Consider the following 114,757-nt stretch of genomic DNA (forward strand, 5'->3'; position numbering starts at 1 on the left):
CGGACTCCTTCTCCGCCGTCGCCAGCAGCTCGCCGATCTGCACCCCCAGCGCATTGGACAGCCGCCACGTGATGGCGATGGTGGGATTGGCCTTTTCGCGTTCGATCTGCGACAGCATCGATTTGGACACCCCGGCGATGCGGGACAGGTCCTCCAGGGTCAGGCCGCGCGCCAGGCGCAGGCGTTGCAACGCGGCGCCGACCTCGGGTGGTGCGTTCGTCGAAACAGGTGTTTTCATTGTTTTATTCGGCGGATAGGCTAAATTCTAAGTAAATCTGTCGGAAAAACGCGGTCAGAACCGCATGCTTCCTTCTTGCGCTGTTCACTGGTTCTCTGTAAGATTCGATATATTGAATTTGCGTTCGACATAACGGATTTCTCATAACGCAGTGAAAACGATCGTACCACATACAAGGACCATCATGAGCAACCAAGCAAAAAGCACCTTCTTCAGCGGCCTGCAGCAAAACCTGGATCAATTGCGCGATCAAGGCCTGTACAAGCCGGAGCGCGTGCTCGCTTCGCGCCAGGGTTCGGAAGTGGTGGCCCAGGACGGCCGCACCTTGATCAATATGTGCGCCAACAACTACCTCGGTCTGTCCGGCGAGGAGTGGGTGGCCAAGGCGTCGATCGACGCCACCGAAAAATACGGCTACGGCCTGTCGTCGGTGCGGTTCATTTGCGGCACCCAGACCGTGCACAAGCAACTGGAGCAGGCGATCTCCAAGTTCCTCGGCACCGAGGACACGATCCTCTACGCGGCCGCCTTCGACGCCAACGGCGGCGTGTTCGAGCCGCTGTTCGACGAGAACGACGCCATCATCTCGGACGCGCTGAACCACGCCTCGATCATCGACGGCATCCGTCTGTGCAAGGCGGCGCGCTTCCGCTACGCCCACAACGACATGGCCGACCTGGAAACGCAGCTGCAGGCCGCCGCCGACAAACGCCATAAAGTCATCGTCACCGACGGCGTGTTCTCGATGGACGGCACCATCGCCCAGCTGGACAAGATCTGCGACCTGGCCGACAAATACGGCGCCCTGGTGATGATCGACGAATGCCACGCCTCCGGCTTCATGGGCGCGACCGGCCGCGGCACCCACGAGCACCACAACGTCATGGGCCGGGTCGACATCATCACCGGCACGCTGGGCAAGGCCCTGGGCGGCGCGATGGGCGGCTTCACGTCCGCGCGCAAAGAGGTGATCGACATGCTGCGCCAGAAATCCCGGCCTTACCTGTTCTCCAACACGCTGGCGCCGTCGATCGCCGGCGCGTCGCTGGCGGTGCTCGAGCGGCTGTCGCAGTCGACCGAACTGCGCGACCGCCTGCACGAAAACACCGCCTACTTCCGCAAGGAGATCGAGCGTATCGGCTTCACCATCAAGCCCGGTACCCACCCTGTTGTTCCTGTGATGTTGTTCGACGCGCCCGTCGCGCAAAAATTCGCGGCACGAATGTATGAGCTGGGCGTTCTGCTCAGCGGCTTCTTCTACCCGGTGGTCCCGATGGGCCAGGCGCGCGTGCGTGTTCAATTGTCCGCAGCGCATAGCCGCGAGCAGCTGGACACCGTGCTCAAAGCATTCGAACAGGCGGGCAACGAGCTTGGCCTGCTTAAAAAATAAAACAATCGTCAGGAATCAACATGGAACAACAACGCATCCTCGTCATCGGCGCCAATGGCCAAATCGGCAGTGAACTGGTGGAGGCGCTGGCCGCCAAACACGGCGCGCAAAACGTCATCGCCAGCGACATCAGCCCGACCAACCTGTATCACGCGCAGCGCTACACGCCCCTCAATGTGCTGGACAAAGAGGCGCTGTCCACGCTGGTGACGGAGGAGGGCATCACCCAGGTCTACCAACTGGCGGCGATGCTGTCGGCCACCGGCGAGGCGGCGCCGCTCAAGGCCTGGACCTTGAACATGGACGGCCTGCTCAATATTCTGGAGGTGGCGCGCGAGCGCGGCATCATCGGCAAGCCGTTGAAGGTCTTTTGGCCGTCGTCGATCGCCGCCTTCGGCCCCAACACGCCGGCGTCGAACACGCCGCAAACCACGGTGATGGACCCGACCACGATCTACGGCATCAGCAAGCTGGCCGGCGAGCGTCTGTGCGAGTACTACTTCATCAAGTACGGCGTCGATGTGCGCAGCATCCGCTACCCGGGCATCATCAGCTTCAAGTCGCCACCGGGCGGCGGCACCACCGACTACGCCATCGCGATCTTCCATTCCGCGCTGCGCGGCGAGCGCTATGAATGCTTCCTCGGCCCGCAAACCACGCTGCCGATGATCTACATGCCCGATGCGATCCGCGCCACCATCGAACTGATGGAAGCGCCGGCCGAACAGGTCAAGGTGCGCTCGGCCTACAACGTGGCCGGCGTCTCGTTCAATCCGGAGCAACTGGCCGCCGCCATCACGCGCGCCGTGCCGGACTTTAAAATCGCCTACAAGCCCGATAGCCGCCAGGCCATCGCCGACACATGGCCGCAAAGCCTGGACGACGCCACCGCGACCGCCGACTGGGGCTGGAAGGCCCGCATCGGTGTCGAGGAGATGGTGGCCGACATGCTGGCCAACGTCGATGTCCGCCTGGGCAAAGCGGCTTAATCAACCACATTATAAAAAAGAGAGACATCCGATGGATATGAGCGTTTTCGATTTGTTCAAGATCGGCATAGGGCCGTCGAGTTCCCACACGGTGGGACCGATGGTGGCGGCCCGCCGGTTTCTGCTCGACTGCGCTCCGCTTGACGATGTCACCGAGGTGGCCGCCGAACTCTATGGCTCGCTCGCGCTCACCGGCATCGGCCACGCGACCGACAAGGCGGTGATCCTCGGCCTGATGGGTGAAACCCCGCAGGACGTGGTGCCGACCATGGTCGATGCCCGGTTGGCCGAAGCCGAAGCGGCGGGTGAACTGTGGCTGCTGGGAACCCACGCGGTGCCGTTCAAGCGCGGCAAAAATCTGGTGTTCCACATGGCCGAATCGCTGGCCGAACATCCTAACGGCATGCGCTTCACGCTGACCCGCGCCGACGGCGCCACCGTCAGCAAAGTCTATTACTCGGTGGGCGGCGGTTTTATCAAAGAGGAGGGCGAGGCGCCGCAGATGGCGGCCGGCACGGCCCCCGCCTCGGCGATTCCCTACCCGTTCGATACCATGGACCAGTTGCTGGCCCACGGCGAGGCGAGCGGCCTGACGATACCGAAAATGCTGCGCGCGAACGAATGCGTCAAGCGCGGCGAGGATGAACTCAACGCCGGCATCGACAAGATCTGGCATGTCATGCGCGACTGTATCGCGCACGGCCTGGAGACGGCCGGCCAGCTGCCGGGCGGCTTGAACGTCAAGCGGCGCGCGGCCAACTTGTGGACGCAATCGCAGTCCAGCGCCAGCCAGGCGAACCACCTGCCGCACGACGCGCTGCACCAGGTCAGCCTGTACGCGATGGCCGTCAACGAGGAAAACGCCGCCGGCGGGCGCGTGGTGACGGCGCCGACCAACGGCGCGGCCGGCATCATTCCGGCCGTGCTGCGCTATTACGCCGAGGATTGCAAGCCGAGCGACCCGGTCACCGGCATCCGCGACTTCATGCTGACCGCCGCCGCAATCGGCATGCTTTGCAAGCGCAACGCGTCGATCTCCGGGGCGGAAATCGGCTGCCAGGGCGAGGTTGGCGTGGCCTGCGCGATGGCGGCGGCGGGTTTGGTGGCGGCGCTGGGCGGCTCCAACAACCAGATCGAGAACGCCGCCGAAATCGGCATCGAACACCATCTCGGCATGACCTGCGATCCGATCGGCGGGTTGGTGCAGATTCCGTGCATCGAGCGCAATGGCATGGGGGCGGTCAAGGCGATCACCGCCGCGTCGCTGGCGTTGAAGGGCGACGGCACGCACTTTGTCAGCCTCGATGAAGTCATCGAAACGATGCGCCAGACCGGTGCCGACATGCAGGCCAAGTACAAGGAGACGTCGCTAGGCGGTTTGGCGATCCACGTCATCACCGTCAACCATGCGGCGTGCTAGCAGCAGCTGCCGGAACGCCTGTTCCGGCACCGGTTTGCTGAAGTAGTACCCCTGCATCTCGTTGCAGTGCTGCTGCTGCAGGAAATCGAGCTGCTCGGCCGTCTCCACCCCCTCCGCGATCGTCTTCAGCCCCAGGCTGCGCGCCATGTTGATGATGGCGCTGACGATCGCCTTGTCCTCGGCGTCGGTGCTGATATCGCGCACGAACGACTTGTCGATTTTGAGTTTGTACACCTTGAACTTCTTCAGGTGGCTGAGCGATGAAAACCCGGTGCCGAAATCGTCGATCGACATCCGCACGCCGCGCTCGTGCAGATTGTTCATCATCGCGATCGCGCCCTGCGGATCGTTCAACGCCACGCCCTCGGTCAGCTCCAGCTCCAGATACTCCGGCGGCAGGCCTTCCTCCTGCAAAATCTGCGTGATCAGCTCCGGCAGGTCGGTGTTGCGGAACTGCGTCGCCGACAGGTTGACCGCCATGACCAGCGGCTGCAGGCCGTCGTCGAGCCATGCGCGCGCCTGCCGCACGGCCTGGCGCAGCACCCACGCGCCGATCGGCAGTATCAGCCCGCTCTCTTCAGCGGCGGGGATGAATTCCATCGGCGACACCACCCCTAGCTCCGGTGTTGACCAGCGCAGCAGCGCCTCGGCGCCGATGATGCGCTGGTCCGGCAGCGAGACCTGCGGCTGATAGACCACCTGCATCTGGTCGCGCTCGAGCGCGTAGCGCAGCGCGTTGACCAGCTGCAGATGGCGCGCCGCGCGCTGCTGCATGGCGGCCGTGAAGAAGCGGAAGTCGTGCCGCCCCGCGTGCTTGACCTGGTACATGGCCGCGTCGGCGCGCTGCAGCAGCGTTTCCATGTCGGCGCCGTCGGCCGGATACAGGGCGATGCCGATCGACGCCGTCACCTTCAGGTCGTGCGTGCCGACCCGGAAAGGCTGGTCGATCAGTTCCATCAGCTTGCGCGCCACCTCGGCGGCGTCCTTCGATTCGGCCCTTTGCAGCACGAAGATGAATTCGTCGCCGCCGAGGCGGGCCACGATGTCGTCCTCGCGCAGGCCGTGGCGCAGGCGTTTGGCCAGCTCGCACAGCAGGCCGTCGCCGACGCTGTGGCCGAGCGAATCGTTGATGTCCTTGAAGTGGTCCAGATCGAGCATCATCAGCGCCATCGACTCGCGGTTGCGGCGCGCCAGCGCCAGCGAGTGCAGCGTGTGCTCCTGCAACTGGGCGCGGTTCGGCAGGCCGGTGAGCGGGTCGAAATGGGCCAGGTACTGTATCCGCTCGTCGGCCAGTTTGCGGTCGGTGATGTCGCGCGTGATCCCGAGCAGCATGCGCGGCTCGCCGTTGGCGCCGGTCATCGGCGCGGCGTGCGTCTCCAGCCAGCGCTGCCCCCCCTTGAGCCCCTGCACACGGAATTCAAGGTGGCCGTTCTCGCCGCCGATCACGCGCTGGTGTAGCGCGATGAAGGCATCGCGGTACTCCGGCAGGATCAGGTCCGTCAGCACGTGCTTCTGCAATTCCTCCAGCGATTCGGCCTCCAGGATATTCAGGCCGGCGCTGTTCATCTCCAGCAGGCGCCCCTGGGCGTCGACCACCTTGATGCATTCCGGTTCGGTCTCGATGATGGTGCGCAGATGCTGCTCGCTTTTGCGCAGCGAGGCCTCGGTCTGTTCGCGTTTGCGGTCGTGGTCGAAGTTCTTCAGCGCGAACTCGATGTCGAGCGCCATTTCGACGAACAGGTCGCGCACTTCGGCGTCGAACACGCCGGTTGTGGTGGAGTAGGCGGAGAAGAAGCCGACGATTCGGCCGTTGCGGCGCAGCGGCAGCGACGCCGACGCCGCCCAGCCGTAACGGGCGGCGCGCGCGTGCCACGGCGCCGTTTCGGGCGCGCGCAGGAAGTCCTGGCACCAGTAAGGCTCCCCCGCGCGGTAACTCAGTCCTATCGGACCGCGCCCCTCGGGCTGCTCCGCGTCCAGCGAGATGGCCAGGTTGCTCAGGTATTCGGTGCCCTCGCCGGCGCTGGCGGCGGGGGACACGGTGGCCGCCAGTCCGTCGGCCGTCGTGTCGATCACGCCGATCCATGCCATCGACATGCCGCCGTACGTCACGACGGCGCCGCAGATGTCGTCGAACAGTTCCTGCTCGCTGGTGCTGCGCAAGATGGCCTGGTTGCACTGGCTAAGCGCTGCATACAGGCGGCCGACGCGCTGCGAACGGGCCAGCGCCAGTGCGCGTTCGTCATCGAGCCTGGCCAGGTTGCGCTGCATGCCGGCCAGCCAGGTCCACACGCTCTCGCGCGCGTCGTCCCGCACCGGCAGCGTTTCGCTGACGTCGCCCCGTCCCAGGCGCTCGATGGCCGATCGCAGCTGGTCGACCGAGCTGCCCAAAGCCGCATCCAGATTGCGCTTGGCGCGCCACAGCAGCAGCGGCAGCATCAGCGCGAACAGCATGAAGGCGGCCCTGGCGAGGTTGGCCTCGGACGTCGCCGATTCGACTGCCCGCAGCGTGCGGCGCTCGACGCTGTCGTTCACCTGGGCGATCGGCCCCATGATCGCCGCCTTGGCCTGGTGATAGTCGTCGTCGTACAGCATCGCCAGGGCGGCGGTGACGGCCTGCGGATCGTCGCCGCCGAAGTCGCGCATCGCCAGCGCCTTGTTCTCGATGGCGGTGAGGCGGTCCGATTCGTCCTTGGCGCGGGTCAGCAGCGACAATTCGGCCGGTGTGAAGCTGGTCTCCTGTATGCGCTCCATCAGCGCCACGGGCTGGCCGGCGTCCCGCGGGCGCTGATGCTGGTCGAGGACCAGATCCCAATAGACGTTATCGTAGTTGTGTGGGCGCGGCTGGCGGCCGTCGCGGATGTCGATGATTTCCTGATAATTTTTTCGGTAGCGGGGATCGCCCGTGGCCACGTAGGTGCGCGCCATGCGGGTCAAATCGTCGGACGACTGCCGCAGTTCGGCCACCAGGGTGCGCGACGCGTAACGCAGCTCGTTGGCGCGGTCGACCCGCTTTTCGGTCCACACATATAGCAGAAAGGCCAGGGCGACGATCAGTAAAGCGCTAAAGCAGGCCCACAGCATGCTGGCGAAAGAGGCGGCTTTACGTTGGACGGATAACTTCATCATCATCGGGCGCGGCGACTGCGAAAAATGGAAACTGCGGGTGGAGTGGCGGCTCCAGTATATTGCCGGAACGACAGTCAGGCCAGCGCGCCGCGACGCAAGGGGCCCGCCGGGGGCGCCCATAACCATAAAACAACGACAATCGCCCCCGAAACGGCGAGGCGCACTATAATATCCGCTCGCTTTGTAACGTTCTGCCATTAGCTGCCAGCCAACCTTGTCAGCCCAACCGGACTTTTCTAATTTATGCAATACGTGTCTACCCGCGCCGCCGCATCGGCCGCTTCGTCGTCTCCCCAACAATTTTCGGACATTCTGCTGGGCGGCCTGGCCGCCGACGGCGGTCTGTTCCTGCCTTCGGCCTACCCGCAGGTGAGCGGCGCAGAGCTGGACGCGTGGCGCCAGCTGTCCTACGCCGACCTGGCGTTCGAGATCCTGCGCAAGTTCGCGACCGACATCCCCGAGGCGGACCTGCGCGCGCTGACCGCCAAGACCTACACCAAGGAAGTCTACCGCAACGCCCGCGCCGGCGAAAAGGCCAGCCAGATCACGCCTTTGCGCGTGTTGGAAGAGGGCGACAACGGCACCAAACTGGTGCTGCAGGCGCTGTCGAACGGCCCGACCCTGGCCTTCAAGGACATGGCGATGCAGTTGCTAGGCAATCTGTTCGAGTACACGCTGGCCAAGCAGAACGCGGAACTGAACATTTTCGGCGCCACCTCGGGCGACACCGGCAGCGCCGCCGAATACGCGATGCGCGGCAAGAAGGGCATCCGTGTCTTCATGCTGTCGCCGCACCAGAAGATGAGCGCCTTCCAGACCGCGCAGATGTTCAGCCTCCAGGACCCGAACATCTTCAACATCGCCATCGAGGGCGTGTTCGACGACGCCCAGGACATGGTCAAGGCGGTCTCCAACGACCTGCCGTTCAAGACCAAACAGAAGATCGGCACCGTCAATTCGATCAACTGGGCGCGCGTCGTGGCGCAGGTGGTGTATTACTTCCGCGGCTACCTGTCGGCCACCACCTCGAACGACCAGAAGGTCTCGTTCACGGTCCCGTCGGGGAACTTCGGCAATATCTGCGCCGGCCACATCGCCCGCATGATGGGCCTGCCGATCGACAAACTGATCGCCGCCACCAACGAAAACGACGTGCTGGACGAATTCTTCCGCACCGGCGTGTACCGCGTGCGCAAGTCGGCCGAGACCTACCACACCAGCAGCCCGTCGATGGACATCTCCAAGGCGTCCAACTTCGAACGCTTCATCTACGACCTGGTTGGCCGCGACGGCGAGCGCACGCGCGCGCTGTTCCACAAGGTGGAGACGCACGGCGGCTTCGACCTGTCGGGCAAGCCTGGCAGCGACGGCGACGAATTCAAGCTGGTAGCCAAATACGGCTTCAAGTCGGGCAAATCGACCCATGACGACCGCCTGAACACGATCCGCGACGTCGCCGACGATTACGGCATCGTCATCGACACCCACACCGCCGACGGCATCAAGGTCGCGCGCGAAAACCTGGAACCGGGCGTGACGATGATCGTGCTGGAAACCGCGCTGGCGGCCAAGTTCAACGAAACCATCCTCGACGCGCTGGGCGAGGACGCCGAGCGTCCGGAAGGCTTCGAGAACATCGAGGACCTGCCGCAGAAGTTCGTGGTCATGAAGCCCGACGTCGAGAAGATGAAGGCTTACATCGCCGCCAACACCGGCCTGTGATCATGAGCGCACAGCCGTCCAAACCGCAACCCCGGCCGATGCTGGCCGTCGGCGAGGCGCTGGCCTTGATGCTGGCCGCCGCGCGTCCGGTGGAGCAGGTCGAAACGGTGCCGACGCTGAACGCCAATGGCCGCGTCCTGGCGCAGGCGCAAGTGTCGGGCATGAATGTGCCGGGCATGGACAACACGCAGATGGACGGCTACGCGGTGCGCGCCGCCGATTGCGCCAGCGGCAACGCGGCGCTGACGGTGTCGCAGCGGATACCGGCCGGCCACGTCGGCCAGCCTTTGCTGCCGGGGACCGCCGCGCGCATCTTCACCGGCGCCCACATACCGGAAGGCGCCGACGCTGTCGTCATGCAGGAGCAGTGCGAGCTGGCCGGCGATGTGGTGACGATCAAGCACGCGCCCAAGCCGGGCGAATGGATACGCCGCGCCGGCGAGGACATCACCGACGGCAGCGTGATCCTGCCTGCGGGCGCGCGCCTGCGCAGCCAGGAGCTGGGTCTGGCCGCGTCGGTCGGGCTGGCGGAATTGCCGGTCAAGCGCAAGCTGCGCGTGGCCGTGTTCTTCACCGGCGACGAGCTGACCATGCCGGGCGAGCCGCTGGCGCCCGGCGCCATCTACAATTCCAACCGCTTCACGCTGCGCGCGCTGCTGGAGAACCTGGGGTGCGAGATCAGCGATTTCGGCATCGTGCCCGATTCGCTCGAGGCCACGCGTTCGGTGCTGCGCGAGAGCGCGCAGGCGCATGATCTGATCATCACCTCCGGCGGCGTGTCCGTCGGCGAGGAGGACCATATCAAGCCGGCGGTCGAGGCGGAGGGACAATTGAACATGTGGCTGATCGCGGTCAAGCCGGGCAAGCCGCTGGCGTTCGGCCAGGTGAAGGATGCTTTCTTCCTCGGCCTGCCGGGCAACCCGGTCGCCAGTTTCATCACCTTCCTGATGTTCGTGCGACCGTTCATTTTGCGCTTGCAGGGCGTATCCGGCCCGATCGCGCCGCGCGCGTTTTCGATGCGCGCCGACTTCGACCTGCCCAAGGCCGACAAGCGCAACGAATTCCTGCGCGCGCGCATCAACGCCGACGGCGGGCTCGAATTGTTCAACAACCAGAGTTCCGGCGTGCTGACATCGACCGTGTGGGGCGATGGCGTGATCGACAATCCTCCCGGCACCACCATCTCCGCTGGAGACATGGTCCGGTTTATTCCGTTTAGCGAGTTAATGTACTGATGGCTGTCACCGTAAAATTTTTCGCCAGCGTGCGCGAGGCCGTTGGCGCCTCGTCGGAAACGCTGGACCTGCCGGCGTCCGTGAAAACGGTCGGCGACCTGCGCGCCCACCTGGCCGCGCGCGGCGACACCTGGCGCGACGCGCTGGGCAGCCCGGCCTTGCGCATGGCGTGCAACCAGATCATGTGCGGCACCGACAGCGCGGTCGCCGACGGCGCCGAGGTGGCGTTCTTCCCGCCGGTGACCGGCGGGTGAACCGTCCGGATGATTTGTGAAACCCGCACAGCCAACCGGGGTCGGACCCTTTTGGGTCCGACCCCTTCGGTTTAAGGTTTGCGGGTTCGCTCGTGCGCCTCTGCCTCGCGGTAGCGGCGCCACGCGCTCCATGTGAACAGCGCGGCCGCGCCCAGCGCCCACGCGGCGGCGCTCAGATAGTCGTTGCGCGAGGTCGAGCCCTTGAACCATTCGACGGCGGCCAGTATCGCGAACAGCGGCACGGCGGCCAGCAAATAGCGTTTGATCCAAAAAATCGCGCCCATCATGTCTCCATTAATATTGTTCTTCATCTCGATCGTATCGGACCGTATGCATGCAGTCTAGTTTGACACCTTTTCGCGTCGCCGTCATCGGCGGCGGCCCCGCCGGGCTGATGGCAGCGCAAACGCTGGCGCAGGGCGGGGCATGCGTGGACGTGTACGACGCGATGGCCTCGGTCGGCCGCAAGTTCCTGCTGGCGGGACGGGGAGGGATGAACATCACCCACGCGGAGCCGTATGCGGATTTTGTCCCGCGCTACGCCGGCGCCGCCGCCGCGCTGCGGCCGATGCTCGACGCTTTCGGGCCGGCGGACGTGCGCGAGTGGGTGCACGGCCTGGGCGTGGAGACCTTTGTCGGCACCTCCGGGCGCGTGTTCCCGACCGACATGAAGGCCGCGCCGTTGCTGCGCGCGTGGCTGCACCGGCTGCGCGAGAGCGGCGTGCGCTTCCATATGCGTCACCGCTGGCTGGGCTGGCGCGATGGTGCCTTGCTGCTGCAAACGCCGGACGGCGAGCTGACGGTGCATGCCGACGCGGTCGTGCTGGCACTGGGCGGCGGTAGCTGGGCGCGCTTGGGATCGGACGGCGCCTGGGTGCCGCTGCTGGCGGCGCGTGGCGTGGACGTGGCGCCGCTGGTGCCGGCCAATTGCGGCTTCGACGTCGCCTGGAGCGAGCATTTCAGCAGCCGCCACGCGGGCGAGCCGTTGACCACCGTCGCCATCACGTCGACCGGCGCGGATGGAAAAAGCTTCCGCAAGCAGGGGCAGTTCGTGGTCACCGCGGGTGGGGTCGAGGGCAGCTTGATCTACGCCTTGTCGGCGGCCTTGCGCGAGCAGATCGCGGCCGATGGCGTGGCGACGATCTATCTCGATTTGCTGCCGGATTTGCCGGCCGCGCGCGTGGCGGAGGAGGTCACGCGTCCACGCGGGGCGCGCTCGTTGGCCAGTCATTTGCAAAGCCGGTTGGGCATCAAGGGTGTGAAGGCCGGGCTGCTGCGCGAATGTTTGAGCAAGGAGCAGTATGCCGATCCCGATTATTTGGGGCGCGCCATCAAGATGCTGCCGGTGCGGCTGTTGCGGCCACGCCCGCTCGACGAGGCGATCAGCAGCGCCGGTGGGGTACGGTGGGATGGGCTGGACGGGACGATGCTGAAGGCGGCGCCGGGCGTGTTCGTGGCCGGCGAGATGATCGACTGGGAGGCGCCGACCGGCGGCTATCTGCTGACGGCGTGCCTGGCGAGTGGCCTGGCGGCGGGGCGCGACGTCCTGGCCTGGGGCGCGAGGTGTACCGGGGAGGCACGTAGGGCGGATTAGGCGGAACGCCGTAATCCGCCATGTATGAGCCGTCGGCGGACCATGCATGGCGGATTACGCTGCGCTAATCCGCCCTACGTGTCTCCCGTCCTATTCCCAGGTAACATCCCCAGAGCCGCTGCGGTTCACATTACGCTGGTCCGGATTCCCCAACACCCGTATATCCCCGCTGCCGCGCAATGTCAGGTCGGCCGCCTGCTTGGCGAAGACATGGGTGGTGCCCGAGCCCTTCAGATCGACCGTCACCCGGTCCGCCGCCAAATGGCGCGCATCCAGGTCGCCCGACCCGGTCAACTGCGCATCGAGCGTCTTGCAGCTTCCCGACGACTTGATCTCGCCCGAGCCGACCAGCTCCAGCTCCACATGCTCGCTGCTACCGGCGTTCAACTGCAGATTGCCGCTGCCATGCGCGCCGGCGATCAGATTGCGATAGCGCCCGGAGAAAGCGACGTTGCCCGAGCCATGCAAGCGCAGCTCCAGCCTGTCGCCGCTAAAACCGGAGACCTTGGTGTCGCCGCTGCTGCGCACCGTGAGCTCCTCCAGCATCGGTAGCACCAGCTCCACCTGCAGCCGATGGCGCGGATTGAGCAGCATGCCCTTGGTGCCGATGTGCAGATCGCGCCCGTCCTGGATGGTCTCGATATTCTGCAGCGAGCGCTGCTCGCCGCGCACCTTCAGCGACGCCGTCGGTCCCTGGGTCAGGGTCAGGTCGATCGGCCCTTCGAGGACCACGGTGACCGCCATCGCGTCGACCTTCCTGGTCTCGCCGCCCAGCGAACGCCCGGCCACGCTGGTCGGGCTGGTGCTGCCGTAGGCCTTGAGCATGCTGTAGGTCACGCCGATCAGCACGAACGACAGCAGCAGCAGGCCGATTCCGATTTTTAGTAATGCGCGCATCCGATGTCTCCTTAGCGTCCGCGCAGCAGCGACATATTCATCGCCGCATAGCGCTTCAAACCGATCAACGTGTAGCGCGTCAGGACGATGCCGATCAGGCACAGGCCGATGCCGCCCAAGATCAGGCCGAAGCCGATCACGGTCTGCGTGGTGCGGGCCCCGCTGTCGAAGTCGGTGGTGATGTGCACGTCGCCCGACGCCACCGCGCCGGCGCGGTCGATCAGGCGGCTGGTGCGGCTGGTATCCTGGTCGGCGTCGTCGTCGGCGGCCGCTTCCGCCTCGCTGTCGGGCGCCTTCTTGACCTGGATGCCCATGTCGTTGATGGCGATGCGCCAGCTCTTGGCCTCGGCTTCCTCTTCCTTGGTGTCGAACCGCGAGTGGGTCAGGGCCATAACGTGGTGCAGCGGCCCCTCTAGCGACAACTCGTTCTGGCCGGACAGGCCGCTGGCGGTCAGCGCCACGCCGCCGATGTAGAACGCGAAGGCCGACACGTACACCACCAGCAGCATCGACGCGTACACCAGCGCCGGTATGACCATGAACAGGTTGAAAATCGCCAGGCCGACAAACGACACCATCACGCGGACCAGGTTGACCGGCGTTTTCTTTTGCTCAAAAGCATTTAAATGGGCGGTGGCGCGCAAGGTCATCGCGATCTTGCGCGGCTCGTCGAGTTCCTTGTAGACCTCGGCTTCGCTTTTGCCGGCCACCAGGCCGTCGATAAAGCGCTGCTCGTAGTAGGCCAGGGTCTTGGCCACCGTTTCCGGCGGCAGTCCCTGCATTGCCTGCTTGAGCGCATCGAGGTATTGCTGCTTGCTCATGGTGTGTTCCAATATACGTCTTTGTCGATGGTGCAACTGTACGCAGATGCGCGTCCACACGCCAACGCCATGTGACAGGCTGCGCAAATCGCGGGGCAGGCGACAGAATTCGGACACCAGATGGGGATTGCTCCAGGCTTGGGTGATTAATTTTTACGCAATATCCGGAGGTATGCCCTTGAGCAGCGCCGCCGCCGCCACGCCGCTGCGCACCGCCGTCTCCAGCGTGGCCGGATAGTCGCCGGCCGTGTAGTCGCCGGCCAGCGCCAGGCCGGGCAGGCCGCTGGCGTTGCGCGGACGCGCCAGTCCCGGCGTGCTGGCGTAGGTGGCGCGCTTCTCGGTGATGACCTTGAACCATGCCGGACGGCCCAGCTCGGGCCGCTGGAACGCCGCCGCCAGCTGCACCGCGACCGCCTCCGCCAGCAAATCCTGCTCCTGCGCGGCGACGCCGGCCGAGGCGCTGATCACCACCGCCAGCAGGCCGGCCTGGTCGGCGTCGAGCTGGCCGCGGTCGAACACGAACTGGCCCCACTGGTAATTGTCCGGGTCCTCCAGCAGCGCGAAGAACGGCAGCGCCAGCCGGGTGGCGGCGTCGTACTGCAGGTAGACGGTGGTGATGGCCTCGGGCTCGAACGCTGTCAACTGGGCGCACACGGCGGTGGTGTCGCATTCGGGCACGGCGTGCAGCAGCGCGGCGGCCTGGGTGGCGCCGGTGGCTAGCACCACGCCGTTGAAATAGGTGCTCCAGGTGCCGCCGACGGCCGCGCCGCTGACGTCGACCTGCCACAGCCGGCCTTCGATCGAGCGCAGCGCCTGCACCTTGGCGCCGGTGCGCACGGCGCCGCCATGCGCCCGCACGAAGCCCGAGGCGGCGTCCGGGAACAGCGCCGACAGGTCCACCCGCGGCAGCAGCATGTCGGAGGCGGCGCGTTTGCCGCCCAGGCTGTCGCGCAGCACGTTCAGGAACACCCGGGCCGAGGCGCGCTCGGGCGGCGTGTTCAGCGCCGCCAGACACAGCGGGCGCCACATCAGCTGGATCAGGCGCGGCGTCTGGTCGAAGCGCTGCAGCAGTTCGCTGACGCTGCAATCGTCGTTGAGGTGCCAGCCCATCCAGCGCGCCGTGCTCGAGAAGCGGGCCAGGCTCATTTTATCGGCGCGCGACAGGCCTTTGGCGCGCAGCAGCGCGGTGGCCAGATGCAGCGGCGCGGGCAGGCGCGGCGCGACGAAGTCCATGCCGCCGCCACCGGGCGGATAGCGCATTTGCAGCGGCAGGGTCAGCAAGGCCCGGTCGCGCTCGACGCCGACCAGTTTCATCAGGCGCAAGGTCTCGCTGTAGGCGCCGAGCAAAATGTGCTGGCCGTTGTCGAGCAGCTTGCGGTCGGTCTCGACGCGGCGCGCGCGTCCGCCGAGCGTGCGCGCCGCCTCGAACAAGGTGACCTTGAAGCCGGCCCGCGCCAGCTCGACGGCGGCGCTGCAGCCGGCCCAGCCGCTGCCGATGACGGCGACCGAACGGGAACTCGATGGTTCGGCCTTCGCGGCCAGGCGTTTTTCCTCCGGCGAGCCGGTCACGGCGTCGTCGTTAGCCACGAATATAGGTCTTCCAGGCGAGCCACAGTTTGCGGATGGGCGTGAGCGAGATGCGCTGCGTGAGCACGTGGTAGCCGTCGTTTTCCACTTCGGTCAGCAGGGTGCGGTAGATGGCGGCCATCATCAGGCCCGGACGCTGCGCGCGCCGGTCTTCCTTCGGCAGCAGCGCGAAGGCGTCGTCGTACGCCTGCTGGGCGCGGGCGGACTGGAACGCCATCAGTTTTTCGAAGTTCTCGCTGTGGCGGGCGTTGAGCAGGTCGGCGGCGGTGACGTTGAACTGCTGCAGCTCGTTGATCGGCAGATAGATGCGGCCCTTGCGCGCGTCCTCGCCGACGTCGCGGATGATGTTGGTCAGCTGGAAGGCGTGGCCCAGCTTTTCCGCGTACTGCAGCGTCTCGGGCTTGGTCGCGCCAAAGATGCTGGCCGACAGGATGCCGACCACCGAGGCCACGTGCCAGCAATAGCTGGTCAGCGCCGGATAGTCCAGATAGCGGGTCTGGTTCAAGTCCATTTCCATGCCGTCGATGATGGCCTGCAGATGCCGCTGCTCGAGCTTGTAGATGGCCAGGTGCGGCTGCAGCGCCTGCGTCACGGGATGGCTCTGCTTGCCCTCGTACATGTTGGCGATTTCCTTGCGCCACCACGCCAGCTTGATCCGGGCGACGGACTCGTCGGTGCATTCGTCGACGGTGTCGTCGACCTCGCGGCAAAAGGCATACAAGGCGGTGATGGCGCGACGACGCTCCGGCGGCAGGAACAGAAAACTATAGTAAAAACTGGAGCCGCTCTGGGCGGTCTTTTGCTGGCAGTAGTCGTCGGGGGACATGAATAAAAAAGCACGGGTGGACTATCGAAGCCGCTATTCTATAGTGTTCAGTGCATGGATGGGGGTTGGGTTATAGTCATCATTTCCATATTTGACGGAGGGGCGCGATGATACATATCCGGGAAATCGACCATATCGTGCTGCGGGTCGCCGAACTGGAACCGATGCTGCATTTCTACGGCACCGTCTTGGGCTGTCCGGTCGAGAAACGCCAGGACGCCATCGGCCTGGTGCAATTGCGCGCGGGCGCGTCGATGATCGACCTGGTCCCGGTCGACGGCAAGCTGGGCAGGATGGGCGGCGCCGCGCCGGGTGCCGAGGGCCGCAATATGGACCATTTTTGTCTGCGGGTGGAACCGTTCGACGAGGCGGCGATCCGGGCCCATCTGGCCGCGCACGGGGTGGCGGGTGGTCCGGTCGAATCGCGCTACGGCGCCGAAGGCGAGGGGCCGTCGATCTATCTGACCGATCCCGAGGGCAATGTGGTCGAGCTTAAAGGCCCGCCGGCATCCGGCTAGCGCGGCGGCGGCCGGGCGGATCGGACAGCACGCGGACGATGACGTTGACCGGGATCGCGCGCCGCACCAGAAATTCCGACGCGAATGCCTTGCCGTGGCTTTGCTGCAGGCGCACGCCCAGCTCCACGATCTTCGACGTTTCGGTGTCGGGGCGCTGCGACTGGCCCATGGCCAGCCCGAAATAGGGGTTATGTGACAACATGATTACACCTCGTAACTTTTCCCGGACCTTAACACAAGAAGTGGATATTGTGCAGTGGAAACGATTTAGTCGTGCGCGGCTTGTATTTACTGCTGAGCGCGTAACGCCATCAATAGTGATAGCGACATGAAATGATGGTTAAATCCTCGTCCGTGGCTTCGTAGACTAAACGATTGGTCTCATCGATTCGCCTGGACCAGAATCCGGAGAGGCTGTGCTTTAACGCCTCAGGCTTGCCGATGCCGGCGAAGGGATCTCTCCGCGCGTCCTTGATCAGATCATTGATGCGCTTCAGTGTTTTCCTGTCTTGCGTTTGCCAGTAGAGGTAGTCATTCCACGCCTCATCCGTGAATTTCACGTTGCGCATTTGCGTTCAGTCTGAATCGGGAATATTGACCAGTTCCCGAGGTTGAGCCCGGCCCGCGCGCGCCTGAGCGATTGATTTTGCCAAGTGCGCCGCATTGGCAGGTGAACTCAGCAAGTGAACAGTCTCCATGAGGCTGCTGTAATGGTCGAAGGACATGATTACCGCGTCCGGTGCGTCGCGGCGGGAGATGACGGTGACATCGGCATCCTCAACCACTTGGTCGATCACTGACCTAAGACTGCTGCGGGCATCGGAAAAGTTGATGATTCTCATTTTGCACTCCATTGCTTTCATAGTGCGCAGTAGCGCCGGGGTCGCTTCCACGCGACATGTACTAGCAATTGTACAGATTAAGTCTACACCACTGAGTCGAGTGGGGCCAGCAGAGCCGAGGTTCAGAACGCCAAGGCTCAGCACAACCCCGTACCACGGCTTGCATCTACTGCTGGCTTCGAGCGGCCGGTGCTGTTCCCATCGGCGACAAATGTTGCACGGTTGCCTAAACGGGCTTGCCGTGGGGGAAATCAAGCGACAGCGTGAAGCGATTTCACTACAATCGTTTTCAGGTCGGCATCCCCGTCCGTCCCGAGGAGAACACCATGCGTATCGCGCAATTCCACACCACCGATACCGAGGTCGGCGCGCTGGCGCTGCCGGCCGACGCCGATCTGCTGCTGGTGTTCGGCGCCCGCGCGCTGCTGCAATCGGCATCGCTGTTTCCGGCGCTGCGCCAGGCCTGCCCGGACGCCGTGATCGCCGGCTGCAGCACCGCCGGCGAGATTTGCGGCACCGAGGTGCATGACGCCAGCCTCGTCATCACCGCCGTCGGCTTCGCCGCCACCCGCGTCGCGCTGGTGGCCGCGACGCTGGAGCTGGCCGGCGACAGCCGCCAGGCCGGTGCCGCGCTGACGGCACAACTGCTGGGCGACCAACTGCGCCATGTGCTGGTGCTGTCGGACGGCTTGGCCGTCAACGGCAGCGAACTGGTGCAGGGCTTGCGCACCTCGCTGCCGCCCGGCGTCAACGTCACCGGCGGCTTGGCCGGCGACGGCGCGGACTTTGGCGTCACCGTCGTCATGGCCGACGCCCCGGCCGTGCCGCACCGCATCGCCGCCATCGGTTTTTACGGCGAGCGCCTGCGCGTCGGCTACGGCTCGCTTGGCGGTTGGGACGCTTTCGGGCCGGAGCGGCTGATCACGCGCGCCGAAGGCAACACGCTCTTCGAGCTGGACGGCGAGTCGGCGCTGAGCCTGTACAAGACCTATCTCGGCAAGCAGGCCGAGGACTTGCCATCGTCGGGCTTGCTGTTCCCGCTGGCGCTGCATCTGGCCGACGCCGACACCTATGTGGTACGCACCATCCTGGGTGTCGACGAGGGGGCGCAAAGCATGACCTTTGCCGGCGACATGCCGGTGGGCGCCCGCGCGCAGCTGATGAAGGCCAATTTCAACCGGCTGGTCGATGGCGCCATCGGTGCCGCCGAGGGCACGCTGGCCCAGCTGGATGGCCAGGCGCCCGAGCTGGCCATCCTGATCAGCTGCATCGGCCGCAAGTTGGTGCTCCAGCAGCGCATCGAGGAGGAGACCGAGGGCGTGGCCGAAGTGCTGGGCGCGCGCGCGACGTTGACCGGCTTCTATTCGTACGGCGAGATCGCGCCCCGCAGCGCGCTGACCCGCTGCGAGCTGCACAATCAAACCATGACCGTCACCACCTTCAGCGAGGAATAGGCCATGCATCCATTGCTGGCGCGCCAGCTCAAGAAGTACTGCCGCGACGGACAAACCGACCTGCAAGGCCTGAGCAAGGCCGTCGACGACGCCTATGCCAGCTTCGAGCATGACCGGCTGCTGATCGAAAACTCGCTGGAGGTGATGTCGCAGGAGCTGGGCAAGCGCAACCGGCAACTGGCCGAGCAGCTGGCGGACAAGCAGCGGATGATGGACCAGCTCAGCATCAGCAACGCCGAATTGCGGGAGTTGAATGGCAAGCTGGAGGCGACCCGCAACCAGCTCTTGCAATCGGACAAAATGGCGTCGATCGGCCAGCTGGCGGCGGGCGTGGCGCACGAGATCAACAACCCGGTCGGCTACATCCATTCGAACTTCTCCACCTTGCGGCGCTACGTCGCCAGCCTGTGCGACATGCTCAGCGCATACGAGGAGGCCGAGTCGGCCATCGCGTCGGCCGAGGTGGTGTCGCGGCTCAAGGCGATGCGCGCGGAAATGGACCTGGGCTATCTGCGCAGCGATATTCCGGAACTGATGGCCGAATCGACCGAGGGACTGGAACGGGTGCGGCGCATCGTCCAGGACCTGAAGGATTTCTCGCACGCCGACACGCAGAAGGAATGGCAACTGTTCAATCTGCATTTGGGCATCGACTCGACCTTGAACATCGTCGCCAACGAAATCAAGTACAACGCCGAGGTCGTCAAGGAGTACGGCGACATTCCCGACATCGAATGCCTGTCGTCGCAGATCAACCAGGTGGTGATGAACCTGGTGGTCAACGCCGCCCACGCGATCCGGCCGGGGCGCGGCAGGATCACCCTGCGCACGGGCGTCGATGGCGAACACGTGTGGTTTTCGGTCGGCGACACCGGCAGCGGCATCGCGCCGGACAACCTCAAGCGCATCTTCGACCCGTTCTTCACCACCAAGCCGATCGGCAAGGGCACCGGGCTGGGCTTGTCGGTAACGTACGGCATCGTGCAAAAGCACGGTGGGCGCATCGAGGTCGAGAGCGAGGTGGGGCGTGGCAGCACGTTCCGCGTGGTGCTGCCGATTGTGCAGCGCGACGCCGGCGGCGGCTGATCCGGCGTCGCCACGCCAAGGCTTCAAAGCTCCTTGCCTGCGGGTTTAGATATATCGCATCAGCCGCGTGTGGCCGCGCGTGAGGAGAAAGAAAGCATGAAACCGCAGGCCTTTTCGGTAGCCCTGCCACTTCGATGTGTATTTCTTGAATGTGTCGCTCCCGGTCATTTCGTACAATGCCCATAACTGCATGATGTGATACCGGTGATAGCTGCCGTTGGCGACAAGTCCGGTCAAGTCATAGGCGCTCCAGTACTTGAGGTCATAACGGTGGAGATTGTTTTCCAGGCTCTCGATTCCCTGAAGGAACAGCTCGGCGGCCCGGCGCGACTTGCCGGTGTCGGCGAGATCGTACAGGCCGACGAGCGAGGTGATAAAGCCGTTCAGTACGACGTTCGGCGCGCCGCCCGGATATTCCTCGAAGGCGATCCCGCCGTCAGGGTAGCGGGATTGCACGCCGCCTTCGGCGACCGCGACCTCGAACGGCTTCATCGCCTTGAGCGCCACGCAGAGATAACGGTCGTTCCCTGTCAACTCGTACGCCCTCGCGAGAACGGAGAGAATGCGTCCCTGTCCCAGCGCCGAAATCCAGGGCGGGGACAGGCGGATGTACGAGTAGATATAGGGAAAAGCGTAGGGGAACAAAAAGGAATCGTCGGTTTCTTCGCCATGGTTGATTATCCAATCGCTGACATGGAGAAACAGCTTCAGGTCGTCGGTTCGCCCGAATTTGATAAGACGCGAGTGTTGGTAGAGCGCAAAATGACAGATGAAGGTGATGTTGTATTGGAGCCCCGACGGATAGCGATAGCGGGGAATGCCGTCGCTGTCGAAATCGAACGCGTCATACATGCCAATTCGCACGTCTTTGAACCCGAGGTCGATGTAGTAGGCTTTCATCGGTGTGACCCTCAACCTTGCCGGATGGGTCCGGGGAATAAATCAGATGGTATTTGCTGATGCAAATCCACATGCCTTCGTCGAGCGCGCGCACTGGCATCGTCACAGTTTATGCCCGCTCGCTTATCCGTTGTAAGACATAGCCAGCGATGTGATCCGGCTCAAAGCTTCGTGAGCGCGGCGAGACTGTGATGAGTGGGCGAAAATCGATAAAATAAGGTCTTGTCGTTAGCTGTTGAGGTGAAGTCGTGCACTCTATTGCAGAGTCGGATTGGAAACACTTGCGGAAATTGCAGCCGGTGCTACTTGACCGCTATTGTCGTCAAATACTTTCGGAAGTCGAGAAAGCGGCATCCAGGCACGAGGAGGCGGCGCATCCGCGCTACCTGGCGGTGTGCAAGCTTATTCAGGAACGGGATCGCGAGCTTGGTCAAACATTTAATGACATGAGACGTTCCCAAGCCTTTTTAAGCATCTTATTGTTGCGACGAAATGGCTTGTTCACGGACGACGAATTTGCCGGTTTCGGCGACGAGACCAAGGATAAGATTGCATTTTTGCAGAGTCGCTGACGGCGTCCTCTGGCTGCCGGCACTCCGCTATAAAACCAGAAATCTCCCGCCTTTTTGCTCGAAATCTCGGCGAGAAACTTCGAAATGTCCGAATGTCGGCACCGACCCTCAGGGTTGTTTCGGTTGCCGTTTCATGCGTAGCGCTGCCCAGAACACGCCCAACCAGTCGCGCCTGGTCAGCTTGGGCCGGTGCAGGAAGACGTCGTATTCGGCCTCCTCGATGGCGTCCAGGATGCGCAGGCCGCCTTGCACCATCATCCTCAACTCGAAGCCGATCCGCCCCTTCAGCCGCAGCGCCAGCGGCGCGCCGCTCAGCATCAGCGCCCGCGCCCGATCCACCTCGAACTTCATCATCGAACGCCAGCGGGGACGGGCGCTGGCCTGGTCCAGCGCGCCCGGCAGGATGGCGTAGCGGTTCAGATCCTCCAGCGGGATATAGATACGCTCCTTCTGCAGGTCGATCGCCACGTCCTGCAAAAAATTGATCAGCTGCAGCGCGCTGCAGATCGCATCCGAATCGCGCAGGTTGCGCTCGTCGGCCGCGCCGTACAGATGCAGCATCAGGTGGCCGACCGGATTGGCCGAGCGCGAGCAATAGTCCAGCACGGCGTCGTAGGTCTGGTAGCGGCTCACCACCACGTCCTGTTTGAAGGCCGACAGCAACTCGTACATCGGCTGCAGCGGCAACTGGTACTCGCGCACCACCTGCGCCAGCCGCTCGAACATCGGCGCGTGGCCGCTGTCGCCGGCGGCGATGCGGTCGAGCGCGGCTTCGTAGGCGCTCAGCGCGGCCAGCCGCTGCTCCGGCATGGCATCGCCCTCGTCGGCGAGGTCGTCGGCGCTGCGGGCGAAGGCGTAGATGGCTTCGACCGCCGGACGTAGACGACTTGGTAACAAAATGGAAGCAACAGGGAAATTCTCGTAGTGATCAACTGACATACACACCCAGCCTAAAGCAATATTTTTAGATTAATGACGCAAAAGTCATTTGCAAACGAATTTGCTCGGCTTATAATTAATTAACGGAAAGTCATTTATTTCCAACCCGTAATGGTAGTGCCAACTACACTCTAGAGCAAGGAAAAGGAAAGTACTGTGGTCGCCCCCAAAATCCCGCGTCAGATTCCCCCCCTGTTAATCGCATTGCTGATGGCCGCCACGCTGTCGGCGTGCTCCAAACCCGCCGAAAAAACCGAGGACATCCGTCCCGTGCGCGCGATCGTGCTCAGCAGCAGCGACGTCGATGTCAACGCCGAGTTCTCCGGCGAGGTGCGCGCGCGTGTCGAGTCGCGCCTGGGCTTCCGCGTCGCCGGCAAGATCGTCAGCCGCAAGGTTGACGTCGGCGCGCTGGTCAAGAAGGGCCAGGTGCTGATGCAGCTCGATCCCCAGGACTTGCAATTGTCGCAAGCGCAGGCGTTGGCCGCGCTGCGTTCCGCTGAAACCAGCCGCGACCTGGCCAAGGCCGAACTGAAGCGCTACCAGGAGCTGCGCAGCAAGAACTTCGTCAGCCAGGCCGTGCTCGACGAGAAGGAATCGACCTTCAAGTCGGCGCAGTCGAACGTCGACGCCTCGCAGGCCGCCTACCGCGGCCAGTCCAACCAGGCCGGCTACGCGGCGCTGGTGGCCGACGTCGACGGCGTCGTGACCTTGGTGTCGGCCGAGGTCGGCCAAGTGGTGCAGCCCGGCACCGAGGTGGTGCGCGTGGCCAAGTCGGGCGAGAAGGAAATCGTCATCGGCTTGCCGGAGGATAAGGTCGAAACCCTGCGCAAGATTTCGGATGTGCATGTGCGGCTGTGGGCCGATCCGTCCAAGGCGGTGACCGGCAAGATCCGCGAAATCTCGCCGGTGGCCGATCCGGCCACCCGCACCTACACCGCCAAGGTGACCATCCCCGACAGCCTGGAGGAGGCCAAGCTGGGTATGACGGCCGTGGTCCAGTTCGCATCTAAGACGGCGACGCCGCAAATCAAGGTGCCGCTGACGGCGTTGTTCAGCGAGAAATCGGTCACCTCGGTGTGGGTGGTCGAGGGCGGCGTCGTCAAGCTGGTGCCGGTGACCATCGCCGGCGTCGCCGGCAACGACCTGGTGCTGGGTAGCGGCGTCAAGCCCGGCCAGACCGTCGTCACGGCCGGCGTCAACCTGCTCAAGCCGGGCCAGAAGGTCAAGATCCTCGGCAGCGAGGTGCCGGTGGCGAAACCCAACGCGCCGGCCGCGCCCGCAGTCGTCGAGGCCGCCAAATGAAGGAAGGATTCAACCTCTCACGCTGGGCGCTCGAACATATTCCGCTGACGCGCTACCTGATCGCGGTGTTGCTGATCGGCGGCGCGCTCAGCTACAGCAACCTGGGCCAGGACGAAGATCCGCCGTTCACCTTCCGGGCCATGGTGGTGCGCGCCAACTGGCCGGGCGCGACGTCGCTGCAGATGGCCGAGCAGGTCACCGACAAGCTGGAAAAGAAACTGCAGGAAACGCCGGGCATCGACGAGATCAGCAGCTACTCCAAGCCGGGCGAGACGTTGATCACGCTCAAGCTGCGTGAATCGACGCCGCCCAAGGACGTGGCGCAAGCCTGGTACCAGGTGCGCAAGAAGATCGGCGACATCCGCGGCACCCTGCCGCCGGACGTGCAGGGACCGTTCTTCAACGACGAGTTCGGCGATACCTACGGCTCGATCTTCGCGCTCTCCGGCGACGGCTTCACCTATGCCGAGATGAAGGATTACGCCGACTTCGCGCGCCAGCAACTGCTGCGCGTGCCGATGGTGTCCAAGGTCGAGCTGTTCGGCGTACAGGACGAGAAGATCAACATCGAGTTCTCGCACAAGAAGTTCGCCCAGCTGGGCATCCCGATCGAGACCATCGCCAACCAGATCGCCACCCAGAACACGGTCGAGTCGACCGGCGTGCTGGTCACGCCGACCGACAACCTGCAGGTGCGCGTCACCGGCGCGCTGAAGACGGTCAAGGACCTGGAGGAGCTCGAGCTGCGCGCCAACGGCACCACGTTCCGCCTGGGCGACTTCGCCACCATCAAGCGCCAATACCAGGACCCGCCGGGCGACAAGATGCGCTTCAACGGCAAGGAAGTGATCGGCCTGGGCGTGTCGATGGAGAAGGGCGGCAATATCATCGAGCTCGGCAAGCACATGGAGAAAACCGTGGCCGAGATGAAGGCCAAGCTGCCCGTCGGTATCGAGCTCGAGCGCGTGTCCGACCAGCCGGAGGCGGTCAAGGCCTCCGTCGGCGAGTTCGTCCACACGCTGATCGAGGCGGTGCTGATCGTGCTGGCCGTCAGTTTCGTCGCGCTCGGCCTGCACAGCAAGCCGTTCCGGCTCGACGTGCGTCCGGGCCTGGTGGTGGCGCTGTCGATCCCGCTGGTGCTGGCGGTGACGTTCCTGTTCATGCGCATGCTCGACATCGACCTGCACAAGATTTCGCTGGGGGCGCTGATCATCGCGCTGGGCCTGCTGGTGGACGACGCCATCATCGCCGTCGAGATGATGGTGCGCAAGATGGAGGAGGGCATGTCGCGCTTCGACGCCGCCACCTTCGCCTACACGTCGACCGCGATCCCGATGCTGACCGGCACCCTGATCACCGTCGCCGGCTTCCTGCCGATCGGCCTGGCCAAGTCGGCCGCCGGCGAGTACACGTTCTCGCTGTTTTCGGTCAACGCCCTGGCGCTGCTGATCTCGTGGGTGGTGGCGGTCACGTTCACGCCTTACCTCGGCTTTATCTTGCTGAAGGTTAAGCCGCACGCGTCCGGCGGCAACGACCACGACCTGTTCGACACGCCGGGCTTCCGCCGCTTCCGCGCGGTCGTCAACTGGTGCGTCGAATACCGCAAGACCACCATCGTGGTGTCGCTGGCGATCTTCGCGCTGGGCGTGTACGGCTTCAACTTCATCGAGAAGCAATTCTTCCCGGATTCGAGCCGTACCGAGCTGATGGTCGAGATGTGGACGCCGGAAGGCACCACCTTCGCCGCCAACGAGGCCCAGGTCAAGAAATTCGAGGCCTTCATCAAGCAGCAGCCGGGCGTGGTCAGCGTGACCAGCTACGTCGGCACCGGCAGCCCGCGTTTCTATCTGCCGCTGGACCAGATCCTGCCGCAGACCAACGTCTCGCAAATCGTCGTGCTGCCCAAGGATTTGAAGGCGCGCGCCGACTTGCGCCAGAAGATCGTCGATGTGTTCAAGAACGATTTCCCCGAGGTGCGCGGCCGCGTCAAGCTGCTGCCGAACGGTCCGCCGGTGCCATATCCGGTGCAGTTCCGCGTCACCGGCACCGACGTCGCCAAGGTGCGCGCCATCGCCGACCAGGTCAAGGACGTCATGCGCGCCAACCCGAACACGGTCGGCGTCAATGACAACTGGAACGAGTCGGTCAAGGTGCTGCGGCTGGACCTGGATCAGGACAAGATGCGCGCCGTCGGCGTGACGTCGCAAACCGTGATGCGGGCGGCCAACACCATACTGTCGGGCACGACCGTCGGCCAGTTCCGCGAGGACATCAAGCTGATCGACATCCAGATCCGCCAGCCGCTCAACGAGCGCAACACGATCTCGATCCTCAACGACACCAATATTCCTACCGCCAGCGGCAAGTTCGTGACGATCAGCCAACTGGCGCGCGCGCACTTCGTGTGGGAGCCGGGCGTGGTGTGGCGCGAAGGGCGCGAATGGGCCATCACCGTGCAATCGGACGTGGGCGACAACATCCAGGGGCCGACCGTCTCGAGCCAGATCGAGCCCAAGCTCAAGGTGCTGCGCGACGCGCTGCCGGCCGGCTACAAGATCACGATCAAGGGCGCGGCCGCCGACAGCGGCACCGCCGAGGCCTCGATCGCGGCCAACCTGCCGCTGGCGATCTTCATCATTTTCACCTTGCTGATGCTGCAGTTGCACAGCTTCTCGCGGGCGCTGCTGGTGTTCCTGACCGGCCCGCTGGGAGTGGCGGGGGCGGCGATGGCGCTGTTGCTGCTGCACCGGCCGCTGGGCTTTGTCGCCAACCTCGGCATCATCGCGCTGTTCGGCATGATCATCCGCAACTCGGTGATCCTGGTCGACCAGATCGAGCAGGACATCAAGGCCGGCCACGATCCTTGGACGGCGATCGTCGAATCGGCGGTGCGCCGTTGCCGTCCGATCATCCTGACGGCGGCCGCCGCCGCGCTGGCGATGATACCGTTGTCGCGCTCGGTGTTCTGGGGGCCGATGGCGGTGGCCATCATGGGCGGCCTGATCGTGGCGACCGCGCTGACCTTGCTGTTCCTGCCGGCGCTGTACGCGGCGTGGTTCCGGGTGAAGAAGCCTGTTAAAACCCATTAACGGCGGGGTCGTACCCCGTACGGGGTACGACCCCAAAACCGGCCGCTTTGCGGGTTTATTAGGCAAAAATAAGCGAAAAACAGCGGAATGCTGGTGATAGTTTAAAAATCACCACATTTCGCTAAAAAACCCGTTAGAATACCGCGTTGAAGTTGAAAGCTCCCACGGAAAATAGTGGGGCCAGGGCGACCGTTTTCACTTACGGGTCGCCCTTTGCTTTTGTGCAAACATGCCGCGAGGATGGCGAAATTGGTAGACGCACCAGGTTTAGGTCCTGACGCCAGCAATGGTGTGGGGGTTCGAGTCCCCCTCCTCGCACCAACTGTAATACTATTTTTTTGGACGATTTTTACATGGCAACTGCAGTCGAAACCTTGGGCAAACTCGAACGTCGTATCACGATCTCCTTCCCGCTGACCGAAGTGCGCAGCGAAGTTGAGAAACGCCTGAAAGTGCAAGCCAAAACGGCTAAGGCACCAGGCTTCCGTCCGGGTAAAGTTCCTCTGAAAATGGTCGCAGCACAGTACGGTTATCAGATCGAGACCGAAGTGTTGAACGACAAAGTTGGCCGCGCTTTCAACGACGCCGCAAACGAAAACCAGCTGCGCGTAGCTGGCTACCCGAACATCCAGCCGAAGGAAGACTCGCCAGAAGGCGTGCTGACCTTCGACGCGACGTTCGAAGTCTACCCGGAAGTGGTCGTCGGCGACCTGACCACGGTGGAAATCGAAACCGTCAAGGCCGAGGTCTCGGAAGCTGAAATCGACAAGACCATTGAAATCCTGCGCAAACAGCGCGTGCACTTCCACACCAAGGGCGAAGCCGGCGAACACGGCGACGGCGGCGAGCCGGTTGCCGCCAACGGCGACCGCGCCACCGTCGACTTCGTCGGTTCGATCGACGGCGTTGAGTTCCCAGGCGGCAAAGCGGAAGACTACCCGTTCGTGCTGGGCGAAGGCCGCATGCTGCCGGAATTCGAAGCCGCCACCGTCGGCCTGAAAGTGGGCGAGTCCAAGACCTTCCCGCTGGCCTTCCCAGAGGACTACCATGGTAAAGACGTGGCCGGCAAAACCGCCTCGTTCACCATCACGCTGAAAAAGCTGGAATGGGCGCACCTGCCGGAAGTCGACGCCGAATTCGCCAAGTCGCTGGGCGTGGCCGATGGCGACGTCGCCAAAATGCGCGAAGACATCAAAGTCAACCTGGAGCGCGAAGTCGCCGGCCGCGTCAAGGCCCGCAACAAGGAAGCCGTCATGGATGCGCTGGTCAAGACCGCCACCCTGGACGTGCCGAAGACGCTGATCGCGCAAGACAGCGAGCGCCTGGCCGAAATGACCCGCCAGGACATGGAACAGCGCGGCATGAACGTCAAGGACGTGCCATTCCCACAAGAACTGTTCGCTGAAAAAGCCGAGCGCCGCGTGCGCCTGGGCCTGATCCTGTCGCAACTGGTCGGCGAGAACAAGCTGCAAGCCCAGCCTGAGCAGGTCAAAGCGCAAGTCGAAGACTTCGCCCAGAGCTACGAAGACCCGCGCGAAGTGCTGAAGTACTACTACAGCGACCGCCGCCGCCTGGCCGAGGTGGAAGCCCTTGTATTGGAAGAAAACGTCGTCAACTACGTCCTGGGCCTGTCGAAGACTTCGTCCAAGGTTGTGGCCTTTGACGAACTGATGGGAAGCAACGCTCAAGCGTAATTCAGCACCGGCCGGAGCCGTGATGCGCACCAAGTTGGATGTAACAATTTGGTGTAATATTGCCTCTCCGGCCTAGCTGCTTCACAAGGAAATAGAATGACTGGTTTTAACCGTAATCCGGCGCTGGACACTGAAATGCTCGGCCTGGTGCCGATGGTGGTCGAACAAAGCGGTCGCGGCGAGCGTTCGTACGATATCTACTCGCGCCTGCTCAAGGAACGCATCATCTTCATGGTCGGTCCCGTCAACGACCAGATGGCGAACCTGGTGGTCGCGCAGCTGTTGTTCCTGGAAAGCGAAAATCCGGACAAGGATATCTCGCTGTACATCAATTCGCCCGGCGGTTCGGTCTCGGCCGGTCTGGCGATCTTCGACACGATGCAGTTCATTAAGCCTGACGTGTCGACCTTGTGCACCGGCATGGCCGCCTCGATGGGCGCCTTCCTGCTGGCCGCCGGCGCCAAGGGCAAGCGCTTCTCGCTGCCGAACTCGCGCATCATGATTCACCAACCTTCGGGCGGCTCGCAGGGCATGGCGTCGGACATCGAGATCCAGGCCAAGGAAATCTTGTATCTGCGTCATCGTCTGAACGCCATCATGGCCGAGCGCACCGGCCAAACGATCGAACAGATCGCCAAAGACACTGATCGTGATCGTTTCATGTCGGCGGAAGAGGCTGTAGAGTACGGATTGATCGACAAAATGTTGTCCAACCGGGCTTGATGCTTTCATCGCAGCATTGCTGCGCAGTATTGCTGTAAAACGCGCCCGGGCGAATCAATCGTTCGGGCGTTTCGTTTTTATTTCGGGTAGCATGTAGTGGTAGGCGGACTTTTCCGGAACGCCACACACGCTGCAACAGCAAAGCCATTCTGTAACTCAAAGAAAACTGCCCCATGTCAGACAAAAAATCCTCCAGCGGCGAAAAATTACTGTACTGCTCGTTTTGCGGCAAGAGCCAGCACGAGGTAAAGAAACTCATCGCCGGCCCGTCGGTCTTCATCTGCGACGAATGCATCGACTTGTGCAACGACATCATCCGCGACGAAACCTCGGCCATCGAGTCCGTCGCCGGCGCCAAGTCGGACCTGCCAACCCCGCATGAAATCAAGGACTTGCTGGACCAGTACGTCATCGGCCAGCAAACCGCCAAGCGCATCCTGTCGGTGGCCGTGTACAACCACTACAAGCGTTTGAAGCATCTGGGCAAGAAAGACGACATCGAACTGGCCAAGAGCAACATCTTGCTGGTCGGTCCGACCGGCTCCGGCAAGACCTTGCTGGCGCAGACCCTGGCGCGCATGTTGAACGTGCCGTTCGTCATCGCCGACGCCACCACCTTGACCGAAGCGGGCTATGTGGGCGAGGATGTTGAGAATATCATCCAGAAACTGTTGCAGAGCTGCAACTACGACGTTGAGAAAGCTCAACGCGGCATCGTCTATATCGATGAGATCGACAAGATCTCGCGCAAGTCCGACAACCCGTCGATCACGCGCGACGTCTCGGGCGAGGGCGTGCAGCAGGCGCTGTTGAAACTGATCGAGGGTACGATGGCGTCGGTGCCGCCGCAGGGCGGGCGCAAGCATCCTAACCAGGACTTCGTGCAGATCGACACCACCAACATCATGTTCATCTGCGGCGGCGCGTTCGACGGCCTGGCCAAGGTCATCGCCAACCGCTCGGAAAAATCGGGCATCGGCTTCTCGGCCAGCGTCAAGAGCAAGAAGGAACGCAACGCCAGCGAAGTGCTGCTCGAGGCGGAACCGGAGGATCTGATCAAGTTCGGCCTGATCCCCGAGCTGGTCGGCCGCCTGCCGGTGGTCGCCACCTTGTCGGAACTGACCGAAGAGGCGCTGATCCAGATCCTGATCGAGCCAAAGAACGCGCTGGTCAAGCAGTACGCCAAGCTGCTGGACATGGAAGGCGCCGAGCTGGAGATTCGTCCGGCGGCCCTGCACGCGATCGCCAAGAAGGCGCTGGCGCGCAAGACCGGCGCGCGCGGCCTGCGTTCGATCCTGGAACACGCCTTGCTGGATACGATGTACGAACTGCCCAATGAAACCAATGTCACCAAAGTGGTTATCGACGAGAATACGATTACCAGTGGCGCCAAACCTTTATTGATATATCAAGACCAGGCCAAGGCGTCTGGTGAGAATTAAATAACTTGTGCACACTTGCCTCACGCGGACGCAAAATTCATTTCGCATCCGTGAGGCAAGGCGGTACAATTTAAATCAATAAAAGAGCAGGCTTCATTCGAAAAGCCACGCGTGACAGCCGCTGTCGCGGGTGGCTTTTTTATTGGGTTGTTCTTTTAGAACGGGCTGGCCTCTTTGAAAAGACTCTTTTTTTTAAAGAATTATTTCTTGCAGTCTGGTCTTGTGATTCGGCTTATCAGCGCCCACATCATAATCACGCTTTCACATAAGGTACGCCATGACAACTTCCAAATTAACAGAGCAAACTCAACTGCCGTTATTGCCGCTGCGGGACGTTGTAGTTTTCCCGCATATGGTGATACCGCTGTTCGTAGGTCGCCCGAAATCGATCAAGGCGCTGGAAGCCGCAATGGAGCAGGGCAAGAGCATCATGCTTGCCGCGCAAAAAGCGGCCGCCAAGGACGAACCTTCTGCCTCCGATATCTACGAGATCGGCTGCGTGGCAAATATTCTGCAAATGCTGAAGCTGCCGGACGGCACCGTGAAGGTGCTGGTCGAAGGCGCCCAGCGCGCGCGCATCAACCGCATCACCGACACGCCGACGCACTTCGTGGCCGACCTGACGCCGCTCGACTCCGAGCTGGGCGACGATTCGGAAATCGAAGCGATGCGCCGCGCCATCGTTCAGCAATTCGACCAGTACGTCAAACTGAACAAAAAGATTCCGCCTGAAATCCTCGCTTCGCTGTCGGGCATCGACGACGCCGGCCGCCTGGCCGACACCGTCGCCGCGCACCTGCCGCTCAAGCTCGAGCAGAAACAGGTGATCCTGGAAATCTTCAGCGTCGCCAAGCGCCTCGAACATCTGCTGGGCCAGCTGGAAGGCGAACTCGACATTCTGCAGGTCGAGAAGCGCATCCGTGGCCGCGTCAAGCGCCAGATGGAAAAATCGCAGCGCGAGTACTACCTGAACGAGCAAGTCAAAGCCATCCAGAAGGAACTGGGCGAGGGCGAGGACGGCGCCGACCTGGACGAGCTGGAGAAAAAGGTCGCGCTGGCCAAGATGCCGAAAGAGGCATTGGACAAGGCCACCGCCGAGCTGAAAAAACTGAAACTGATGTCGCCGATGTCGGCCGAAGCCACCGTCGTGCGCAACTACATCGACACCCTGGTCAGCCTGCCATGGAAGAAGAAATCCAAGGTCAACAACGACCTGTCGAACGCCGAGAAAGTGCTCGAGGGCGACCACTACGGCCTGGACAAGGTGAAAGAACGCATCCTGGAATACCTCGCGGTGCAACAGCGCGTCGACAAGCTGAAGGCGCCGATCCTGTGCTTCGTCGGTCCTCCGGGCGTGGGTAAGACCTCGCTGGGCCAGTCGATCGCCCGCGCCACGAACCGCAAGTTCGTGCGCATGGCGCTGGGCGGCGTGCGCGACGAGGCCGAGATCCGCGGCCACCGCCGTACCTACATCGGCTCGATGCCGGGCAAGGTGCTGCAATCGCTGGCCAAGGTCGGCGTGCGCAACCCGCTGTTCCTGCTCGACGAGATCGACAAGATGGGCGCGGACTTCCGCGGCGATCCATCGTCGGCGCTGCTCGAGGTGCTGGACCCTGAACAGAACCACACGTTCTCGGACCACTACATCGAGGTCGACTTCGATCTGTCGGACGTGATGTTCGTGGCGACGTCGAACTCGTACAACATCCCGCCGGCGCTGCTCGACCGCATGGAAGTGATCCGCCTGTCCGGTTACACGGAAGACGAGAAGACCAGCATCGCCCAGCGTTACTTGTTGCCTAAACAGATCAAGAACAACGGTCTGAAGGAAGACGAGATCGCCGTCAGCGAAGCCGCGCTGCGTGACATCATCCGCTACTACACCCGCGAAGCCGGCGTGCGCTCGCTGGAACGCGAAGTGTCGAAGATCTGCCGCAAGGTGGTCAAGATGCTGCTGCTGAAGAAGTCGGAGAAGAAAGTCGCCGTCACGCCGAAAAACCTGGACAAGTTCCTGGGCGTGCGCCGCTACGACTTCGGCGTGGCCGAGAAAGAGAACCAGATCGGCCAGGTCGTCGGGCTGGCATGGACCGAGGTGGGCGGCGATCTGCTGACCATCGAAGCCGTGCAGATGCCGGGCAAGGGCGGCGTGATCCGCACCGGCACCCTGGGCGACGTGATGAAGGAGTCGATCGAAGCGGCCCGCACCGTTGTACGCAGCCGCGCCAACCGCCTCGGCATCAAGAACGAAGTGTTCGAGAAGAGCGACATCCACATCCACGTGCCGGAAGGCGCGACGCCAAAGGATGGTCCTTCGGCCGGCGCGGCGATGACGGTGGCGATGGTGTCGGTATTCACGGGCATTCCGGTGCGCGCCGACGTGGCCATGACGGGCGAGATCACCTTGCGCGGCGAAGTATTGCCGATCGGTGGCCTCAAAGAGAAACTGCTGGCGGCCCAGCGCGGTGGCATCAAGACCGTGCTGATCCCCGAGCAGAACGTCAAGGACCTGGCCGACATCCCGGACAATGTCAAAAACAAACTGGAAATCGTGCCGGTGCGTTGGATCGACAAAGTGCTGGAAATCGCGCTGGAACGCCTGCCGGAACCGCTGACGGAAACGGCACCGGTCGAGGCGGTCGCCGCCGCGGCCGCCAAAGCCGACGGCCAAACGGAAGTGGTAAAACACTAACTTTTGTTCGGTATTAGTATCTGGTATTGCCAAAACAGGCGCTTTTATAGCGCCTGTTTTTTATTTTGGCCCACTTTTCTACAGTGCAGAGCTTGACACGACACGGGGCTGGCTTGTTTAATACGGCCTGAGATTTTTCTCGGCCCTGACTGCGGTTTTAAATACCGGAGTTTAGCGGCTAAACGATATAACCTTTGTGACGGGGAATTGCTTTGAATAAGACTGAATTGATCGACCATATTGCCACTTCCGCTGACATCTCGAAAGCTGCCGCTGCGCGCGCGCTGGACGCGGTGATCGACGGCGTGACCACGACCCTGCAAAACAACGACAGCGTGACCCTGGTCGGCTTTGGTACCTTCTCCGTGAGCGAACGCGCTGCCCGCACCGGCCGCAATCCACGCACCAAGGAAGAGATCACCATCGAAGCAGCAAAAGTTCCTAAATTTAAAGCTGGTAAAGCTTTGAAAGATGCTGTAAACTAACGGACTTCGGTGAGCGGCTCATGCAAATGAGCAGTTCACTGGAAGAAAATGCGGCAAAACGGGGCGGTTAGCTCAGTTGGTAGAGCGGAGCCCTTACAAGGCTTAGGTCGGGAGTTCGAGCCTCTCACCGCCCACCAGTTTTGCGCAGTACAGGTAGTAAAATGTAGCACCCAGTGTTTTGTTGGAGCGGTAGTTCAGTTGGTTAGAATACCGGCCTGTCACGCCGGGGGTCGCGGGTTCGAGTCCCGTCCGCTCCGCCAACAAAATACTAATAGTTATAGCAAGACCCAAAGGAGCGGTAGTTCAGTTGGTTAGAATACCGGCCTGTCACGCCGGGGGTCGCGGGTTCGAGTCCCGTCCGCTCCGCCAAGAACAAGATACCCCGCAGCTTATAATGAGCTGCGGGGTTTTTCTTTTGTGCGGTTGAATATCGTGCTTGAATATCGCGGGTGTGGTTTTTATTATATTCGGCGGGTCGCGGATATATAACCCGCAGGGCCGGTCGGGGTCGTACCCCGTACGGGGTACGACCCCTTGCGTGCAGCGCCGGGGTGCGGGTCGCAGTACCGTTCCGCCATCATTTACCCTTGCTAAGGGCAGGGGGGCGCTGTAAAATCCGCCAACCGGAATTGGCGAACGCGAGTTCGCCTTTTTTGTATGTGCAAGTTCCACTCAATCCGAATTGGCAGACCATGTTTGAATTTATTCGTACCCATCAACGCTTGATGCAGATTCTCCTGGCGATCATCATCGTCCCTTCGTTCGCGTTAGTCGGTCTCGAGGGCTACAAAGGCTTCGGCGAGGACGCCACCACGATCGCCAAAGTCGCCGGTCAACCGGTGAGCCAGCAGGAATTCGACAACGCGCTGCGCAACCAGCTCGACAGCTACCGCCAGCGCATGGGCGCGCAGTTCGACCAGAAGATGTTCGACACGCCCGAGTTCCGGCAGAACCTGCTCGACCAGCTGATCGCCGAGCGCGCCATCGCCGCCGAGGTCACCCGCGCCAACCTGAGCGTCGGCGATGCCCAGCTGCAAAAGGCCATCACCGACCTGTTCGGCGGCCCCGGTACCTTCGACATGGAACGCTACAAGCAGATCCTGGCGTCCCAGGGCCTGACCCCGGCCATGAACGACGCCCGCATGCGCCGCGACCTGGCGCTGCAGCAGCTCGCCGGCGCCGTGCAAAACACCGGCTTCGCCCCGCGCAGCGTCGCCAAGACGCTGTCGGACATCGGCGCGCAGGAACGCGAAGTGCAGGAATTGCTGCTGCCGGTCGCCGACTTCGTGCCGCAGGTCAAGGTCACCGACGCCATGGTCAAGGCCTATTACGACAAGAACAGCAAGTTCTTCGAAGTGCCGGAACAGGCCAAGATTGAATACGTGGTCTTCAACAGCGACGCCGTGACCAGCCAGATCGCCGTCACCGACGCCGAGGTCGCCGCCTACTACAACGCCAACCAGGCCGCCTTCACGACGCCGGAAACGCGCCGCGCCGCGCACGTGCTGGTCGCGCTGAAGAAGGGTGCCAGCGCCGCCGAGACGGCCGCCGCCAAGGCCAAGGCCGACGCCATCGTCGCCGAGCTGCGCAAGAACCCGGCCGACTTCGCCAAGGTCGCCAAGGCCAAGTCGGAAGATCCGGTGTCGGCCGAGCAGGGCGGCGATCTGGATGTCGTCAGCAAGGGTTCGCTGCCGCCGGCCGTCGAAGCCGCCGTCATGAAGCTCAAGCAGGGCGAGATCAGCGACGCCGTGCAATCGGACTTCGGTTTCCACGTGCTGACCGTCAGCGCGCTGACGCCGGCCAGCGTCAAGCCGCTCGACGCCGTCAAGACCGAAGTGGCCGACGCGCTGAAAAAGCAAAAAGCCGCCAAGAAGTATTCGGAAATGGCCGAGACGTTCACCAACACCGTCTATGAGCAGTCCGACAGCCTCAAGCCGGTCGCCGACAAGCTGGGCCTGAAGATCGAAACCGCTGCCAACGTATCGCGCACGCCGTCGCCGATGGCCGGTCCGGCGCCGTACAACAACGCCAAGTTCCTGGCCGCGCTGTTCTCGAACGACTCGATCAGCAGCAAGCGCAACACCGAGGCGGTCGAGACCGCGCCGAGCACCTTGATCGCCGGCCGTATCGTCGAATTCAAGCCGGCGGCCAAGCGTCCGCTGGCCGAAGTGGACGCGTCGATCCGTCAACGCGTCACGATGGAAGAGGCTGCCAAGCTGGCCGCCAAATCGGGCGCCGACAAACTGGCCGCGTTCAAGAAATCGGGCGACGCCACCGGCTTTGGCGCGGCCAAGCTGGTATCGCGCGCCAAGGCCGATGGCATCAACGGCCTGGCCATGCAAGAAGTCATGAAGGCCGACACCACCAAGCTGCCTGCGTATGTGGGCGTGGACGTGCCGGGCATGGGTTACGGCATCTACCGCATCACCAAGGTGCAGCAGCCGGCCGAGCAGGATGTCGAGCGCCGCAAAGCCGAGGCCGAGCAGATCGGCGCCATCGTCGCGCAGCAAGAGATGTACGAGTACATCCAGGTGCTCAAGCAGCGCGCCAAGGTCAAGATCATCAAGCCGATCCAAACGACGACGGTCGCAGAAGTCAAGTAAGCTGCAGCGTCAAACAGAAAAAGCCCCGAACGTAAAACGTCGGGGCTTTTTTTATTGGCCGCCAACCCGCACGGCGGCCACATGGGGTCGGACCCGGCGGGTCCGACCCCGGCATCCGGGTTGCGGGTCAAATGGATCAGAAGGTGTAACCCACCCGCGCGTAGTAATACCCGCCATTGATGCCGATCGGCGAGAACGACGGATACTGCGTCACCGCCGCCGTGTTCAGCGCCGCGCGCGCCGCCGCCACATACTCCCGGTTGACCTTGTCCGGATACTTGTTGAACAGGTTGTTGGCGCCGGCCGCTACCGTCACCGCCTTGGTCACCCGGTACGACACCTCCAGATCCGTGGTGAACAAGGTATCGATCTTGGTCTCGAAGTAGTTGACGTTGTTGAGCGAGCTGTAACCCGACGACGGTCCGTATATCGATTCGCGCAGATTGACCGTCCAATCCCCTTTCTTCCACAGCCCGCCCAGGTTGACGCGCACCTTCGGCGACGAATTCTCCAGCGACGCGATGGCCGACTGGTCCAGCAACCGCTGCGGCAGCAGCTGCGCCGGCGCCTGGTTGACCTTGGTCACCGTCACCTTGTTGTAGTTGGCCGCCGCCGACCAGTCCACCCGGCCCAGGTCGCCGAAATTGCTGGCGTACGACAGCACCGCTTCGATCCCCTTGTTGCGCGTGTTGGCCGCGTTCGAGAACACGCTGATGCCGGTGCGCGTGACGGTCGGGTCGAGGATGTTGCCGTTGGCGCGGATGGCCGCCACCACCGCCGGCGAGTTGACCGTGTTGCCGGAGCCGAACAAGGTGCCGCTGCCGACGATGCGGTCGTGGATGCTGATGCTGTAGGCGTCGACCGTGACGGTGGCCTTGGGCACCGGATGGAACACCATGCCCAGGCTGTAGTTCTGCGACTTCTCCGGCTTGAGGCCGTTGATGCCCACCAGCGCGGCGGCCGCCGAGTTCGGCGCTAGCTGCACCGACGCCTGCGTCGGCGAGACGTTGGTGGCCGAGTAGTACTGCTCGGCCATCGTCGGCGCGCGGAAGCCGTTGCTGACCGTGCCGCGCAGCGCGAACGCCGGCGTGAAGTCGTAGCGGCCCGTGAACTTGCCCACGCGCGCGCTGCCGAAGTCGCTGTAATCCTCGAAGCGGGCGGCGACGTCGAGCTTCAGGTTGGCGATCGGCGAACCGGCGACGTCGACGTAGATCGATTTGTTGTTGCGGCTGTGGCTGCCGGCGTCGGTCAGCGAGAAGCCGGGATACGATTGCGAGCCTTCCTTGTAGCGCGAGGCGGCGTCGCCGGCGCCGATCTCGTAGCCGTCGCGGCGGTACTCGACACCGCCGGCCACCGACAGCGGCGAGGCCCAGCCGATGGCGAAGTCGTGGTTCACCTCCAGCGACGTGGTCCATTGCTTGGCGGTGAACGTGCCGGCGTGGAACTCGGTCGGCGAGGCGCCGGTGTCGTTGAACAGCGAGATGTTGCCGGAGTTTTTGACGCCGATCTCCGCCTCGTCGCGGCCGTAGGTGGTGCTCAGGTCCCAGTTCCAGCCGGCCAGCTCGCCCTTGGCGCCGCCGGTGAAGCCGTAGTCGGTCTCGTCCAGCGTCTGCTTCGGATTGAAACCGTTCGGATACATGCGCGGGATGCGGTTGGGCACGCGGTAGTTCTGGAACGAGTCGGCGGTCTTCTTGCCATAGGTGGCGATGGTGTACAGCTCGGTGCCGCCGAGGTCGATGCCGCCGTTCAGCGACAGCAGGTTCAGGTGGTAGGCGGCGTCGCCGGAGATCTTGTTGGCGTATGGATAGCCGTCGGCCTGCCTCATGGTCGGCATGGTCGCCAGGTTGGCGGCGCTGACCACGCGCGGATCGACGTCCGAGCGCATGCTGTGGCCGTGGTACTTGGTTTCGCCGGTCAGGTTCAGGTAGCTGCTGGCGGTGGGCTCGAAGCCGATGTTGAAGGCGGCGTCGCCGGTCTTGCCGCCCTCGTCGAAGTAGCGGCCGGCGGTGCCGGTCAGCGAGCCGCCCGAGCTGTCCTTCTTGAGGATGATGTTGATCACGCCGGCGATCGCGTCGGTGCCGTACTGCGCGGCGGCGCCGTCCTGCAGCACCTCGATGTGGTCGATGGCGGCCACCGGGATGAAGTTCAGGTCGGTGGCGGCGCCGCCCTGGAACGGACCGGCCAGCACGGCCAGGTTGGCGGTGGTGTGGCGGCGCTTGCCGTTGACCAGCACCAGCGTGTTGTTCGGGCTCAGGCCGCGCAGGCGGGCCGACAGCGTCATGTTGGCGGTGTCGCCGCCGAAGGCCTGGGCGGTGAAGGAGGGCAGGTTCTGCGCCAGCGCCTGGATCAGGTCGGGCTGGCCGGTGCGTTCCAGCGAACCGGAATCGAGCACCTGGATCGGCGATGCGCTGTCGACGGCCTTCAGGCCGCTGCGGCGGGTACCGGTGACGATGACCGCCTCGATATTGTCGCCGACCGAGGCCGGCGCGGCGGCGGGGGCGGCGGCCGCATCGGCCTCGGCGGCCATCACGTTCACGGCCGTGCCGGCGTACAGTGCGAGCATGACGGCTTGTGTCAACAGGCGTTTGTTCAGTTGCATCGGATGCTTCATTGGTGCCGCTCCTTCTGGTTTAAAAAAATCGGGCGCAAGGGTCCCCAGGCCCCATCGCGGGGCTTTCTTTTTTTCTTGGTTGAGTGGACGCCGGCCGCGTCGGGCCGGCAGCGCGACCGCTACGCCGACATGAAACTGGCGTAACGACAATTACCTAATCGCAAGATGCATGCCAAGATAGCTAAATGAAAGCTATGTAAATACTTTAGCTAACTGGGCGGGGAGGCCGCCGGGGATGGGGAATTTTTGTGCAGAAATCCGCACGCGCCGCTTTGTAACAAAGTTGTTACAAAAAGTGGAAGGGATGCACCGACATGGGGACGCCGTCGAATCGACACGTAGGGCGGATTAGGCGGAACGCCGTAATCCGCCATTGCGTGAGCCGTCGAGACGCACGCATGGCGGATTACGCTGCGCTAATCCGCCCTACGTGGATCAGTGGTCCGTCTGCATCAGCTTGGTGGCCGCCTGATCGAACGCGTTTGTGTCGATATCGTCAAGCTCCAGCACGGTCGCCTGTCCGAACTTGACGAAATTCCGGTCGATCGAACGCAAATACGCCGGGTCGTAGTGCCGCTCCAGCAATTCCTCGACCAGCGGCGCCATTTGCCCGCCTTCCGACATCGCCTGCCAGCGGCCGATCGTCTCGCGCCCATGCAGCGCCGTCAAATGTTCCAGCTGCTCGTTCAACAACGCCGGACTGACCAGGAAATGCTGGTAATCCTCCATCAGCAACCGCACCCGGTTGGCGCGCGACAAGGTCAGCGAGATGCAGTCCGACGCCCGCATCGTCTCCATCAGCGCGGTGGGCACGCGCAGGTTGCCGACCTTCTTGCTTTCCGACTCCACGAACACCGGCAGCGCCGGATCGAAGCGGCGCAGCTTGGCCCAGATCGCCGTCTCGAACGCTTTCTGGCTGGGCTGCGGCTGGCTGGGCAGGTCGCCCAGCACCGAGCCGCGATGGGCGGCCAGCTGTTCCAGATCCAGCACCTGGGCCCCGTGCGCGTCCAGCACCTCCAGCAGGCGACTCTTGCCGCTGCCCGTGGTGCCGCACACCACCTGGAAGCGCACCGGCGGCGCCACTTCCAGCGCGGCGTTGACGTGCGCGCGGAAGGCCTTGTAGCCGCCGTCGAGCTGCACCACCGGCCAGCCGATCTTGGCCAGGATGTGCGCCATCGAGCCGCTGCGGTTGCCGCCGCGCCAGCAATAGACCAGCGGCCGCCATTCGCGCGGCTTGTTCAGCCACAGCCGCTCCAGATGGCGGGCGATATTGGCCGCCACCAGCGCCGCGCCGACTTTCTTGGCCTCGAAGGAGTTAATTTGCTTGTACATGGTGCCGACGCGGATGCGCTGCTCGTCGTCGAGCACCGGCGCGTTGATGGCGCCGGGCAGGTGGTCGAGCGCGTATTCCGACGGGCTGCGCGCGTCGATGATGGCGTCGAAGCTGTCCAGCTGGCGGAGCACGTCGTCGATGCAGAGAATTTCCGGATACTTCATTTTGCCTTGATGGTTTTTTGCAGCACCGGCCAGATATTGGCCAGGATGGTGGGGTGGGCCTGGGCCAGCGGGTGCAGGCGGTCGGCCTGGAACAGCTGGGTCTTGTCGGCGACGCCGTCGAGCATGAAGGGCACCAGCGGCGCGTTGAATTCCTTGCTCAAGCTGCCGTACATGGCGAAGAACTTGTCTGAATAATCACGCCCGTAGTTGGGCGGAATGCGCATGCCGATCAGCATGACCCTGGCGCCGGCCTTGGCCGCGGCCTCGGACATGGCGCGCAGGTTGGCCTGGGCGGCGTTGACCGGCAAGCCGCGCAAGCCGTCGTTGGCGCCCAGTTCGATGACGACCACCGCCGGCTTGTACTTGTCCAGCAGCGCCGGCAGGCGGGTGCGGCCGCCACTGGTGGTCTCGCCGCTGACGCTGGCGTTGACGATGGCCGCGTCGATCTTTTCGTCCTTGAGTTTTTGCTCGGCCAGCGCCACCCAGCCGGCGCCGCGCGCCAGGCCGTATTCGGCGGACAGGCTGTCCCCGAGCACAAGCACGGTTTTTGGTGCAGAATAGGCGCTCGCCGCTGCCGACAACAAGAGCAGGGCGGCCACTGCGTGTACACTTAGTTTCTTCGATAAATCAGTTACCAACCTACCCAATACATTTCGCATGCCCGATTTCCCTAAAGCGTCTTCCAATTTCGTACCGGATGGTTCCGGCGGTTATAGTACCGCGAGTGTCACGGCGCCGGTTTCCCGGCACGATGGCGCCGCCATCGCCGTCAGCGGCCTGGCCAAGCGCGTTGCCGATGCCAGTGGCGAACTGACGATCTTGCACGAGGTGGATTTTACCGTGCAAAAAGCCGAGACGCTCGCCATTGTAGGCGCATCCGGTTCCGGCAAGTCCACTTTGCTCGGTTTGCTGGCGGGTCTGGACACGCCCAGCGCCGGCAAGGTGGTGCTCGATGGCGTCGACATTTACGCGCTCGACGAGGACGGCCGCGCCGCGTTGCGCAAGGAGAAGCTGGGTTTTGTGTTCCAGTCGTTCCAGTTGCTGGCGCATTTGACGGCGGTCGAAAACGTCATGCTGCCGCTGGAACTGAGCGGCGCCACGCACGCGCGCGAAAAGGCCGAGGCGATGCTGGAGCGGGTGGGCCTGGCCAGCCGGTTGAAGCATTATCCCAAATATTTGTCCGGCGGCGAACAGCAGCGGGTGGCGCTGGCGCGGGCTTTCGTCACCGAGCCGCCGCTGCTGTTCGCCGACGAGCCGACCGGCAGCCTGGATGCGGCCACCGGGGAGTCGGTGATCAAACTGATGTTCGAGTTAAACCGGCAGCACGGCTCGACCCTGGTGCTGGTCACCCACGACCAGTCGATGGCGGCGCGTTGCGGCCGCACCATCACCATCGCCGCCGGACGGTTGGTGTAGAGGAAATAGGCGAGTCATCGGCCATGCGTAGGCCGCCGGCCGCTCAAACATGGCGGATTACGCTACGCTAATCCGCCCTACGTGTTTCCGGTGCTACGGCGCGTCCAACGGGACCGTAATCCGCCATGCACGCGTCCCTGCGGCTCATCTCCCGTGATGCTGCACCATGCGGTTCAACGCCACGCGGATTGCCGGTATCAATTCCCCCGCGGTCAATCCGATCGGCCCGGCGCCATCGGCCACCAGCACATCGGCCGCCATGCCGTGCAACCAGACCGCCCCCAGCGCCGCCTCCCACTGCGGCCAACCTTGCGCCATCAAACTGCCGCACAAGCCGGCCAGCACATCGCCGGTGCCGGCCGTCGCCAACGCCGGATTGCCCGTGGTGTTGATGACCACCGCGCCGGTGGGCGCCGCGATGACCGTCCCCGAGCCTTTCAACACCACCACCGCGTTCAACGACGCCGCCAGTTCGCGCGCCGCCAGCACCCGGTCCGCCTGCACCTCGCCAACGGAACGTTCCAGCAAGCGCGCCGCCTCCAGCGGATGCGGCGTCAGCACCGCCGGCTGCTTGCGCTGCGCCAGCGCCTGGCGTAACGACGGCGTGGCCGCGATCAGATTGAGCGCGTCGGCGTCGGCCAGCAAGGCGCCTTCGCAAGCGATGGCGCGCACCAGCAAATCGGCGGCCGAAGACGACGCTCCCAGCCCCGGGCCGACCACCAGCGTGGCCGACTCCAGATCGAAATCGCCGGCGCCACGGCACATCAACTCCGGCTGGCCGGCGTCGCAGGGCAGCGGCTCGTCGACAAACAAGGCGTAGACCCGGCCCGCGCCGGCGTGCAGCGCGGCGCGCGCGGCCAGCAACGGCGCGCCGCGCATGCCGTGGGCGCCGCCGATCACGGCCACGTTGCCGTAACTGCCTTTGTGCGAACTATGCTGGCGCGGCCGCAAATGGCGCGCGAATAATTTGACGTCGTTGACATGCATGCTGGCCGGTGGAAACAGGCTGGCATCGATCTCCAGCCGCGACACGTCCACCAGCCCGGCGTAATCGCGCCCCTCGCAGGTGTGCAGGCCCGGCTTGTCGCCGATGAAAGTGATGGTGTGCGTGGCGCGGATGGCCACGCCGTCCGGCCCGACGATGGCGCCGGTGTCGGCGTCCAGCCCACTGGGCACGTCCAGCGCCAGCACCTGGCAGGTGAGCTGGTTCACGGATTCCACCAGCGCGCGCATGGCGCCGCCCAGCGGCCGCTTCAGGCCGATGCCGAACAGGCCGTCGACCACCAGGTTCCAGTCGGTGCCGGCCACCAGCGCGCCAGTGGATTCGGCCGAGCCGTCGATATCGGCGATATCGGCGAAGCGCACGTCGCTGGCCTGCGCCCGTTGCAGCGCCGTCGCGCGCTCGGCCGACGGCTCGCCCAGCGGCGGATAGTGCAGTATCGTCACCGTGGCGCCGGCGTGGGCCAGATGGGCCGCCGCCTCCAGCGCGTCGCCGCCGTTGTTGCCGGGGCCGGCCAGCACCAGCACTTTGGCGTGGTTGGTGGAGAAGGGCAGCATGTCGAGCGCGGCGTTGGCGCCGGACTGGCCGGCGCGCTGCATCAGCGCGCCGTCGGGCAGCACGGCGGCGGCGGCGTGTTCGATGGCGCGGATTTCGGCGACGGAGTAGAGTCTGTTCATCGTGCCATCTTAGCATCAAAATTTGTTGGATACCGCAGGATAGTCGCTTCCCACGCGCGCCGCCCACACACTACAATACACGCTTACTTTGGCGTGAAGAGGCAGGCATGGATTGGCAATTCTGGATCGACCGCGGCGGTACGTTCACCGACATCGTGGCGCGTCCGCCCGATGGCCGCCTGCGCACGCTCAAACTGCTGTCCGAGAATCCGGAACACTACGCCGACGCCGCCATCGCCGGCATCCGCCAGATGATGGGCGTGGCCAAGGGCAAACCGATCCCCGTCGAGCAGATCGGCGCCGTCAAGATGGGCACCACGGTGGCCACCAACGCGCTGCTCGAGCGCAAGGGCGAGCCGACCGCGCTGGCCATCACGCGCGGCTTCCGCGACGCGCTGCGCATCGCTTACCAGAACCGTCCGCGCCTGTTCGACCGCCACATCGTGCTGCCGGAGCTGCTGTATCAACACGTGATCGAAATCGATGAACGCGTCGGCGCCCACGGCGACATCGTCACCGCGCTCGACCTGAACGCCGCGCGCGCCGGCCTGCAAGCCGCGTACGACCAGGGCCTGCGCTCGCTGGCGATCGTCTTCATGCACGGCTACCGCTACCACGACCACGAAAACCAGGTGGCCGAGGCGGCGCGCGCGATCGGGTTCACGCAGGTGTCGGTGTCGCACCAGGCCAGCCCGATGATGAAGCTCGTCGCGCGCGGCGACACCACCGTCGTCGACGCCTACCTGTCGCCGATCCTGCGCCGCTACGTCGACCAGGTCGCGCGCGAGATGCCGGGCGTGAACCTGCAGTTCATGCAGTCGAGCGGCGGCCTGACCGACGCGCGCGCCTTCCAGGGCAAGGACAGCATCCTCAGCGGCCCGGCCGGCGGCATCGTCGGCATGGTGCGCGCCAGCCAGCTGGCCGGCTTCGACAAGGTGATCGGCTTCGACATGGGCGGCACCTCGACCGACGTGTCGCACTACTCCGGCGAGTTCGAGCGCGTGTTCGAAACCCAGGTGGCCGGCGTGCGCATGCGCGCGCCGATGATGAGCATCCACACGGTGGCGGCGGGCGGCGGGTCGATCCTGCACTTCGACGGCAGCCGCTACCGCGTCGGGCCGGACAGCGCCGGCGCCAATCCCGGCCCGTCCAGCTACCGGCGCGGCGGACCGCTGGCCGTCACCGACTGCAACGTCATGCTGGGCAAGATCCAGCCGCAGCATTTTCCGCAGCTGTTCGGCGCCGACGGCCGCCAGCCGCTCGACGCGGCGGCCGTGCGCGCCGGCTTTGCCGAACTGGCGGCGCGCATCGTCGCGGCCACCGGCGTCGAGACCAGCGCCGAGCAGGTGGCCGAGGGCTACCTCGATATCGCCGTCGGCAACATGGCCAACGCGATCAAGCAGATCTCGGTGCAGCGAGGCCACGACGTGACCGAGTACACGCTCACCAGCTTTGGCGGCGCCGGCGGCCAGCACGCCTGCCTGGTGGCCGACGCGCTGGGCATGAAGACGGTGTTCGTCCATTCGCTGGCCGGCGTGATGTCGGCCTACGGCATGGGGCTGGCCGACCAGAGCGCGATGCGCGAGGCGGCCGTCGAGGCGCGCCTGGCGCCGTCGCTGCGGCCCGACCTGGTCGAGCGCCTCGCCGCGCTGGGCGTCGCGGCGCGCGCCGAGTTGCGCCGCCAGGGCGTGGCCGACGAGCGCATCGCGCTGATACGCCGCGTCCACCTGCGCTACGAGGGCACCGACACGGCGCTGATCGTGCTGTTCGATACCGACGACAGCATGGTCGCCCAGTTCGAGGCCGCCTACCGCAAGCGCTATTCGTTCCTGATGCGGTCCAAGGCGCTGATCGTCGAAGCGGTGTCGGTGGAGGCGCTCGGCAAATCCGACGCCCCGGCCGAAAACGTCGAACCGGCGCCGCGCCGCCTTTCCGGCCTGGCGCCCGACGCCGTGGTGCCGATGTACACGGGCGGGCGCTGGCGCCAGACCGGCCTGTATCAGCGCTCGGCCACCCGCATCGGCGACATCGTCAAGGGCCCGGCCATCATCGCCGAGGCCAACGCCACCACCATCGTCGAGCCGGGCTGGCAGGCCGAGGTGTCGCCGCACGACCACCTGGTGCTGCGGCGCGTGGCCGCGCTGCCGGAGCGGCGCGCCATCGGCACCAGCGCCGATCCGGTGATGCTCGAGATCTTCAACAACCTGTTCATGTCGATCGCCGAGCAAATGGGGCTGCGGCTGCAGAACACGGCCTACTCGGTCAACATCAAGGAGCGGCTCGACTTCAGCTGCGCGATCTTCGACGCCGACGGCAACCTGATCGCCAACGCGCCGCACATGCCGGTGCATCTGGGCTCGATGGGCGAGAGCATCAAGACCGTCATGCGCGGCAACGCCGGCGCCATGCGGGCCGGCGACGTCTACATGCTCAACGATCCGTACAACGGCGGCACCCATCTGCCCGACGTCACCGTGATCTCGCCGGTGTTCGACGAGGCTGACGAGAACATCCTGTTCTACGTCGGCTCGCGCGGCCACCACGCCGACATCGGCGGCACCACGCCCGGCTCGATGCCGCCCGATTCGCGGGTGATCGAGGAAGAGGGCGTGTTGATCAACAACTTCAAGCTGGTCGACGGCGCCGCCGGCGGCGTGCTGCGCGAGGCCGAGACCCGCGCCTTGCTGGCCGGCGCGCGCTACCCGGCGCGCAATCCGGAGCAGAACCTGGCCGACCTGCGGGCGCAGGTGGCGGCTAACCAAAAAGGCGTCGACGAGTTGCGCAAGATGGTCGCGCACTTCGGCTTGGACGTGGTGCGGGCCTACATGGACCACGTGCAGGACAACGCGGAGGAGGCGGTGCGCCGGGTGGTCGGCTCGCTCAAGGACGGCGCCTACACGCTGCGCCTCGATAACGGCGCGCAGATCCAGGTGGCGGTGCGGGTCGACCAGGCCGCGCGCGGCGCGGAGATCGATTTCACCGGCACCTCGGCGCAGCTGGACAACAACTTCAACGCGCCGTCGGCGGTGTGCATGGCGGCCGTGCTGTACGTGTTCCGCACGCTGGTGAACGACGAGATCCCGCTCAACGCCGGCTGCCTGAAGCCGCTCAAGGTGATCATCCCGCCCGGCTCCATGCTCAATCCGCACTATCCGGCGTCTGTCGTCTCCGGCAATGTCGAGACCTCGACCTGCATCACCAACGCCTTGTACGGCGCGCTGGGCGTGATGGCGGCGGCGCAGGGCACGATGAACAATTTCACGTTCGGCAACGAGCGATACCAGTACTACGAAACGATCAGCGGCGGTTCCGGCGCCGGGCCGGGCTTCGACGGCACCAGCGTCGTGCAGACCAATATGACCAACTCGCGCCTGACCGATCCGGAGATCCTCGAGTTCCGCTTCCCGGTGCGGCTGGACAGCTACGAGATCCGCCGCGGCAGCGGCGGCGGCGGCAAATGGCGCGGCGGCGACGGCGGCGTGCGCAAGGTGCGCTTCCTGGAGCCGATGACGGCGGCGATCCTGTCGAACAACCGCATCCACGCGCCGTTCGGCATGGCCGGCGGCGAGCCGGGCGCGCTCGGGCGCAACAGCGTGGTGCGGGCCGACGGCGGCGTCGAGCAGCTGGGCCACATCGGCAAGATCGACATGCGCGCCGGCGACGTCTTCGTCATCGAAACGCCGGGCGGCGGCGGTTACGGCGAGCCGGATCGCTAACCCCGCCGGCGCCCGGGGCGCAGCTTACAGCGGCACGGGCGCGGCGCGGCCGGCCGGCAGCTGGTTGCGGAACATGGTGGAGAACATCGGCGTCAGGAAGCCGGCGCCGTAGCGGCTTAAATGGTCGTCATCGAAGTACATCGCGCGGTTTTTGACGACGGCGTCGCAGTGGTCCCCGGCGCACAGGTAGGGCAGCGGATCGAGGATGATGGCGCCGCACTGTCGGCGCGCCGCGTCCTGCGCCTCCCACACCAGCGCGTGGCGTTTGGCGTATTCGCCCATCGGCATGGAGATCGTCCGGGCCTGGCCCAGCACCATCGCATGGCCCAGCGTACCGGGGACGTCGATCCGCATTTCCGGAATCGGCCGCATCAGGTAGACCTGGTGGTGCCTGGCGATGGCGCAGGTGGTGTCGATCATGTTCTGCCGCACTTCCCGGTAAAACTCGGGGCTGCGCGAGGTGTACGGTTTGGTGAAATAGATATTCGGCACGCGCGCCTCGTCTTCCTCGTCACGCTCGTTGGGGCCCTCGGTGTACAGCGAGCTGCGATTGATGATCAGCACCGGCACCGAAGCGGGCACCGATTCGAACCGCCGCATCACCCACGCCATGAACTGGTCGCAATGGAAGCTGGGGTCGATGCCGCTGTGCGTGTTGAGCAAGGACGGGCAGCCGGACATGGACCAGCGCAAGGCCTGCGTGTCGCGGTCCGGCAGGGCGCTCTGGACGGCGTCGAACAGCGCCGACGCATGGCTGTCGCCGATGACGATGAGGCCCAGTTTCGATCCGCCCACCGCGCAGCCGCTGTCGTTGCCGTGCTTGAGGACTTGGCAATCGGGCAGCGAATCGCGTTTGTCCATCGAGGTCAAAAACATCTGGTGGGCTGCGGCCGGCAAGCGGGCCGGCAGCCCGCCCATCGAGGCGATCAGCGTGCCGGGCAACACCACGGCCAGGCAGGCGGCGGCCAACGCGGCGGCGCCGGCGCCCCGTGGCAGGGTCTCCAGCGGCCGGCGCATCCGCGTTTCGACCAGTTCGTACGACAGGTGTCCGAGCACGCACGTCAAGGCCAGGCAGGTGGCGACCAGCGCCGGGTTGGGGCCGTCGCCGTAATAATGGATGGCGACCACCAGCGGCCAATGCCACAGGTACATCGAATACGAGCGCTCGCCGATCCAGCGCAACGGCGTCCAGTTGGTGAGGATGGAGTTTTCCTTGGCCGCCACCAGCACCATCACCGTACCGAGCACCGGCACCAGCGCGCGCCAGCTCGGCCACACCAGATGGCCGAAGGCCAGGACCGCGTACGCAATGAGCGCCAGGCCGCCGAGTTCCAGGCCGTGGCGCAGCGCGGCCGATTGCGGCGGCCGCGCGGCCAGCAAGGCCACCAGGCCGCCGGCGATCATTTCCCACGCGCGGAACGGCAGCAGGAAGAACGCGGTGCCCGGTTTGGTGGCCGACATGTACAGGCACAGGCCCAGCGACAGCAGGCCGACCGCCGCCAGCAACGCCAGCAGCGCGCCCGGCGAAGGCCGGATTTTCCAGGTCGCCAGCATGGCGACCGGCAGCAGCATGTAGAACTGCCATTCGACCGACAGCGACCAGGTGTGCAGCAGCCAGATGCCGTGCGCGTGGGCGGTGAAGTAGCCGGCCTCTCGCCAGAATTTCATGTTCGAAAAAAACAGCACGGCGCTGCGGGCCTGTTCGCCGTACGAGACGAACTCCTCGGCGGACATGACGAACCAGCCGGCGACCAACATCGCCGCGCACATGACGATCAGCGCCGGCCAGATCCTTTTGGCGCGCGCCAGGAAGAAGCCCCAGAAAAACCGCAGCGGCGCGTCGGCGGCGCCGCCTTGCAGGGCGCGGGCGATGATGCCCGTCATCAGGAAACCGGAGATGACAAAGAAGATGTCGACCCCGACGTATCCGCCGTCGAAGCCAGCTATCCTGAAGTGGAACAGGATGACGGCCAGGACCGCCCATGCCCGCAAGCCGTTGATATCCGCGCGAAACCCCTGTTGGACTGTTTTTTTCATTATTGTTCCTGTAATGATAGTCAGTGACCATATTATTGTCTGAATTATTATTAATTTTACCATGTGTCAATTCCGGATGGCCGGAATATCGCGGTCCCGGGGATGGCTGGCCGATACCTTGGGGTGCGCCAGGCGATACCGCTCATCGCGGGCTTGCCCGGCGGGTGGCCGCTCAGTACAGTTTGGTTTTGTCCAAAAACGAGAGAGTGATGCGTACGCTATTCAGACTTCTACGCGGACATGGCACCCCGAATTCGGCGCTGGTGTCCGCCTTCGTCCTGTGCGGGTTGTACTTCGTGTCGTGGTATCTGATATCCCACTGGTCGGATTTTCCGGCGTCGCCGATTTTCTACCGCTGAGGTAGTCAGGCGCTGGTGGCGATACCGTATTTGCGCTGGGTGTGGAAATACTGCGCCTGCAGCGCCTCCAACGACGGATGGGCCGGGTCGATCTTGCGCATGCGCTCGAGCAGATAGGCGCATTGCTCGGCCAGCGGCACTTCCCAGCCCAGGTCGTCGAGCTGCTTCAAGATCGCCGACGCCGCCGCCGGCAGCAGCGACATATTGGCCGGCGCCTTGCGCAGGCCGGCGTTGAGCGTGTCGACCGCCGCGCGCAGGTCGCCCTGGCCGCGCATCGCCGCCGCGTCGGCCAGCAGCTCGCTGACCTGCATCTTGATCTGTTCGCCCATGCCCTCGGCCAAGTCGTGGCGGCCGGCCTTCTCGAATACCTGCACCGCGTCGTCCATCGTCACGCCGCTTTCGGTGTCGTTCATCAGGTTCAGCATGACGTTCGAGGCCTGCTGGTCGAGCTTGACGCTCAGGCAGCTGTGCACCAAGCCGATCTTCAGGCCGGTCGACAGCCCGCGCGCGTTCTCGATGGCGTGGACCGCCGTGGTCAGCTCGGTGGCGGCGCCGGCCAGGTTACCCGTCATTTCCTGCACCAGTCCGGCGGCGATGGCGCGGCAGGCCTCGGTGTTGGCGTTGCTGCGCAGCGAGCGCTCCATGTCCCGGATCACGCCGCTGGCCTGGTTGGCGTCGCCTTTCTTGACCAGCGTCTTGACCAGCCTGACGTGGTCCTCCGGGTCGCGGAACTCCGAATACTTGGCCTTGGCGACGACCTGCTTGAAGGCCTTCTCGGCGACGCCGACGTCGCCCGTCTCGAGCGCCACCTCGCCCAGGTGGCGCAGCCGGCGCACGATGTTGGGCGAGATGCCGACCGCGTCCTCCAGCACCTTCTTGGCCGATTCCTGCTGGCCCAGCGCCTCGTGGGTGCGCGCCAGCAGGTCGTAGGCGGCCATGAACTTGGGATGCTCCTCGAGCAGCTGCACCAGCGTGCGCTGCGCCTCGACGAACTTCTGCAGCCCGAACTGGCAGCGCGCCATGCCCAGGTGGGCCCACGCGGTGGGGCGGGTCAGCAGGATGGTCTGGTAGACGAATTCGGCCTCCACCAGATCGTCGATGGACACCAGCAGCTCGGCGCGCAGCCGGGCGTAATCGTTGGCGTAGCGGGGATGCTTGTCCTCGCCTTCCTTGCAGCTGGTGATGGCCTTGCGGATGCTGCCGGCGGCGAGCTGCTGGTACACCGGCCAGAACACGTCGCGCCGCTCGACCGCCTTGCGGATGCGTTGCAGCAGCGCGTCGACGGTGAACGGCTTGAGCACGTAGTCGGTGGGCGCCAGCTCGACCGCGCCGATCACCTTGCTGTAGACGCCCTCGGAGGTGAGCATGATAAAGATGGTCCACTGCGCGATCAGCTTGTGGTGGCGCAGGTCCTCGAGCAGCTGCTGGCCGTCCTGGCCGTTGTTTTCGCCGCTGCCGTTGCCCAGGTCGTACTCGCACAGCACGATGTCGTAGGGTTTTTTGGATAGTTGCCGGATCGCGGTGCCGGAGCTGACCGCGTATTCGATCCTGGTGATCGAGGCCTGGTTCAGCATGTTGTGCAGGCTGCCGCGCATGCCCGGATTCGGGTCGACGATCAGCACCGACAATTCGCTATATTCTGCCATGACACAAACCCCTGCTTATATTCGGTCTAGCATACCCCAAGGCAAGTCTAAATGTTACAGAAACCAAGTGTTTGATGCTGAAGAGCAGGGTTTTATGGGGGAAATTCGCGCTAAATGTTGCTTTGGCGGCAGTTTTTGGTCGGAAATGGCGCTGTATTGAGAGGCTGCTAACGGGTATAATGCGCGCAAAGGAACACTGCAAGAATTAGCCTCATGCCCCATCACCCTTTAATCCGCAGCCTTGCTGCATCAACCATCCTCCCAATATGTTGATTCTGCCGGGCTCCAACGCCCTGTCCGCATTCCGTAGCCAACGCCTGTTGACCCAATTGCAAGCCGCGCTACCGTCCGTCGCCGCCGTCCAGGCGCGCTATGTCCACTTCATCGATGCCGCCGAGCCGCTGTCGGCCGACGACACCGGCCGCCTGGCCGCGCTGCTGACCTACGGCGAGCCGGCCCACGCCGACAACACCGACGGCGCGGTCGAGGAGTTCTTCGTCATCCCGCGTTTCGGCACGATCTCGCCATGGGCCTCCAAGGCCACCGACATCGTCCACAACTGCGGCATGGGCCACATCAAGCGCGTCGAGCGCGGCATCGCGTTCCGCATCAACCTGAAGACCGGCATTTTGGGCAGCAGCATCGGCGCGCCGAAGAAGCTGTCGGACGAGGAAGTGCAAATCGTTGCCGCGCTGCTGCACGACCGCATGACCGAGTCGGTGCTGCGCTCGGCGGACGAGGCGGCCGGCCTGTTCCGCACCTTGGACGCCAAGCCGCTGGAATCGGTCGACGTCATCGGCATGGGCAAGAACGCGCTGGAGAAGGCCAACACGGACCTGGGCCTGGCGATGTCGGACGACGAGATCGACTACCTGGACGCCGCCTTCACCAAGGCCGGCCGCAACCCGACCGACGTCGAACTGATGATGTTCGCGCAGGCCAACAGCGAGCATTGCCGCCACAAGATCTTCAACGCCGACTGGACCATCGACGGCGTGGCGCAGCCCAAGTCGCTGTTCGGCATGATCAAGAACACCCACCAGCTGCAGCCGAAGGGCACCATCGTCGCCTACAGCGACAACTCGTCGATCATGGAAGGCGCCGAAGTGATGCGCTTCTTCCCGCAGGGCGAAGGCCAGCAGTACGCGCCGACGACGGAATTGACGCACACCTTGATGAAGGTGGAAACCCACAACCACCCGACCGCGATTTCGCCGTTCCCGGGCGCCTCCACCGGCGCCGGCGGCGAGATCCGCGACGAGGGCGCGACCGGCCGCGGCGCCAAGCCGAAGGCCGGCCTGACCGGCTTCACGGTCTCGAACCTGCTGCTGCCGGGCGCCGTGCAGGCGTGGGAAAACGATATCGACGTCACCGCGCCTGTTTCAGGTTACCGCGACACCAGCGCCGCCAAGGCCTACGGCAAACCGGACCGCATCGCCTCGGCGCTGCAGATCATGATCGAGGGCCCGCTCGGCGGCGCCGCGTTCAGCAACGAATTCGGCCGTCCGGTGCTGGGCGGTTACTTCCGCACCTACGAACAGAACGTCGGCAAGCGCTACGCCGGCGCCCCGGACGCCGTGTTCGGCTACCACAAGCCGATCATGATCGCCGGCGGCATCGGTAACATCTCCGGCCAGCACACGCACAAGAACGACATCCCGGTCGGCAGCCTGCTGGTGCAGCTGGGCGGCCCGGGCATGCGCATCGGCATGGGCGGCTCGGCCGCGTCGTCGATGGCCACCGGCACCAACACGGCCGACCTGGACTTCGACTCGGTCCAGCGCGGCAATCCGGAAATGGAACGCCGCGCCCAGGAAGTGATCAACGGTTGCTGGCAGCTCGGTGCGAACAACCCGATCATCTCGATCCACGACGTCGGCGCCGGCGGTTTGTCGAACGCCTTCCCGGAGATCACCAACGACGCCAAGCGCGGCGCGATCTTCGACCTGCGCAAGATCCCGCTGGAAGAAAGCGGCATGGCGCCGAAGGAAATCTGGTCCAACGAATCGCAGGAACGCTATGTGCTGGCGATCGCGCCGGAGAGCCTGCCGATGTTCAAGGCGCTGTGCGAGCGTGAGCGCTGCCTGTTCGCCGTGGTCGGCACCGCCACCGAAGAGCGTCAACTGAAGCTGATCGATCCGCAGCTGGGCAACGAGCCGGTCGACATGCCGATGGACGTCCTGCTGGGCAAACCGCCGAAGATGCAGCGCGACGCGCATCACGTGCAAAACGACTTCCCGGCAGTCGACCTGACCGGCATCGAGCTGGCGGAAGCGGCCAAGCGCGTGCTGCTGCTGCCGACCGTCGGCGACAAGTCCTTCCTGATCACCATCGGCGACCGCACCGTGGGCGGCATGTCCGTGCGCGACCAGATGGTCGGCCCGTGGCAGGTGCCGGTGGCCGATTGCGCCGTCACCGCGATGAGCTTCGAAGGCTATCTGGGCGAGGCGATGGCGATGGGCGAGCGTACTCCGCTGGCCGTCATCAACGCCGCCGCGTCGGGCCGCATGGCGGTCGCCGAATCGATCACCAACATCGCCGCCGCGCCGATCAAGGACATCTCCGACATCAAGCTGTCGGCCAACTGGATGGCCGCCTGCGGCCAGCCGGGCCAGGACGCGGCGCTGTTCGACACCGTCAAGGCGGTCGGCATGGAACTGTGCCCGGCGCTGGGCATCAGCATCCCGGTCGGCAAGGATTCGCTGTCGATGCGCACCACGTGGAAGGACGACGGCGAGTCCAAGGCCGTCACCTCGCCGGTGTCGCTGATCGTCTCGGCCTTCGCGCCGGTGTACGACGTGCGCAAATCGCTGACGCCGCAGATCAAGACCGACGCCGGCGACACCGCCATCATCCTGATCGATCTGGGGCGCGGCAAGAACCGCCTGGGCGCCTCGGCGCTGTCGCTGGTTATCGGCCAGCTGGGCAACGAGACGCCGGACGTCGACAGCCCGGAAGACCTGAAAGCCTTCTTCGCCGCGATCCAGCAGCTGAACGCCGACGGCAAGCTGCTGGCCTACCACGACCGTTCCGACGGTGGCCTGTTCGGCACCCTGACCGAGATGGCCTTCGCCGGCCGCGCCGGCCTGTCGATCAACCTCGACATCCTGACTTTGGAACAGGGCCATGGCGCCGACCAGGGCGACGCCAAGAACTGGGCCGGCCAGATCGCCGAACGCCGCAACGAGCAAACCCTGCGCGCGCTGTTCTCCGAGGAGCTGGGCGCCGTGATCCAGGTGCGCGCGGAAGAAAAGTCGCTGGTCATGGACGTGCTGCGCTCCTTCAACCTGGGCGCCTGCAGTCATATCATCGGCAAGCCGAACGACCGTGGCGCGATCGAATTCACCCGCGACGCCAAGGTCATATACAACCAGCCGCGTTCCGCGCTGCACCGCCTGTGGAGCGAAACGAGCTGGCGCATCGCCCGTCTGCGCGACAATCCGGCCTGCGCCGACGCCGAATACGACCGCATCCTGGACGAGGCCGAACCGGGCATGACGCCGAAGATCACCTTCGACCTGAGCGAGAACGTGGCCGCGCCGTTCATCGCGACCGGCGTGCGTCCGCGCGTGGCGATCCTGCGCGAGCAGGGCGTCAACTCGCACATCGAGACCGCGTACGTGATGCACCAGGCGGGCTTCAACGCCATCGACGTCCACATGAGCGACCTGATCGCCGGCCGCGTCAAGCTGGACGATTTCCAGGGCATCATCGCCGTTGGCGGCTTCTCGTACGGCGACGTGCTGGGCGCCGGCGAGGGCTGGGCCAAGACCATCCTGTTCAACGCCGCGCTGTCCGAGCAGTTCGCCCGCTTCTTCGCGCGCGGCGACAGCTTCGGCCTGGGCGTGTGCAACGGCTGCCAGATGATGAGCAACCTGAAATCCATCATCCCGGGCGCGCACGCGTGGCCGAAGTTCACCACCAATAAGTCGGAGAAGTTCGAAGCGCGCTTCGCGATGGTGGAAGTGCTCGATTCGCCGTCGATCTTCTTCAACGGCATGGCCGGCACGCAAACGCCGATCGCCATCGCCCATGGCGAAGGCTACGCGGACTTCAGCCAGACCGGTAACATCGCCGAGGCGGTGGCGGCGATGCGTTTCGTCGACCAGCGCGGCGCGGCCACCGAGGCCTATCCGTTCAACCCGAACGGCTCGCCGCAAGGCCTGACGTCGGTGACGACCGCCGACGGCCGCTTCACGGTCATGATGCCGCACGCCGAGCGCGTGTTCCGGTCGGTGCAGCAGTCGTGGCATCCGGAAGCGTGGGGCGAGGACTCGCCATGGATACGGATGTTCCGCAATGCCCGCAAATTTGTAGGCTAAATTCGTGGGCTAAATAAAAAAGAGCCGGGTCAAAAACCCGGCTCTTTTTTTTTTCGACGGCCTGTTTGTTGGGCGCTCAGGCTGCGCGGCGGCCTTGCTTGCGGCGGCTCGCCAGTCCAATCAGGCCCAGGCCGGCGGCCAGCATGGCGTAGGTTTCCGGTTCCGGCACGGGCGCGACCAGCAGATTGCCGCCAAAGTAACCAGGCTGCATGCCGCTCAGGTAGGGAGGGAATTCCAGGCCATTGGACTGGATATATGCCGAGGAGAGGAAGGTGACGCCCCAGGGCGTATTGACCGAGCCGGCATAGGCGTAGGAATCGCCGGTGCCGAAGTTGCTGGCGCCCACGTAGTAGACATTGCCGGCGGCTAATGTCACGGATGAAATGGCTTTGTAGCGGAAATCGCCGACCAAGGTGTCGCCGCTGGCCACGGCGGTCGAGGCGAGCAAGTTGCCGTTCTCGTCCCACAGGCCGACTTCGTGGCTGGTGGCAAAGCCGTCATGCTCCCAGTCGAAAGCGCCCAAGGCCGTCACCGACAACGGCGTGTCGGCCGTAAAGGTGTAGCCCAACGTCCATGGACCGTCACCGTCAAAGATCGCATAGTCGATGGGCGTGACGGCGGGACTTCCGGTGGTCTGCGCCTGTGCACTGCCGGCAAGGACACCCAGCAAAGCGAGCGCTATCACGCTGTATTTCGTCATCATCTTCATCATTTCCCCTGGTTTGTGAACATTCAAAAGCGTGGCATGTCAACGCGGCGGCGCCTGGCCGGCTGGGATGATTGCAATAATAACACTGACGTTGCAATTTGCGCACGTTTTATTATTGTATATTTCGTCTATGACAAATCGACTTGCGTAATAGTAGTGAGGGAGGAAGGTGTCAGTGGCGGCGCGTGTTTATTCGCCTCGCGATAGCTCAGCGGGGACAGCCTGGCTCTTTCCTCCGCGGTGAATTCGCGCACGGCTTGTGGATGGTGGCGCGCATAATCCCTCAGCGCCCAGCCGATGGCTTTCTGAATAAAGAATTCTTTTTCGTGCGCGCGTTGCAGTGAATAAGAAAAGAGCAGGGTGTGATTGGTTTTATCCCGCCATCCCAGCTGGTGCAATATCGCCACCCGCCGGAGCCACATATTCTCGTGAACAATGGCTTGATCCATGCCGTCATGCCGATACCGTAAAACTTTACTGATGACTGAAGCGAGGGCGTCCACGCTATCCCACCAGGATTTGGACGGCACCAACTCCATCAAGAACGGCAAATGCTGGATATCGAGTTTATCGCAATGCATCGCCAGTAAATCGATCGCGGCATACTGATATTCCCGCTCGGGCTGATTCCATATCTCCCGCGCAATATCGAGTAATTCCGTCGCGCCATTCGGTTGCCAGGTCTGATAAAACGCCTTGACGACCGCGCGGCGTGCCGGCGTAGCCACGCCGAGGAACTCGAATTGATCGCGCATATATGCCGCCATGGGCGCGCGGCGCGCGGGGTCGGCCGCTTCCCGCAAGGAGAGGGCAAGAGCTTCGATATGCGCAGTCATAGGCAGGCAAGGGCAAAGAGACGACGATTCAAGCCAAATATTAGCACGTAACCGCCAAAATCTAGCGCGGCGAGACTTCGTAGGGCGGATTAGCGGGCGAGGCCCGCCAATCCGCCCCGGGGGCCCATCGAACGAGCGTCCTCCTGCCGGAGGACTTGAGAGGCGGAACGCCGTAATCGGCCATCGATGGGCCGCCGATACGCATGCATGGCCGATTACGCTGCGCTAATCCGCCCTACGTGCATTTACGAGGATAGATAGCTGAATTCAAATTAAGGGGAGGGCGCTATGCATCTTCAGCGCACTACTGGCCGGACTAATTATCGGCCTCAGCCCGATAGATAAAAAGCGCCCTGAAAAAACAAAACGCCCGATAACTTCATCGGGCGTTCTGTCGAGGCGGGCGGCTGGGCCGCTCCGCTAATTAAAACTACCAGTCTTACTGGACCTTGGCTTTCTTAATCAGTTCGTCGCGGTAGGCGGCGATTTTCTTCTGTTGCAGCGCTTCGGCAACCTGGCCTTTAACTTCGGCCAGGGCCGGCAGTTTGGTGGCGCGCGATTCTTCCAGCTTAATCACGTGGTAACCGAATTCGGTTTTAACCGGGGTTTCGGTAATCGCGCCCGGCTTCAAGGCCACCATGGCGTCGGCGAAAGGCTTGACCAGCTTGGCGGGCGTCATCCAGCCCAGGTCGCCGCCGTTGTTGGCGGAACCGTCTTTCGACACCTTGGCCAGCTCTTCGAACTTGCCGCCGGCTTTCAGCTTGGCGATGATGTCCTTGGCTTCCTGCTCGGTCGCGACCAGGATGTGGCGCGAATGGTATTCCTTGTCGCCGACGGCGGCCTTGTACTTGTCGTACTCGGCCTGGATTTCAGCGTCCTTGACCGGGTTCTTCTTGACGTAGTCGGCCAGCATGGCGTTGATGGTGATGCTTTGCGCGGCGTTGTCGATGGCCGACTTCACGTCCGGCTTGTTGCCATAGCCTTGCTTGCTGGCTTCCTGCAGCAGCACTTCGCGGCCGATCAGTTCTTTCTTGACCATCTCGCGCAGTTGCGGGCTGTCAGGCTGCTGGCCTTGGGCCACCACCTGCTTGACCATCTGGTCCACCTTGGCGGCGGGAATAGCCTTTCCATTGACGGTCGCGACGTTTTGCGCGAAAACCGGGGCTGCAACGACAGCGATCAGTGCTAACAACAGACGGGCTGGCTTCAACATCATTATTAAATCCTATAAAAAAACAAGAAATTGCACTCGGCGGTGCATTGTACCAACGCAAAATCAAAAACGGCGCCCCGCAGGGCGCCGCCTTCTATAACATTACTGCACTTTTGCTTTCTTGACCAGTTCTTCCTGATACGCTTGCAGCTTCTTCTGGGCCAGCGCTTCCGAAATCTGCGGCTTGACTTCTTCCAGGGTTGGCAGCTTGGCTGGACGGATGTCGTCGACCTTGATGACGTGGAAACCGTTCGGGGTCTGCACCGGCTTCTCGGTCACGCCACCTTTTTGCAGGGCCACGAAGGCGGCCGAGAACGCTGGTGGGAAGGACGAAGGCGAGGCCCAGTCCAGATCGCCGCCGTTGGCAGCCGAACCGGTGTCTTTCGACGTCTTGGCCAGGTCCTCGAACTTGGCGCCGCCCTTCAGCTTGGCGATCACGTCGTTGGCTTCGGCTTCGGTCGCCATCAGGATGTGGCGCACGTGGTATTCCTTGTCGCCGGCCTGGGCGACGAAGCGGTCGTACTCGGCTTTGATGTCGGCGTCGGAGATCGGGTTCTTCTTGATGTAGTCGGCGATCATCGCGTTGATGATGATGGCCTGGCGGGCGTTGTCGATCTGTGCCTTGACTGCCGCGTCCTTGCCGAAACCTTGTTTTTCCGCTTCCTGCATCATCACTTCACGGCCGATCAGGTCTTTCTTGATCAGTTCGCGCAGTTGCGGCGAGTCCGGCTGCTGGCCCTGGGCCACAACCTGCTTGACGACGGCTTCGACGCGCGAGGTTGGGATAGCTTTGCCATTAACAACGGCAACGTTCTGTGCGAAAGCAGGCACGGCGATAACGAGAAGTGCAATCAGCAAACTGGCTGGCTTGAAAGTCATTATTAATTCCTGTAAGGGGAAAGTTTTAGCGAAATTGCCTGGAAGGAGTTGGATCAGCTATCTGTCTTTGTGTTCAATTATTCTGAAACCGATAGGACCGCTCCTAGCCGGGCGCTACATCATACTTCGGACGGAGCCAATGCGGTAATGGCCAATGCATGGATTTCTTTATGCATCATATCGTGCACGGAATCATACACGAGTCGATGTCTTGTGACGAGTTTCAGGCCCTCGAATTGTAACGAAACGATTCTGACGCTGTAATGGCCGCCGCCGGAGGCCGCGCCGGCGTGGCCGGCGTGCAGCGCGGAATCGTCTTCCAGCACCAGTTCGACCGGCGACAGCGCGGCCTGGAAGCGGCCGCGCATGCGGTCCATGCGGGTATCGCTCATGTCGGATCCTTCATATGGCGCGACAAATAAATCGTCTGCGCAACAATAAACACGAACATGATGGCCGTCGAGCCGAACGCCTTGAAGCTGACCCACGAGCTGGTGTCGCCTTTAAATAGCACGAAGGCGACATACCAATTGAGGCAGCCCATGGCGACGAAAAAACCGATCCATGCCCAATTGAGGCGCGACCAGATCAAATCCGGCAGCTCGATGATTTCGCCCATCGACTTGCGCATCAGATTCTTTTTAAAGACGAATTCGCTTATCAGCAAACCGGCCGCGAAGAACCAATAGACGATACTTAGTTTCCATTTGATGAATACTTCATCGTGCAAGTAAATCGTCAGGCCGCCGAAAAACACGAACATGCCCAGCGAGAACCACATGAGGAATTCGACCTTGCGCCCGCGCAGCTTCAGATAGGCGATCTGCGCCATGGTGCCGATGATGCCCACCAACGTCGCCAGCACGATCGGCGACTGGTCCGCCGTGACCGACCCGCCGGAGATGATGCCGCTCAAATAAGTGTTGATGAAGTGCTGGGAGGCTTCGGCGTTGGCGCCCGAAAGCTTGTAGGCCCCGAAGAACAGCAGGACCGGGAAAAAGTCGAACAGGAATTTCATGGTGTGTATTTATTAGCGTTTTAGTCTTGTGGATCGAAGCGCAACGAGGCCGAGTTGATGCAATAACGCAGGCCGGTCGGCGGCGGGCCGTCCGGGAACACGTGGCCCAGATGGGCATCGCATACCGCGCAAATGATTTCGGTGCGCAGCATACCATGCGTGCGGTCGGTTTTCTCGATCACGTTGGCCGGATCCAGTGCCTCGAAATAGCTCGGCCAGCCACAGCCGGAATCGAACTTGGCATCGGAACGGAACAGCGGCGTGTCGCAGCACACGCAGGTGTAGATGCCATGCTCGTGATGATCCCAGAATTTACCGGTAAATGCACGCTCGGTGGCGGCATGCCGGGTCACCTGGTATTCCATCGGGTCCAGCATGGCGCGCCATTCGGCATCGGTTTTGTTGACTTTAGTGGTCATGGATGAGTGCTCGCTTAAGAAGAACAGCTGACTTCAAGATGGCTTGCCCAGTCCGGCGGCAAAGCGGCGTAGTGGTCGTGCTCGGGCTGTTCGTCGTAGGGGCGCCGCAATACGGCCAGCAGGCGCTCCACCTCGGAAAAGTCCTTGTTTTGCGCTTTTTCTATGGCGACCTGGGCCAGATAATTACGCAACACGTATTTGGGGTTGATCTTGTTCATCGCAAGCTGGCGCGCGGTATCATCGCTGGCCTGGGCTTGCAGGCGCGCGCGGTACTGGCCGGCCCAGGCGTCGAAGGCCGGGCGGTCGATGAACAGGTCGCGCAGCGGTTCGTCGCCGCCGGCGTCGGCCGCCCGCAACCCGCCGAGGCGCCGGAAGAAGAGCGTGAAATCGACGCCGTTGGCCTGCATTAGCGCGAACATGGCGTCGAATAGCGCACGGTCGGCGTCCGCGTGTTGTTCCAGCGGGGTCAGCCCCAGCTTGGCATGCAGCAGTTCGTCGAGCTTGGCGGCGAACGCCGGCTGGTAGACGTCGAGCGCGGCCTGGGCGGCCTCGACTTCGCCGATCAGCGGCAGCAGCGCTTGGCCCAGAGCGTAGCAATTCCAGTGGCCGACCTGCGGCTGGTTGGTGTACGAGTAGCGGCCTTGCTGGTCGGTGTGGTTGCAGATATGGTCGGGATCGAACGCTTCCATGAAGCCGAACGGCCCGTAATCGAGCGTCAGGCCCAGGATCGACATATTGTCGGTGTTCATCACGCCGTGCATGAAGCCGACCGCCTGCCAGTGCGCGATCATGTGCGCGGTGCGGCGCGTGACTTCGCGGAGCAGGCCGACGTAGGGATTATCCTCGGCGCGCAATTCGGGGTAAAAGCGCTCGATGACGTAATCGGCCAGGATTTTGAGCTCTTCCGGCTTGTTGCGGTAGAACCAGTGCTCGAACGAGCCGAAACGCACAAAGCTGGGCGCCATGCGGATGACGACGGCCGAGGTCTCGATCGTCTCGCGCACCACCCCCTGGTCCGAGCCGGCGACCGACAGCGCGCGCGAGGTTGGAATGCCCAGCGCGTGCATCGCCTCCGAGCACAGGAACTCGCGGATCGACGAACGCAGCACGGCGCGGCCGTCGCCCATGCGGGAGTAGGGCGTCAGGCCCGCGCCCTTCCATTGCAGTTCCATCGGACCTTCGGCGGTGGCGACCTCGCCCAGCAGGATCGCGCGGCCGTCGCCGAGCTGGCCGGCCCAGACGCCGAACTGATGGCCGGAATAGACGGCCGACAGCGGCAGCGCGCGCTCCGGCACGGCGTTGCCGATCAGGATATCGGTGCTGTCGGCGAGTTGTTCGGGTGTGAGGCCGATCAGGGCGGCGGCCGGCTCGCTGACGGCCACCACGTAAGGCGCGGGCAGCGGCGTCGGAATCAGCCGGGTGTAAAAGGCGGGCGGCAAGGACGCGAAGGAATTGTCCAGCGGCAGATTGGCGGCAGTAATAATAGTATCCGTTCAAGTAGGCTCGGCGCGGCTAGCGCCGGTAAGTGCGGTGATTTTACCGCAGGCGACCGGTGCTGCATTGCAGCATCGAAATCCGTTGACGGTGCTTGTACCGCGCGTCCACACTTGTTTGCATAAATAACTATGTTTCGGAGAGTTCATGCCATCCCAGAATCAGGAAAGTCTATTGCTGGGCCAGATGATGAGTCAGCCCTTGCTGATCTCCAGCATTATCGAATTCGCGGCCCGGCATTACGGCAGCAGCGAGATCGTCTCGCGGGGGGGCGAGGGCGACCTGCACCGCTACACCTTCCGCGACTGCCACCAGCGCGCCAAGCGGCTGGCCAACGCGCTGCACGGCCTGGGCGTACGGCCGGGCGAACTGGTGGCCACGCTGGCATGGAACGGCTACCGGCACCTGGAAGCGTACTACGGCGTGTCCGGCTCCGGCGCCGTCTTGCACACGATCAATCCGCGGCTGCATCCCGAGCAACTGGCCTACATCTGCAACCATGCGGAGGACCAGTATCTCTTGTTCGACTTTTGCTTCCTGCCGCTGGTCGAGGCCATCGCGCCCCATTGCAAGACGGTCAAGGGCTTCATCTTGATGGGCGACGCCGACCGCATGCCGGCCGAGACCAGGATCGCCAACCTGCTGTGCTATGAGGACCTGATCAACGCCTACTCCGACGATTACGTGTGGCCGCAATTCGACGAGAACACCGCCTCCAGCTTGTGTTACACCTCCGGCACCACGGGCAATCCCAAGGGCGTGCTGTACTCGCACCGCTCGACGGTGCTGCACGCCTACGCGTCCGCCATGCCGAACGTGCTCAACGTCTCCTCGCGCGACGTCGTGATGCCGGTCGTGCCCATGTTCCACGTCAACGCCTGGGGCCTGCCGTACTCGGTGCCGCTATCGGGCGCCAAGATGGTGTTCCCGGGCGCCGCGCTGGACGGCAAATCGGTCTACGAGCTGTTCGAGAGCGAGCGCGTCACGTTCTCGGCCGGCGTGCCGACCGTCTGGCTGGGACTGATCAATTACGCGTTGCAAAACAAACTGAAATTCTCGACCTTCCGCCGCACGGTCATTGGCGGCTCGGCCTGTCCGCCGGCGATGATGAACACCTTGATCGACGACTTCGGCATCGAGGTCATCCACGGCTGGGGCATGACGGAAATGTCGCCGCTGGGCACCACCGGCGGCTTGCTCAGCAAGCACACCGAGTTGCCGAGGTCGGAGCAGCGCGCCATCCTGCAAAAGCAGGGGCATGCGATCTTTGGCGTCGACATGAAGATCGTCGACGACGATGGCAAGGAATTGCCGTGGGATGGCGTCAGTTACGGGCATTTGCTGGTCAAGGGGCCTTGGGTGATGGCGCGCTACTTCAAGGGCGAGAGCGGGGACGTGCTGCAGGACGGCTGGTTCCCGACCGGCGACGTGGCCATGATCGACGCGGACGGCTTCATGCAGATCACCGACCGCAGCAAGGACGTCATCAAGTCCGGCGGCGAGTGGATCGGCACCATCGATTTGGAGAACGTCGCCATGGCGCACCCGGCGGTGATGCAGGCGGCCTGCATCGGCGTGGCGCATCCGAAATGGGATGAGCGGCCGCTGCTGGTGGTGGTGCTCAAGCCGGGCCAGCAGGTCAGCCGGGAGGAGTTGCTCGCGCATTTCAGCGGCAAGGTGGCCAAGTGGTGGTTGCCGGATGACGTGGTGTTCGCGGAAGCCTTGCCGGTCGGTGGTACCGGTAAGATTCAGAAAAACAAACTGCGCGAGCAGTACAGGGATTACAAGTTGCCCACCGTTTGAGCGGCGGCGATGGAGTGATCATCTCAGCGGTGCGCCGCGGCCTGCGGCATAGACCGCTATCGTAGCGACGAGCGTTAAGGAGTTTCGTGCAAACGGCGGCCTCGAATAATTAGATTGGCGCCGGTTCGCCGGCCAGCCGCTCCATGACTTGCACAGCTTCCTTCGCCAGGCCGTCCGGTGTCGTGCGGTCTTTGCTAGTCACTACGCGGCTGGCAACGCCGAGTTCAAAATCGACCGTGTACCACTATGATTTGTCACCGAAGAAGGACCAATAGCGCAGCACCATTCCATGGCGCGGCAGGGGGATTGGTAGCTTTGGCATCACACATGGTTGGCATAAGCGCTGCTTTGCTGGCATGTACGCAAAGACGGGTGCCTGCGCGGGCAGGGCGGTGGACATGACGCTCAGTAGTATCGAGGCTAATGACGTGATGGATTTTAGTGAGCGGCTGGGCATCTCTTAAGCGGCCCCTCGTTCCTGCCGCCAGAGCGGCCACCCATCGCACTCCCTCTAGCAGTGTGCACATGGGTGGGCCGCGCAGCTCCTTGTAGCAAAAGCCCGATTTTCCGCCCTGTTTTTCCCTATTTTCCCCGCGATTGAACTATCGCCGCGCTTCCCGGTTTAAATATGACAAAGCAGAACAAAATAGGGGAGAAAATCGAATGAATACCACAGTGACCGTGCAGCTGCCCACCGACACCCTGCTCCAACTGATAGAAGAGCTGCGCCGCCGTGGCGGCTCGCAGGACATTTCGGAAGCCATGACGAAGGCCGTCGAATGCTGGCTGGAAGACCCGGCCAGATTCGCGCCGGGCGCGGACCCTGAGGACATGCACGGCTATCAATGGAAATCGCTGTTCCTTCCGCCAGGCACCGTGTTGAAATCGTGGAGCTACGGCGAAAACAACTACGCGCGCGTTGAAGGCGATCAGATCATCCACAATGGCCGCGCGGTGTCGCCGAACCAGTTTGCGCAATCGTTCGCCCGCTCGACGCGCAATGCGTGGCAGGACTTATTCATCCGCCGTCCGGCGACGAGACCTTCAAAATAGCCGGCTGCGCGATGAACTGATCGCGGCGGCAAAGCCGGCAGCCGCAACGCCAACCGCTACGATCCCGACTGGCTCCACCGCAGTGCCGCCGCTGCCGGTTGGATCGACGGCAAACTTGCCCGCGCCGCAGGCCCCGTCACCGGCAGGCCAGCCACCGCGCAACACGGACCGCGAGCCCGGATGGGACTATGCGTGAAAAATACGTTCAGCAATCATAGAATGCTGAAATCTGTCGCAGCCTGGAAACGATCGCCTTCCTGAGCCTGGCCGGCCCCGTCACCTCCACCTCGGGCGCCAGCCGCAAGAATTGACCGGCGCCATGCTCAAGCGACTCGACAGGAATCCGCAACGCCACCCGTCCATCCCGCCGCCGCGAAGGCCGCGCTTGCGCAACGGCACCCGCGACCGCGGCATTCAGATAACGCAGATTCTTGAGCCCAACCGGCGTCGCCAGCACGTCCGCATAGTCCGTATAAATCTCCGACTCGAAGCGCGCGACCGACTGCGCCCAATACCGAGCCAGATCGAACCGCTCCGGTGGCCGCGCCTTCTGCTCCAGCATCGTGGCGTGCTTCACGTTCGAGATCCGATACGTGTGTGGCTTGCCGTCCGTTGCGGCAACGAGATACCACGTACCTGCTTTCAGCACGAGCCCCAACGGATGCACGACCCGCTCGACCTTGTCGCGCCAGCTCTCGTAGCACATGCTCAGTTGCCTGTCCGTCCAGACCGTCTGAGCGACGATCGCCAGGTACGGCACCGCATCGGCCTCGCGATACCAGTCGACAGGGTCGAGGTGGAAGCGCGACTGCATCTTCTGCGCCTCCGTGCGCGACGATTCCGGCAGGGAGGTCAGCAGCTTGAGCTGTGCGCCCTGCAACGGCTTGTCGAGGCCGAGGTCGGCTGCGGGTCCGGCCAGGCCGCTAAGGAACACGACCTGTGCTTCGGAGGGCGTGAGACCGGTTAACCGCGTGTTCCAGCCGTCGAGCAGGTGGAAGCCGCCGGTGCGGCCGCGCTCTGCGTAGATCGGCACGCCGGCGGAGCTGAGCTGGTCGATGTCGCGATGAAGGGTGCGCACGGAAATCTCGAGCGCTTCGGCCAGCGCGGCGGCGCTCATGGGGCCCTGCGTCTCGAGCATCATTTGGATGGACAGCAGGCGGCTTGCACGCATGATCGGGCGGAATATATGACATTAGATGGCAGATATTGTATTCGATACTGAATGGCATTGAACTTAACCAAGGAGAGCGCCATGTCGTATGAATACCCACAAGTCGTCGAGCTGCGCCAATACACGTTGCACCCAGGGCGGCGCGATGCGCTGATCGATCTGTTCAACCGAGAATTCGTCGAGTCCCAGGAGGCGGAAGGGATGAGCGTGTTGGGCCAGTTCTGGGATCTGGATGATCCAGACCGCTTCATATGGCTGCGCGGTTTTGCCGACATGGCGTCGCGCGCGCGTGGGTTATCGGGCTTCTACGGCGGACCCGTCTGGGCGGCCCACCGCGATGCGGCGAATGCGACGATGATCGATTCCGATGACGTCCTGCTGCTGCGGCCGGCCTGGAACGCTGCCGGCTTCGCACACGATCCCGCGCGCAGGGCGGCGCACGATGACGGCACGGCGCCGCGCGGTGTAGTCGATGTGACCGTGTTCAACCTGAACGACGCCGCGGGTCCGGCGTTGCTCGACTTCTGTCGCGAGCGCATGACGCCAGTGCTGCGACGGGGCGGTGCCCTGGAGCAGGGCTGGTATGTCACCGAACCGAGCCCGAACAATTTCCCGCGCCTGCCCGTCCGCGAGGGGGAAAGCGTGCTCGTCGGCGTAGCCGTATTCAAGGACTTGGCCGCCTACGATGCGTTCCTGGCCGACGAGAGCTGGAAACGCGATGTGGCGCCCGTGTTGGCGCAATGGCTCAAGGGAAAGCCGGATGCCAGGAAGTTACTCCCGACAGCCCGCTCAGCCATCCATGCGTAAGGAGCACGCCATGAACGAATGACGATGGAGAGCCTCTATGATCCTGGCCACGCGCTGAGCATGCGGCGGCGCGACGAGTGGCTAGCCCACCAATCATGTTGCCTCTTTAGCTATTGCTGCCCAAAGATGTACGAAACAGCCTTGGTGACCGGCGTGTCGGGCACGAACACGCAAGTGTCGAGGGCGACGAATGCAGCCTCGTCAAGGAGTGCCCAACCGGAACTTTTTCGCAGGCGCACATTCATCGCATGCCCCCCTTCGGCCCCGATCTCGAAGCTCAACACAGTCGTCCCCATCATTTTTTCACGAAACCCTGCGCGCGGATAGCCCGGGTTTGAGCAGGTCGGCTGCGGAACGAGTTCTCGCCAGTGCTCGACCGGACGCAGCTTCGGTTTGGTTTCAAAGTAGTGGTCGACGACTACGCGCACTTGCTCATACGTAGATACTTCCTCAGGTGGCGAAATCGGAGCAGCATGGGAAGGTAGTTGACAGTTGGCCGGTTGCGGCTTATCGCTCGATCACTTGAACCACATGTTCGTGCGCGGTTCCAAAAATTCGGCGAACTCGACCGCCGCGTCTAACGACTCATTTCTACGACAGATAGTGATGATGAGATGTTGTCCAAAGACACAGCATAGCATCTTGCCCAAATGAAAAAATGCACAGATTCTCACGCTGCCATGCTTCGTGCCCCCAACTGTAGTAGTGCATGTCCTACGGCAGTCCTTTGTCAGCCGCCCGTTGGTGAGCGGGTGTTAAACGCCAACTGATCGGCGAAAGCCCGCTGATACGCGGGGCGCGCCTCGGCTCGTGCGACATAGGCGGCAAGCCGGGGAAATTCGTCCAGAATGCCCGATGGCCTGACCCGGAGCAGCACCGACGCCATCATCAGGTCGCCGGCGCTGAACGTGCCATCGAGCCATTCGACATCTCCCAGGTGCGCGGATAGCTGGCCCAGCCGATGACGGATGCGGTCTGCAATTAAGGGCAAACGTTCCTTACTCCATGGCTTGTCGCCCTCCGCAAACTTTGCGGTGGCGAGTTCAAGGATCGGCGGTTCGACGGTGTTGAGCGCGGCAAATATCCACGTGATCGCGCGGGCCCGGGCGTCGGCGTCGTCTGGCAACAAGCCCGGGTAGCGCGAGGCGATATGAAAAACGATCGCGCCCGTCTCGAACAGCGCAAGACCGCCTTCCTCATAGGTTGGAATCTGGCCGAAGGGATGAAGGGCCAAATGCGCAGGCTGCTTCATCGCGGCGAACGAAACAGGGCGCACCGCGTAGGGCTGGCCCGCTTCCTCAAGCGCCCAGCGAACGCGCGTGTCGCGTGCCAGCCCCATGCCGCCATCGGGCGAGCGTTCAAATGCGGTAATGGTGATCTTCATCGTATCTCCGTGTAATTGTAATTATGTGTGCCGCCTTGGCGTGCGTCGCGCCCGAAAATACTGTATCAAAATACAGTGAATCCTTGATGCGACCGACTAATGGTACGACAGATATTAAGGAGGCAAAAGCTGTTCTGAGTCGCTTGAAAAAGCGTAGCGAAGCCATCAAAAAACGAGAGAGGGAGAAGAAATCATGACTGAAGCTAAGGAAGGAGTTGATCTGCCTGATTGCGGCCTCACCGAATCCGATGTCGCTCTGTTGGCCGACGACGAAGAACTTGGGCTCGAGGACTTCGATGCCGCCGCCTACCTCAAGACGCCTGAGCATATCGCGGCCTATCTTACCCGCATGCTGGAAGGGGGCGATGACGGTATGCTCGCGTCCGCGCTGGGCGACGTGGCGCGTTCGGTGGGTATGGCAAAGGTTGCTGAGAAAACTGGCATCGGCCGCGAAGCGCTCTACAAAGCGTTGCGCGATGGCGCGACCCCTCGACTCAACACCGTCAACAAGGTAGTAAAAGCGCTCGGTATGCGCATGGTCATCATCGAAGCGTCGGCGTCTTAAACCGCCGCCGATGCTTGATCTGTAGTGATCTTTACTTCATCGCCCCAAACACCTTCCCGATCAGCTTGCTGCCAGCGCCCAGCGGATCGGCGCGGATGGCTTTTTCCTCCTCGCCGATCATCGTGTACAGGCCGTCGAGCGCGCGCTTGGTGACGTAACCCTCGACCGTCTTCTGGTCTTCCTGGATCAAGCCCATGGTCGGCGCCAGCGCCATCGTCGAATTGTATTGGGTGGACAGCTTGGAGCGGTCGGTGACCTTTTTGACGATCGGCAGGAACTGCACGGCCAGCTTTGCCGAGGTCTTGTCGCGGAAGAAATCGGTGACCGACGTCTCGCCGCCCGTCAGGATGTTCTTGGCGTCGGTGATGCTCATCGACTTGACCGCGTCCAGCAACAGCGGCTTGGCCATCGGCACGGCCGCCTCGGCCGCGTGGTTCATCTGCACCACCAGCTCGTCGAGCTTCTGGCCCTTGCCCGTCATCTGCAGCAGCGGGCGCGCCTGTTCGAGGATCTTCGGCAGCTGGATGCGGACCTTCTCGTTGTTCAGGAAGCCGTTCTCGGCGCCCAGCTTGGCCACCGCCAGGGTCGAGCCTTTTTCCAGCGCCGCCTTCAAGCCGCCGCTGGCGTCGGCGTTGCTCAGGTCGGACAAGGAGAGGGCGAAGGCGCTGGCGGCGACCAGCCCCAACGAAACAAGCGCGGCGGCGCGGATGGCGGGAACTGCGGACATGGTGGACCTCGATAAAGAATGCGTCGCCGGCGGCTGCCGGCACCACGCTACTTTACCCGACGCCGCATCATGCCGCCAGCGCCGGCATCTCGCGCGCCAGGCGCTGCAGCAGGCGGTCGCATTCGAACACGCTGAGCGTCTTGTGGCCGTCGCCTTCGCCCTCGATGTCGATCACTTCCTCCATCTCCCCGCGCGGGCCGTCGTTGACGCTGCTGTTGCGCATGATCTTGGGTGCCGTGAAGCGGCGGTTGTCGTTGACGGTCATGATGTTCTCGACCGCGTCGACCAGCAGGCCGTAGCGGTCCTGGCCGCGTTCGATGACCAGGATCTTGGCCTGCCCCCCCGGCGGCGCCGGCGCCATCTGGTACAGGCAGCGCAGGTCGATCACGCTGACCATCTGCTGGCGCAGGTTGAGCATGCCGCGCATGAACGGCGGCATGCCCGGCGTGTGGGTGATGGCGTCGGAATAGTCGATGATCTCGCGCACCTGCTTGATCTCGACCGCGTAGGTGTTCTCCAGCGCGAAGGTGATGTAGACCTGGCGCTGGTTGCGGCGCGCGCGCTGGGCGTCCTGGCCGGCGGCGCCCGGCTCGTCCTTCGGATACAGGTTGGCGTGGCCGGTGCGCATCGCCACGATCTCGGCGCTCGACAGGATCTGGCGGTGCTCGAGCAGGATGATGTCGCCCAGCTCGGGCTTGGAGATGCAGCCGCCGAACATGCCGGCGCGCGCCTTGCCCAGCATCGGGATCGGCATGATCTCCTCGCTGAAGAAGTTGACGATGTTGTCGACCGAATCGACCAGAAAGCCGATGGTGGCGTCGTCGATGCGGGCGATCACCACCCGCTGGTCGGGCAGGAAGGCGCGCGCGGGCGGCGCCGCGGCGCCCGCCGGCGCCGGCGACAGCAAGGTATGGAAGCACACCACGCCTACCGGGCTGCCGCGGAAGTTGATGCGGCCCAGGCACAGGGCGCTGGTCAGCACCGACGGCTGGATCTCCGGCACGCGGATGATTTCCTGGATCGCGCCCATCTCCAGCGCGAACGACGAGCTGCCGACGCGGAAGCTGACGCACTGGCGCCGCTCCCCCTGGTGCCGGCGCGCCGCTTGGCGGTGGGCGCCCTGCAGCGCCAGCACCTGCGGCACGTTTTCGATGCGCGCCAGCGCGGCCGGGTCGAGCACCTGCAGCAGCCGCGCGCCGTCGTCGAGCAGGATGGTGCCGGCGACCACGCCGTGTTGCTCGCCCGACGCGTAGCTCAGCGTGCTGCGCTGCTCGGCGCGCACCCGCAGGATTTCGCCGGTGGCGTGGAACAGGATGCCGACCAGCACGCCCTCGTAGTCGAGGATGGCGATCTTGTGCGACGGTTCGGCGGCCGGCGCGGCCGGGTGGAACACGCGCCCGAGGTTGACCACCGGGATGACGCTGCCGCGCAAGGTGAACATGCCTTCCAGGAACGGCGGCGACAGCGGCAGCGCGGTCATCTTGTCCGGATAGTTGACCACTTCGCGGATGCAGTGCGCGGGCAGGGCGAATTCATCGGGGCCGAGCACGAACGAGCCGAACAGCTCGGTGGGGCCGGCGGCGTCCGGCGTTGTTTGTTCAAGCATGTGCATGGCGGCTTTCCCGGTGATGGACGGCGATGTCTTCGATGCGGTATTCGCCGGTGGCGCAATCGATGGTGAGGGTGCGGCCGCTCTTGCCGCCGACGCGGCAATCGCGCACGTTCAAGCCGTACAGGCCCAGGTGCTTGCGGGCGGCCTCGGCGTTCTGCTGGCCGATCTGGAAGCGCGACGAGCAGCCGTCGAGCATCATGCCGCCGCCGGCCACCACCACTTCGATGTCGGCGTAGTCGGCGGCGCTGGCGCCCATCAGGCGCAGCAGCGACGGCACGGCCTGGCTGACGTAGCGCGCGCTCGGCTCCCATTGCTGGACGTCGGTCTCGGGCAGCAGGCAATGGGCCAGGCCGCAGCGGCCGCGTTTTTTCCACAAGAAGGCGATGCCGACGCAGGAGCCGAGCAGGGCTTTCAACTGCTCGGTGCGGCCGCCGATTTTGAGTTCGCCGATGCCGACGTGGCGGAACGGCCCGGCCGGCCGCGCCGCCTTCTGGTCCGCCTCGTCCGCCTCGTGCGCGGGGTCACGCGTCGAGCCGGGGAGGGTGTCGCTGGTCGTTGGTAAAAGTGCAATCATGGGGCTTGGGTATCGAGCGTATAGATCAGTGGCCGCTCGAACTGGCAGGCGGTCTCGAGGCCTGTGATCGATTCGGATTCGCCCAGGATCAACCTGGCTTGGGGCGCCATACTGTGGCGGACTTGCTGGAGCACGCTGCGCTGGTGGGCCTGGTCGAAGTAGAACAGGACGTTGCGCAGGAACACGAGGTTAAACGGTTGGTGCGCGAACTTTTCGGGCGCTTTGAGCGGCGTCAGCAAATTGTGCTGGGCTAACGTCACGTGCTGTTTCAACGCGTCGACCACCTGCAGGCCGTCGCCGCTGGCGGTGAAATATTTCCTGACCCAGTCCGGCTGCGTGGCCAGCAGGCGCTCGACCGAACGGCCGGCGTAGCGGCCGGCGCGCGCCAGCGCCAGCATCTGGCGCGAGATGTCGGTGGCCAGGATCTGGTAGCGGAAGCCCGGCGTGGCCGCCTGGAAGCGCTCGCACAGCATGGCGATCGAGTACAGCTCCTCGCCGCTGGCGGCCGCCGCCGACCACACCCTGAGCGTGTCGCCCGGCCGCTCGCGCCACCAGCGCGGCAGGAACTCCCGCTCGACGTACTCCCACACATGCGCGGTGCGGAAGAACTGCGTGTCGTTGGTGGTCACCAGATCGATAAAATGCGCCACCTCGCCGGCGTCGTCGCGCACCCGTTGCACATAGCCCTGGTAGCTGGCGATGTCGAGCTCGCGCATGCGCGGGCGCAGCCGCCGCTCCAGCAGCGAGCTCTTGCGGTCGGTCATGGCGATACCGGTGTGCTCGCGCACCAGCGCGATCAGCGCCGACAGCGTGGCCGGCTGGATGCCCGCGCCGCCGTCCACCCTCACACCACGAAGCCGGAAACGGTTTTGTTGAGCTCGCCGGCGCGCTCGTTCAGGCCCTCGGTCGAGCGGGCGATGCTGTCGCAGGCGGCGGCGGTCTTCTCGGCCTCCTCGGCGATGTATTGCACCGCCGTGCTCACCTCGCGCGCCGTCAGCAGCTGTTCGTTGGTGGCCTTGGAGATGTCGGAGATGGCCTGCGTGGTCTTGGCCACGCCGGCGACGATCTTGTCGAAGGCGTCGCTGGCCTGGCGCGAGATCTCGCTGCCGGCCGAGACGCGCTTGACCGATTCGTTGATCAGCTTGGAGATCTCCTTGGTCGCCTGCGAGGAGCGCTCGGCCAGCTTGCGCACCTCGTCGGCCACCACCGAGAAGCCCAGGCCGTGCTCGCCGGCGCGCGCGGCCTCGATGGCGGCGTTGAAGGCCAGCATATTGGTCTGGTTGGCGATCTCGCTGATGACCTTGACGATCTCGCCGATGTCCTCGGACGAGCGGTTGATCAAGTCCATCGCCTCGATCGACTTGGCCACCGCCTTGGCGCCGGCCTCGGCCTCGTGCTGGGTGTCCTTGGCCAGTGTGTCGGCGCTGGAGGTGTTGCCGGCGATGATGTTGATCGAATTGGTCAGGCCGTCGATGGAGGCGTTCATCTCCTCGACCGTGGCGCCCAGCGCCTGGGTACCCATGGCCACGCCGCCGGAGCGCTCGGCGATCGTGGTCGAGGCGTCGGCGAAGCCGTTGGCCGAGGTCACCACCTGGCCGATCACCTTGCGCAGGTCGGCGATCATCTTGCTGATGCCGCCGGCCAGGTGGTCGAGCGGCTCGTCGCCGTCGACCGTGATGGTGCTGGTCAGGTCGCCCGCGGCGGCGCGCTCGACCGATTCGAGCAGGCGCTTGATCTTGGCGCCGTCCGAGGCGGCCTGGGACGCCACGGAATCCTCCAGTTTCACTTGCGCGGTGATATCGGTGGCGAATTTCACCACCTTATACGGCTTGCCATTCAAATCGAGCACCGGATTATAAGTCGCCTGTATCCATACTGTTTTGCCATTATTTCCAATGCGTTTATAACGGCCGGAATCGAATTCCCCGCGATTCAATTTTTGCCAGAAGCGTTTATATTCCGATCCGGTCGCGTATTCCGGTTCGCAGAACATCCGGTGGTGTTCGCCGAGAATATCGTCGATGGTGTAGCCCATCACGTCGAGGAAGTTGTCGTTGGCGGTCAGCACATGGCCCGTCATGTCGAATTCGATCACTGCCTGCGCCTTGGAGATGGCGGCGACCTTGCTTTGGTATTCCGCGCTCTGCAGCTTGGTGTCGGTGATGACGGTGGCGAACTTGATGACCTTGTAGGCCTTGCCGTCGGCGCCGATGATCGGGTTGTAGGACGCGTTGATCCACACTTCGCGCCCGCCCTTGCCCAGGCGCTTGTAGTCGCCGCGGTCGTATTCGCCGCGGCCGAGGCGGGCCCAGAAGTCCTTGTACTCGCCGGTCTTGACGTAGTCGGGATCGCAGAACATGGCGTGGTGGCGGCCCTGGACCTCGGCCAGCGTGTAGCCGACGGTGGCCAGGAAATTTTCGTTGGCGTGCAGGATGATGCCGTCGAGGTCGAACTCGATCAGCGCCTGCACCCGGTTCAGCGCGGCGTTTATCGCCTGTAAATCCTGGTCGCCGGATTGAATCGCCTGGGTATGCGCGTCCATAAAGTTCCTATGTCTTAGATAATAATAATCGGTAGATAATGTTGCGCATCTGATCGTTTCGCCGGCGCCGGGTTATATTATTTCCTTTAATCAAGTTAAAAGACAAGCTGAGCCATTCAATTCCCCTTTGCCGGTGTACCTTATTTTCCACGCCCGCAGCGAGTTTCTCCGCGTTTAAAAGGGTTGCCGCCGCAATCAAAAGCGCCGCGCGCCGTCCGCGATTTCCGGTACGGTCGTTCTTTTTTGCGGTATAGTAGGTGCGTTCCGTTCACACAACAATAAGGAAGAGACATGACCGCTGAATATCACGTCCACGGCGCCGTTGCCGTCGTCACCCTCAACAATCCGCCCGTCAACGGGCTGGGACTGGCCACGCGCACCGCCGCCGTCGCCGGCATCCAGCGGGCGCTGGCGGACGACGCGGTCAAGGCGATCGTCATCACCGGCGCCGGCAAGGCGTTCTCGGGCGGCGCGGACATCAAGGAATTCAATTCGCCCAAGGCGCTTGCCGAGCCCAGCCTGCATACCTTGATCGCCACCGCCGAAAGCGCGACCAAGCCGGTGGTGGCGGCGATCCACACGGTATGCATGGGCGGCGGCCTGGAGCTGTCGCTGGGCTGCCATTACCGGGTCGCCATGCCCGGCGCGCAGATCGCGCTGCCGGAAGTCAAGCTCGGGCTGCTGCCGGGCGCCGGCGGCACCCAGCGCCTGCCGCGCGTGCTGGGGCTGGAGATGGCGCTCAACATGATCGTCTCCGGCACGCCGGTGGCGTCCGACAAGCTGGCCGGCACCGCGTTGTTCGACCAGGTGTTCGCTGCCGACGCCGACCTGCTGGCGTCGGCCATCGCCTTCGCCGAACAGATCGCCGACGTCCGGCCGCTGCCGAAGGTGCGCGAGCGCAAGGTCGACTACCCGAACCACGAAGCCTTCCTGCAATTTTCGCGCAACACGGTCAAGGCCATGGCCGGCCCGTTCCCGGCGCCGCTCGAATGCGTGGAAACGGTGGCCGCGTCGGTGACGATGAAATTCGAGGACGGCATGAAGTTCGAGCGCGAGCGCTTCATGCACCTGATCCAGACCACCGAGTCGAAGGCGCTGCGGCACGCCTTCTTCGCCGAACGCGTCGCCAGCAAGGTGCCGGACGTGCCGGCCGACACCCCGGTGCGCGCCATCAGGCAAGCGGCCGTGGTCGGCGCTGGCATGATGGGCGGCGGCATCGCGATGAACTTCCTCAACGCCGGCATCCCCGTCAAGCTGCTGGAGACCAAACAGGAGGCGCTCGACAAGGGCCTGGCGACGATACGCAAGAACTACGAAAGCACGCTGAAAAAGGGCAAGCTGACGCAAGAAAAGCTCGACCAGCGCATGGCGCTGGTCAGCGGCACCTTGTCCTATGACGACATCGCCGACGCCGATATCGTGGTCGAAGCCGTGTTCGAGGAGATGGGCGTCAAGGAGGCGGTGTTCCGCCAGCTCGACGCGGTGATGAAGCCGGGCGCGATCCTGGCAACCAACACCTCGACCCTGGATGTCGACCGCATCGCCGGCTTTACCGGGCGCCCGCAGGATGTGATCGGCACGCACTTCTTCAGCCCGGCCAACGTGATGAAGCTGCTCGAGATCGTGCGCGGCGCGCAAACCGGCAAGGATGTGCTGGCGACGGCGCTGGCCTTGTCCAAAAAGCTCAAGAAGACCGGCGTCGTCTCCGGCGTGTGCGACGGCTTCATCGGCAACCGCATGATCGAGCAGTACAGCCGCCAGGCCGGCTTCCTGCTGGAGGAGGGCGCGCTGCCCGAGCAGGTCGACAAGGCCGCCGAACAGTTCGGCTGGGCCATGGGGCCGTTCCGCATGGCCGACCTGGCCGGCAACGACATCGGCTGGGCCATCCGCAAGCGCCGCTATGTCGAAAAGCCGGAGATCAGCTATTCCCGGACCGCCGACCTGCTGTGCGAAATGGGCCGCTACGGCCAGAAAACCGGCGCCGGCTGGTACGACTACAAGCCGGGCGACCGCAAGGCCTATGCGAACCCGGAGGTCGACGCGATGATCGTCGCCCATTCGGCCGAGCTCGGCATCACGCGGCGCAAGATCAGCGATCAGGAGATCGTCGAGCGGCTGGTCTATGCGCTGGTCAACGAGGCGGCCAACATCCTCGAGGAGGGCATCGCGCTGCGCGCCTCCGACATCGACATGGTGTATCTGACCGGCTACGGCTTCCCGCTGTTCCGGGGCGGGCCGATGTTCTACGCCGACACCGTCGGGCTGCCCAACGTGCTCGCCGCGATCGACAAGTACGCGCGCGGCCACCACGGCGCGGCCTGGAAACCGGCGCCGCTGCTGGTGCGGCTGGCCGGCGAGGGCAAGGGTTTCAACGGCTGATACCGGTCAATATTCGGTCAACGTTGTCCGATGTTCACATGCCATGAAGAAAATTTAATGGCATGTGAGCATTTTCCCTAAAACGCCCGTATAATTCTCGAAAGCACAATTTCATCGAAGCCCTAAAAAACGGTTCGAGTCGCAGCGTGAGCAACAGGCATCCCCATCGATGCCCCACGTTACAACCCAATTCCCCATTTTTTAGAGGCATACATGAAACGCACCATCATCGCAGCGGCACTCGCAATCGGCGCATTGTCGACCGCCCAGGCGGCCGGCATCAACGGCCTGGCCAACACCGGCACCGGTGTCAGCGGCACGGCCGACACCCACTACACCCTCAGCTCGGCCAGCAGCGACACCGCGATCTCCGGCAGCGCCCCGATCATCACCTTCGACAACCAGTGGCCGATCACCCCATGGATGGCCAACGACGGCGTCTCCAAGTGGGTCACGCCGACCGCCAGCCAGGGGCAAAGCTTCGACGCGGGCAGCGCCGGCACTTACACCTATTCGCTGTCGTTCGACCTGAGCGGCTTCAAGGCCGACACCGCCAGCTTCAGCGGCCGCATGGCAGCCGACAACGCGGTTTCGGTCCTGCTCAACAACCAGCTGATTTCCAGCGCCACCGGCTTCACCGGCTGGAGCGGCTTCGCCTCGAACGGCGGCTTCGTCGCCGGCCTCAACAAGCTCGACTTCGTGGTCACCAACTGGGCGCAAAACGGCGGCAACCCGACCGGTCTGCGCGTTGAGTTCACCGGCAGCAACGTGACGCCGGTGCCGGAACCGGAAACCTACGCCATGCTGCTGGGCGGGCTGGGACTGGTGGGCGTCGTCGCCCGCCGCCGCAAGACAAAATAACTACAAGTGGGTTCAGCCTTGGCCGCCAGCGATGGTGGCCTTTTTTTCGTCCCGCTTTTCGTTACGGGGCGCCGCAGTTGTTGACGGCGGCGCGGCCGTTAAAGCGGTCCTCGACCCAGGCCGGCAGCAGCTTGGCCGCCTGGCCGACGACGGCCTCGTGGTCCAGTCCCGGGAACTCCTGGTAATCGACCGCGGCGCCGGCGGCGCACAGGGCCACGCGTTCGCGCTTGGTCAGCACCGGCGGTGTGGTGGTGTCGGCCAAGCCCTGGTAGATCTTGAACGGCATCAATCCCCTGGGGGCGAAGTTGTCGACCGCCGTCATCGCCGTCCACCACGCCGAGCCCGGGGCCAGCGCGCCCGGCACGTAAGCGTCCTTGACGCCGGCCGCCGCGCTCCAGACATCGAAACAGCCGCTGGCCAGCACCGGCAGCTGCTCCATCGCGTCCGGCGTGAGGAAATCGCGGTACTTCAGTTGCGGGAAATAGGCCTGGATGCCGGGCAGGGTCGAGATCACGTAACCGGCGTTCTCGGTGCTGGTCATCGAGTTCAGCGTCAGGTCCTTGATGCGCACGGCCGGCGCCATCAGCGCCGCGCCCAGGCCGGTGAATTCCGGCGCGTAGGTGGCGGCGATGTTTTCCGCCCACATCGTGGTCTGGCCGCCCTGCGACCAGCCGTACATGACATAGCGCCGCGAGGCGTTGGCCTCGCCGAACTTTTGCGCCACCCGCAGCATGTCGAGCGAGGCGCGTGCGTTCGGCTGGCCCGCCATGTAGAAGGCCGGGCCGGGCAGGCCCAGGCCCGGATAATCGCTCATGACCACCACGTAGCCCTTGGCCAGCAGCGCCTCCAGCGCCGGCGCGCGCTCGCGGCCGGCCTCCACCCGGCTGCGGCGCGACGGCGCGCAGGCGTCCGCCAGGCCGGCCGTCTCATGATTCCACAGCACGACGTCGCGCGGACCGTCGGCCGTCGTGCTCGGAATGTAGATCTCCCCCGAGACGTAAGCCATTTTGCCCGGTTGAATTTCCGAGACGTAGACCACGTCCCAGGCCTTGACGCCGGCCGGCGCGTCGGTGCGCGGCTGGGCCTGGAGGATGTCGCCGGCCAGCGCGCCGGCCGGGGGCGCCGCCGTGATGTCCCAGAAAGAGGTGCCGAGCGCCACTTCCTTGAAGCCGGCTACCGGCGCCGCGTGCGCGTTGTTGTCGCCGCAGCCGCTCAGCAGGGCGGCCGACAGGGCCGCGCCGCAGGCCAGTATCAGCGCCCCCGCCCGCAGGCCCGTTGTATGTATGCAAGTCATCGAAAGTCTCCTTTTATCGTTATGGATGTTATTTATCAGGTAGCCTGATATCATCGATGATACCGGCGGGGTGGCCGGGACGGCCCTCCCCGGATGCGGGGGGCGATGATCGTGGAGGTTGCATGCGAGAACAACATTCGTGGATCAAGATGGGCTGCGGCGCGGCGGGCGATGTGCCGCAGCCGGTGTATCTGGCGTTTAGCGGCGCGCTGCTGGCGCTGGGCGAGCTGGCGCGGTGGGCCGGGCCGGAACAGTTCCTGCGCGAGTCGTTGCTGATACTGCGGCGCTGCATCGGTTTCGATTCCGCGTGGTGGGGCGAGGTGTGCCCGGCGACGGCCGCCCAAGGGCCGCGCAACCTGATGCACGCCAGCATAGGCTTGAGCGCGGACTTTGCGCAGGAATGGAACCAGACGGTGGCGGCGTCCGACGGCTTCGCGCGCGCGTCGATGGACAGCCTGGGCGTCGTGGTGCGAGAGGGGGGCGAATGCGTGGACGATGGCGAGGAGATGGCCGCGTTTGTCGAGCGCCACGGCTTGCGCACCATCATGGCGGTCACCGAGGAGTTGCCGGGCAGCGGGCTGCTGTTTTTCGTCTGCCTGTACCGCAACTGCCCGCGATCGGCGTTCAGCGACCTCGAGAGCATGTTGTTCCTGGCGTTCAGCCGGCACCTGCTGCAGCTGTGGACGCACCGGCTGGCCGACCTGCGCGCCGCCAGCAAGGCCTCGTCGCTGGCCTCGCTGGCAATCTCGGACAGTCACGGGCGGCTATCGTTTTTGGGCGGCGGCGTCGGCCGGGTGCTGGGCAACGCCTGCCGGGATTGGCAGGGAACGATGTTGCCGGCGCAGGTGGTCGCGGCATTGGAGCGGGCGCCGTGCAGCATCGCGCTGGCCGGAAGCCGGCTGATGCTGGACCGCAGCGGCCCGTCGACGGTGCTGTCGCTGATCGACGATTCGGCGCGCGCGCTGCGGGTGACGCCGCGCGAGTTGAGCGCCGCGATGCTGTACGCGCGCGGCCACTCGCACAAGGAGATCGCCCGGCTGATGGGCCTGACGCCGGAAACGGTGCGCAGCTACCTGAAAAACGCTTACGGCGGCCTGGGCGTATCGAACAAACTCGAGCTGCTGGCGGCGTTAAACCCATAAATCACGTAGGGCGGATTAGCGCAGCGTAATCGGCCATGCATGCGCCGCCGGCGACCCACGACGGATCAGCCCGTGTAGCAATGTTAGACTTGACCCCCGAAAAAAAGGCCGGGCCTGCTTGAACAGACCCGGCCCTTGTGCGCTGAGCGCGCCAACCTTAGTCGTTGGCGTAGATGTTGTTGTCCTTGGTTTCGCCGACGAACAGCGCGCCGATTACCGCGGTGACCAGGGCGATGATGATCGGATACCACAGGCCGTAGTAGATGTCGCCCTTGAACGCGACCAGCGCGAACGAGATCGTCGGCAGCAGGCCGCCGAACCAGCCGTTGCCGATGTGGTAAGGCAGCGACATCGACGTGTAGCGGATGCGGGTCGGGAACATTTCAACCAGCATCGCGGCGATCGGGCCGTACACCATCGTCACGTACAGCACCAGGATGAACAGGATGCCGACCATCATCGGTTTGTTCATCTGCGCCTCGTCCGCCTTGGCAGGATAGCCGGCGACCTTGATCGCGGCGGCCACTTCCTTCTTCAGCGCCGCTTCGGCTTTCTTGCTGTCGGCGTCGAAGTTCAGGCCGTCAGGCGTCATGACGGCGTTGAAGGCCGGCACTTCCTTGTCGCCGATCTTGATCTTGGCGATGCTGCCGGCAGGCGCCGCTTCCTTGGTGTAGGCCACCGAGGCGTTCGACAGGATGCCGGTGGCGATGTCGCACGACGATGGGAACTTGGTGGTGCCGGTCGGGTTGAACTGGAAGTGGCACGATGCGGGATCGGCCACCACCACCACTGGCGAGTTCTTGAGCGCGGTTTCCAGCGCCGGGTTGCCGTAGTGGGTCAGCGCGCCGAACAGCGGGAAGTAGGTCGCCGCGGCGATCACGCAACCGCCCAGGATGATCCATTTGCGGCCGATCTTGTCCGACAGCATGCCGAAGAAGATGAAGAACGGCGTCGCCAGGGCCAGCGAGATGGCGGTCATGATGTTGGCGGTGGCGCCGTCGATTTTCAGCGTCTGCGTCATGAAGAACAGCGCGTAGAACTGGCCGGTGTACCACACCACGGCCTGGCCCATCGTCAGGCCGACCAGCGCCAGGATGACCACTTTGAGGTTTCTCCATTGGCCGAAGGCTTCGCTCAGCGGCGCTTTCGAGGTCTTGCCCTCGGCCTTCATCTTGGCGAACGCCGGCGATTCATTCATCGACAGGCGGATCCAGACCGACACGCCCAGCAGCAGCACCGACACCAGGAACGGCACGCGCCAGCCCCAGGCGTTGAACGCTTCCTCGCCGACGGCGGTGCGGGTGCCCAGGATCACCAGCAGCGACAGGAACAGGCCCAGGGTCGCGGTGGTTTGAATCCAGGCGGTGAAGGAGCCGCGCTTGCCGTTCGGCGCGTGCTCGGCCACGTAGGTGGCCGCGCCGCCGTATTCGCCGCCCAGCGCCAGGCCCTGCAGAATACGCAGGGCGACCAGGATCATCGGCGCGGCGATGCCGATCGCCGCGTAACCGGGCAGCAGGCCGACAATGAAGGTGGACGCGCCCATGATCAGGATGGTGATCAGGAAGGTGTATTTACGGCCGATCATGTCGCCCAGGCGGCCGAACACGAGCGCGCCGAACGGACGCACGATGAAGCCGGCGGCAAACGCCAGCAGCGCGAAAATGAAGGTGGTGGTGGGGTCGCCGACAAAGAACTGCTTGGCGATGATCGGCGCCAGCGCGCCGTATAAGTAGAAATCGTACCATTCAAAGACCGTGCCCAGCGACGAGGCGAAGATCACCTTGCGTTCTTCCGGAGTGATCACCGTCGATTTGGGCGGGTTGCGCAGGTCTGTTGTGCCTGATGGGGTTGCCATTTATGTCTCCTGTAATTTTTTGAACTTCATTAGCCGCGTTGTTTATTACTCTTACTACTCCGTCAGCCTGAGCGCAGTGTCACCCGCGAACCTTACGTCATGCTTGCTTCAAACTTACGCGAAACTGACAAATAGAATTGCGAACGGTCGTACTAAATATGCTATTCTGGCCCGACTAAAACAATCCACAGGAGATATCCATGATAGACGCCGTCATCGTTTCGACCGCCCGCACCGGGCTGGCCAAATCCTGGAAGGGCGCGTTCAACATGACCCACGGCGCGACCCTGGGCGGCCATGTGCTGCAGGCGGCCATCGCGCGCGCCGGCATCGAGGCGGGCGAGGTCGAGGACGTGCTGGTCGGCTGCGCCAATCCGGAGGGCGCCACCGGCGCCAATATCGCGCGCCAGATCGCGCTGCGCGGCGGCTGCCCGGTGACCACCGCCGGCATGACCATCAACCGTTTCTGCTCGTCGGGGCTGCAGACCATCGCCACCGCCGCCCAGCGCGTCATCGCCGGCGAGGGCGACATCTACGCCGCCGGCGGCGTCGAGTCGATCTCGTGCGTGCAGCAGGAAATGAACACCCACATGCTGAGGGAGGTGTGGCTGTCGCAGCACAAGCCGGAACTGTACTGGCCGATGCTGCAGACGGCCGAGACGGTCGCCAAGCGCTACAACATCAGCCGCGAGCGCCAGGACGAGTATGGCGTGCAAAGCCAGCAGCGCGCCGCCGCCGCCCAGGCCGCCGGGCTGTTCGACGCCGAGATCGTGCCGATGACCACGGTGATGGGCGTGGCGGACAAGGAATCGGGCATGTTGCTGAGCCGGGAAGTGACGATCTCAGCCGACGAGGGCATCCGCGCCGACACCACCTACGAGGGCGTGGCCAAGATCCGCAGCGCCGTGCCGGGCGGCGTCATCAGCGCCGGCAACGCCAGCCAGTTCTCCGACGGCGGCTCGATGGCCATCGTCATGAACGCGCAAACGGCCGCCGCCAAGGGCTTGATGCCGCTGGGCGTGTTCCGTGGCTTCGCCGTGGCCGGCTGCGAACCGGACGAGATGGGCATCGGCCCGGTGTTCGCGGTTCCCAAGCTGCTCAAGAAGGCCGGCCTGAAGGTCGAGGACATCGGCCTGTGGGAATTGAACGAGGCCTTCGCCGTGCAGGTGCTGTACTGCGCCGACAAGCTGGGCATTCCGATGGACCGACTCAACGTCAACGGCGGCGCCATCGCCGTCGGCCATCCGTACGGCGTGTCCGGCGCGCGGCTGACCGGCCACGCGCTGCTGGAGGGCAAGCGACGCGGCGTCAAATATGTGGTGGTGACGATGTGCATCGGCGGCGGGCAGGGCGCGGCCGGCCTGTTCGAAGTGGTGTGAGCATGCAGTCCAAACTGCTGTCGCGGCGCGACATCGACTTCATGCTGTACGAATGGCTGGACGTGGAATCGCTGACCAGGCGCGAGCGCTTCGCGGACCACAACCGCGAGACCTTCGACGCGGCCATCGACACGGCCGAACAACTGGCCGCCGACCTGTTCGCGCCGCACAACAAGAAAAGCGACAACCAGGAGCCGCACGCGGTTCCCGGCGAGCACTGCCTGAACGTCAGCATGATTCCCGACGTCAAGGTTGCGCTGGATGCCTATTCGGCGGCCGGCCTGATGGCGTCGGGCCAGGATTACGAGCGCGGCGGCATGCAGTTGCCGTGCGTGGTGGAAAAGGTGCTGGCGTGCTATTTCACCGCCGCCAACGTCAGCACCACGGCGTACACCTTCCTGACCACCAGCAACGCCGGCACCTTGCTCAAGTGCGGCACGCCGGAGCAGGTGCGGCGCTTTGCCGATCCGATGTTCGCCGGCCGCTATTTCGGCACCATGTGCCTGTCCGAGCCGCAGGCCGGCTCCAGCCTGTCGGACATCACCACCCGCGCCGAGCCCGATCCGGTCGACGGCGTCGACGGCGAGCGCCAGTACCGGCTCAGCGGCAACAAGATGTGGATCACCGCCGGCGAGCACGAACTGTCGGACAACATCGTCCACCTGGTGCTGGCCAAGATTCCCGGCCCGGACGGCAAGCTGATTCCGGGCGTCAAAGGCATTTCGCTGTTCATCGTGCCCAAGTTCCTGGTCAACGACGATGGTAGCCGGGGCGAGCGCAACGACGTGGTGCTGGCCGGCCTGAACCACAAGATGGGCAATCGCGGCGCGACCAATTGCCTGCTCAACTTTGGCGAGGGCCGGTTCAAGCCGCAAGGCAAGGGCGGGGCGGTCGGCTATCTGGTTGGCACGGCCCACCAGGGCCTGGCCAATATGTTCCACATGATGAACGACGCGCGCATTTGCGTCGGCCTTGGCGCGGCCGTGCTCGGGTACACCGGCTATTTGCACGCGCTGGACTACGCGCGCGGCCGCCCGCAAGGCCGGCATCCGGCGCAGAAAGATCCGGCCAAGCCGCAACTGCCCATCATCGAACACACCGACGTGCGCCGCATGCTGCTGGCGCAAAAGGCTTACGTCGAGGGCGCGCTGGGCCTGGTGCTGTACTGCTCGCGCCTGGTGGACGAGCAGCGCACCGCCGACACGCCGGAAGCGCGCGAACACGCCGGACGCTTGCTCGATTTCCTGACGCCGATCACCAAGTCGTGGCCGTCGCAATGGTGCGTCGAGGCCAACAGCCTGGCGATCCAGGTGCACGGCGGCTACGGCTACACGCGCGAGTACAACGTTGAACAGTTTTACCGCGACAACCGCCTCAACGCCATCCACGAGGGCACGCACGGCATCCACGGCCTGGATCTGCTGGGCCGTAAAGTCGCGATGCAGGACGGCGCGCTGTTCAAGGGCTTCGGCGCGGAGTTGCGGCGGACGGTGCGCAAGGTGCGCGGCAGCGTCGGCGCGCCGGGCGCGGTCGGCATCGACAGCGCGCAATTGCCGGCCGGCGCGGCCAACGACATCGGCGCCGAGCTCTTGGCGCACGCCGACGCGCTTGATGCCGCATGGCAATCGGTGGAACAAGTAACGCAGAGCCTGTATGCTGTCGGCGACATGAACAAGACGCTGGCCAACGCCAGCGCGTATCTGGAGGCGGTCGGCCACGTGGTGCTGGCGTGGATCTGGCTGCAGCAGGCGCTGCTGGCGGCGCGCGCACTGGACGGCGCCGGCGCTGCGGATGTCGATTTTTACCGCGGCAAGCTGCAGGCCTGCCGCTACTTCTTCCGCTGGGAGCTGCCGAAGGTGGCGCAGCAGCTGGAGCTGCTGGCCAGCATAGACACCACCACGCTCGACATGCGCGACGCGTGGTTTTAACAAGGAATATAAATGCTCAAACACATCGTGATGTGGAAACTGAAAGAACACGCCGAGGGCGGCGACCGCCTGGCCAACGCCGCGAAGATGAAGTCGATGCTGGACGCCTGCGCCAACCTGGTGCCGGGCATCCTCAAATTCGAGGCGGCGCTGGCCCAGCCGGGGCTGGAGGCGACCTACGATGTGATTTTGTATTCCGAGTTCACCGACAAGGCCGCGCTGGACGCCTACCAGGAGCACCCGGACCACGTGGCGATCAAGCCGTTCTTCGGCGCCGTGCGCGACCAACGCCAATGCATGGATTACGAGGTTTGATGATGACTATTCCCGCCACTTACCAGCGCATCGTCCTCACTTCGCGGCCGCAGGGCCCGGTCTTGCCTGAGAATTTCCGTCTGGAGACGGTGCCGACGCCGGCGCTGGCCGACGGCGAGCTGCTGATCCGCAATCACTACCTGTCGCTGGACCCGTACATGCGCGGGCGCATGAGCGCGTCCAAAAGCTATGCGGATTGCCAGGCGCTGGATGAAACCATGATCGGCGGCACCGTCGGTGAAGTGATCGCTTCGCGCAACGAACGCTACAACGTGGGCGATTTCGTCGGGGGCGTGCTGGGCTGGACCGAGCTGGCCGTCTCCAACGGCGCCATGCTGCGCACGCTCGACACGTCGCGCATCGGCTTGTCGTCGTATCTGGGCGCGGTCGGCATGCCCGGCATGGCGGCCTGGTACGGCTTCAACCAGATCATGGCGTCCAAACCGGGCGAGACGATCGTCGTCTCGGCCGCCAGCGGCGCGGTCGGCAGCGTCGTCGGCCAGCTGGCCAAGCTGCGCGGCTGCCGCGCGGTCGGCATCGCCGGCGGCGCGGAAAAATGCGCCTACGTCGTCGACGAGCTGGGCTTCGACGCCTGCGTCGATTACAAGGCCGGCAACCTGGAGCAGGATTTGGCGGCCGCCACGCCCGATGGCGTCGACGGCATCTTCGAGAACGTCGGCGGCGCAGTGCTGGACGCATCGCTGGCGCGCACCAACGCCTTCGCGCGGATCGCGCTGTGCGGCATCATCGCCGGCTTCAGCGGCGCCGATCTGTCGATCAAGAATTCGCGCCTGTTGCTGATCAACCGCCTGACCTTGCGCGGCTTCATCGTCACCGAGCACATGGAGTTTTGGCAGGAGGGCTTGCGCGAGTTGGGCGGCCTGGTCGCCGACGGCAAACTGAAGTTCCGCGAGTCGGTGGCCGAGGGCTTGGCGTCGGCGCCTGAAGCGTTCATCGGCCTGCTGGCCGGACGCAATTTCGGCAAGCAATTGGTCAAGCTGCTGTGATGGGTGAATTGTGTCACACACCCTACATTACTGATGTTGTCGAGTTGACCAATAAGCGGTAGCCTATGCTTGCACGACGTAACCCATGTACTCTATTGAATATAGGAAAAATATGAAGAAGATCGCCTTAGTGAGCTGCATGATGAGTTTGACTCTGACGGCCGCCTCCGCCGCCTTCGCCGCCGGCCCGAGCGCCGAGGCGCCGTTGAAGCCGACCGCGGGCAACAAGGTCAGCGGCACGGTTAGCTTCGAGCAGGGCGCCGACGGCTTGCGCGTCAAGGCCCGCATCGAAGGGCTGACGCCGGGCTTGCACGGTTTCCACATCCATGAGAAGGGTGATTGCTCGGCGCCGGACGGTACCAGCGCGGGCGGGCACTTCAACCCGTCCACCACGCAGCACGGCGACCCGGCGCACGCGATGCACCACGGCGGCGATTTCGGCAATCTGAAGGCCGACGACAAAGGCGTGGCCGAGCTGGATGTGACGGTGCCGCTGACGCAGATCAATCTGACCAACGGCAACGCCGCCAACGCCGTCGGCCGCTCGGTGATCGTGCACGCGGCGCCGGACGACATGGTCACCCAGCCGACCGGCAATTCCGGCGCGCGGTTGGCCTGCGGCGTGATTGTTGCGAAATAGGTTTAACGCCGCGTATTTAGCCATATGCCATCGGCGGCGGATGCATGGCGGATTACGGCGTCCCGCCTAATCCGCCCTACGTATCTCCGTGGCCATTCGTTCGTCGCCCGCAATGGTGAATGACATCGGAACCACGTAGGGCGGATTAGCGAAGCGTAATCCGCCAAGCGCCGTCCGCGGCCCCAAGAATCACCCCAACGCAGCCGCGATCGCCTTGCCCGCCGCGGTGGTATCGGCCGTGCCGCCCAAATCGGGCGTGCGCGCGCCGTCCTGGATGCACGACTCGATCGCGGCCACGATCGCATCATGCGCCGCCCGATACCTCGCCTCGCCATTGCCCAAAAAGTCCAGCATCATCGCCCCCGACCAGATCATGGCCACCGGATTGGCGATATTCTTCCCATAAATATCCGGCGCCGACCCGTGCACCGGCTCGAACAGCGACGGCCAAGTCCGCTCGGGATTCAAATTGGCCGACGGCGCGATGCCAATCGTGCCGGTACAAGCCGGTCCCAAATCCGACAGGATATCGCCGAATAGGTTGGACGCCACCACCACGTCGAACCGCTCCGGCGACAGCACAAAGCGCGCGCACAGGATGTCGATGTGGTACTGGTCGCGGCGGACCTCGGGATATTCCTCCCCCATGACGGCGAAGCGCTCGTCCCAATATGGCATGCTGATCGAAATGCCGTTCGACTTGGTGGCCGACGTCAGATGCTTTTTAGGCCGGGTTTGCGCCAGCTCGAACGCGTACTTGAGCACGCGGTCGACGCCGGTGCGGGTGAACACCGACTCCTGCAGCACGAATTCGCGCTCGGTGCCTTCGAACATCTTGCCGCCGACCGAGGAATATTCGCCCTCGGTGTTCTCCCGGACGATGTAGAAATCGATGTCGCCCGGTTTTTTGTTGGCCAGCGGGCAGGGCACGCCGGGCATCAGCCGCACCGGCCGCAGGTTCACGTATTGATCGAACTGGCGGCGGAATTTCAGCAGCGAACCCCACAGCGAGATGTGGTCCGGCACCGTGTCCGGCCAGCCGACGGCGCCGAAGAAGATCGCGTCGAAGCCCTTGAGCTGGTCGAACCAGTCGTCCGGCATCATCTTGCCGTGCTGCGCGTAGTAGTCGCAGCTGGCCCACTCAAAGCTGGTCCATTCGATGCCGATGTCGAAGCGCCTGGCGGCCGCGTCGACCACCCGTATGCCCTCGGGCATGACTTCCTTGCCGATGCCGTCGCCGGCGATGACTGCGATTTTGTGCGTTTTCATGCGGTTAATCCCTCCATTTGCCGATGCTTGACAGCATAACGCGGTCAGCCTCGTTTAAAATGTGGTCAATCGTGATCCCATAAAACACGATGGGTGAATAATGTCCTTGAATAAAAATATCGAAAACGGCGACCTGCGGGTGTTCGCCACCGTCGTGCGCAAGGCCAGCTTCGTGGCCGCCGCCGAGGAACTGGGCATGTCGCCGGCCTACGTCAGCAAGCGCATCGGCATGCTGGAGGCGGCGCTGGGCGTGCGCCTGTTCCACCGGACCACGCGGCGGGTGGTCGTCAGCGACGACGGCGAACAGGTCTACGCGCGCGCGCTGACGATCCTGTCCAGCCTGGACAGCCTCTTCGACGAGGTCGCCGAGCGGCAGGGCGTGCCGCGCGGGCAACTGCGTGTCAGCAGCAGCTTCGGCTTCGGCCGCAACGTCGTCGCGCCGGCGATCGCCCGGCTGGCGGCCGAGCACCCGGCGCTGCAAGTGCGGCTGGAGGTGTTCGACCGGCTGGTCGACATCGTCAGCGAGGGCTTCGACCTCGACATCCGCATCGGCGATGAGATCGCGCCCCAACTGATCGCGCGGCGCCTGATGAGCAACCACCGCATCCTGTGCGCGGCGCCCGCCTATCTGGCGCGGCGCGGCGCGCCGCAAACCTTGCGGGAACTGGAAACCCACGATTGCCTGCCGATCAAGGAGCGCGATTTGCCGTTCGGCGTGTGGCGCCTGCGTGGCGAGGGCGAGGAGGGCGTCGTCAAGGTCAGCGGTCCGCTGTCGACCAACCACGGCGAGATTGCGCTGCAATGGGCGGTGGCCGGCGCCGGTATCGTACTGCGTTCGCGCTGGGATGCGCAAGCGTATCTGGACCGGGGCGAGCTGGTGCAGGTATTGCCGGCGTACACGCAGGAAGCCAACGTCTGGGCCGTGTATCCGCAACGGCTGGCCAGCTCGGCCAAGGTGCGCGTGTTCGTGGACTTCCTCGAACAGCATCTCGCGTGCGACAATCGGGTTCCGACCCAACAGATGCCACACGAATGACAGCACACTACGATATCCGTTTCGGCGACTGGACCGTCCTCGACAAGGACGCCAAGACCATCCGTTTTGAGGTTTTCGTCGAAGAACAAAAGGTTCCGGCCGAGCTGGAAATGGACCACATGGACGCGCTCTGCCTGCACGCGGTCGCCTACGACGCCGCCGGCACGCCGGTCGGCACCGGGCGCTTGCTACCGGACGGCCACATCGGCCGCATGGCGGTGCGCAAGAGCGCGCGCGGCACGGGCGTCGGCGGCGCGCTGCTGCGGGCGTTGATGGCGCAAGCCAAGGCGCGCGGCGACCGGCAAGTAGAGCTCAGTTCGCAGTCGCACGCTGCGCCGTTCTACCAGCGCCACGGCTTCACGATCGAAGGCGACGAGTTTTTCGAGGCGGGCATCGCGCACATCAACATGCGCCACAAGTTCGCCTAGGCGGCAGACCCGTTGATCCCACCGACGACGTTTTCCACCTAATCCGCTGACCACGACAGGTCCACGTGATCCACGGGATCCACGTAGGGCGGATTAGGCGGCACGCCGTAATCGGCCATGTGCGAGCCGCCGACGCCGTACGTATGGGCTAATCTGTACTAGCGCAGACTTGGCCCGTTCACCGGCGTTCGATGACCGGCAGCTTATGCGCCAAGGCCGGGGGTAAGCCCGCAATCTTTATGCTGTCTGGCCACCCATTGAATGCTTGCACAAGGCGGCATCCTATAAGTTATCTAAAGTGGCAGCCTGAAGACACCATTCGCTGATGTCACCAGCAGGGCGCCGTTGGCATCGAATGTCAGCCCCATCGGCCGATTCAGGGCGCCACCGAAGGCGCCGAGCGTGTTGCCGGTCAATCCGCGCTTCCCAGCAACCGTCGTGACCTCGCCGGCGGTGCTAATTCTCCGTATGAGGTTGTTCTCCGTATCGGCGACATACACATTGCCCGCCTTATCAAGTGCGATGCCACGCGGACCATTGAAGCTTGCGGCGCTGCCTTGGCCGTCCGCATCGCCGGCAAGGCCGGTGGTTCCGGCCAGCGTGGTCACAACACCGGCTGGCGTGATCTTGCGCACATTGTGATTGAGCGAATCCGTCAGGTACAAATTGCCGCTGGCGTCGATGGCTATCGCTCTCAGGTAGCCGAAACGCGCCTGTGCCAGGCTGCCGTCGGCAGTGCCGGCATCCCAGGGCCCCAAAGTGCCTGCCAGCGTAATGACGTTGCCGTTGGCATCGACCTTGCGGATGGCATGATAGTCCGCGACGTATAAGGTACCGTTGCTATCAATCGCAATCCCATTGGTGCTGGAGAATCCTGCTTTGGCGCCTTGGCCATCAGCGGGCCGGCTGCTGTTTTGGTAACTGCCGGCCAAAGTGGTTACGACTCCGTCGTTACCGACCCTACGGATGGTGTTACGTACGGCGTCGGCTACGTAGGCGACGCCATCGCTGCCGACAGCGATGCCGGCGGGCTGGAAGAATGTCGCCTGCGCGCCGGTGCCATCGCCCGAATCCAGGAAGGAACCATGGCCGGGGTTGCCTGCCAGCGTGCTGGCGATGCCGGCCGCGCTGATCTTACGTATTAGCTGATTGCCGGTATCGGCGACAAAGAGGGTGCCATCGCTGGACAAGGCAATCGCTTCCGGCCGCGCGAAGCGGGCTTCGCCGGACGGACCGTCTGTGGTTCCAGTGCCAGCGCCGTCGCCGGTGATGGTGGTGACTTCTGCCGCTGGAGTGATTTTGCGGACACTGTTGATCTCCAGGCCGGGATTGGTATCCGTGACGTAGACATTGCCGGCGCTGTCGGCAACCAAGCCGTATGGCAAGTTAAATCGCGCTGCGGCGCCGATGCCATCGGCCGCGGCAGGCGCCAGCTGTGAGGCGGTGCCGGCCAGCGTCGAGACGACGCCTGCCGGGGTGATTTTTCGAATCGTGTGATTTCCTTCGTCAGCGACGAACAGATTGCCTTGCTTATCGATGGTCAAGCCGTTCAGGGAGCTGAAGGTGGCCACCGCGCCGGCGCCGTCGGCGGAGCCGTAACTGCTGCCGCCAGCCAGCGTAATTACCATCCCGGCCGGGGTCAACTTTCGGATCCGGCTGCCGACAATGCCATCGATATTGCTGCCAGCATCGGCGACATAAATCGCTCCGGCGCCATCCACCGCGATGCCACTGATGCTACCGAAACGCGCGGACTTGGCGTCGCCGTCGGACGTACCATGTGTCTGCGGGATGCCGGCCAGGGTGGTGACAGTGCCGTCAGGGGTGATTTTGCGGATTGTGCCCCCTCCGCCAACATAGACGCCGCCGCCGGCATCCACGGTAATCGCCAGCTTGGAGTCGAAGCTGGCGGCTGTTCCTTTGCCATCTGCCGCGCCGCAGGTGGAATTGCCGGCCAGGGTGGTCAACAGACCTGCGGGGCTGATCTTGTGTACCACGCAACCCTGGTCGGTCGCGTACAAGTTGCCCGTCGTGTCACGTGCCAGCGAGACGGCTTGCGACAGCGGCGCGGTGGCATCGCCGGCGGCGGCCGTCAATGCCAGCTTGTGCGACACGCCTTGTTGGGTCACCACGCGCAAATGAGTGTCGTCCGCCCGGTCGGACAGGTAGATGTCGCCATTGTCGTCCACAGCGATACCCTTGATCTCGGCGTAGCCATTGAAGCTATTACCTGCGATGGCGCCCGCCAGCAACGACTTGCTTGCCACGTTTAGTTTGGCGGCGGAGCTGGTGATGCTTCCCGCGCTGTTGCGCACGATAACCGTCCACAGGCTGCCATTGTCGCTCACCTGCACTGGCACCAGCGTATATTGCGCGGAAGTGGCGCCAGCCACGTCGCTACCGTTGCGCTGCCATTGGTAACTAAGCGGCGCTGCGCTGGCGGCAGTCACGGAAAAAGTAACGCTGCCGCCCTCGGGGGCCGAAATGCTCAACGGCTGGGCAGAAATGGACGGCGCGCTTAGCGCCGGAGTGGTGTTGGTGGGAGCAGAACCACCGCCACCGCCGCCGCAGCTGGCAACGGCAGCCAGGATCACGAGGGGTATCAGCTTGATGCAGGTCACCGGAAAATTTATTTTTCGCATTTCTCTCTTGAATATCGAATTGAACCATCTAAAAAATTAAGAATATACCAATGCATATGGAGTTAACCAGTATTTATGCTTTCCCAGGGAGCCAGTTTCTTTTCCTCAGCAGAATTTCGGGGTCGTAGCACGTCTCGACTAGGCAGCACGCGCCGACAGTGCAGCAGTAGGTTGTCGCCACTACGGGAAAATAGTATCGGCGGCATGCCAGGACCAGCAAAATTGCCTATGTAGCGGTCGATCTGCGCGGCTGTTAGCATTGCTCCGGCAACTGGCGTCGCCTGGACTACGCCGAAAGGACCGTGAGCGTAACTAAAAACACGCGAAAGCTCCCATTTACTGCCCTTGGTAGTCCAAAGGTGCGAATACAAGGCACGACCTTCCGGCACCTCAGCCGCAGCTCCATGCTTGGCGTGGAAGACGTGGGTGCCGGTCACCAGCGCGCCATACACCGTGTCGCCCTGTTTGAGCAGGTAGGTCTTGGCGTCAGTACCTGTTTCGCGGCGTACCCTGTGCTGCGCATCGCCACAGATATTCCTACGCACAGAGTCCACTAGCGCGGCCTTGCCCTTAATTGCACCGCCCATGTCGTGATAAAACTCAACGTCGGTAGCAAGGTTGGTTTCCATTGCCGCATAGTCGCAGCTGTTATAACCTTGCCAGAAGGCCTGCTCGGCAGCTTCTACTTCCGCGACGACGTTGGCGCTTGCGCTTGCTGCGGCCGGGAGCATCGTGAATAGAAGGGCAATGGTGCGAACGGATGTCATTGGTGCTGTCCCTGGTCATGTTTGAAAGACATCATAACCTTGCCTAGGGATAATTGTATAATTCTGGGGGTATATATGAATTTCCCGCGCTATTGTCTGGATTGGTAAATGCGAAACCGGTTGGTCGCATGTCAACTTCTGGCCGGTAGCGCCCCTTCGAACTCCAACTCATCTGACAGGTCAGGTCTGAGTTAGCACGGTCTATCCGCAGGCTTCACCGCAACCCGCCGCCGCGGCCGCATCAAACCCGCGGCCAGCAGCAGGAAAAACAGCAGCTGCACCTTGGGCACATCGAACAGGCTGTCAAACCCGCCCACCAGCAACGCCCCGGTCAGCGCCGCCAGGAACACCGCCGCATCCACCCGCCCGTGCCACGCGCTGCCCGCCAGCCGGCCGCCCGCGTACAGCAGCAGCAAGCCCATCGCCACCACCCCCAGCCAGCCCTGCTCGAAATACGTGTGGACATAAAAATTCTTGATATGCCACGGCAAGTGATCGCGGTCGCTGGTGAAAAACCACCCCGCCTGGCCCAGCGTGAAATCGCCGTTGCGCAGCAGTTCCGGCCCCCCATCGCGGGCACGCAGGCTCACGTTGTCGATGTCGACCACGCCGCCCTGGTCGCCGCTGGCCAGCTCCAGCTGCATCGGCGCGCCCATGCCCGGCAGCCGCGACAGCGCGCCGCCGCGCCGGCCCATGCCGGCGCTGTAGAACGTCATTTCATAGCGCCGCCAGCGGTCATCCGCTTGCACCAGCTTGAGCGTGGGCGACACGCAAGTCTGCGGATAGAGCAGCCAGCGCTCGCAGATCGCCAGCCACACCACGGCCTTGGGATCGCTGCGCTTGATGTCGAGCGTGAGCCGGTAGTTGGTGTCGGGCGCCAGGCGCACGTGCTGGATGTGGCGCAACACTTCGCTGTAGCCACGCGGATGGACCGGCGCCGCCAGGCGTAGATAGTTGTTGCCGACGATGTCGGTCTCATAGCGGAAACTGCCCGGCCGCAACCCCTGCGTGTTGCCCCAGTAATAAGTGCGCGGATAGCTGCCCAACCCGGCGCCGAACAGCGCGGTCGGCCAATCGTCCGGCATCATGCGCACCGCTTCGCTCCAGTGTTGGGTGCGCAGTTCCCAATCCTGCTCGACCGTACTCAGGCGTTCGCCCATGTAGGAGCTGCCCAGCACGGGGATGGCCATCGCCAGCAGCGCCGCCGCGCCGGCGCCGAAGGTGAGGTTGGCCCGGGCCACTTGCCACAGGGGCCGGTGGCCCGCCAGGCTGAACGCGCACAGCAGGCAGCCCAGTCCCACCACCCACGCCGCGTCCAGCGCTGCCGGCATGCCGCCCCAGTGCCGCGCCACCAGCAGGCAGGCCAGCGCCAACGCCGGGTAGGTACCGATCGCCAGCGCGGTGGCGCGCGCGCGCCAGGCGGGCGGGCCGGCCAGCGCGGCGGCGGCCGTCAACGCGGCGGCGCCGCCCGCCGCGGCCAGCGACAGGTAGGGCGCCTTGGCCCAGCCCGGCACGGACAGATTGCGCAGTGCGAGGAACAGCAGCAGGTCCAGCGCCAGCAGCGCGACGGCGGCGCCGGCCGCCAGTATCAGATAGCGCGGCCGTTGCATGCCGGCCGGGCGCGGCAGCCCGCCCACCAGCAGCGTCGCGCCGAGCAGCACCAGCAGCCCGCCCAAGGTGCGGTAGCCGCCCGTCGTGAACGAGCGCATCAGTAGAAAGCTGACCACCGCCAGCAGCAAGGCGACCGCGATCAGCACCAGCGGCCGCAGCCGCCCGGCGACCACGTGCGGTCCGCACACCAGGCAGCCGATGACGGCGCCGGAGCCGGCGTACGCCAGCCAGACGTCGCGCGAGAACGTGGTGAAGCCGGTGAACAGCCCGACCATCAGCAGCGCCAGCGCGGCGCACAGTTGCCAGCGCCTCGCCTTGCCCAGCAGCCAGCAGGCGACGAACGGGAAACTCAGCGCCAGGAAGGCGTCGAGCGCGGCGCCGCCGGTGTGCATGGCGGAGAACGACGCCGTGGGCCGGTAGTCGCTGGAGAAGTTGAGCAGGCCGGGAAACAGTCGGCGCTCCCAGCCCTGGATCAGCGCCGTGCAGAGCAGGCCCAGCAACATGCCCGGCACCAGCAGCGTGCGCACACGGCCCAGTTCCGGGCCGACGCTGCGGCTCAGCAGCGGCAACAGCACCAGCGCCCAAGCCAGCCCCTTGGCCACGCGCAGGCTGTTGTAGTGGCTGTTGTAGCTGGCGAAGGCGTTCAGGTCCAGCGGCGGCGCCGGCAGCAGGCCGCGCACGGTGGCGATGGCGGTGGCGGCGGTCACGGCGGCCAGCAGCAGCACGGCGGCCGGTGGCAGCTTGCCGGTGCGGTGGCAGGGCGCCAGCCGCCAGTAGCCGACCGCCGCCGTGGTCAGCAGCAGCAGGTCGAGCTCGTCGACATAGAACCAGCCGGTCCAGGTGCTCAGGTCCAGCCACGGCAGCGCGGCCGGCACCAGCAGCAGCCATAGCGCCGGGCGCCACCACAGCAGCGCCGCGTAGGCGCCGACCGCCAGCGCGGCCGCCTGCGGCCAGAAGGGGTAGTGGAACAGCAACGCGGCCAGCAGCGCCAGCGGCGCCATCGCCAGCAGGCGCCACAGCACGATGTGGCCGTCGCCGACCGTCGGTTGGCGCGCCTCCGTACCGCCGGCCGCGTGGCCGGCGGCGGACTCGTTCATGGCGCCGGGTCCTGCCATTTTCCGGCCGTGACGAGCAATTGCTTCAGGCCTGGCAGCGGGAAGCCGAGCGCATAGGCCTTGTGCGCGGAGTCGTTGGCTTCCTTGTATTGTTTGGTCTTGTAGTACGCCAGCCCGAGGTTGTAGTTATAGGTCGGGTCCTCCGGCGCTAGCGCGACCGCTTCGCGCAACTGGTCGCGCGCCATCTCCAGCTTGCCCAGCGCCATCAGGTAGGTCGCGTAGGTGGCGCGCACGGCCGGGTCGTCGGGCTGGAATTCCATCGCCCGCACGAAATAGCATTCGACCGGGAACATGGCCCCGGGTAGCTGGCTCACCTTGTCGCGGATGCCCACCCGGGCCATCGTCGCCAGCGCGCGCGGATGGTTGGGAATGGCGCGCAGCGTGTAGTCGATGTCGCTGCCGAGCGGGCCGGTGGCGCCGCGTATGCCCAGTTCCACCTCCTCCGGAAAGTGGTGCGGCTCGACCATGGCGATATTTTGCGCGTTGCCCGGATCGTTGTAGTCGAACGGGCCGAAGGAATTGGCGATCTGTCCGCACAGTTTTTTTGGCGCGGCCTGGGACGGCGCTGCCACGCCGGCCAGCAGCAGGGCCGCCAGCAGGGCCGGCGGCAGCGACGGGCGGACGCGCTTCATGCCGCCGCCGCGCCGGCCTTGAGCGCCACCGGGGCGCCGGCCACATCGTCGAGCAATTGCGCCAGCACGGCGCTGCGCGCGTGGCGCGAATGGGCCGCCACCACGGCGGCCGGCGGCAGCGGCGCGGTGCCCGCGCGCACCTGCGCCAGGAAACGCGGCAATGCTTGCATGATGTCCTCCTGTGAGTCGAGCGCGGCGATGGTGTCGATGCCGGACGCGCGCAAGGTGGCGGCGGTGTCGCCGCCGGTGTCGGTCAGCGCCAGGATCGGACGGCCGGCGCGTAGATATTCATACAGCTTGGCGGGGATCTGGTGGTTGCAGTTCGACGCCTGCAACACCAGCAGCGCGTCGACGGTGAGCATCTCGGCCAGCGCGGCGCGGTAGGGCTGGTGCGGCGCGATGGCCACCAGGTCCTCGATGCCGTGCGCGGCCAGCAAGCCCGCCAGGAAGGCGTCGTGACCGGTGGCGCGCAGCACCAGTTTGAAGTTGTCGGGCGCGATCAGGCCCTGGCGCCGCAGCGCGGCGAGGGCGGCGAACAGCGGCACCGGATCGCGTTCGGACGGGTAGATGACGCCGCTGTGCAGCAGCACCAGCGGCCGGCCGGCCGTCGGCGGCGCGGCGCTGGCGTGCTGTTGCGCGTCGAGGAAGTTTTCCTCGTCGTAGCCGTTTTCCACCAGCCGGAAGCGCTCGGCCGGCAGGTGCGGGAAGCGCCGCCGGTAGGTCTGGATCGCGCCCGGCGTGGTGCACACGGCCACCGTGCAGTGCTCGACCGTGCGCCGCTCTATCCACAGGTAGACCTTGCGCGTGAGCGGGTTCTCGGGATAGCCGACGTCGGTCATCGGATCGCGCAGGTCGGCCACCCACGGCAGGCCCGACAGGCGTTGCAGCACGTAGGCGATCAGGTGGGCGGTGGCGATCGGATAGGTCGACCACAGCACCTGCGGCCGGTGGCGGCGGATCAGCCGCAGCCCGGCCGGCACCGCACCCAGCAGCCACGACACCCAGCGGTCCGGCAGCGCCATCAGGCTCGAATAGCGCCCGCGCAGCGACAGGTGGCGCGCGGTGTCGAGCGCGAAGGCGCGGCACACTGGCACGTCGGCCGGGATTTCGCCCATCTGGTCGTCGCCGGGATTGCTGTAGGCGCGCGGATGGGCCGACAACAGCAGCGGCTGCCAACCCAATTCCGGCAGGTATTGCGAGAACTTCAGCGTGCGCTGGATGCCGCTGCTGCCGCGCATCGGCGGATAGTGGAAGGCGATCATCAGCACTTTTTTGGACGTTGCCGTCTCTACCATGTGTGCACCCAGTTGGCAGTCCAGTCGGCGACCTGGTCGCGCCACGCGCGCCGCGAAAACGTATGGTCGGCCTCGTCGAGTTGGTGGCGCGTGGTGCCGGCCCGCGCCAGCAGCCCTTGCCAGGCGGGCGAGGCGTCGGCCAGGTCGGTGAATTCCTTGGCGGTCAGGTCGGCGCCGCTGAGGATCAGCAGCACCGGCCCCTGGAAGCGCGTCCAGCTCGCCAACATGCGCGCGGGCAGGTCGGCCGGCGGCGCGTCGGCATCGGGTTGCGTGCGGACGCGGCTGGCCGCCAGCAGTTCCCACAGCGAGCGCCAGGCGGCGCCGGCGTCGAAGCGCCCGCTCAACAGCTTGCGCCACAGCTCGCCCTGCAGCAGGCGGCCCTTGTAATAATGCTTGAGCGTGGCGCGCGCGGCACCCGCCTCGGTGCGCACCCACGGATTGAGCAAGACCAGGCCGCGCACGCGGGCGTCCTGTCCGGCGTAAAACAGCGCGGCCGAGGCGCCGTCGCACAGGCCCCACAGCACCACCTCGCGCAGGCCGGGCACGGCCGCCATGAAATGGTCGACGGCCGCGCGCAGGTCCGGCTCGACGTCGCTGAAATCGCGCTGCGCGCCGTCGCTGTCGCCCATGCCGCGGTAATCGAAGCGTTGCACGGGGATGCCGCGCTCGGCCAGCGTGCGCGCCAGCAGCGTGAACTGGCGATGGCTGCCGGCGCGGTATTGCGGGCCGCCGACGACGATCAGCACACCGCGCGTGGCCGCTTTTTCCGGCAGGCTCAGCACGCCGTATAGTTGTTCCGTGCCGCAGCGGAAGGCCACGGCCTGTTCTTCATAGCGCATCGGCGTCCTCCAGGGCGAAGCGCGGCGCCAGCGCGGCGGTCGCCTCCAGCAGCGATTCGCAGGTGGCGATTTCCTGGCTGCCCCAGAAGGCCGGACCGTCGAGCCGGGTCACGTCGACTTCGACGCCGCGCTCGCGCAGCGTTGCCAGCGCCTTGTCGGTGGCCGGCGAGGGCGCGCGGCCCGGCTGGCCGATGTCGAACCAGTGCAGCGCGCAGCCGGCGCGGCCCAGCGTCGCCAGCTTGAGCGTGTCGATGGCCGCCGCCAGCGCCGGTGCCAGCTCGTAGCCGGCCACTTCGAGCGCTTCGCCGGCCGCCAGCCGCGCGCGCAGGGCGCTGGTGGAATTGTCGGACGCGCCCGTCGCGCTCACGCTCATCATTGCGCCGGCCGTGCGCAGGCGCAGGAATTGCGTCAGGAAGGTGGCGCCGTCGAGCACCGGCTGCCACAGGATCAGCTGGCGCGGCGCGTCGGCCGGGTCGGCAGTGGCCGCATAGTCCAGCGCCAGCAGCGCGCCCAGGCGCAGCCCCAGTAGCGCGGGACGGTGGCCGCTGCGCGCTTCCAGCCAGGCGCTGGCGTGGCCGACGTCGTCGCGCCAGCCGTCCCAGCGGGCGTCGGCGAAATCGCCGCCGCTGTCGCCGCAACCGTGCAAGTCGATGCGCAGCGTGGCGATACCCCGGCGCGCCAGCGCCAACGCCAGCAGCGCGGCCATGCGGCGCGACTTGTTCATTTCCTCGGCGAAAGGCGGCACGTAGACCAGCGCGCCCCGGCAGGCGCCCACGGCCGGCTGGTACAGGCAATAGCGCTGCCCGCCGGCGCCGGCACCGGCCTGCAGGAAGAACGCTTCGGCCGCCGGCTGGTTCATGCGGCCATCTTGTCGCTGATGAAGTCGGCCAGGCTGCCGACGGTGGCGAAGGTGTGGGCGCTGATGTCGTCGTCCTCGATGGTGATGCCGTAATGCTCTTCCAGCGCCGTCAGCAGTTGCACCACCGCCATCGAATCGAGTTCGGGGATGCTGCCCAGCAGCGCCGATTCGCGCGTGAGCGCCTGCGCGGCGGGGCCCAGGCTCAATACCTCGCCGAGGATGGTTTTGACCGATTCCAATTGCATACGACACTACTCCATAGTTTGTTCGATGGCGACGGCGGGGGCGGCCGGCGCCGGGTTGCGGTGCTCGGCGCGCCGCTGCCACGCGTGGTGCAGGCGGCGCAGTCCCGACCAGCGGTAACTGTTGACGTGGTACAGCGTGCGCACTTCGTCGCTCCAGCGGCGGTGCCACTCCATCACCTTGCCATAGAATTCAAGTCCCTTGAAACGACGTAGCGCAAACAAATGCTGACAAAGTTCCTCGAGCAGCAGGAAAGCCGGGCTGTATTGGCTGCCGAGCGATTCGTCGTAGGTGGTTTTGAGGATGATGACGCTGTCGCCGCCCTCGACGCACAGGTTGACGGCCACCAGGCGGTCGTCGAACCAGTAGCGGTAGACGGAGGCGTCGCCGCGCCTGGCCATGCCTTCGAGCATAGCGCGGTAGAAGCGGCCTTGCGCGTTGTCGAGGTGCACCGAGGTGCCTTCCTTCGACTTCCAGCCGGCGCTCTCGAGCCGGCCGAAATCGGCGACGGCGGCGGCCATGCCGTCGGCGTCGCGCGTGACTTCCATGCGCGTGGTCACGCCTTCCTTGAGCAACTTGGCGCGCTGTTTCTTCATGTTGGCGCGCAGGTTCTTGCCGCGCCCGTTCCAGTAGTCGGCGAACTCGCCCTGCAGCGCCACGCGCGCCGTGTCCAGATAGGGCAGCACGGTGATGCGCTCGCTGTCCGCCGGCTGGCGGGTGACGGCCGGATCGCACTGCGTCATGCCCAGCAGCAGGGCGCCGCCGGGCAGCGTGCGCAGCAGCGCGTCGAGCAGGCGCGGCAGGTCCTCTGGCGCCAGCGCGCCCGGCTTCTCCAGCCACAAGGTGACCGGCGCCTGCGACGGCTGGAAGGTTTCCCACACGCCGGGCCGGCGCGGACAGACGATGGTCATGACGGCAACACTGTCGTCTTGGCGCCACATCGCCAGCCACTCGTTGCCGTTGCCAAACTCGGTCAGCAATGGTTGCACGAACTCGGGCGACAGCAGCGGCGCGGCCGGGCCGGCGATGTTCAGGCCGGCCCAGGTGGCGGCGTGGTCGGCGAAGCGGGCGGCCGGCACCAGCGACCAGCTCATGGCTGCGCTCCGGCCGTCAGCGCCGCGCGGATCTGGACGATCATCCATTCCAGCTCGTCGTCGCGCAACTCCTGGTGGCAGGGGAATTGCATCACGTGGCGCGACAGCTCGACGCTGGCGTCGCACACGGCGGCGGCGGCATCCGGCCACAGGAACTCGCCGAAACGCAGCACCGGCACGGCGGCCCGCTTGAGCGCGGCGAACACCTGCCGGGGCTGCTCCACCCACAGCGGGAACACCCACGGATAGACCTTGTCCGGCAGCGCGGGAAACAGCGGCCGGCAGCCGGGCAGGTCGGCCAGCGCCGTCTGCAGGCGCAGATAGTGGCGCCGCCGCAACGCGCCCATGCGCCGCCGCGACACCAGCCGCAGCATCAGCCGCGAATACACCGACGAGCGCTTGTCGAGCCAGGCGGGATCGAAGCTGAAGCCGCCCTCGGACGAGCCCGGCGACAGCGGTTGCGCGCGCGCCGGATTGCGCGCCTTCATGCGTTGCCACAGTGCGTTCTTGAGCGCCATCGGCAGCGCCAGCAGGTGGCGCAGCGGCCCCAGGCGGTGGTACTGGCAACCTTCCTCCAGCGCGTTGATGGCCACCTTGGCCTCGAAACCGGCGCCGGCCGAGCGCAGCCGCACGCCGTCGAGCGCGTGGCGCGCCGACACCAGGCAGCCGCCCTCATATATAGGCAGGAATTTCATGCTGCTGGCGATGGCGTAGTCGCCGAACGAGCCCAGCGGCTTGCCCTGGTATTCGCCGAGGAAGGAATGGGCGCAATCCTCCAGCAGCCGCATGCCGTGGCGGTCGCAGAACGCGCGCAGCTTGTCGAGCGGCTGCGGAAAGCCGAAGTAATTAGTGGCCATCAACACCCGGGTGCGCGGCGTGACGCGCTGTTCCAGGTCGTCGAGGTCGATCTCGGTGTTGGCGCGGATGCGGTAGAACACCGGCCGCGCGCCCGACCAGATGACCGGCTCGATCATCGACGCGCAGTGGTAGGCCGGCACCAGCACCTCGTCGCCGGCGCCGACGGCCATCTCGCGCAGCGCCAGCGCAATGGCGACGCGGCCGCTGGTGACCAGCCGCGCCGGTCCGGCGTCGACGATGGAACGCACCGGCGGATGCCCGAGGTGCAGGAAGGAGGCGGCGGACAGCACGGGCGAGAGCGGAATCGGCGAGGCCGGCGGTGGCGCCGCTGCGGGCTGCGCGCCGCCAACGGCCGGCTGGAAACCGACATCCTGGTTGACATTCAACATGTTCAGACACTCCCCGGCCGGTAAGATTGGGAGCGACTCTGCGTTCGCCCCTCCGTTACCATTTAGACATTTTTCGAGTATAGCGCTCCTGCTTGGCCGATGCACTATTAATAACGAACGCTGTCGAATAGTGTTGTTTTCGTTGTAATTGAATATTTAAATGCTAAGCTTAGTGCCATTCTGATATCATCGTTCGACCTGTGGCCGGGTCCGGCCTTTTCCGCACAAACACGCCTAAGAGGGTGATATGAGCTGTGCTACGAGCTATCTGGTACATGATTTTATTTTCTCCTCGGCGGCCCGTGCGCCGGACGCCGAAGCGCTGGTCGACGGCGCCCGGCGCCTCAGTTACGCGCAGCTGGCCGCGCTGACCCGGCGCACCTGCGCGGCGCTCAGGGCGCGCGGCGCGCGGCGCGGCGAACGCGTGGCCGTGTACATGGAAAAGAATATCGAGCATGTCGCCGCGCTGTTCGGCGCGGCCGCCGCCGGCATGGTGTTCGTGCCCGTCAACCCGTTGTTAAAACCCGAGCAGGTCGCCTACATCCTGCGCGACTGCGACGTCCGGGTGCTGGTCACCAGCGCCGACCGGCTGCGCCAGCTGGCCCCCAGCCTGGGCGGCTGCGACAGCCTGCACTCGGTGCTGGCGCTGGGCGCGGCGCGGGCCGCCACGGCGGTCGCCGACATCGGCCAGATCGCCGTGCTGGACTGGGAGGCCGCGCTGGCCGAGGCCGACAGCATCGAGGCCGAGGCCGTCTTGCCGGCGCGCCGCATCACCGATTCCGACGTCGCCGCCATCTTGTACACGTCCGGCAGCACCGGCCAGCCCAAGGGCGTGGTGCTGTCGCACCGCAACCTGGTGGCCGGCGCCGCCAGCGTCGCCAGCTATCTGGGCAACAGCGCCGACGACCGCATCCTGGCGGTGCTGCCGCTCAGCTTCGACTACGGGCTGAGCCAGCTGACCACCGCCTTCCTCAGCGGCGCCTGCGCGGTGCTGATCAACCACCTGCTGCCGCGCGACGTGCTGACCGCCGTCGCCGCCGAGCGCATCACCGGCCTGGCCGGCGTGCCGCCGCTGTGGATACAACTGGCGGCGCTCGACTGGCCGGCCGATTGCACCTTGCGCTACCTGACCAATTCCGGCGGCGCCATGCCGCGCGCCACGCTCGACCAGCTGCGCGCCAGGCTGCCGGCGGCCAAGCCTTACCTGATGTACGGCCTGACCGAGGCGTTCCGCTCGACCTTCCTGCCGCCGGCCGAGCTGGACCGGCGTCCCGATTCGATGGGCAAGGCCATCCCCAACGCCGAGGTGCTGGTGCTGCGGCCGGACGGCAGCGAATGCGCGCCCGGCGAACCGGGCGAGCTGGTGCACCGGGGCCCGTTGGTCTCGCTGGGCTACTGGAACGACGCCGCCCGCACCGCCGAGCGCTTCAAGCCCTACCGCTCGCCGCTGACCGGGCTGATGCTGCCGGAGATGGCAGTGTGGTCGGGCGACACGGTGCGCCGCGACGAGGACGGCTTCCTGTATTTCATCAGCCGCGCCGACGAGATGATCAAGACCTCCGGCTACCGGGTCAGCCCGGGCGAGGTGGAGGCGGTGCTGTACGCGCAGGGCGAGGTGGCCGAGGCCGCCGCGCTGGGCGTGCCGCATCCGACCCTCGGCCAGGCCATCGTGGTGGTGGTGGCGGTGCGCGCCGGGCGCGCGCTCGACGAGGCGCGGCTGCTGGCCGCGCTCAAACCGCACCTGCCCAATTACATGCTGCCGCATAAGATCATCCTGGCCGACGCCAGCCTGCCGCGCAACGCCAACGGCAAGATCGACCGCAAGCTGCTCAGCACACAATATCTTGCCAGCTTCACGGCAGCGGCGGCATGAACAGCGTCGCCGCGATCCACGCGCCGCTGACGCAATTTCCGGTGCTCGATGATTGCCTGCAGGTGGGCGGCGTGCCGCTGACGCGGCTGGCCGCGCAACTGGGCCGCACGCCGTTCTACGCCTACGACCGCCATGCCATCACCCGCCGCGTGGCCGAGCTGCGCGCGGCGCTGCCTGCCGGCGTGCACCTGCATTACGCGATGAAAGCCAATCCGATGCCGGCCGTGGTGCAGCACCTCGCCGGCCTGGTCGACGGCATCGACGTCGCCTCCGGCGGCGAGTTGCGGGTGGCGCTCGACACTGGCGTGGCGCCGCTGGACGTCAGCTTCGCCGGTCCCGGCAAGAGCGACGCCGAATTGTCGTGCGCGGTGGCGGCCGGCGTGATCATCAACGTCGAATCGGAGGCTGAGCTCGATCGCATCGCCGCGCTCGGCCTGGCGCTGGGCGTCCGCCCGCAGGTGGCCTTGCGCGTCAATCCCGATTTCGAACTCAAGTCGTCGGGCATGCGCATGGGCGGCGGTTCGCGCCAGTTCGGCATCGACGCAGAGCTGGTGCCGGCGTTGCTGGGCCGGCTGGCGACGATGCCGGTTGACTGGCACGGCCTGCATATCTTCAGCGGCTCGCAAAACCTGCGCGCGGCCGCACTGCAGGAGGCCCACCAGCAAACCCTGGCGCTGGCGATGCGGCTGGCCGCGCACGCGCCCGGCCCGATGCGCCTGCTGAACATCGGCGGCGGCTTCGGCATTCCGTATTTTCCCGGCGAGCAGCGGCTCGACATGGCGGCGGTCGGCGCCAACCTGGCGCAACTGCTGCCGGACGTGCGGCGCGCGCTGCCGCAGGCGCAAATCGTCATCGAGCTGGGCCGCTATCTGGTCGGCGAGGCCGGCGTCTACGTCAGCCGCGTGGTCGAGCGCAAGGTCTCGCGCGGGCAGGTGTTTCTGGTCACCGACGGCGGCCTGCACCACCACCTGTCGGCCTCGGGCAACTTCGGCCAGGTGATCCGCAAGAATTATCCGGTGGTGATCGGCAACCGCGTGCAGGGCGAAGCGCGCGAAACCGTGTCCGTGGTCGGCCCGTTGTGCACGCCGCTGGACTTGCTGGCCGACAAGATGGAACTGGCCGCCGCCGGCCCGGGCGACCTGGTGGCGGTGCTGCAATCGGGCGCTTATGGTTTGAGCGCCAGCCCGGGCGGCTTCCTCAGCCACCCTGCGGCGCTGGAAGTGCTGGTGGGACAACAACAACGGGACGGGGCGGCATCATGAGCGGAATGTGCGGATGGATAGGGCAGGGCCGCGACGCCCCCGCCAACCGTGAGCTGGCCGAGGCCATGGCGGTCCCGCTGGCCGGCGGCGACGGCAGGCCGGCGCACATCATGGCGGGCACGGCCAGCGCCGTGGCCGGTGTCGGCGTGCAATGCTACGAGGAGGACGGCCTGCGCTTCATGCTGTGGGGCGAAGCCCGGCTGCGCGGCAGCGACGACATCGTGCCCGGTCCGGCCTGGAGCGCGTTGTGGCGCGGCCAGGGCGCGCTGGCGTTGTGCCAGGCGCTCACCGGCGCCTTCGCGCTGGCGGTGGTCGACGAGCGCGCCGGCGAGGCGCTGCTGGCCACCGACCACATGGGCAGCTTCCCGCTGCTGTATCAACAGCAGGGAGAAACCCTGGTGTTCGCCAGCTCGGCCCAGGCGCTGCGGCGCCACCCGCTGACGCCGGCCGAGATCGATCCGCAAGGCCTGTACAACTATGTGTTCTTCCACATGATCCCGGCGCCGGGCGGCATCTACCGGCACCAGCAACGGCTGCTGCCGGGCAGTTGCGTGCATTACCGCCAGGGCCGGCTCGAGCCGCACACCTACTGGCGCATGCGTTTCGACGAACGGGTCGACGCGCCGTTCCCGCAATTGAAGGAGGAATTCCGCCAAGTGTTACGTGACAGCGTGCGCGAGGCCACAGGCGGCGGCAAGGTCGGCGCCTTCCTCAGCGGCGGCACCGACAGCTCCACTTTGGCCGGCATCCTGTGCGAAACCGGCGGCGCGCCGGCGCAAACGTATTCGATCGGCTTTTCGGCCGACGGCTATGACGAGATGTCGTATGCCCGCCTGGCCTCGCGCCACTTCGGCACCGAGCACCACGAATACTATGTGACCGCCGACGACGTGGTCGACATCATCCCGCGCATGGCGCGCGCGTTCGACCAGCCGTTCGGCAACGCTTCGGCCGTGCCCGCCTATTATTGCGCGCGCATGGCGGCGGCCGACGGCGTCACCCGCATGATAGGCGGCGACGGCGGCGACGAACTGTTCGGCGGCAACGAGCGCTACGCCCGCCAGCAAGTGTTCGCGCTGTACCAGAAGGTGCCGGCGCTGCTGCGCGAGGGGCTGCTGGAGCCGGCGCTCAACCATTTTCCCGGGGCCGACCGGGTGGCGCTGCTGCGCAAGGCGCGCAGCTATGTGGCGCAGGCCTCGGTGCCGATGCCGGCGCGGCTGGAAACCTATAATCTGCTGAACCGCTACGGCGCCGCCGAGGTGTTCGAGCCGGGCCTGCTGGCCGGCGCCAACACCGGGCGTCCGCTGGACGAGCTGGCCGCCGCCTACGACCAGAGCGACGCCGACAGCCTGATCAACCGCATGCTGGCGCTGGACCTGAAGATCACGCTGGCCGACAACGACTTGCCCAAGGTGCGCCAGGCGTGCGCGCTGGCCGGCGTCGAGGCCGCGTTCCCGTTCCTGAGCGAATCGATGGTGGCGTTCTCGGCCCGCCTGACGCCGCGCCAAAAGCTCAACGGCCGCCAGCTGCGTTACTTCTTCAAGCAGGCGCTCGACGATTTCCTGCCGCAGGAAATCATCCACAAGGAAAAGCACGGTTTCGGCCTGCCGTTCGGCGTGTGGATGCAGCAGTATCCGCGCCTGCGCGAGCTGGCCGGCGACAGCCTGCAATCGCTGCGCCGGCGCGGCGTCGTGCGCGGCGCGTTCATCGACCGCCTGCTGGGCCACCACGTGCGCGAACACGCCGGCTACCACGGCACCATGGTGTGGGTGCTGCTTATGCTGGAGCAGTGGTACCAGCAACACCAGAGCCCACGGGATTGATGCGATGCGCGTGTGCCTGACCATCGATACCGAGTTCAGCATCGCCGGCGCCTTCGCCGACCCCGCGCTGCGCCCGGTCGGCGCGCAGATGGTGCGCTGCGACGTCGACGGCCGCTCGCAAGGCCTCGACTTCATGCTCGACTGCTTCGCCCGCAACGGCATCACCGCGACGTTTTTCATCGAAACCTTGCAGCGCCATTACTTCCGCGACGACCCGATGCGGCCGCTGGCGCAACGCATCGCCGCCGCCGGGCACGAGCTGCAGCTGCACGCCCATCCGTGCTGGGCCGTGTTCCAGCACGACGACTGGCCCGAGCGCGTGCGGGCCCAGCCGCGCCAGGACGATTTCGCCGGCCGCGACGAGGCCTCGACTTTGGAACTGCTGCGCCAGGGCCAGGCCACGTTCCGCGAATGGGGCCTGGCGCCGCCGCGGGTGTTCCGCAGCGCCAGCCTGCAGCACGACGCCGGCCTGTACCGCGCCCTGGCGTCCGCCGGCATTCCCTACAGTTCCAACATCGGGCTGGCGATCTACGACAGCGGCGATCCGCGCTACCGGCTGTACGGCGGACGCCACCTGCGCCACGGCGTGCTGGAGTGCCCCGTGCTGACCTTCAGCGACTGGCGCCTGCGCCGTCCGCATTTGAAAACGTTGTCGATCTCCGGCACCAGCTTCGCCGAAACCCGCACCTTGCTGCAGCGGGCGCGCCGCGCCGGCATGGAGCTGGTGGTGATCCTGACCCATCCCTTCGAATATGTGCAAAGCCGCGGCGCCGACTACCGCACCTTGCGCCGCCACGGCGTCAACCAGCGCCGGCTCGAACGCCTGTGCGCCTACCTGGCGGCCAACGCCGACCGCTACCAGGCCAGCGGCCTGGCCGCCGCCGCCAGCCAGCCGCTGGCGCCGCTGCCCGAGGATAACCGATTGCTGCGCGTCGCGCCGTGGCAAAGCGCGGTCCGCATGGCGACCCAGGTGGTGTACGACCGCTACGGTCATTGGGCGCTGGCGCGCCAGGGCGCGGGGGCCGCATGAGCTGGCGCCGTCTGTTCGCGCCGCTGGCGTCGGCCATCGCCCGCCGCCACGGCACCTGGCGCGGCCTGGTGCGCGCCGTGCTCGCGCGCATCGAGCTGGCCTGCGGCCGCCTGTCCGGCTTCCGCCTGCGCCAGCCGCACAAGGTGCGCCGCGCCGTCTTCATCTGCCTGGGCAACATCTGCCGCAGCGCCTTCGCCGAGCAGGTGGCGGCGCGGCTGGACATGGAGGTGGCGTCGGCCGGCCTGTCGACCCACACCGGCGCCGCCTCGCCCGACAGCGCGCTGCGGGCCGCGCGCCGCCACGGCTACGACATGGACGCCCACCGCGCCACCGACCTGACCGACTTCGAGGTCCGGCCCGGCGACCTGTTCCTGGTGATGGAGGTGCGCCAGGCGCGCGAGCTGCGCCGCCGGCTGGGCCCGCGCACCGACGTCGAGGTGGCGCTGCTGGGCCTGTGGTGCACGCCGCCGATGCCGCACCTGCACGACCCGTTCACGCTCAGCGACGCCTATTTCGACCAATGCTTCGGCCGCGTGCGGCAAGCCGTGCGCGGCCTGCAGCGCGCGCTGCCGCAATTGACGCGGCACCAGCCGCCGGCGGCGCCCGCCGATCCGGCGCCGGACGCGCGCTCCGCCGCCGCGCCGGCGCGCAGCGGGAGCGTCGCGTGAACCGCGCCTTCTCGATTTACCTGGACCTGGTGCGGGTGCTGGCCGCGCTGGCGGTGATCGTCTACCACTCCAATTTCCGCCTGCTGACCACCGAGAAGCTGCCGTTCAGCAACCACGGCCACGCGGCGGTGATCGTCTTCTTCGTGCTGTCCGGCTACGTGATCGCCTACATCACGTCCGAGCGCGAGAACACGCCCGTGTCCTACTGGTCGAGCCGGCTGTCGCGCTTCTACTCGCTGGCCTTGCCGGTGGTGCTGCTGACGCCATTGCTGGACCTGGCCGGCGAGGCGCTGGCGCCGCAGTTCTACACCGGCGGCACCACCACCTACGGCCTGGCCTGGCTGCGCATCCTGACCAGCCTGACCTTCCTCAACGAAGTGTGGCTGGTGTCGATCATGTCGTTCTCCAACGTGCCGTACTGGTCGCTGTGCTACGAGTTCTGGTATTACGTGCTGTTCGCCATCGTCACCTTCACGGCCGGCCGCACCCGCGTGCTGCTGGCCGGCGCCGTCATGCTGCTGCTCGGCCCCAAGATCCTGCTGCTGGCGCCGGCGTGGGTGGCCGGCGTGGTGCTGTTCCGCTGGCAATGGCTGCGCGCGCTCAAGCCGCTGCCGGGGGCGCTGCTGTTCGCCGCGTCGTGGCCGGCGTACTGGCTGTTCCACCAGTACGGCCTGACCGAGGTGGGTTCGGGTTGGCTGCTCAAGCTGGTCGGACCGCATCTGCATCAGCAAATGGCGTTTTCCAAGTTCTTCATGACCGACTACCTGCTGGCGCTGATTGTGGTGGCCAATTTCGCCGGCATGCGGGCGCTGGCCGACGTCGCCGCGCGGCCGCTGCGCGCCATCGAGCCGGTGATCCGTCCGCTGGCGGCCTACACCTTCAGCGCCTACATCCTGCACCAGCCGCTGATGCAGTTCTATGCCGCGCTGATCGACGGCGATCCGGGCCGGCCGTGGTTTTACGCCGGCACCATGCTGGCCACCTTCGCCACCATCGCCGTGCTTGGCAGCATGACCGAACAGCAGCGCCACCACTGGCGGCACGGAATCCGCAAGCTGCTGGCGCGCCTGTTCGACCGGCGGGACCGGCAGGTGGTGGCGCCGGCGGCGGGAGCGCCCCATGGCTGAGACCTTGTTGCCGGCCGTCGTGCTGGGCGTCGACACGCCGATCGGGCTGGCCATCATCCGCGATCTGGGCCGGCGCGGCGTGCCGGTGATCGGCATCGGCCACAGCGCCTCGGCGCTCGGCCTGCGCTCGCGCTACCTGGCGCGCGGCCTGGTGCGCGCCGGCGGTGGCGCCGACGGCCTGCTGCAACAGTTGCGCCAACTGAGCGCCGAGATCGGACCGGCCTGCCTGTTCGCGATCGCCGAGAGCGATATCAACGCGCTCAACCTCGCACGCGGCCTGCTCGACGGCTACCGCCTGCTGTTCGCCGACGCCGCGCGCATGGAGCGGGTGCTGCGCAAGGACCAGACCTACGCCGCCGCCGCCGCGCTGGGCATCCACGTGCCGCGCACCTTGCATCCTGCCTCGATGGAAGAGGCCGTCGCCGCAGCGCCCGGCCTGCGCTATCCGGTGGTGCTCAAGTGGGCCGATCCGAATAGCGTCGCGCCCGTGCTGCGGCGCGCCGGCCTGTCGCTTGACAAGTTGCGCTATTGCGCCGACGCCGAGGCCTTGCTGGCGGACCTGCGCCGCTACGAGGCGATCGGCATCTATCCGATGGTGCAGGAGTTCTGCGGCGGCTACGGCCTGGGCCAGTTCGTGCTGATGCGCGACGGCCGGGCCCACTGCCTGTTCCAGCACCGCCGCCTGCACGAGTGGCCGCCGGAGGGCGGCGTCTCGACGCTGTGCGTATCGCTGCCGCCGGGCGAGCACGCGGCGCTGATGGAACAGTCGGTGGCGCTACTGCGCGCGCTCGACTGGGAGGGCGTGGCGATGGTCGAATACCGCTACGATCCGCTGACCGGGCGCGCCGCGCTGATGGAGATCAACGGCCGCTTCTGGGGCAGCCTGCCGCTGGCGTGCCAGGCCGGCGCGGCGTTTCCGTGGTACGCCTACCAGATGTTCGGGCTCGACCGGCCGGTGGCGCCGGCGCCGTACGTCGCCGGCCTGCGCGCCCGCTTCATGGTGCCGGAGACCAAGCGGCTGTGGCGCGTGCTGACGCGCAAGCCGAGCGACGGCTACGTGCCGCCGGCCGGCGCGCTGGCCGAGGTGGCCGGCTACCTGTTCGACTTCGTGCGGCCCGGCACCCGCTATTTCGTGCACAGCTGGCGCGATCCGATGCCCTTGCTGAGCGACCTATGGCTGTCGGCGCGGCGGCGGCTGCGCCCGCTGCGCATCCCGCAACGGAGAAAAACATGAGTGTCGAGATCGACGCCGGCGCGCCGCCGGCGGTGGCGGTGGCGGTGATCATTCCGTACTACCAGCGGCAGGAAGGCATCCTGCGCAAGGCGGTGGCGTCGGCGCTGGCCCAGCGCGGCGCCCACCGTCTGACCGTCATCGTCGTCGACGACGCCTCGCCGGTGCCGGCGCGCGCCGAGCTGGCCGGCTTGCTGGCGCTGGAGCCGGAGCGCATCGTCATCGTCGAGCGGCCCAACGCCGGCCCGGCCGCGGCCCGCAACACCGGACTGCGCGCGCTGCCGGCCGGCACCGATTTCGTCGCCTTCCTCGATTCCGACGACGAGTGGATACCGGAGCACCTCGAGCGCGCGCTGGCGGCGCTGGGGCAGGGCAACGATTTCTATTTCTCCGACCACTACCAGTTGAACCAGACGGTCAGCGCGTTCCGCCGCGCCGGCCGCATCGATCCGGCGCAACACCCGGCGCTGGCCGGCGCCGACCAGTTGCACGCTTACCACGGCGACATGTTCGACCAGATCCTGAGCGGCAACATCATCGGCACCTCGACCGTCGTCTACCGCCACGCGCCGCTGTCGACCTTGCGCTTCCGCGAGGAATTCGTCTACGCCGGCGAGGATTATCTGTTCTGGCTGGAGCTGAGCCAGCGCACCAGCCGCATCGCGTTCTCGGCCCGCTGCGAGTGCGCGTACGGCGCCGGCGTCAACATTTTTTCCGGTTCCGGCTGGGGCAGCAAGACGTCGCTGTTGCGCCTGCACCACGAGATGAAGTTCCAGCGCGCGCTGTCACGCCTGTTCGAGCTGTCGGCGCCGCAGCGGCGGGCCAACCTGGCCAGCGTGCGCCGCTTGCGCCGCAGTTTTGTCGCCGACCTGCTGCACCGCGTGCTGCACCGGCAGGAAGTGTCGCCGTCGCTGCTGGGACGGCATTGCAGGGTCGATCCGCAGACCTTCATCTACGCGCTGCCGCTGGCGGTCGGCATCGCGTTGCGGCGCGAGCGCGGAAAGCAGCCATAATCGACACAACGAATATCCTGAGTGGAACGATGGCGTGGGGAGACGGCCACGATGCCTGCGGTCCAGGATCACTTGAAAGGAAGCTGTCATGGAGCAGTCATTCAATTACGAAAAGGCGTTCTCGCGCAATATCGGCTGGGTCACCGAGGCCGAGCAGGCCGTCTTGCGCACCAAGCGCGTGGCCATCGGCGGCGCCGGCGCGGTCGGTTCGTTCTACGCCAACACGTTCGCCCGGCTCGGCTTCGGCAAATTCGTCCTCGCCGACTTCGACACCTACGACATCGTCAACTTCAACCGCCAGCTGGGTGCGACCATGAGCACGCTCGGCCAGCCCAAGTCGGAAGTGATCCGCCGCATGATCCTCGACATCAACCCGGAGGCCGACATCCGCGTCTTTTCCGAGGGGGTGACCAGCGCCAACCTGCCCGAGTTCCTGCGCGACGTCGACTTCTACGTCGACGGGCTGGATTTCTTCGCCTTCGACGCGCGCCAGCAAACCTTCGCCAAATGCGCCGAGTTCGGCATTCCGTCGACCACCTGCGCGCCGCTGGGCATGGGCGCGGCCAGCCTGACTTTCCTGCCCGGCAAGACCACGTTCGAGCAATATTTCCAGTGGGGCGATTTGCCCGAGTTGGACAAGGCGATCCGGTTCATCGTCGGACTGGCGCCGGCGGGCTTGCACCGCGCCTATCTGGTAGTGCCGTCGGCGATGAACCTGAAGGAGCGGCGCGGGCCGTCGACCATCATGGCGTGCAACCTGTGCGCCGGCATTTCGGCGACGGTGGCGCTGAAGGTGATGCTGGGGCGCGGCGAGGTGCTGGCGGCGCCGCACGGCCTGCATTTCGACGCCTACCGCAACAAGCTGGTGCACACCTACCGGCCCGGCGGCAGCAGCCATCCGTTGCAGCGCCTGGCCATCGCCATCGGCAAGCGGATGTACAGCAAGATGCTGGCGGAAGCGTGATCCAATAAAATGAAGCGTCGATCTAAACCACGTAGGGCGGATTAGCGCAGCGTAATCCGCCATGGCATGCGTTACCGACGGCTCCTGCAATGGCGGATTACGGCGTTCCGCCTAATCCGCCCTACGTGTATCCGGGTAATTTAATCTGCCGCATGGCGCCAAACTGGTCGACGTGATCCAAGGCTAGTTCGTTTTTGGCGACGGGCGCGAGTTTGAATTCCACGGCGTTATCGCTTGGCGCGAATGCGAATCCGTAGTTCGTCGGTCAGCTCCGCGATGCTCGTCTTTGCCGATTGCCCGCCGTTGATGACTTCCATGATGAGTTTATACAGCCGCCTTTCCGCCTCGTTTTGCGGGCCGATCACGTCTTCGTCGCGCGGCATCAGGAATTTGGGTACGGTAGCCATGGAAGATTGATAAGCCGATTCGTCATCGCGCCATCAAGATATCACGATAGCGGATCGCGTGGCAGCTTGCCAGGGGTGACTCAAACGTCGCGCGTACGCGCCGCGTGCAGCGGCGTCAGCAGCGCCTTGTGGAACAGGTGGCGCGCCAGCAGCCACGGCGGCATGCGCAGCCAGTTGCCGCGCAGGTAAAGCAACTGCCGCGCCAACCCGCTCAGCGCTCCGCCGCAGCTGGCGTGGTCCGGCAGCAGCGCCCGCTCCAGCAGACCATCCATCAGCGCCAGCACCACCGGCCCCGGCCGCGCCACGGCGTTGCCTTCCAGAAGCGCCGCCGGCACCGGCGTGTGCAGCAGCCGCGCGGCGTGGCGCAAGGCGTAAAACAGCGGCCGCTGCAGCTGCAGCGCCGCCGCCCGTTCCTCCAGCCGCAGCCAGAATCCCGGCAAATCGCCGAATTCGTGCAACAGGCGGTCGATGTCGACCAGATTGCGCAAGCCGTGCTCGAACTCGCTCTCGTACAGCAGATGGGTGGCGCTGTGCAGCACCATGTCCACCGGGCCGAGCGTGTACAGCGCCGGCAGCGCGCCGCTGGCCGGATAGTCCGTCAGCGGCTCGGCGGCTGCGCGCAGCAGCATGGCGTCCGGCCGCGCCGCCGCCGTGCGCGGCAGGATGGCGTGGTGGACGTCGATCACCGTCTCGCGCCAGACGTGGCGCATCGGCGGCAGCTCGTGCATCCAGCGGCGGTAATAATGCTGGTCGTAGTCGTCGTGGCCCGAGCCGGCCCAGCCGTGCAGCATCAGCGCCGACTCGACGTCCGCCAGCGCCGCGTGCGGCACCAGGATGTCGATATCGGAAAAGATCCGGCCCTCGGCCGCCGCCAGCCCGGCCATCGCGTAGGCGGCGCCTTTGAGCAGGATCAGCGGCACGCCCAGTCCGGCCATCGCCAGCCGGATTTGCCGCACCT

Annotated in this window: 94 protein-coding genes, 4 tRNA genes and 1 pseudogene (2 of these 99 running past the window's edge); 49 read left to right on the forward strand and 50 right to left on the reverse strand. The window is 64.8% G+C overall.

The genetic code is table 11. The features are described from left to right. Window positions 1-238, reverse strand: partial view of a helix-turn-helix domain-containing protein gene (locus tag JOD97_RS00880; RefSeq protein WP_209712758.1) — the start only. Its footprint begins 338 nt before the window's first position; 238 of the gene's 576 nt are visible here — the first part of the coding sequence; it begins with the start codon at window positions 236-238; the stop codon falls past the left edge of the window. 184 nt (window positions 239-422) lie between these two features. On the opposite strand from JOD97_RS00880, the gene kbl reads away from it, so the two are divergent. From kbl to JOD97_RS00895, 3 genes are read left to right on the forward strand one after another with little or no spacing between them, the layout of a single operon-like run. Continuing rightward, window positions 423-1,628 carry a glycine C-acetyltransferase gene (gene kbl / locus JOD97_RS00885; protein ID WP_209712759.1) on the forward strand — a complete coding sequence of 402 codons (1,206 nt, stop codon included), beginning with the start codon at window positions 423-425 and terminating at the stop codon, window positions 1,626-1,628. A 20-nt stretch (window positions 1,629-1,648) separates the two neighbouring features. Continuing rightward, entirely contained in the window at window positions 1,649-2,617 is a 969-nt protein-coding gene (locus tag JOD97_RS00890) for an NAD-dependent epimerase/dehydratase family protein (protein WP_209712760.1), read from the forward strand. A gap of 31 nt (window positions 2,618-2,648) precedes the next feature. Continuing rightward, window positions 2,649-4,037, forward strand: a complete 1,389-nt coding sequence (locus JOD97_RS00895; RefSeq protein WP_209712761.1) for an L-serine ammonia-lyase — start codon at window positions 2,649-2,651, stop codon at window positions 4,035-4,037. Here JOD97_RS00895 and JOD97_RS32490 read toward each other — a convergent pair. After that, a complete protein-coding gene (locus JOD97_RS32490) occupies window positions 3,987-7,160 on the reverse strand; it encodes an EAL domain-containing protein (RefSeq protein ID WP_229264130.1) in 3,174 nt (1,057 codons plus the stop codon). The genes JOD97_RS00895 and JOD97_RS32490 overlap by 51 nt on opposite strands. Before the next feature lie 246 nt (window positions 7,161-7,406). On the opposite strand from JOD97_RS32490, the gene thrC reads away from it, so the two are divergent. The 3 genes from thrC to moaD are packed head-to-tail and all read left to right on the forward strand — an operon-like array spanning window position 7,407 to window position 10,374. After that, on the forward strand, window positions 7,407-8,885 hold the full coding sequence (gene thrC, locus JOD97_RS00905; RefSeq protein WP_209712762.1) for a threonine synthase: 1,479 nt from the start codon (window positions 7,407-7,409) through the stop codon (window positions 8,883-8,885). Window positions 8,886-8,887: 2 nt separating this feature from the next. Then, complete coding sequence (glp, locus tag JOD97_RS00910) at window positions 8,888-10,120, forward strand: gephyrin-like molybdotransferase Glp (protein ID WP_229264131.1); 1,233 nt, start codon at window positions 8,888-8,890, stop codon at window positions 10,118-10,120. Next, on the forward strand, window positions 10,120-10,374 hold the full coding sequence (moaD, locus tag JOD97_RS00915; protein ID WP_209712763.1) for a molybdopterin converting factor subunit 1: 255 nt from the start codon (window positions 10,120-10,122) through the stop codon (window positions 10,372-10,374). The genes glp and moaD overlap by 1 nt, the downstream gene beginning before the upstream one ends. A gap of 71 nt (window positions 10,375-10,445) precedes the next feature. Here the strand turns inward: moaD and JOD97_RS00920 are convergent, their stop codons facing one another. Continuing rightward, window positions 10,446-10,658, reverse strand: a complete 213-nt coding sequence (locus tag JOD97_RS00920) for a hypothetical protein (protein ID WP_209712764.1) — start codon at window positions 10,656-10,658, stop codon at window positions 10,446-10,448. 50 nt (window positions 10,659-10,708) lie between these two features. Between JOD97_RS00920 and JOD97_RS00925 the strand changes: the two genes are divergently transcribed. Next, the gene (locus JOD97_RS00925) at window positions 10,709-11,968 is read left to right on the forward strand and encodes a TIGR03862 family flavoprotein (protein WP_209712765.1); all 1,260 of its coding nucleotides are present in this window, start codon (window positions 10,709-10,711) and stop codon (window positions 11,966-11,968) included. 90 nt (window positions 11,969-12,058) lie between these two features. Here the strand turns inward: JOD97_RS00925 and JOD97_RS00930 are convergent, their stop codons facing one another. From JOD97_RS00930 to hpnD, 4 genes are all read right to left on the reverse strand, one after another. Further along, complete coding sequence (locus tag JOD97_RS00930) at window positions 12,059-12,865, reverse strand: head GIN domain-containing protein (protein ID WP_209712766.1); 807 nt, start codon at window positions 12,863-12,865, stop codon at window positions 12,059-12,061. An 11-nt stretch (window positions 12,866-12,876) separates the two neighbouring features. Beyond that, window positions 12,877-13,686: a DUF1700 domain-containing protein gene (locus JOD97_RS00935; RefSeq protein WP_209712767.1), complete on the reverse strand. Its 810-nt coding sequence runs from the start codon at window positions 13,684-13,686 to the stop codon at window positions 12,877-12,879. A 153-nt stretch (window positions 13,687-13,839) separates the two neighbouring features. After that, window positions 13,840-15,273, reverse strand: coding sequence for a hydroxysqualene dehydroxylase HpnE (hpnE, locus tag JOD97_RS00940; protein ID WP_373999764.1), 1,434 nt, complete (start codon window positions 15,271-15,273; stop codon window positions 13,840-13,842). After that, window positions 15,266-16,099: a presqualene diphosphate synthase HpnD gene (gene hpnD / locus JOD97_RS00945; RefSeq protein WP_209712768.1), complete on the reverse strand. Its 834-nt coding sequence runs from the start codon at window positions 16,097-16,099 to the stop codon at window positions 15,266-15,268. The genes hpnE and hpnD overlap by 8 nt, the downstream gene beginning before the upstream one ends. Window positions 16,100-16,206: 107 nt before the next feature. Here hpnD and JOD97_RS00950 point away from each other — a divergent pair, with 107 nt between their 5' ends. Further along, a complete protein-coding gene (locus JOD97_RS00950) occupies window positions 16,207-16,617 on the forward strand; it encodes a VOC family protein (protein WP_209712769.1) in 411 nt (136 codons plus the stop codon). Here JOD97_RS00950 and JOD97_RS00955 read toward each other — a convergent pair. The 3 genes from JOD97_RS00955 to JOD97_RS00965 all read right to left on the reverse strand — a co-directional run bounded on the left by JOD97_RS00955 (window position 16,592) and on the right by JOD97_RS00965 (window position 17,459). Then, window positions 16,592-16,819, reverse strand: coding sequence for a hypothetical protein (locus tag JOD97_RS00955; RefSeq protein ID WP_229264132.1), 228 nt, complete (start codon window positions 16,817-16,819; stop codon window positions 16,592-16,594). The two genes, JOD97_RS00950 and JOD97_RS00955, sit on opposite strands and share 26 nt — an antisense overlap. Before the next feature lie 109 nt (window positions 16,820-16,928). Continuing rightward, window positions 16,929-17,186, reverse strand: a complete 258-nt coding sequence (locus JOD97_RS00960) for a Txe/YoeB family addiction module toxin (protein ID WP_209712770.1) — start codon at window positions 17,184-17,186, stop codon at window positions 16,929-16,931. A 6-nt stretch (window positions 17,187-17,192) separates the two neighbouring features. Beyond that, a complete protein-coding gene (locus JOD97_RS00965) occupies window positions 17,193-17,459 on the reverse strand; it encodes a type II toxin-antitoxin system Phd/YefM family antitoxin (RefSeq protein WP_209712771.1) in 267 nt (88 codons plus the stop codon). A gap of 326 nt (window positions 17,460-17,785) precedes the next feature. Between JOD97_RS00965 and JOD97_RS00970 the strand changes: the two genes are divergently transcribed. Both JOD97_RS00970 and JOD97_RS00975 read left to right on the forward strand, forming a co-directional pair. Then, a complete protein-coding gene (locus JOD97_RS00970) occupies window positions 17,786-18,913 on the forward strand; it encodes an FIST signal transduction protein (protein WP_209712772.1) in 1,128 nt (375 codons plus the stop codon). A 3-nt stretch (window positions 18,914-18,916) separates the two neighbouring features. Continuing rightward, complete coding sequence (locus JOD97_RS00975; RefSeq protein ID WP_209712773.1) at window positions 18,917-19,999, forward strand: ATP-binding protein; 1,083 nt, start codon at window positions 18,917-18,919, stop codon at window positions 19,997-19,999. 45 nt (window positions 20,000-20,044) lie between these two features. Here JOD97_RS00975 and JOD97_RS00980 read toward each other — a convergent pair whose 3' ends face one another. Beyond that, the gene (locus JOD97_RS00980; RefSeq protein WP_209712774.1) at window positions 20,045-20,899 is read right to left on the reverse strand and encodes a D-glucuronyl C5-epimerase family protein; all 855 of its coding nucleotides are present in this window, start codon (window positions 20,897-20,899) and stop codon (window positions 20,045-20,047) included. 248 nt (window positions 20,900-21,147) lie between these two features. Between JOD97_RS00980 and JOD97_RS00985 the strand changes: the two genes are divergently transcribed. Continuing rightward, a complete protein-coding gene (locus JOD97_RS00985) occupies window positions 21,148-21,471 on the forward strand; it encodes a hypothetical protein (protein ID WP_209712775.1) in 324 nt (107 codons plus the stop codon). 108 nt (window positions 21,472-21,579) lie between these two features. Here the strand turns inward: JOD97_RS00985 and hpnC are convergent, their stop codons facing one another. Continuing rightward, window positions 21,580-22,410 (reverse strand): squalene synthase HpnC, encoded by an 831-nt coding sequence (hpnC, locus tag JOD97_RS00990; RefSeq protein WP_209712776.1) that lies wholly within the window; start codon window positions 22,408-22,410, stop codon window positions 21,580-21,582. A gap of 156 nt (window positions 22,411-22,566) precedes the next feature. Between hpnC and JOD97_RS00995 the strand changes: the two genes are divergently transcribed. From JOD97_RS00995 to JOD97_RS01050, 12 genes are all read left to right on the forward strand, one after another. Next, window positions 22,567-23,712, forward strand: a complete 1,146-nt coding sequence (locus tag JOD97_RS00995) for an efflux RND transporter periplasmic adaptor subunit (RefSeq protein ID WP_373999765.1) — start codon at window positions 22,567-22,569, stop codon at window positions 23,710-23,712. Next, window positions 23,709-26,801: an efflux RND transporter permease subunit gene (locus JOD97_RS01000; RefSeq protein ID WP_209712777.1), complete on the forward strand. Its 3,093-nt coding sequence runs from the start codon at window positions 23,709-23,711 to the stop codon at window positions 26,799-26,801. The genes JOD97_RS00995 and JOD97_RS01000 overlap by 4 nt, the downstream gene beginning before the upstream one ends. Before the next feature lie 234 nt (window positions 26,802-27,035). Continuing rightward, window positions 27,036-27,122 (forward strand) — tRNA-Leu (locus tag JOD97_RS01005). A 32-nt stretch (window positions 27,123-27,154) separates the two neighbouring features. Further along, window positions 27,155-28,495 carry a trigger factor gene (tig, locus tag JOD97_RS01010; RefSeq protein ID WP_209712778.1) on the forward strand — a complete coding sequence of 447 codons (1,341 nt, stop codon included), beginning with the start codon at window positions 27,155-27,157 and terminating at the stop codon, window positions 28,493-28,495. Window positions 28,496-28,591: 96 nt separating this feature from the next. Beyond that, a complete protein-coding gene (gene clpP, locus JOD97_RS01015) occupies window positions 28,592-29,218 on the forward strand; it encodes an ATP-dependent Clp endopeptidase proteolytic subunit ClpP (RefSeq protein ID WP_209712779.1) in 627 nt (208 codons plus the stop codon). A 173-nt stretch (window positions 29,219-29,391) separates the two neighbouring features. Next, entirely contained in the window at window positions 29,392-30,660 is a 1,269-nt protein-coding gene (gene clpX / locus JOD97_RS01020) for an ATP-dependent Clp protease ATP-binding subunit ClpX (RefSeq protein ID WP_090319072.1), read from the forward strand. A gap of 277 nt (window positions 30,661-30,937) precedes the next feature. Next, complete coding sequence (gene lon, locus JOD97_RS01025; protein WP_209712780.1) at window positions 30,938-33,349, forward strand: endopeptidase La; 2,412 nt, start codon at window positions 30,938-30,940, stop codon at window positions 33,347-33,349. A gap of 212 nt (window positions 33,350-33,561) precedes the next feature. Continuing rightward, the gene (locus JOD97_RS01030; protein WP_090319067.1) at window positions 33,562-33,834 is read left to right on the forward strand and encodes an HU family DNA-binding protein; all 273 of its coding nucleotides are present in this window, start codon (window positions 33,562-33,564) and stop codon (window positions 33,832-33,834) included. Between the two features lie 61 nt (window positions 33,835-33,895). Next, window positions 33,896-33,971 (forward strand) — tRNA-Val (locus JOD97_RS01035). A 46-nt stretch (window positions 33,972-34,017) separates the two neighbouring features. Continuing rightward, window positions 34,018-34,094 (forward strand) — tRNA-Asp (locus JOD97_RS01040). 32 nt (window positions 34,095-34,126) lie between these two features. Next, window positions 34,127-34,203: transfer RNA gene (locus tag JOD97_RS01045), tRNA-Asp, on the forward strand. A 323-nt stretch (window positions 34,204-34,526) separates the two neighbouring features. Next, window positions 34,527-36,437 (forward strand): SurA N-terminal domain-containing protein, encoded by a 1,911-nt coding sequence (locus JOD97_RS01050; protein ID WP_209712781.1) that lies wholly within the window; start codon window positions 34,527-34,529, stop codon window positions 36,435-36,437. A gap of 136 nt (window positions 36,438-36,573) precedes the next feature. Here the strand turns inward: JOD97_RS01050 and JOD97_RS01055 are convergent, their stop codons facing one another. The 3 genes from JOD97_RS01055 to JOD97_RS01065 form a co-directional block, all read right to left on the reverse strand. Next, window positions 36,574-39,048, reverse strand: coding sequence for a TonB-dependent siderophore receptor (locus tag JOD97_RS01055; RefSeq protein ID WP_229264134.1), 2,475 nt, complete (start codon window positions 39,046-39,048; stop codon window positions 36,574-36,576). 435 nt (window positions 39,049-39,483) lie between these two features. Then, on the reverse strand, window positions 39,484-40,545 hold the full coding sequence (mnmH, locus tag JOD97_RS01060) for a tRNA 2-selenouridine(34) synthase MnmH (RefSeq protein ID WP_209712782.1): 1,062 nt from the start codon (window positions 40,543-40,545) through the stop codon (window positions 39,484-39,486). Further along, on the reverse strand, window positions 40,542-41,204 hold the full coding sequence (locus JOD97_RS01065; RefSeq protein ID WP_209712783.1) for an arylesterase: 663 nt from the start codon (window positions 41,202-41,204) through the stop codon (window positions 40,542-40,544). Before JOD97_RS01065 ends, mnmH begins: the two co-directional genes overlap by 4 nt. On the opposite strand from JOD97_RS01065, the gene JOD97_RS01070 reads away from it, so the two are divergent. Continuing rightward, window positions 41,203-41,961 (forward strand): ABC transporter ATP-binding protein, encoded by a 759-nt coding sequence (locus JOD97_RS01070; protein WP_308937218.1) that lies wholly within the window; start codon window positions 41,203-41,205, stop codon window positions 41,959-41,961. The genes JOD97_RS01065 and JOD97_RS01070 overlap by 2 nt on opposite strands. Before the next feature lie 144 nt (window positions 41,962-42,105). Here JOD97_RS01070 and JOD97_RS01075 read toward each other — a convergent pair whose 3' ends face one another. Continuing rightward, on the reverse strand, window positions 42,106-43,638 hold the full coding sequence (locus JOD97_RS01075; RefSeq protein WP_209712784.1) for an NAD(P)H-hydrate dehydratase: 1,533 nt from the start codon (window positions 43,636-43,638) through the stop codon (window positions 42,106-42,108). 107 nt (window positions 43,639-43,745) lie between these two features. Here JOD97_RS01075 and JOD97_RS01080 point away from each other — a divergent pair, with 107 nt between their 5' ends. Further along, entirely contained in the window at window positions 43,746-47,354 is a 3,609-nt protein-coding gene (locus JOD97_RS01080) for a hydantoinase B/oxoprolinase family protein (RefSeq protein ID WP_209712785.1), read from the forward strand. Window positions 47,355-47,378: 24 nt separating this feature from the next. Here the strand turns inward: JOD97_RS01080 and JOD97_RS01085 are convergent, their stop codons facing one another. Next, a complete protein-coding gene (locus JOD97_RS01085; protein ID WP_209712786.1) occupies window positions 47,379-49,391 on the reverse strand; it encodes an acyltransferase family protein in 2,013 nt (670 codons plus the stop codon). Window positions 49,392-49,755: 364 nt separating this feature from the next. Next, a complete protein-coding gene (locus tag JOD97_RS01090) occupies window positions 49,756-51,396 on the reverse strand; it encodes a tetratricopeptide repeat-containing response regulator (protein WP_209712787.1) in 1,641 nt (546 codons plus the stop codon). 266 nt (window positions 51,397-51,662) lie between these two features. Between JOD97_RS01090 and purL the strand changes: the two genes are divergently transcribed. Further along, window positions 51,663-55,718 (forward strand): phosphoribosylformylglycinamidine synthase, encoded by a 4,056-nt coding sequence (purL, locus tag JOD97_RS01095; RefSeq protein ID WP_209712788.1) that lies wholly within the window; start codon window positions 51,663-51,665, stop codon window positions 55,716-55,718. Window positions 55,719-55,794: 76 nt separating this feature from the next. Here purL and JOD97_RS01100 read toward each other — a convergent pair whose 3' ends face one another. From JOD97_RS01100 to JOD97_RS01135, 8 genes are all read right to left on the reverse strand, one after another. After that, a complete protein-coding gene (locus tag JOD97_RS01100) occupies window positions 55,795-56,430 on the reverse strand; it encodes a PEP-CTERM sorting domain-containing protein (protein WP_209712789.1) in 636 nt (211 codons plus the stop codon). Window positions 56,431-56,555: 125 nt separating this feature from the next. Continuing rightward, a complete protein-coding gene (locus JOD97_RS01105) occupies window positions 56,556-57,263 on the reverse strand; it encodes a DNA alkylation repair protein (protein WP_209712790.1) in 708 nt (235 codons plus the stop codon). Window positions 57,264-57,702: 439 nt separating this feature from the next. Then, window positions 57,703-58,479 (reverse strand): peptidyl-prolyl cis-trans isomerase, encoded by a 777-nt coding sequence (locus JOD97_RS01110; protein WP_209712791.1) that lies wholly within the window; start codon window positions 58,477-58,479, stop codon window positions 57,703-57,705. 99 nt (window positions 58,480-58,578) lie between these two features. Further along, window positions 58,579-59,355 (reverse strand): peptidyl-prolyl cis-trans isomerase, encoded by a 777-nt coding sequence (locus JOD97_RS01115; RefSeq protein ID WP_209712792.1) that lies wholly within the window; start codon window positions 59,353-59,355, stop codon window positions 58,579-58,581. A 119-nt stretch (window positions 59,356-59,474) separates the two neighbouring features. Beyond that, the gene (locus tag JOD97_RS01120; RefSeq protein ID WP_209712793.1) at window positions 59,475-59,747 is read right to left on the reverse strand and encodes a BolA family transcriptional regulator; all 273 of its coding nucleotides are present in this window, start codon (window positions 59,745-59,747) and stop codon (window positions 59,475-59,477) included. Further along, the gene (locus JOD97_RS01125) at window positions 59,744-60,373 is read right to left on the reverse strand and encodes a septation protein A (RefSeq protein ID WP_209712794.1); all 630 of its coding nucleotides are present in this window, start codon (window positions 60,371-60,373) and stop codon (window positions 59,744-59,746) included. Before JOD97_RS01125 ends, JOD97_RS01120 begins: the two co-directional genes overlap by 4 nt. 20 nt (window positions 60,374-60,393) lie before the next feature. Beyond that, window positions 60,394-60,792: a peptide-methionine (R)-S-oxide reductase MsrB gene (gene msrB, locus JOD97_RS01130; RefSeq protein WP_209712795.1), complete on the reverse strand. Its 399-nt coding sequence runs from the start codon at window positions 60,790-60,792 to the stop codon at window positions 60,394-60,396. A 14-nt stretch (window positions 60,793-60,806) separates the two neighbouring features. Further along, on the reverse strand, window positions 60,807-62,231 hold the full coding sequence (locus JOD97_RS01135; protein WP_229264135.1) for a protein adenylyltransferase SelO: 1,425 nt from the start codon (window positions 62,229-62,231) through the stop codon (window positions 60,807-60,809). A gap of 202 nt (window positions 62,232-62,433) precedes the next feature. On the opposite strand from JOD97_RS01135, the gene JOD97_RS01140 reads away from it, so the two are divergent. Both JOD97_RS01140 and JOD97_RS01145 read left to right on the forward strand, forming a co-directional pair. After that, window positions 62,434-64,089, forward strand: coding sequence for a 3-(methylthio)propionyl-CoA ligase (locus JOD97_RS01140; RefSeq protein ID WP_304511203.1), 1,656 nt, complete (start codon window positions 62,434-62,436; stop codon window positions 64,087-64,089). A 663-nt stretch (window positions 64,090-64,752) separates the two neighbouring features. Then, entirely contained in the window at window positions 64,753-65,142 is a 390-nt protein-coding gene (locus JOD97_RS01145) for a hypothetical protein (protein WP_209712796.1), read from the forward strand. 205 nt (window positions 65,143-65,347) lie between these two features. Here JOD97_RS01145 and JOD97_RS01150 read toward each other — a convergent pair whose 3' ends face one another. Further along, the gene (locus JOD97_RS01150; protein WP_209712797.1) at window positions 65,348-66,313 is read right to left on the reverse strand and encodes a YafY family protein; all 966 of its coding nucleotides are present in this window, start codon (window positions 66,311-66,313) and stop codon (window positions 65,348-65,350) included. A 51-nt stretch (window positions 66,314-66,364) separates the two neighbouring features. Here JOD97_RS01150 and JOD97_RS01155 point away from each other — a divergent pair, with 51 nt between their 5' ends. After that, complete coding sequence (locus tag JOD97_RS01155) at window positions 66,365-67,120, forward strand: NIPSNAP family protein (RefSeq protein WP_229264137.1); 756 nt, start codon at window positions 66,365-66,367, stop codon at window positions 67,118-67,120. A gap of 110 nt (window positions 67,121-67,230) precedes the next feature. Here JOD97_RS01155 and JOD97_RS32495 read toward each other — a convergent pair whose 3' ends face one another. Then, window positions 67,231-67,548, reverse strand: coding sequence for a TonB family protein (locus JOD97_RS32495; protein WP_209712798.1), 318 nt, complete (start codon window positions 67,546-67,548; stop codon window positions 67,231-67,233). Window positions 67,549-67,850: 302 nt separating this feature from the next. Beyond that, the gene (locus tag JOD97_RS01165; protein WP_209712799.1) at window positions 67,851-68,504 is read right to left on the reverse strand and encodes a glutathione S-transferase family protein; all 654 of its coding nucleotides are present in this window, start codon (window positions 68,502-68,504) and stop codon (window positions 67,851-67,853) included. A gap of 193 nt (window positions 68,505-68,697) precedes the next feature. Between JOD97_RS01165 and JOD97_RS01170 the strand changes: the two genes are divergently transcribed. After that, window positions 68,698-69,069 (forward strand): addiction module antidote protein, encoded by a 372-nt coding sequence (locus JOD97_RS01170; protein WP_209712800.1) that lies wholly within the window; start codon window positions 68,698-68,700, stop codon window positions 69,067-69,069. A gap of 31 nt (window positions 69,070-69,100) precedes the next feature. Here JOD97_RS01170 and JOD97_RS01175 read toward each other — a convergent pair whose 3' ends face one another. The 6 genes and pseudogenes from JOD97_RS01175 to JOD97_RS01195 form a co-directional block, all read right to left on the reverse strand. Beyond that, complete coding sequence (locus JOD97_RS01175) at window positions 69,101-69,796, reverse strand: DUF4197 domain-containing protein (RefSeq protein WP_209712801.1); 696 nt, start codon at window positions 69,794-69,796, stop codon at window positions 69,101-69,103. A gap of 67 nt (window positions 69,797-69,863) precedes the next feature. After that, window positions 69,864-70,403, reverse strand: a complete 540-nt coding sequence (locus JOD97_RS33210) for a chemotaxis protein CheW (protein ID WP_373999825.1) — start codon at window positions 70,401-70,403, stop codon at window positions 69,864-69,866. A 45-nt stretch (window positions 70,404-70,448) separates the two neighbouring features. Next, a pseudogene (locus JOD97_RS33215) lies at window positions 70,449-71,408 on the reverse strand (chemotaxis protein CheW); the annotation flags it as partial. Continuing rightward, on the reverse strand, window positions 71,395-71,982 hold the full coding sequence (locus JOD97_RS01185) for a chemotaxis protein CheD (protein ID WP_209712802.1): 588 nt from the start codon (window positions 71,980-71,982) through the stop codon (window positions 71,395-71,397). The pseudogene JOD97_RS33215 and the gene JOD97_RS01185, both read right to left, overlap by 14 nt. Further along, window positions 71,979-72,830 (reverse strand): protein-glutamate O-methyltransferase CheR, encoded by an 852-nt coding sequence (locus tag JOD97_RS01190; RefSeq protein ID WP_373999766.1) that lies wholly within the window; start codon window positions 72,828-72,830, stop codon window positions 71,979-71,981. Before JOD97_RS01190 ends, JOD97_RS01185 begins: the two co-directional genes overlap by 4 nt. Continuing rightward, window positions 72,827-74,524, reverse strand: coding sequence for a methyl-accepting chemotaxis protein (locus JOD97_RS01195; protein WP_209712803.1), 1,698 nt, complete (start codon window positions 74,522-74,524; stop codon window positions 72,827-72,829). Before JOD97_RS01195 ends, JOD97_RS01190 begins: the two co-directional genes overlap by 4 nt. 291 nt (window positions 74,525-74,815) lie before the next feature. Here JOD97_RS01195 and JOD97_RS01200 point away from each other — a divergent pair, with 291 nt between their 5' ends. Next, a complete protein-coding gene (locus JOD97_RS01200) occupies window positions 74,816-76,903 on the forward strand; it encodes a 3-hydroxyacyl-CoA dehydrogenase NAD-binding domain-containing protein (protein WP_209712804.1) in 2,088 nt (695 codons plus the stop codon). A 213-nt stretch (window positions 76,904-77,116) separates the two neighbouring features. After that, entirely contained in the window at window positions 77,117-77,764 is a 648-nt protein-coding gene (locus JOD97_RS01205; RefSeq protein ID WP_209712805.1) for a PEP-CTERM sorting domain-containing protein, read from the forward strand. A gap of 61 nt (window positions 77,765-77,825) precedes the next feature. On the opposite strand, the gene JOD97_RS01210 is transcribed toward JOD97_RS01205, so the two are convergent. Next, window positions 77,826-79,058, reverse strand: coding sequence for a lipase family protein (locus tag JOD97_RS01210; protein ID WP_209712806.1), 1,233 nt, complete (start codon window positions 79,056-79,058; stop codon window positions 77,826-77,828). Between the two features lie 122 nt (window positions 79,059-79,180). On the opposite strand from JOD97_RS01210, the gene JOD97_RS01215 reads away from it, so the two are divergent. Beyond that, entirely contained in the window at window positions 79,181-80,200 is a 1,020-nt protein-coding gene (locus JOD97_RS01215) for a response regulator transcription factor (protein ID WP_209712807.1), read from the forward strand. 157 nt (window positions 80,201-80,357) lie between these two features. Here JOD97_RS01215 and JOD97_RS01220 read toward each other — a convergent pair whose 3' ends face one another. Next, complete coding sequence (locus JOD97_RS01220; RefSeq protein WP_209712808.1) at window positions 80,358-82,055, reverse strand: MFS transporter; 1,698 nt, start codon at window positions 82,053-82,055, stop codon at window positions 80,358-80,360. Window positions 82,056-82,255: 200 nt separating this feature from the next. On the opposite strand from JOD97_RS01220, the gene JOD97_RS01225 reads away from it, so the two are divergent. From JOD97_RS01225 to JOD97_RS01245, 5 genes are all read left to right on the forward strand, one after another. Further along, window positions 82,256-83,434 carry an acetyl-CoA C-acyltransferase gene (locus JOD97_RS01225; protein WP_209712809.1) on the forward strand — a complete coding sequence of 393 codons (1,179 nt, stop codon included), beginning with the start codon at window positions 82,256-82,258 and terminating at the stop codon, window positions 83,432-83,434. Window positions 83,435-83,436: 2 nt separating this feature from the next. Further along, entirely contained in the window at window positions 83,437-85,362 is a 1,926-nt protein-coding gene (locus tag JOD97_RS01230) for an acyl-CoA dehydrogenase (RefSeq protein ID WP_209712810.1), read from the forward strand. A 12-nt stretch (window positions 85,363-85,374) separates the two neighbouring features. After that, a complete protein-coding gene (locus JOD97_RS01235; protein ID WP_209712811.1) occupies window positions 85,375-85,677 on the forward strand; it encodes a Dabb family protein in 303 nt (100 codons plus the stop codon). 8 nt (window positions 85,678-85,685) lie between these two features. Next, complete coding sequence (locus JOD97_RS01240) at window positions 85,686-86,684, forward strand: NADP-dependent oxidoreductase (RefSeq protein WP_209717015.1); 999 nt, start codon at window positions 85,686-85,688, stop codon at window positions 86,682-86,684. Between the two features lie 139 nt (window positions 86,685-86,823). Further along, on the forward strand, window positions 86,824-87,324 hold the full coding sequence (locus tag JOD97_RS01245) for a superoxide dismutase family protein (RefSeq protein WP_229264140.1): 501 nt from the start codon (window positions 86,824-86,826) through the stop codon (window positions 87,322-87,324). A gap of 189 nt (window positions 87,325-87,513) precedes the next feature. Here the strand turns inward: JOD97_RS01245 and JOD97_RS01250 are convergent, their stop codons facing one another. Continuing rightward, window positions 87,514-88,593 carry a tartrate dehydrogenase gene (locus tag JOD97_RS01250; protein ID WP_209712813.1) on the reverse strand — a complete coding sequence of 360 codons (1,080 nt, stop codon included), beginning with the start codon at window positions 88,591-88,593 and terminating at the stop codon, window positions 87,514-87,516. A 106-nt stretch (window positions 88,594-88,699) separates the two neighbouring features. On the opposite strand from JOD97_RS01250, the gene JOD97_RS01255 reads away from it, so the two are divergent. Then, entirely contained in the window at window positions 88,700-89,629 is a 930-nt protein-coding gene (locus JOD97_RS01255; RefSeq protein WP_304511204.1) for a LysR substrate-binding domain-containing protein, read from the forward strand. Then, window positions 89,626-90,057, forward strand: coding sequence for a GNAT family N-acetyltransferase (locus JOD97_RS01260; protein ID WP_209712815.1), 432 nt, complete (start codon window positions 89,626-89,628; stop codon window positions 90,055-90,057). The genes JOD97_RS01255 and JOD97_RS01260 overlap by 4 nt, the downstream gene beginning before the upstream one ends. 293 nt (window positions 90,058-90,350) lie before the next feature. On the opposite strand, the gene JOD97_RS01265 is transcribed toward JOD97_RS01260, so the two are convergent. The 10 genes from JOD97_RS01265 to JOD97_RS01310 form a co-directional block, all read right to left on the reverse strand. After that, window positions 90,351-92,699: an SMP-30/gluconolactonase/LRE family protein gene (locus JOD97_RS01265; protein WP_209712816.1), complete on the reverse strand. Its 2,349-nt coding sequence runs from the start codon at window positions 92,697-92,699 to the stop codon at window positions 90,351-90,353. Between the two features lie 62 nt (window positions 92,700-92,761). Next, window positions 92,762-93,466 (reverse strand): nuclear transport factor 2 family protein, encoded by a 705-nt coding sequence (locus tag JOD97_RS01270; protein WP_209712817.1) that lies wholly within the window; start codon window positions 93,464-93,466, stop codon window positions 92,762-92,764. Between the two features lie 191 nt (window positions 93,467-93,657). Then, on the reverse strand, window positions 93,658-96,174 hold the full coding sequence (locus JOD97_RS01275) for a hypothetical protein (RefSeq protein WP_209712818.1): 2,517 nt from the start codon (window positions 96,172-96,174) through the stop codon (window positions 93,658-93,660). Then, the gene (locus JOD97_RS01280) at window positions 96,171-96,824 is read right to left on the reverse strand and encodes a M48 family metallopeptidase (RefSeq protein WP_209712819.1); all 654 of its coding nucleotides are present in this window, start codon (window positions 96,822-96,824) and stop codon (window positions 96,171-96,173) included. Before JOD97_RS01280 ends, JOD97_RS01275 begins: the two co-directional genes overlap by 4 nt. Continuing rightward, window positions 96,821-98,119: a glycosyltransferase gene (locus JOD97_RS01285; protein ID WP_229264141.1), complete on the reverse strand. Its 1,299-nt coding sequence runs from the start codon at window positions 98,117-98,119 to the stop codon at window positions 96,821-96,823. Before JOD97_RS01285 ends, JOD97_RS01280 begins: the two co-directional genes overlap by 4 nt. Further along, window positions 98,113-98,958: a hydrolase 1, exosortase A system-associated gene (locus JOD97_RS01290; protein WP_209712820.1), complete on the reverse strand. Its 846-nt coding sequence runs from the start codon at window positions 98,956-98,958 to the stop codon at window positions 98,113-98,115. Before JOD97_RS01290 ends, JOD97_RS01285 begins: the two co-directional genes overlap by 7 nt. Then, window positions 98,948-99,817, reverse strand: a complete 870-nt coding sequence (locus JOD97_RS01295; protein WP_209712821.1) for a hydrolase 2, exosortase A system-associated — start codon at window positions 99,815-99,817, stop codon at window positions 98,948-98,950. The genes JOD97_RS01290 and JOD97_RS01295 overlap by 11 nt, the downstream gene beginning before the upstream one ends. After that, window positions 99,814-100,062 carry an acyl carrier protein gene (locus JOD97_RS01300; protein ID WP_209712822.1) on the reverse strand — a complete coding sequence of 83 codons (249 nt, stop codon included), beginning with the start codon at window positions 100,060-100,062 and terminating at the stop codon, window positions 99,814-99,816. The genes JOD97_RS01295 and JOD97_RS01300 overlap by 4 nt, the downstream gene beginning before the upstream one ends. 6 nt (window positions 100,063-100,068) lie before the next feature. After that, window positions 100,069-101,154 (reverse strand): GNAT family N-acetyltransferase, encoded by a 1,086-nt coding sequence (locus JOD97_RS01305; RefSeq protein WP_209712823.1) that lies wholly within the window; start codon window positions 101,152-101,154, stop codon window positions 100,069-100,071. Next, window positions 101,151-102,401 (reverse strand): aminotransferase class I/II-fold pyridoxal phosphate-dependent enzyme, encoded by a 1,251-nt coding sequence (locus JOD97_RS01310; RefSeq protein ID WP_209712824.1) that lies wholly within the window; start codon window positions 102,399-102,401, stop codon window positions 101,151-101,153. Before JOD97_RS01310 ends, JOD97_RS01305 begins: the two co-directional genes overlap by 4 nt. A 247-nt stretch (window positions 102,402-102,648) precedes the next feature. Between JOD97_RS01310 and JOD97_RS01315 the strand changes: the two genes are divergently transcribed. The 9 genes from JOD97_RS01315 to JOD97_RS01355 all read left to right on the forward strand — a co-directional run bounded on the left by JOD97_RS01315 (window position 102,649) and on the right by JOD97_RS01355 (window position 113,392). After that, a complete protein-coding gene (locus tag JOD97_RS01315) occupies window positions 102,649-104,274 on the forward strand; it encodes an acyl-CoA ligase (AMP-forming), exosortase A system-associated (protein ID WP_209712825.1) in 1,626 nt (541 codons plus the stop codon). Beyond that, complete coding sequence (locus JOD97_RS01320) at window positions 104,271-105,536, forward strand: pyridoxal-dependent decarboxylase, exosortase A system-associated (RefSeq protein ID WP_209712826.1); 1,266 nt, start codon at window positions 104,271-104,273, stop codon at window positions 105,534-105,536. The genes JOD97_RS01315 and JOD97_RS01320 overlap by 4 nt, the downstream gene beginning before the upstream one ends. Then, the gene (locus tag JOD97_RS01325; RefSeq protein ID WP_209712827.1) at window positions 105,533-107,359 is read left to right on the forward strand and encodes an asparagine synthetase B; all 1,827 of its coding nucleotides are present in this window, start codon (window positions 105,533-105,535) and stop codon (window positions 107,357-107,359) included. The genes JOD97_RS01320 and JOD97_RS01325 overlap by 4 nt, the downstream gene beginning before the upstream one ends. Before the next feature lie 4 nt (window positions 107,360-107,363). Then, the gene (locus tag JOD97_RS01330) at window positions 107,364-108,389 is read left to right on the forward strand and encodes a polysaccharide deacetylase family protein (protein ID WP_209712828.1); all 1,026 of its coding nucleotides are present in this window, start codon (window positions 107,364-107,366) and stop codon (window positions 108,387-108,389) included. Continuing rightward, window positions 108,386-109,057 (forward strand): hypothetical protein, encoded by a 672-nt coding sequence (locus JOD97_RS01335; protein ID WP_209712829.1) that lies wholly within the window; start codon window positions 108,386-108,388, stop codon window positions 109,055-109,057. Before JOD97_RS01330 ends, JOD97_RS01335 begins: the two co-directional genes overlap by 4 nt. Continuing rightward, window positions 109,054-110,184: an acyltransferase gene (locus tag JOD97_RS01340; protein ID WP_209712830.1), complete on the forward strand. Its 1,131-nt coding sequence runs from the start codon at window positions 109,054-109,056 to the stop codon at window positions 110,182-110,184. Before JOD97_RS01335 ends, JOD97_RS01340 begins: the two co-directional genes overlap by 4 nt. After that, window positions 110,177-111,418: a hypothetical protein gene (locus tag JOD97_RS01345; RefSeq protein ID WP_209712831.1), complete on the forward strand. Its 1,242-nt coding sequence runs from the start codon at window positions 110,177-110,179 to the stop codon at window positions 111,416-111,418. Before JOD97_RS01340 ends, JOD97_RS01345 begins: the two co-directional genes overlap by 8 nt. After that, window positions 111,415-112,428 (forward strand): glycosyltransferase family 2 protein, encoded by a 1,014-nt coding sequence (locus tag JOD97_RS01350; protein WP_209712832.1) that lies wholly within the window; start codon window positions 111,415-111,417, stop codon window positions 112,426-112,428. Before JOD97_RS01345 ends, JOD97_RS01350 begins: the two co-directional genes overlap by 4 nt. Window positions 112,429-112,516: 88 nt before the next feature. Continuing rightward, window positions 112,517-113,392, forward strand: coding sequence for a ThiF family adenylyltransferase (locus JOD97_RS01355; protein ID WP_209712833.1), 876 nt, complete (start codon window positions 112,517-112,519; stop codon window positions 113,390-113,392). A 227-nt stretch (window positions 113,393-113,619) separates the two neighbouring features. On the opposite strand, the gene JOD97_RS01360 is transcribed toward JOD97_RS01355, so the two are convergent. Further along, window positions 113,620-113,799 (reverse strand): hypothetical protein, encoded by a 180-nt coding sequence (locus tag JOD97_RS01360; RefSeq protein ID WP_209712834.1) that lies wholly within the window; start codon window positions 113,797-113,799, stop codon window positions 113,620-113,622. Between the two features lie 80 nt (window positions 113,800-113,879). Continuing rightward, window positions 113,880-114,757, reverse strand: partial view of a nucleotidyltransferase family protein gene (locus JOD97_RS01365; protein WP_209712835.1) — the 3' portion only. Its footprint extends 229 nt past the window's final position; only the last 878 of its 1,107 coding nucleotides appear in the window; its start codon lies beyond the right edge, outside the window; the stop codon is at window positions 113,880-113,882.

This window comes from Duganella sp. 1411 (genome assembly GCF_017833525.1).
Lineage (GTDB): Bacteria > Pseudomonadota > Gammaproteobacteria > Burkholderiales > Burkholderiaceae_D > Rugamonas.

Bases quoted from the DNA above. Each gene is read 5' to 3' on its own strand.
- kbl (WP_209712759.1), top strand. From the start codon at position 423: ATGAGCAACCAAGCAAAAAGCACCTTCTTCAGCGGCCTGCAGCAAAAC.
- JOD97_RS00890 (WP_209712760.1), top strand. From the start codon at position 1,649: ATGGAACAACAACGCATCCTCGTCATCGGCGCCAATGGCCAAATCGGC.
- JOD97_RS00895 (WP_209712761.1), top strand. From the start codon at position 2,649: ATGGATATGAGCGTTTTCGATTTGTTCAAGATCGGCATAGGGCCGTCG.
- JOD97_RS32490 (WP_229264130.1), bottom strand. From the start codon at position 7,160: ATGAAGTTATCCGTCCAACGTAAAGCCGCCTCTTTCGCCAGCATGCTG.
- thrC (WP_209712762.1), top strand. From the start codon at position 7,407: ATGCAATACGTGTCTACCCGCGCCGCCGCATCGGCCGCTTCGTCGTCT.
- glp (WP_229264131.1), top strand. From the start codon at position 8,888: ATGAGCGCACAGCCGTCCAAACCGCAACCCCGGCCGATGCTGGCCGTC.
- moaD (WP_209712763.1), top strand. From the start codon at position 10,120: ATGGCTGTCACCGTAAAATTTTTCGCCAGCGTGCGCGAGGCCGTTGGC.
- JOD97_RS00920 (WP_209712764.1), bottom strand. From the start codon at position 10,658: ATGGGCGCGATTTTTTGGATCAAACGCTATTTGCTGGCCGCCGTGCCG.
- JOD97_RS00925 (WP_209712765.1), top strand. From the start codon at position 10,709: ATGCAGTCTAGTTTGACACCTTTTCGCGTCGCCGTCATCGGCGGCGGC.
- JOD97_RS00930 (WP_209712766.1), bottom strand. From the start codon at position 12,865: ATGCGCGCATTACTAAAAATCGGAATCGGCCTGCTGCTGCTGTCGTTC.
- JOD97_RS00935 (WP_209712767.1), bottom strand. From the start codon at position 13,686: ATGAGCAAGCAGCAATACCTCGATGCGCTCAAGCAGGCAATGCAGGGA.
- hpnD (WP_209712768.1), bottom strand. From the start codon at position 16,099: ATGTCCCCCGACGACTACTGCCAGCAAAAGACCGCCCAGAGCGGCTCC.
- JOD97_RS00950 (WP_209712769.1), top strand. From the start codon at position 16,207: ATGATACATATCCGGGAAATCGACCATATCGTGCTGCGGGTCGCCGAA.
- JOD97_RS00955 (WP_229264132.1), bottom strand. From the start codon at position 16,819: ATGTTGTCACATAACCCCTATTTCGGGCTGGCCATGGGCCAGTCGCAG.
- JOD97_RS00960 (WP_209712770.1), bottom strand. From the start codon at position 17,186: ATGCGCAACGTGAAATTCACGGATGAGGCGTGGAATGACTACCTCTAC.
- JOD97_RS00965 (WP_209712771.1), bottom strand. From the start codon at position 17,459: ATGAGAATCATCAACTTTTCCGATGCCCGCAGCAGTCTTAGGTCAGTG.
- JOD97_RS00970 (WP_209712772.1), top strand. From the start codon at position 17,786: ATGCGTATCGCGCAATTCCACACCACCGATACCGAGGTCGGCGCGCTG.
- JOD97_RS00975 (WP_209712773.1), top strand. From the start codon at position 18,917: ATGCATCCATTGCTGGCGCGCCAGCTCAAGAAGTACTGCCGCGACGGA.
- JOD97_RS00980 (WP_209712774.1), bottom strand. From the start codon at position 20,899: ATGAAAGCCTACTACATCGACCTCGGGTTCAAAGACGTGCGAATTGGC.
- hpnC (WP_209712776.1), bottom strand. From the start codon at position 22,410: ATGTCAGTTGATCACTACGAGAATTTCCCTGTTGCTTCCATTTTGTTA.
- JOD97_RS01000 (WP_209712777.1), top strand. From the start codon at position 23,709: ATGAAGGAAGGATTCAACCTCTCACGCTGGGCGCTCGAACATATTCCG.
- tig (WP_209712778.1), top strand. From the start codon at position 27,155: ATGGCAACTGCAGTCGAAACCTTGGGCAAACTCGAACGTCGTATCACG.
- clpP (WP_209712779.1), top strand. From the start codon at position 28,592: ATGACTGGTTTTAACCGTAATCCGGCGCTGGACACTGAAATGCTCGGC.
- clpX (WP_090319072.1), top strand. From the start codon at position 29,392: ATGTCAGACAAAAAATCCTCCAGCGGCGAAAAATTACTGTACTGCTCG.
- lon (WP_209712780.1), top strand. From the start codon at position 30,938: ATGACAACTTCCAAATTAACAGAGCAAACTCAACTGCCGTTATTGCCG.
- JOD97_RS01050 (WP_209712781.1), top strand. From the start codon at position 34,527: ATGTTTGAATTTATTCGTACCCATCAACGCTTGATGCAGATTCTCCTG.
- JOD97_RS01055 (WP_229264134.1), bottom strand. From the start codon at position 39,048: ATGAAGCATCCGATGCAACTGAACAAACGCCTGTTGACACAAGCCGTC.
- mnmH (WP_209712782.1), bottom strand. From the start codon at position 40,545: ATGAAGTATCCGGAAATTCTCTGCATCGACGACGTGCTCCGCCAGCTG.
- JOD97_RS01070 (WP_308937218.1), top strand. From the start codon at position 41,203: ATGCCCGATTTCCCTAAAGCGTCTTCCAATTTCGTACCGGATGGTTCC.
- JOD97_RS01065 (WP_209712783.1), bottom strand. From the start codon at position 41,204: ATGCGAAATGTATTGGGTAGGTTGGTAACTGATTTATCGAAGAAACTA.
- JOD97_RS01075 (WP_209712784.1), bottom strand. From the start codon at position 43,638: ATGAACAGACTCTACTCCGTCGCCGAAATCCGCGCCATCGAACACGCC.
- JOD97_RS01080 (WP_209712785.1), top strand. From the start codon at position 43,746: ATGGATTGGCAATTCTGGATCGACCGCGGCGGTACGTTCACCGACATC.
- JOD97_RS01085 (WP_209712786.1), bottom strand. From the start codon at position 49,391: ATGAAAAAAACAGTCCAACAGGGGTTTCGCGCGGATATCAACGGCTTG.
- JOD97_RS01090 (WP_209712787.1), bottom strand. From the start codon at position 51,396: ATGGCAGAATATAGCGAATTGTCGGTGCTGATCGTCGACCCGAATCCG.
- purL (WP_209712788.1), top strand. From the start codon at position 51,663: ATGTTGATTCTGCCGGGCTCCAACGCCCTGTCCGCATTCCGTAGCCAA.
- JOD97_RS01100 (WP_209712789.1), bottom strand. From the start codon at position 56,430: ATGATGAAGATGATGACGAAATACAGCGTGATAGCGCTCGCTTTGCTG.
- JOD97_RS01105 (WP_209712790.1), bottom strand. From the start codon at position 57,263: ATGACTGCGCATATCGAAGCTCTTGCCCTCTCCTTGCGGGAAGCGGCC.
- JOD97_RS01110 (WP_209712791.1), bottom strand. From the start codon at position 58,479: ATGATGTTGAAGCCAGCCCGTCTGTTGTTAGCACTGATCGCTGTCGTT.
- JOD97_RS01115 (WP_209712792.1), bottom strand. From the start codon at position 59,355: ATGACTTTCAAGCCAGCCAGTTTGCTGATTGCACTTCTCGTTATCGCC.
- JOD97_RS01120 (WP_209712793.1), bottom strand. From the start codon at position 59,747: ATGAGCGATACCCGCATGGACCGCATGCGCGGCCGCTTCCAGGCCGCG.
- JOD97_RS01125 (WP_209712794.1), bottom strand. From the start codon at position 60,373: ATGAAATTCCTGTTCGACTTTTTCCCGGTCCTGCTGTTCTTCGGGGCC.
- msrB (WP_209712795.1), bottom strand. From the start codon at position 60,792: ATGACCACTAAAGTCAACAAAACCGATGCCGAATGGCGCGCCATGCTG.
- JOD97_RS01140 (WP_304511203.1), top strand. From the start codon at position 62,434: ATGCCATCCCAGAATCAGGAAAGTCTATTGCTGGGCCAGATGATGAGT.
- JOD97_RS01145 (WP_209712796.1), top strand. From the start codon at position 64,753: ATGAATACCACAGTGACCGTGCAGCTGCCCACCGACACCCTGCTCCAA.
- JOD97_RS01150 (WP_209712797.1), bottom strand. From the start codon at position 66,313: ATGCGTGCAAGCCGCCTGCTGTCCATCCAAATGATGCTCGAGACGCAG.
- JOD97_RS01155 (WP_229264137.1), top strand. From the start codon at position 66,365: ATGGCATTGAACTTAACCAAGGAGAGCGCCATGTCGTATGAATACCCA.
- JOD97_RS01165 (WP_209712799.1), bottom strand. From the start codon at position 68,504: ATGAAGATCACCATTACCGCATTTGAACGCTCGCCCGATGGCGGCATG.
- JOD97_RS01170 (WP_209712800.1), top strand. From the start codon at position 68,698: ATGACTGAAGCTAAGGAAGGAGTTGATCTGCCTGATTGCGGCCTCACC.
- JOD97_RS01175 (WP_209712801.1), bottom strand. From the start codon at position 69,796: ATGTCCGCAGTTCCCGCCATCCGCGCCGCCGCGCTTGTTTCGTTGGGG.
- JOD97_RS01185 (WP_209712802.1), bottom strand. From the start codon at position 71,982: ATGATTGCACTTTTACCAACGACCAGCGACACCCTCCCCGGCTCGACG.
- JOD97_RS01195 (WP_209712803.1), bottom strand. From the start codon at position 74,524: ATGGACGCGCATACCCAGGCGATTCAATCCGGCGACCAGGATTTACAG.
- JOD97_RS01200 (WP_209712804.1), top strand. From the start codon at position 74,816: ATGACCGCTGAATATCACGTCCACGGCGCCGTTGCCGTCGTCACCCTC.
- JOD97_RS01205 (WP_209712805.1), top strand. From the start codon at position 77,117: ATGAAACGCACCATCATCGCAGCGGCACTCGCAATCGGCGCATTGTCG.
- JOD97_RS01210 (WP_209712806.1), bottom strand. From the start codon at position 79,058: ATGACTTGCATACATACAACGGGCCTGCGGGCGGGGGCGCTGATACTG.
- JOD97_RS01215 (WP_209712807.1), top strand. From the start codon at position 79,181: ATGCGAGAACAACATTCGTGGATCAAGATGGGCTGCGGCGCGGCGGGC.
- JOD97_RS01220 (WP_209712808.1), bottom strand. From the start codon at position 82,055: ATGGCAACCCCATCAGGCACAACAGACCTGCGCAACCCGCCCAAATCG.
- JOD97_RS01225 (WP_209712809.1), top strand. From the start codon at position 82,256: ATGATAGACGCCGTCATCGTTTCGACCGCCCGCACCGGGCTGGCCAAA.
- JOD97_RS01230 (WP_209712810.1), top strand. From the start codon at position 83,437: ATGCAGTCCAAACTGCTGTCGCGGCGCGACATCGACTTCATGCTGTAC.
- JOD97_RS01235 (WP_209712811.1), top strand. From the start codon at position 85,375: ATGCTCAAACACATCGTGATGTGGAAACTGAAAGAACACGCCGAGGGC.
- JOD97_RS01245 (WP_229264140.1), top strand. From the start codon at position 86,824: ATGATGAGTTTGACTCTGACGGCCGCCTCCGCCGCCTTCGCCGCCGGC.
- JOD97_RS01250 (WP_209712813.1), bottom strand. From the start codon at position 88,593: ATGAAAACGCACAAAATCGCAGTCATCGCCGGCGACGGCATCGGCAAG.
- JOD97_RS01260 (WP_209712815.1), top strand. From the start codon at position 89,626: ATGACAGCACACTACGATATCCGTTTCGGCGACTGGACCGTCCTCGAC.
- JOD97_RS01265 (WP_209712816.1), bottom strand. From the start codon at position 92,699: ATGCGAAAAATAAATTTTCCGGTGACCTGCATCAAGCTGATACCCCTC.
- JOD97_RS01270 (WP_209712817.1), bottom strand. From the start codon at position 93,466: ATGACATCCGTTCGCACCATTGCCCTTCTATTCACGATGCTCCCGGCC.
- JOD97_RS01275 (WP_209712818.1), bottom strand. From the start codon at position 96,174: ATGAACGAGTCCGCCGCCGGCCACGCGGCCGGCGGTACGGAGGCGCGC.
- JOD97_RS01280 (WP_209712819.1), bottom strand. From the start codon at position 96,824: ATGAAGCGCGTCCGCCCGTCGCTGCCGCCGGCCCTGCTGGCGGCCCTG.
- JOD97_RS01285 (WP_229264141.1), bottom strand. From the start codon at position 98,119: ATGGTAGAGACGGCAACGTCCAAAAAAGTGCTGATGATCGCCTTCCAC.
- JOD97_RS01290 (WP_209712820.1), bottom strand. From the start codon at position 98,958: ATGCGCTATGAAGAACAGGCCGTGGCCTTCCGCTGCGGCACGGAACAA.
- JOD97_RS01295 (WP_209712821.1), bottom strand. From the start codon at position 99,817: ATGAACCAGCCGGCGGCCGAAGCGTTCTTCCTGCAGGCCGGTGCCGGC.
- JOD97_RS01300 (WP_209712822.1), bottom strand. From the start codon at position 100,062: ATGCAATTGGAATCGGTCAAAACCATCCTCGGCGAGGTATTGAGCCTG.
- JOD97_RS01305 (WP_209712823.1), bottom strand. From the start codon at position 101,154: ATGAGCTGGTCGCTGGTGCCGGCCGCCCGCTTCGCCGACCACGCCGCC.
- JOD97_RS01310 (WP_209712824.1), bottom strand. From the start codon at position 102,401: ATGTTGAATGTCAACCAGGATGTCGGTTTCCAGCCGGCCGTTGGCGGC.
- JOD97_RS01315 (WP_209712825.1), top strand. From the start codon at position 102,649: ATGAGCTGTGCTACGAGCTATCTGGTACATGATTTTATTTTCTCCTCG.
- JOD97_RS01320 (WP_209712826.1), top strand. From the start codon at position 104,271: ATGAACAGCGTCGCCGCGATCCACGCGCCGCTGACGCAATTTCCGGTG.
- JOD97_RS01325 (WP_209712827.1), top strand. From the start codon at position 105,533: ATGAGCGGAATGTGCGGATGGATAGGGCAGGGCCGCGACGCCCCCGCC.
- JOD97_RS01330 (WP_209712828.1), top strand. From the start codon at position 107,364: ATGCGCGTGTGCCTGACCATCGATACCGAGTTCAGCATCGCCGGCGCC.
- JOD97_RS01335 (WP_209712829.1), top strand. From the start codon at position 108,386: ATGAGCTGGCGCCGTCTGTTCGCGCCGCTGGCGTCGGCCATCGCCCGC.
- JOD97_RS01345 (WP_209712831.1), top strand. From the start codon at position 110,177: ATGGCTGAGACCTTGTTGCCGGCCGTCGTGCTGGGCGTCGACACGCCG.
- JOD97_RS01350 (WP_209712832.1), top strand. From the start codon at position 111,415: ATGAGTGTCGAGATCGACGCCGGCGCGCCGCCGGCGGTGGCGGTGGCG.
- JOD97_RS01355 (WP_209712833.1), top strand. From the start codon at position 112,517: ATGGAGCAGTCATTCAATTACGAAAAGGCGTTCTCGCGCAATATCGGC.
- JOD97_RS01360 (WP_209712834.1), bottom strand. From the start codon at position 113,799: ATGGCTACCGTACCCAAATTCCTGATGCCGCGCGACGAAGACGTGATC.